Below are 113,474 nucleotides of genomic sequence, written 5' to 3'. Positions count from 1 at the left end.
CGCCGGTCGTTGTACTTGAGCACGTAGTCGGCGTTGCGTCGGTTGATGCCCATGATGCCCCGCGCCTGCAGGGCCTTCCAGGTTCTGAACAGGCCGAACATCAGGCGTCTGCCTCGCGATCCTTGACGAACGCCTTGAAACGCAGCAGCTCGGTGAGGCGGTAGCCCCGGTAGCGGCCCATGGCGAGCATGAAGGCGACGAGGATGAACAGCACGGCGGGGAAGGTGAACACGAAGTACACCAGCTCCGGTACGGTCATCAACAGGTGGGCCAGCGACGCGGCCAGCAGGGTGCCCGCCGCCACCTTCATCGCATGGGCACCGCCGCGCTCTTCCCAGCTGATGGACAGCCGCTCGATGGTCATGGTGAGGATCACCATCGGGAACAGCGCCACCGACAGCCCGCGTTCAAGCCCCAGCTTGTGGCTGAGCAGGCTGATGGCGGCAATCAGCACCACCACGAACGTGAGCACGACCGACAACCGCGGCAGCATTTGCAGCTTCAGGTGTTCCAGGTACGAGCGCAGCGACAGGCCCAGCGCAGTGATCAGGGTAAACAGCACGATACCGTAGCCCAGCTGGGTTTCCCGGAACGCCAGGGCGATCAGCACCGGCGTGAAGGTGCCCAGGGTTTGCAGGCCGATGAGGTTGCGCAGCACCAGAATCACCAGCACCCCGATGGGGATCATCACCATCACCATGAAGGTTTGCTGGGTTTGCAGCGGCAGGCTGTACAGCGAGTAGGCGAGGAAGTCGGCGTCAGTGCTTTCGTCCGTGAGCTTGGCCAGGCGGATGGCGTTCATTTCGCTGTTGTTGAGGCTGAACGTGACGGTGACCTTCTTGCCGCCTTCGAGGGTGACCAGCGGATCGTCCCCGGTCCACCACAACAGGCGATCGGCGGGCAGGCCCTGCTCGCCGGTATCGGGGTTGAAGTACAACCACTTGTTGCCATTGAAGCTGCGCAACCACAGCTCGGGCGACTGCGGTTGATCGGCTACCAGGCGCAGCGTGTGGGCGCGCTCCATCGGCACATGGGCAATGGAGAGCAGGAGGTCGACCACGCTGGCCTTGTGCTGGGGAGAAGGGTCGCCCGCAAGCAGCAGCTTCACGTTGTCGTCGTTGAGGTTGTTCACCCGCCGGATGGTTTCGCTGATGAAGGTTTCAACGTCCGCCGAGTGCTGGCGGATCGGCGCAAGCAAAGCTTCGGCGGCGATCTTTTCCGGGCCCTCCAGCACCAGGCTGTCGCGGAACATCGCGCCTTTGTACTTGGGCTTCTCGTTGCTGTAGCGCTTGGTCAGTACCAGCCTGTAGTAGAGGGTCTGGTTGCCCGACGCCCGCCGCGAGGACCAGGTGACCTTGCGGTTGCTGTCGATGCGATTGACGCTCACGCCATAGTTGTTGGAAATGAAGCTTTCGTTGAGGCTCACGTAGTCGCTGGTGAGCGGCGGTACGTACATCTGCACCTTCACCGGGGTTTTCGGCGTGGGCACGAATTCCACCTTGGCGTCGATGTTCCACAGGTCGTCGGTTTCGTCCTCCGAAACCGGGATGCCGAGCGCGAAAATCTGGTAACCCGTGATGCCGGCGCCCAGCAGTAGCAGGATCAGGATCAGCAGCTTGAGGTGAAGGGTGAGCGAACGCATTCAGGCTACTCGGCGATGGAAACGTCAGGGGCGCAGGCGGGCTTGCCGGCGGTGTATTTCGAGGCGGGGTCGACCAGGGCGTCGAACCGCTTGAGCGCTTCGGAGCCCACCAGAAGCGGATATTGGAATGCGCTGCGGTCGGTCAAGTTCACCTCTATGCGCCGCATGGCCTTGCCCATGCAAACGTTGAGCGCGATCACCGGCCGCGCCGTGTAGTGCTTGCCTGCGTCTGGATCATAGTCGCCGGCGCGCCGCTTGATCCGGCTGATCCGGGCCAGCGGGCGCTCGATGGGGTGCTGATGGGCTTCGTCGATGGCCAGATAAAACCGTACCCACGACTCGCCGTTGCGCTTGAACCGCTTGATGTCCCGCGCGCTGAGCGAAGCGGTGATGGCGCCGGTGTCGAGCTTGGCCGCAACCTCGAGGTCGATCTCGTCCAGGCGGGCGTACTCGTTCAGGCCGTAGGTGGTTTTCTCTGAGGCCAGGCCCAGGCCGGGTACCAGCAGCAGGCCGAGCAGGGAAGGGAGTCTGGGTGTTCTCATGTGACCTGGGCAGTGGCTTGTCAGGGCGGAAGGAACAGCCAACGGCCGGCCTTTCGGGGCGGCGCATTCTAGCACGGTGGTTTTATGACGCCAGTTGAAGCACGGTGCCATCATGCCATGGATGCGACGCCTGCAGCGTGTCGGCACATCCGGTGACAACTTATCTACGGTCGTATGTGCCGTTGCCAGAGACGAGCCTGTTATTTGAAGCGCCTTTCCACGCCCATTTCCACGAGAATCTTTGCAGATATTTCCTCTACCGAAAAATGCGTGGAGTTGATATTCGGAATATTCTCCCGGCGGAACAGGCTCTCTACTTCGCGCACTTCGAATTCGCACTGGGCAAAACTTGAGTAACGGCTGTTGGCCTTGCGTTCATGGCGGATCGCGGTAAGCCGATCAGCGTCGATGGTAAGCCCGAACAGCTTATGCCGATGAGCACGTAGTACGGTGGGCAACTGCAGACGCTCCATGTCTTCTTCGGTGAGCGGATAGTTGGCCGCGCGGATCCCGAATTGCATTGCCATGTACAGGCACGTCGGGGTCTTGCCTGATCGCGACACGCCCACCAATATCAAGTCGGCTTTGTCGTAATAATGGGTGCGGGCACCGTCGTCGTTGTCCAGCGCGAAGTTCACCGCCTCGATACGATCCATGTAGTTGGAGTTGCGCGCGATGGAATGGGACTTGCCCACGGAGTAGGAGGAATGGGACCCCAGCTCCAGTTCCAGCGGCGCCAGGAAGGTGGAGAAGATGTCGATCATGAAGCCATTGGAGGTGGCGAGAATCTCGCGAATGTCCTGGTTCACAATGGTATCGAATATGATCGGTCGTACCCCGTCGCGGTCCGCCGCGGCGTTGATTTGTTGCACCATTGCCCGCGCTTTTTCCACGCTGTCGATATAGGGGCGGGTGAACTTGTTGAACGTTATGGTTTCGAATTGCGCGAGCAAACTCTGGCCAAGCGTTTCAGCAGTGATGCCGGTGCCGTCAGAGATAAAGAAAGCTGATCGTTTCATTTGCGCCCCGGGGCTTAGGCTGCGGAAGAATCCTGAGATATCATCGGCCCGTTTCGTTGGGCTCGAGTCTCGCATTCTCACGCATTTCGAAGACTCGGGCCACTGTGCCCCGTAGGGCGCCATGAAGGCGCCTGGTCCAAATCCTTTTGCGGAGACATCACCTTGGTAGATTACGTAGTTTCCCTCGATAAGCTCGGCGTCCATGATGTAGAGCACGTGGGGGGCAAAAACGCATCCCTGGGCGAGATGATCAGTAACCTCGCGGGCGCCGGTGTATCGGTACCGGGTGGCTTCGCCACCACTGCCCAGGCCTACAGGGACTTCCTGGAGCAGAGCGGGCTGAACGACCAGATCCACGCCGCCCTCGACGCCCTGGACGTGGATGACGTCAACGCCCTTGCGCGTACCGGTGCCCAGATCCGCCAATGGGTCATGGAAGCCGAGTTCCCCGAGCAGCTCAACAACGAAATCCGCGAGCACTTCGCCCTGCTGTCCCAAGGCAATCCGGACATCGCCGTGGCCGTGCGCTCCTCGGCCACCGCCGAAGACCTTCCTGACGCGTCCTTCGCCGGCCAGCAGGAAACCTTCCTGAACATCCGTGGCGTTGAAAACGTGATCCGTGCCGCCAAGGAAGTGTTCGCCTCGCTGTTCAATGACCGCGCCATCGCCTACCGGGTTCACCAGGGTTTCGATCACAAGCTGGTAGCCCTGTCGGCAGGCGTGCAGCGCATGGTCCGCTCCGAAACCGGTACCGCAGGCGTGATGTTCACGCTGGACACCGAGTCGGGCTTCCGTGACGTGGTGTTCATCACCGGCGCCTATGGCCTGGGCGAAACCGTGGTGCAGGGCGCGGTGAACCCTGATGAATTTTATGTGCACAAGGGCACGCTCGAAGCGGGCCGCCCGGCCATCCTGCGCCGCAACCTGGGCAGCAAGGCCATCAAGATGGTCTACGGCGACGAAGCCAAGGCTGGCCGCTCGGTGAAAACCGTGGATGTGGAGAAGGCCGAGCGCGCGCGTTTCTGCCTCTCCGACGCCGAAGTGAGCGAGTTGGCCAAGCAGGCCATGATCATCGAGAAGCACTATGGCCGCCCGATGGACATCGAGTGGGCCAAGGACGGGGACGACGGCAAGCTGTACATCGTGCAGGCCCGCCCCGAAACCGTGAAAAGCCGCTCCAGTGCCAACGTGATGGAGCGCTACCTGCTCAAGGAAAAGGGCACGGTGCTGGTGGAAGGTCGCGCCATTGGCCAGCGCATCGGCGCCGGCAAGGTGCGGGTGATCCGTGATGTGTCTGAAATGGACAAGGTGCAGCCCGGTGACGTACTGGTGTCGGACATGACCGACCCGGATTGGGAACCTGTGATGAAGCGCGCCAGCGCCATCGTCACCAACCGCGGCGGGCGTACCTGTCACGCCGCGATCATCGCGCGTGAGCTGGGCATTCCTGCCGTGGTGGGCTGCGGCAATGCCACCCAGTTGCTCAAGGACGGGCAGGGCGTGACCGTATCTTGCGCCGAAGGCGACACTGGCTACATCTTCGAAGGCGAGCTGGGCTTCGACATCAAGAAGAACTCCGTCGATGCCATGCCGGAGCTGCCGTTCAAGATCATGATGAACGTGGGCAACCCCGACCGCGCATTCGACTTCGCCCAGCTGCCGAACGCCGGCGTAGGCCTGGCGCGGCTGGAGTTCATCATCAACCGCATGATCGGCGTGCACCCCAAGGCACTGCTGAACTACGCCGACTTGCCGGTGGAAATCAAGGACAGCGTAGACAAGCGCATCGCCGGCTACGACGACCCGGTCGGCTTCTACGTCGAGAAGCTGGTAGAAGGCATCAGTACCCTGGCTGCCGCGTTCTATCCGAAAAAGGTGATCGTGCGCCTGTCGGACTTCAAGTCCAACGAGTACGCCAACCTCATCGGCGGCAAGCTGTACGAGCCGGAAGAAGAAAACCCGATGCTGGGCTTCCGCGGTGCCTCCCGCTACATCAGCGAGTCCTTCCGCGACTGCTTCGAGCTGGAATGCCGCGCCCTCAAGCGTGTGCGTGAAACCATGGGCCTGGACAACGTGGAAATCATGGTGCCGTTCGTGCGCACCCTGGGCGAAGCCAGCCAGGTGGTGGACCTGCTCGCCAGCAATGGCCTGAAGCGGGGCGACAACGGCCTGCGCGTCATCATGATGTGCGAGCTGCCTTCCAACGCGCTGCTGGCCGATGAGTTCCTGGAGTTCTTCGATGGCTTTTCCATCGGCTCCAACGACCTCACCCAGCTCACCCTGGGGCTGGATCGGGACTCGGGCATCATTGCCCACCTGTTCGACGAGCGAAACCCGGCGGTGAAGAAGCTGTTGGCCAACGCCATCCAGGCGTGCAACAAGGCTGGCAAGTACATTGGCATCTGCGGCCAGGGCCCTTCGGATCACCCCGACCTTGCCCGCTGGCTGATGGAACAGGGCATCGAAAGCGTGTCGCTGAACCCCGATTCTGTCCTGGAAACCTGGTTCTTCCTGGCAGAAGGGCAGGCTTAAGCAGATAATCACGCCCCCGCCTGGCCTCAGCGCCAGCCGGGGGTGTGATTTTTCTCCTTCGAAAGCCTCTGAACCATGCAAAGCAGCAGCCATTTATTTCCAGTCGCCTTGCTCCGTGCGGAGCGATGCGGCGACCTCAGTGAAGACGTCTACCGGATCAAGGCCGCCAACAGCCCTGACCCTTCCGTGGAGCTGGCCGTTACGCGGCTGGGCCTGGCCGATGCTGCCGCAGAGCGCGGTGCACCGGTGATACTGCTTCATGGCAGTTTTTCCAATCGCCGCTTCTGGTATTCCCCCAAAGGCATCGGGCTTGGCGCGACCCTGGCGCGGGCGGGTTACGACGTGTGGATTCCCGAGATGCGCGGGCACGGCCTGTCGCCGCGCAACCAGGCCTATCGGCACAACGGTGTGGCCGATTACGCCCGCTACGACCTGCCCGTGATCAACGCCTTCGTGACCGAATTGAGCGGGCAGCGGCCCTGTTGGCTCGGCCACTCCCTTGGGGGGATCACCCTGGCAATGGCGCTGGGTGAGCAAACCCTTGCCGCCGATGAGCTCGCTGGCGTGGCGCTGTTCGGCAGCCAGGTGAGCCGTGCGCCATGGCCGCTTCGGGTGGCACCCTTCAATTGGCTCGGGCGGTTGATCATGCGCGGTATGGACCATGTGTCCGGCCCTCGCTTCAAACGTGGCCCGGAAGACGAACCGGCCGGTGTGGCGCTGGAGCTGTTGCGTTGGCACGGGCTACGGCGACGGATGGGGCGCAAGGCAGCGGATTGGCGTGACGGGTTGGCGGACGTGCACCTGCCGGTGCTGGCGGTGGCAGGTGCCGGAGACCGGCAAGACCCACCTTGGGCCTGCGAGCAGCTGTTCGAGCGTTTCGGCGCGCAGGGCCAGTTCCTGCTGTTGGGCCGCGATCAGGGCTTCAGTGAGGATTTCGGCCACGTGGACATGCTGGTAAGCAAGGCCGCCCAGGCTGAGGTATGGCCATTGGTTCAGCGCTGGTTGGCCGCGCCCGCGCGCAGGCTGCCTCAGGCTAGCGTTGGAACAGAAGCAGAGGCTAAGCTCTGAACCACTTCCTGATGAGGTGAACCTTGTGTTTGTAGCCTTGGAGCGTCTGGTCAACCTTGATGACGGTTACAAGCGGGCATTCGCCGTGGCCGGCCGCCAGTTGTTGCTCATCGTGGACCAGGGGCAGCACTTGCTGTTCGAAAATCGCTGCCCTCATCAGGGCGCGCCCTTGCATGACGGTACCCTGGCCAATGGGGTGCTGCGCTGCCGGCGCCACGGGATCGAGTTTGATGTGCACAGCGGCCGGCCGCGGCAAGGCCACTGTGGCTCGCTTATCCGCTGGCCGGTGGCCTATGATGGCGATCGTCTCGGCCTGGACATCTAGCAGGCCTGCTCACTCGCGAAAAAGGAGTTCACCATGCACTACCTGACGCCTGATCTGTGTGACGCCTACCCCGAACACGTGCAAGTGCTTGAACCGATGTTCAGCAATTTTGGTGGCCGCGACTCCTTTGGCGGAGAGATCGTGACCATCAAGTGCCACGAAGACAACTCGCTGGTGAAAGCGCAGGTGGAAACCGACGGCAAGGGCAAGGTGCTGGTCGTCGATGGCGGCGGTTCGCTGCGCCGTGCCTTGCTGGGCGACCTGCTGGCAGAGAAGGCTGCACACAATGGTTGGGAAGGTGTGCTCATCTACGGTTGCATCCGTGACGTGGACATGATCGCGCAGACCGACCTTGGCGTGCAGGCGCTGGCTACCCATCCCATGAAGACCGACAAGCGCGGGATCGGCGACCTCAATGTGCCGGTGACCTTCGCGGGGGTCACACTCAAGCCCGGCGATTACCTGTACGCCGACAACAACGGTGTGATCGTTTCGCCGGTTCCCCTGAGCATGCCTGAATAAAAAGCAGAGGATTTGCAGTCGCTGATGGTTGAACACGACAATTCGGGTGGGCTGGTGCACGCCCTGGTGCTGAACGGGCAGGGCGGTGCACGTACGATTACCCGCGATGAACTCCCAGGCCTGAGCCTGGGCGAGCACGAAAGCCTGTGGCTGCACTGGGATCGTGGCCATTCCCAGACCCAGGCCTGGTTACGCGAGCGTAGCGGGTTGAACGATTTCAGCTGTGACCTCCTGCTGGAGGAGAACACTCGGCCGCGGCTGGTGCCACTGCCCAACTCGCAATTTTTGCTGTTCCTCAGAGGCATCAACCTCAACCCGGGCGCCCAGCCTGAAGACATGGTGTCGGTGCGGATCTTCGCCGAGGAACGCCGGGTGATTTCCCTGCGACTGCGTTCGTTGCGCGCCACCGAAGACCTGGTTGCCCGGCTTGCGGCCGGTGACGGGCCGCGCAATGCCGCGGATCTGGTGCTTTATCTTGCCGAGCGGCTCACTGAGCGCATCCAGGCGGTAGTCGACCAACTTACCGAAACGCTGGATGCCGAAGAAGAGCGCGTGGACGCCGAAGACGGCTACGCCCCCGAGCATTCCAGCCTTTTGCACCTGCGCCGCAGGGCTGCCGGTTTGCGGCGCTTCCTGGCGCCTCAGCGCGACCTGTTCGCACTGCTGGCCCGCAACTGCCCTGGGTGGTTCGCAGGCCAGGACAGTGACTACTGGAACGAGCTGAACAACAGCTTGATCCGCTACCTTGAAGAGCTGGAGTTGAACCGCGAACGGGTGGCCCTGCTGCTCGAGGCCGAGCAGCGGCAGCTCAGCGAGCGGATGAACCGGACCATGTACCGTTTTGGCGTGGTGACCGGGATCTTTCTGCCAATCACATTCATTACCGGATTGCTGGGCATGAACGTGGGTGGTTTGCCGGGCGCGGACAACCCTGAAGGTTTCTTCATTACCTGTGGTGTCACCCTCGCGGTGGCAGTGGGGCAGTGGTTGCTCTATCGGCGGCTTCGCTGGGTGTGAAGGTTTTGCCGTGGAATGTGACCCGGCTGCAAGGGCCTGCGTCTTTGAGTCAAATTCGTGAGGTGATCATGCACGACCCGTTCGAACAGTCCTTGCGCGACATGCTCAACGCCAGCCCCCAGGGGCGCGATGATGACGCCTGCCTGGACCGCGTGTTGAAAACCGCGAACCGCCAGGTAGGCGCGCAGGACCTGTTTGGCCTCATCGGCCGTTGCTTCCAGGCCGGCATGATCGCTGTAAGCAAAGGGGCGCCGCATGTGGCCCCGGTGAACCGTCGTACCCGTACCGCGCAGCGCGCGGATAAGGCTGATTGAACATGGAACTCGACCTCTGGACCCAAAGCCTGGTCACTGCGATGACCGCCCTGTGGACCAAAGTCGCCAGCTTCATTCCCAACCTGTTCGGCGCCCTTGTGGTGGTGCTGCTTGGGTTTGTGGTCGCCAAGCTGCTGGACGCTCTGTTATCGCGAGTGCTCGCCAAGGTAGGGCTCGACCGCCTGATGGCCGGTACCGGCCTTACCAAACTGATGGGGCGCGCCGGTATCAGGGTGCCGATCTCCACGTTGGTAGGTAAAATCGTTTACTGGTTCGTGCTGCTTATCTTCTTCGTTTCCGCAGCCGAGTCTCTTGGCTTGCAACGCGTTTCGGCCACCCTGGATGTGCTGGCGCTCTATCTGCCCAAGGTATTTGGGGCGGTGCTGGTGCTGCTGGTGGGTGTGTTGCTGGCGCAACTGGTCAATGGCATCGTGCGCGGCGCGGCCGAAGGCGTGGGTATCGAGTACGCCGGTGGCCTGGGCCGCGTGGCGCAGTGGCTGGTGATCGTGATCAGTATCTCCGTGGCCATCAGCCAGCTGGAGATCAAGACCGACCTGCTCAACCATGTGATCGTGATCGCGCTCATTACCGTTGGTCTGGCGGTTGCGCTGGCAATGGGCCTGGGCAGTCGCGATATCGCCAGCCAGATCCTTGCCGGGATTTACGTGCGCGAGCTTTATCAGGTTGGCCAGCAGGTGCGTATTGGAGAGCTCGAGGGCCATATCGAGGAAATCGGCACCGTGAAAACCACGGTGGTGACCGAGGAAGGTGAATGGGTGTCGGTGTCGAACCGGATCCTGCTTGCGGAGAAGGTCAGTAGCCGCTGAGCGTGCATATTCTGCTAGTATGCCCGCCGCGAAAAATCACCGGCCCCCACGGGGTGGCGGGTGGACCTGACCTGACCTGCGGCCCGAACCGTTTTGACTAAAGTGCCAACGCCTTCCTTGCGATACGACCCACGCGCGCTGTCCGATGAGGAACTGGTGGCACGTTCGCATGAAGAGCTTTTTCATGTGACTCGCGCTTACGAAGAGCTGATGCGCCGCTATCAGCGCACCCTCTTCAATGTATGCGCGCGTTACCTGGGGAACGATCGGGACGCTGATGATGTCTGTCAGGAAGTGATGTTGAAGGTGCTGTACGGCTTGAAGAACTTCGAGGGTAAATCGAAGTTCAAGACATGGCTATACAGCATCACTTACAACGAATGCATCACGCAGTATCGGAAAGAAAGACGCAAGCGTCGCCTTATGGACGCCTTGAGTCTTGATCCGGTCGAGGAGGCTTCGGAGGAAAAGGCGCCGAAGCCCGAGGAGCGCGGCGGTCTTGACCGCTGGCTTGTGTATGTGAACCCGATAGACCGGGAAATCCTTGTGCTGCGGTTTGTCGCGGAACTTGAATTTCAGGAGATCGCGGACATCATGCACATGGGTCTGAGCGCGACCAAAATGCGCTACAAACGCGCGCTCGACAAGCTGCGCGAGAAATTCGCCAACGTTATGGAAACTTAACGGAACGCGATTCTCTCTAACTGGCGTGCAAGTTCTGCTAGACTTGCCGCCGAGTTGTCCCACGCAGTCCTGGTGGGATCGCTTAACAATCACCAGATGGGGATTTAACGGATGAAACTGAAAAACACCTTGGGCCTGGCCATTGGCTCTCTTGTTGCCGCAACCTCTTTCGGCGTATTGGCACAAGGCCAAGGCGCAGTCGAGGGTGAGCTGTTCACCAAGAAGTACTACACCGACAGTTCGCGTGATCTGGACGATGCCAACCTCTACGGTGGCTCGATCGGTTACTTCCTGACCGACGACGTTGAGCTGCGTCTGGGCTACGACGGCATCCACAACATTCGCTCGAACAACGGCACCGGCAACCAGAAAATCCACGGCGGCAACGCTGCTCTGGACGCCGTATACCACTTCGGTACCCCAGGTGTTGGCCTGCGTCCGTACGTCTCCGCTGGCTTCTCGCAGCAGAGCATCAGCAACGTCGAAGCTCATGGCCACAGCGGCCGTGACCACTCCACCTTCTTCAACGCTGGTGGCGGCGCCAAGTACTACTTCACCGAAAACGTGTACGCACGTGCTGGCGTTGAAGCCATGTACAACATCGACCGTGGCGAGACCGAGTGGGCTCCGAGCGTTGGTGTTGGCGTGAACTTCGGTGGCGGCGCCAAGCAGCAGGAAGAAGTGGCCGCGGCCCCTGCTCCAGTTGCTGAAGTGTGCTCCGACTCGGACAACGACGGCGTGTGCGACAACGTCGACAAGTGCCCGAACACCCCTGCAAACACCACCGTTGACGCTGATGGCTGCCCAGCCGTTGCCGAAACCGTACGTGTTGAGCTGGACGTGAAGTTCGACTTCAACAAGTCGGTCGTCAAGCCTAACAGCTATGCCGACATCAAGAACCTGGCCGACTTCATGAAGCAATACCCGGCTACCACCACCACCGTTGAAGGTCACACCGACTCCGTTGGTACCGACGCTTACAACCAGAAGCTGTCCGAGAAGCGCGCCGCCGCTGTTCGTAACGTTCTGGTCAACCAGTACGGTGTTGAAGGCGCTCGCGTGAACTCTGTTGGCTACGGCGAAACCCGCCCAGTTGCCGACAACGCCACCGACGCTGGCCGCGCGATCAACCGTCGCGTAGAAGCCGAAGTAGAAGCTCAAGCCAAGTAATTTGCGCTGAGCGTCAAAAAAGCCCGGGCAATTGCCCGGGCTTTTTTATTGTCCGAAAAAACCCGGCAAGCCTGCGAAACGGTCTCTCATCACCCGTGCAGCCACACCAGCGCCACGATCAGGTTCGCTGCCAGCGATAGCAGCGCTACCGTGCGCCAGACCTTCAGCGGCTCACGCTCCAGCAACGGCCGGCGCACCGCCGCGAAGCCTTTCGATTCTCCACGCTGCAGCTCCAGCAACCATTGCTCTGCGGTTTCGAAGCGTTGGGCGGGGTTGGCCTGTACGCTTTTTATGACCAGCGCATCCAGCCATTCGGGGATTTCTGGCCGGTAGCGGCTGGGCGCAGTCGGCTGGCCGAAGCGCGGGCGTTGGAAGGCCTCGACTTCGCCATAGGGATAATGCCCGGTAAGTGCCTGGTAAAGCACCACGCCGGCGGCGAACAGGTCTTGCGCGGTAGCAGGGGCTTGGCCCTGGAACGCTTCCGGAGCGATATAGCTGGGCGTCCCCGCCACCTGTTCCGTATTCACCGCCGATAGGCCGGGGCAATAGGCCAGGCCGAAATCAAGCACCTTTAGCTCGCCATCCCCGCTGAACAGCAGGTTTTCCGGCTTGAGGTCGCGATGGATCATGTTGCGCCGATGCAGCAGCCCCAGCGCTTTGAGCAGCTTGTCCGCCAGATGATGCCAGGCATCAAGTGCCAGCGGGCCTTGACTCAAGCGCTCGGCCAAGGTGGTACCGGGGTATTGGCGCATGGCGTAATACAGGTGCTGGCGCCCGGTGCCGCTGTGTACTTCAGGGAAGGCGCGGGCTGCCACACGGCGCAAGAACCACTCCTCAAGTAACAAGCGCTGTTGCTCCTGATCATCATGGGCACACTGCGTAGGCAAGGTTTTCAACAGCCAGGGCTCGCCCTCGGCATTCAGCACGCGGTAAACCAGCGACTGCCGGCTGTGCGCATGAACCCCCTGCACCCGCCACCCCTCGAACAGCTGCCCGGCCTTGAGCATGGGTGGAAGCGGCCACTGGCGCAGCCGGGCCAGATTGTCCGCCAGGTTCACGCTGCCCGGCGACAGCACGCGTACCAGCAGTGCACTGGCGTTGTCCTGGCTGCCGGCGGCGTGCGCCATGCTCACGAGAGTGTCCGCTGCCGCCTGCACGGTTTGCGCCTCACGCAGTACGGTACTGATTTCCCGCTCCTGCAGGGCGCCCCATACGCCATCGCTGAGCAGCAGAAACGCCTCACCGGCGTGCACATCATCTTCGAGGTAATCCACCAACAAGTGCTGGTCCAGGCCCAGCGCGCGCTTGAGCACACGCTGCATGCCCGGCTGGTCCCAAACGTGGTCCTGGCTTAACCGGCGCAACCCCTCCGGCCCCCAGCGGTAGGCGCGGCAATCGCCCACATGGGCGAGGGTGAAGCGGTTGCCGCGCACCACCAGTGCCGTGAGGGTGGTGAGCAGCGGTTGGCCCCCACCATTGGCTTGCAACCAGCGGTTTTGTGCGCCTAGCAACGTGTCCAGCGCGCGGCTCACTGGCCAGGTTTCCGGTGTGGCGTAGTAGTCGAGCGCCAGCGCCTGCAGGGTCGCCCGCGCGGCCAGGCCGCCGTCCACGCACTGGCTTACGCCGTCGGCAAGGCCGAACAGGTAACCCTTGCTCGCCGCCAAGGCGGGGGAGGGGGTGACCATGCGCAGCGCGTCCTGGTTCTCGGAGCGTGGGCCGGTAGCCGTGGCCTGGGCGCATTCCAGGCGCAGCGTGGTGGTCAAACGCGGGCCGCCGTCACAGCCGCCGCGCCCCAGGTGGTGCGCCAGCGACGCTTCACGCTATGCAGCCCGAACCAGGCCACCACAGCCAGCACCGCGAAGGTCCAAAGCGCCAGCTGATAGCTGCCGGTGTGTTGCTTGATCGCACCCAGGCCTGCGGCGAGCAGGAAGCCACCCACCCCGCCCGCCATGCCGATCAGGCCGGTCATTACACCGATTTCCTGACGGAAACGCTGCGGCACCAGTTGGAACACCGCACCGTTGCCCGCACCCAGGCCCAGCATGGTGACAACGAACAGGGCCAGCGCCGCCACGGAGCTGGGCAGGTTGAAGCCCACCGCGGCCATGCACAGCGCGGCCACGGTATACATCGCCAAGAGGGTGCGAATGCCCCCGAAGCGATCCGCCAGCGCGCCGCCCAAGGGCCGCAGCAGGCTACCGCCGAACACGCAGGCGGCGGTGTAATAACCCGCGGTGACAGGGCTTAGCCCGTACTGGTCGTTGAAATAACCGGGCAGGGCGCTCGCCAGGCCAATGAAGCCACCGAAGGTGATGGCGTAGAAGAACATGAACCACCAACTGTCCTTGTCGCCCAGGGCCTTGCTGTAGTCGGCCAGCGTCTTGGGCTTGGGACGGTTTGGCGCATTGCGCGCCACCGTAGCGAACACGACCAAAGTGAGTACCAGCGGAATCAATGCAAAGCCGAATACGTTGGTCCAGCCGAACGCCGCGGCCAGCGCAGGTGCAAACAGTGCGGCAAACACGGTGCCCGAGTTGCCCGCGCCGGCGATGCCCATGGCCTTGCCCTGATGTTCAGCCGGGTACCACTGGGATGCCAGAGGCAGCGACACGGCAAAGGATGCCCCTGCCACGCCCAGCCCGATGCCCAGCAGCAGCGCTTGGGTAAAGCTATGGATACCCAGCTGCCAGGCCAGCGCCAGGGAGGCGATAACAATGCATTGGCCAATGATGCCAGCGGTTTTGGGGGACAAGCGATCTGCCGCCCAGCCCATGATCACGCGCAGGATGGCGCCCGCGAGGATAGGCGTGGCCACCAGCAGGCCGCGCTGCTGAGTGGTCAGCTGAAGGTCTGTGGCGATCTGCACCGCCAGCGGGCCGAGGAGGTACCAGACCATGAAGCTCAGGTCGAAATACAGGAACGCTGCAAACAAGGTAGGCGCATGGCCGGCTTTCCAGAAACTCGTATTCATTGAATACCTCAACGGGCAAGGGGGCTTGATCGATGCCCCGGCTTCGGGGGTCTGAAACGCAAAAGACGCCGCTTCCCGACCTGCGATAACAGGGAGGGAGCGACGTCTTTGTCGTTCGCCCGGCAACCGCCATTGGCTGCCCGAGCTGAATGTGGGTGATACGCTTATGGCTCGAGCAATTCCCGGGCCAGCTTTCAGCCGAGCATCTCGTTCATGGCGATGATTTGCTCGGCGACCTGAATCAGCTTCTGTTGGCGGCTCATGGCCTGGCGACGCATCAACGTATACGCCGCCGCCTCGTCACAGGCCTTGAGCTTCATCAACAGGCCCTTGGCCAACTCGATTCGCTTACGTTCGGCGAGCTGCTGATCCCTGGCGCTGAGCTGCGCGCGAAGCGCCTGGTCGGTTTCGAACCGGGCTATCGCCACATCCAGGATTGGCTGCAAGCGTTCGGCGTGGATGCCTTCCACGATATAGGCGCTCACGCCCGCGCGAATGGCCTGGCGCATCACGTGGGGGTCGTGTTCATCGGTGAACAACACAATGGGGCTTGGGCGATCACGGTTTACCAGAATCACCTGCTCCATCACATCGCGGCCCGGAGAGTCGGTGTCGATCAGGATCACGTCGGGGCGCAGGCGCTCCACTTCCCCGGGCAGGTCGATAGTCAGGCCGCTGGCTTCCATTACCTCGAAACCCGCGCCGCTGAGCGCGTTGCGCAGCCGTCCCAGCTTCTTCTCGGTGTCGTCGATCAAGAGGATTCGAAGCATGGATCACTCCTGAGCCACATGGCTGATGATGAATGCCTTGGCATACCCCTCGGGGTCGCTGCCGTCCCATCGGCTACCGTCGGCGAACAGGCTGCTGCGGCAATCGGCCGGATCCGCCGCGATACCTGCTGCAAGCGCAGCTTCGCGATACATGGCCAGTTGCTGAACGCCTTCGGCCACGGCGTTATAGTCCGGCGCTTCACGCAGCAACCCCCAGCGACGGAACTGCGTCATGAACCACATCCCGTCGGACAGATAAGGCAGGTTGACCTGCCCTCCGTCGAAAAAGCGCACCGGGTGCGCATCGAGCCACGCATGGCCAAGGCCATCTTCGTAGCGCCCTTCCAGGCGGGGCAAAATGCGCCCGGGCGGGGCATCCAGATACTCCCGAGCACTGAGCAGGTGCGCCGTGGCCTCCAGGTTCTGCTCGACGAATCGGCTGGCTTCAAGCACCGCCATGATCAGCATGCGTGCGGTATTGGGGTAGGTGGCGACAAAATCGCGGGTGCAGGCCAGTACTTTTTCCGGATGGTCCGGCCAGATGGCCTGGCTGGTGCTCAGGGTTGCCGCCAGGTGCTGGTCCACTGCTTCAGCAGCCCAAGGCTCGCCCACGCAGAAGCCGTCGATCCGCCCGGCTCGCAGGTGGTCAAGCATCAGCGGTGGCGGTACCACCACGCTGTCCACTTGGCTCAGAGGGTCGATGCCTTGGCTGGCCAGCCAGTAATTGAGCCACATGGCATGGGTGCCGGTAGGGAACGTCTGGGCAAAGGTGAGCCGGCGCCCTCCATGCTGAATGTGCTCGGCAACGCGCCGTGCGCTGTTCACCCCCTCGCCAGCCAGCGAGGCGGAAAGGCTGAGGCTCTGCCCGTTGCGGTTCAGGCCCATCAATACCGCCATGTCCCGCTGGGCGCCACCGCTGATGCCCAGTTGCACGGCATACACCAGCCCATAAAGGGCGTGCGCGACGTCCAGCTCGCCGCTGGCCAGCTTGTCTTGCAGGCCAGCCCAGGAATGCTGGCGCCGCAGGTTGATGCTCAGCCCATAGGGTTGGGCGAAACCCTGGGTCGCCGCCACCACCACCGAAGCGCAATCGGTGAGGGCCATGTAGCCCAGCTCGATACTGGATTTTTCCGGGCCGTCGCTGCCAGCCACCCAGGCCGTACGTGGGTCTATCGTGTTCGCGGTCATGAATCAGCCTTCTGCAAGCACAACGGCGCCGGGCCGCCTTCCAGGATGAAAGCCAGCCGCGACGCCGTTGTCGTTGATACCGTGTGGGGAGCCTCCATGGCTCCATGCGCAGGGAACGCAGCAATCGCTATGCCAGTGCCGACAAAACCGGCCAAGGCCTATATACTGCCGGCTGTTTTTCGACCCATGCCGAGCAAGCCGACCATGTACGACCTGGCCCGCCAGATCCTGTTCAAACTGTCCGCGGAAACCTCCCACGACCTTTCCCTGGACCTTATCGGCGCCGGCGGGCGGCTGGGGCTCAACCGGTTGCTGGCCAAGCCGCCTGCGCGCTTGCCCACCACGGTAATGGGGTTGCACTTCCCCAACCCGGTCGGCCTCGCGGCGGGCCTGGACAAGAACGGCGCGGCCATCGACGGCTTCGCACAACTGGGCTTCGGTTTCGTTGAAATCGGCACGGTCACCCCGCGCCCACAGCCAGGCAACCCGAAACCCCGGTTGTTCCGCCTGCCCGAGGCCACCGCCATCATCAACCGCATGGGGTTCAACAACCTTGGTGTGGATAACCTGATCGCGCGGGTGAAAGCCGCCCGTTACGAAGGCGTGCTGGGGATCAACATCGGGAAGAATTTCGACACGCCCGTGGAGCGTGCCCAGGACGACTACCTTTTGTGCCTGGACAAGGTACACGAGCACGCCAGCTACGTGACGGTGAACGTCAGCTCGCCGAACACCCCGGGGCTGCGCAGCCTGCAATTCGGCGATTCGCTCAAGGCACTGCTCGAAGCACTGGCCACACGCCGTGAAGCCCTTGCCCTGGCCAGCGGCCGCCGGGTTCCGCTGGCCATCAAGATTGCCCCGGACATGACCGACGAAGAAACCGCCCAGGTGGCCGCCGCGCTACTCGCGACCGGCATGGATGCGGTGATCGCGACCAATACCACGCTGTCGCGTGAAGGGGTGCAAGGCCTCCCCCATGGCGACGAAGCGGGAGGGCTTTCGGGCGCTCCGGTGCGGGAAAAGAGTACTCACACGGTTCGAGTGCTGGCGGGGGAGCTCAAGGGGGCTATCCCGATCATCGCCGCGGGGGGCATTACCGAAGGGGCGCATGCTGCAGAGAAGATCGAAGCCGGCGCGAGCCTGGTGCAGGTGTACTCAGGCTTCATTTATCGTGGCCCGGCATTGATTCGCGAGTCTGTGGATGCCATTGCCGCATTGCCCGGCATGATGCGCCCGGCGGTCTGAAGCGGGGGGCCGCTACGGCGCCCCCGTTGAATGGCCGGGCTACCTGAGTAGCCCGTGCCGCCGCCCGATCAGGCGGCATGGAGGAGAAAGCCTGTCGGGTGTCAGCCGACCGCGTGAAGTTCGTTGAGCCTATGTAGGCCGGCCGTACCGGTCATGCCATCCCAGTTGTCGCCGCGCCCTTCTCTCCAGCCGTTGATCCATGACTGGCGAACCGATGGTAGGGTGAAGGGACACAATTCCCGGGATTTGCCACTGATGCCGTGCTGATAGCCGCGAAGAAATGCTCGTTCCAACGGATCACGCTTGAGTCTTCTCATAGGGTGTAGCCCTCGTTTGTTGACTTATGTCCCGTCGGCCACTGCTGGGCCGGGCAGTAATCGACTGCCGGTGATAAGGGCCTGCTGCCGGCGTGGCAGGCCATGGAAGGCCACACCGTTGCAGCGTGGCCTGGGGTCAGTTCTAAACAACCTTGGCGGCCGAGGGAATGAACGATTTGTAATAAGATGTTCATGTTTAGCGCATCCAGCCATAAGCGCACGCTGGGTGACAATCATGATTAGAGACGTAAGGCCCTGATTTAAACCGATTCAGCCTGGGTGTTGTGATCGGTCAGAGCTTCGAAATAAATGTTTCATCTAGTGCAATGCGGGCGACGAGAGGTCGCCTGACAGTGTGCCTGAAGGAGTTTTCGAACTGCCTGAACGTCTAATCCTTTTTTACGCAAGGGGCGTTCGAGGCGGGAGGCACGGGGTGTGCCAAAGCGGCGCTGGCTGAAACAGCGCTCGATCAACCAGCCGAGGGATGCGTTCCCCGGCCTAATACACAGGCGTTATCGAATGTCCGATGTTTTTGAGTTGTACCTTACCTGCCCCAAAGGCCTGGAAGGCCTGCTTGCCACTGAAGCTGCCGAACTGGGGCTGGCCGAAGTGCGGGAACACACGGCGGCCGTACGCGGCCAGGCCACAATGGAAACCGCCTACCGGCTGTGCCTCTGGTCCCGCCTGGCGAACCGGGTGCTGCTGGTGCTCAAGCGGTTCTCCATGAGCAATGCCGATGATCTGTACCACGGCGTGCGTGAGGTAGAGTGGGCCGAGCACCTGGACCCTGCAGGCACGCTCGCCGTTGAATTCAGCGGGCATGGCTCGGGGATCGACAACACCCATTTCGGTGCGCTCAAGGTCAAGGATGCAATCGTTGACAGCCTGCGCGGGCCGGACGGCCAACGGCCGGGTATCGACAAACTCAACCCGGACCTGCGCATTCACCTGCGCCTTGATCGTGGCGAAGCCATTCTGTCGCTGGACCTTTCCGGGCATAGCCTGCATCAGCGGGGCTATCGCCTGCAGCAGGGCGCGGCGCCACTCAAGGAAAACCTGGCCGCCGCCATTCTGGTACGTGCGGGCTGGCCGCGCATCGCCGCTGAAGGCGGGGCATTGGCAGACCCGATGTGCGGTGTGGGCACCTTCCTGGTGGAAGCCGCGATGATGGCCGCTGACCTTGCACCCAACCTGCGCCGTGAGCGCTGGGGCTTCAGTGGTTGGCTGGGCCACGTCCCTGCCGTATGGCGCAAGGTGCATGACGAGGCGAGTGATCGCGCGCGTGAAGGCTTGGCGCGCAAGCCGGCGTGGATACGTGGCTACGAAGCCGACCCGCGGCTGATTCAGCCGGCCCGAAACAACATCGAGCGCGCCGGGCTGAGCGAGTGGGTGAAAATCTACCAGGGCGAACTGGCAACGTTCGAACCCCGGCCAGACCAGAACCAGAAAGGCCTGGTGGTGTGCAACCCTCCCTATGGCGAGCGCCTGGGCGACGAGGCCAGCCTGGTGTACCTGTATCAGCACCTGGGCGAGCGCTTGCGGCAGGCGTGCCTCAACTGGCAGGCGGCAATCTTTACCGCCGCGCCGGACCTGGGCAAGCGCATGGGTATTCGCAGCCATAAGCAATATGCCTTCTGGAACGGCGCGCTGCCGTGCAAGCTTTTGTTGCTCGACGTCCTCCCCCAGCAATTCGTGACCGGTGAGCGCCGCGCGGCCACGGGCCCGGCCAGCGAAGCCGAAACGGCGCCAGTGCCTGCTGCTGCGCCAGTGGCCGCCCCGGCCCGCCTCAGCGAAGGCGCGCAGATGTTTGCCAATCGCCTGCAGAAAAACCTCAAGCAGCTGGGCAAGTGGGCGCGCCGCGAGCAGGTGGAATGCTACCGGGTGTATGACGCGGACATGCCGGAGTACGCCTTCGCCATCGACCTCTACCAAGGCTGGGTGCATGTGCAGGAATATGCCGCGCCCAAGTCCATCGACCCTCAAAAGGCCCAGACCCGCCTGTTCGATGCCTTGGCGGCGATTCCTGTCGCGCTGGATGTCGACCCGCAGAAAGTGGTGCTCAAACGCCGTGAACGCCAGAGCGGTACCCGCCAATATGAACGGCAGGCTACGCAAGGCACGTTCATGGAAGTCACCGAGGCCGGTGCCCGGCTGCTGGTGAACCTCACGGACTACCTGGATACGGGGCTGTTCCTCGACCATCGGCCGATGCGCTTGCGCATTCAACGGGAAGTCAGCGGCAAGCGGTTCCTGAATCTGTTCTGCTACACCGGCGCGGCTACCGTACATGCGGCCAAAGGTGGCGCACGGGCTACCACCAGTGTGGACCTCTCCCGTACCTACCTGGACTGGGCACGCCGGAACCTGGCGCTGAACGGGTTTTCCGAGCGGCATCAGCTGGTACAAAGCGATGTGATGGCCTGGTTGGAGGAAAGCCGCGAGGAGTACGAGCTGATCTTCATCGACCCGCCGACGTTCTCCAATTCCAAACGAATGGAAGGGGTGTTCGACGTGCAGCGTGATCACGTGCGGCTGCTGGACCTTGCGATGGCGCGGCTGGCCAAGGGCGGCGTGCTGTACTTCTCCAACAACTTCCGCCGCTTTGTGTTGGATGAAAGCGTGGCAGCGCGTTACAACGTGGAGGAAATCAGCCGTGACACCATCGATCCCGACTTCGCTCGCAATGAGCGTATCCACCGCGCGTGGCGCATCCAGGCCCGCTAACCGCCCACCTTCTATCTGATAGCGACAGCGGCTCGCACTGGCTACTAGGCAAAATAGTGGCCAGTGGCTATAAGTCTCTCGGGCCTTTTGATCGGGCCCACCGGCTTTCAGAGTAAAATGGTTATGTTCCCCCGCACCCACCGGCCCAAGATCCTCGGCTTCATCGACGAAAGTGCATCTGCCTGGCGCGTGACGCTCCTCGGGCTCGCGTTCGGCCTTGGAATGACAGCAGCGCTGGCGATCACTGCAGATCTGTTCGCCCGCCAGCAGGTGCGCCAACGCTTCGAACTGCTGGCCAGCGAACGTACCGCGCGCATCGAGGAGCGCTTGCTGGACCAGGCGCAGCGCCTGGACAGCCTGCGCCGGTTCATCACCTGGTCGGACCAGCCCACGGAAGCGGCTTTTGAAGGGTTCTCCACACCGCTACTGGCGCGTACCCGGGCCTTTTCCTGGATGCCTCGGGTGAGCGACGTGCAGCGCAGCGAGTTCGAAGCCCGGGCGGGCTTCCCTATCCGCGCCGTGAGCGGGAATGCGGAGCTGGTGATATCGCCGCCGGCAACGGTCTACTTTCCCATCGCCTACAGCGCCTTCGTCGGCGCCGGGGCGACCCCTTACGGGCTGGACCTGGCCTCCGACGCTGTGCGCCGGACCACGCTCGAAAAAGCCTCGGCCGCCCGCGGCCTTGCGGTGTCCCCGCCACTGGACCTGATTGCCATCGACCCGCCCTATAACCGTGGGGTGCTCATTGTCGCGCCGGTGTACCAGCTGCCGCTGCCCTCCATGGGGGAAGGGGACAGCCGCTTGCGGGGGTATGTGAGCGCCATCATCAGCCTGCATGAGCTGTTGGGTGATGGGTTGCCGGCGCCCGGGGAAGACAACCTCTTCGTGCGCATCCTTGACCTTTCCAGCCCTGACCAGCATGAGGTGCTGTACACCTCGCAGGGCATAGCCGGAGACGAATCCGTAGCCATCAGCCGGCTGCTGCACCTGGCGGACCGCAGCTACCGGATCGAGCTCAAGCCCAGCCGGCTATTTGTAGCCGGAAATCGTTCGCTGGTTGGTGTAGTGATTGCGGTCCTGGGCACACTGCTCACATTGTTGTTTTGCGGGTTGCTCTACAGCCTGGTGACCCAGCGCCAGCGCGCCCTGCAGTTGGTGCGCCAGCGCACCGCCGAGCTAAGCCTGAGTGAGCAGCGTTTGCGCCACACCCATGGCCAGCTGCGCAATGTGCTGGATGCTGCGACCGAAGTGGCGATCATCGCCACCGACCTCGTGGGCATGATCACCACCTTCAACGCTGGAGCCGAGCGCATGCTGGGCTACAGCCAGGCGCAGGTGATCGGTCGGCTGCGGCTGGGCGACCTGCATGTGCATGCCGAATTGAAAGCGCGGGCAGCCCAGCTTCAAGAACGCCTGGGCCGACCGGTATCCACCGTGCAGGCCATGCTCGGCGACGGCGAAGCGCAGCATGCGCCTGAGGCGCACCACTGGACCCTCGTGCGCCGGGACGGTTCGCGGCTCACTGTGAACATGCTGGTCACCGCAGTGCGCGATGAAGCTGCCGAGCCTATCGGCTACCTCGCGGTGTGCATCGATATCACCGAAAGCCTGCGCACCCTGGATGCGTTGGCGGCGCGAGATCGCCAGCTGGAGCGGCTGAGCGCGGAAGTGCCGGGTGGTATCTACCAGTTCCGCCTGCGGCCTGATGGCTCGTCTTCGTTCGATTACGCCAGCCGTGGATTGTGGGAGATCTACGAGATCGACCTGCAGACCCTGGCTCGAGACGGTTCTTACGTATTCGAGCGGATTCACCCCGACGACCTGGCGGGCGTTCGGGCTTCGATCGAGGCCTCCGCGCAACAGCTGACTCGCTGGCAGGCCGAATACCGCGTATGCCTGCCGGAGCGGGGAGAGCGTTGGGTGCGGGGCGAGGCCACCCCCGAGCCGTTGCCCGACGGCAGTATCCTGTGGCACGGCTACCTGTCGGACATCAGCGACCTCAAGCGCGTAGAGCATGAACTGCGCACGCTGTCGGTAACCGACTCGTTGACCGGGATCTACAACCGGCGCTACTTCCAGCAGCGGCTGGGGGCCGAGCTGGAGCGGGCCCGCCGCGCCCATTCGAGCCTTGCGGTGGTGATGTTCGACATCGACCATTTCAAGCGGATCAATGACCGGTACGGCCACCTTGCCGGAGACCGGGTGCTACAGGCTCTCTGCAAGGCGTTCGGCCAACGGCTGCGGCGGCATGATGTGTTCTGCCGCCTGGGCGGCGAAGAATTTGTAGTGCTCTGCCCTGGCAGTGATGCCACCCAGGCCCGGCTGTTAGCTACCGAGCTATGGCAGGCCTTGCGTACCAGCGCCTTGGAAGACGTGGGCCATGTGACCGCCAGCTTCGGCGTGGCAGGCTGGCAGCCAAACGAAACTGGCGAGGCACTGATGGCCCGCGCCGATGCCGCGGTGTACCTGGCCAAGCAACGTGGGCGAGACCAGGTAGTGGAAGGCTGAGGCTGCTGCAGCGGAGCGGTCAGGGGAGGGCAGCGGTGCTCGCGGTGCGCGGCTGGTTGTAAAGGTCCAGCAGTACCTGGTCGAGTACCGATCGCGCGCCCCATGGTTTGGGATCGTTGAGGATGGCCACCACCGCCCAGGTGTTGCCGTTCACGTCCCGGCTGAAGCCGGCGATGGCCCGCACGGTATTAAGGGTGCCGGTCTTGATGTGGCCTTCCCCCGCCATCGAGGTGCGCTTGAGGCGCTTGCGCATGGTGCCGTCCATGCCCACCAGCGGCATCGAGCTCATGAACTCAGCCGAATAGGGGCTGCGCCAGGCCGCTTGCAGCAAGGTAGCCATCTCCCGGGCGCTCACACGCTCGTCACGGGACAAGCCGCTGCCGTTTTCCATTACCAGATGCGGCGCGGTGATGCCCTTCTTGGCCAGCCATTGGCGAATCATGCGCTGCGCGGCCTTGGCATCATCGAGGTCCGCATCGGTACGGAATTGCGCGCCGATGGTCAGGAACAGCTGCTGGGCCATGGTGTTGTTGCTGTACTTGTTGATGTCGCGGATGACCTCGGCCAGGTCGGGCGAAAACGCCCGGGCCAGCAACCGCGCGTTGTTCGGTACCACGCCGTCGCGGTCGGCACCGCTGATGCTGCCGCCCAGCTCGGACCAGATCGCACGGATAGCCCCGGCCGAATACGCGAAGTGATCCAGCAGCGAGAGGTAGGTCTGGGAGCTGCAGCCCTGTGCAAGCTGGCCGCTGACCACCACGCTGATGCCGTCAGGCTGCGGCACCGGGTTGTAGCGGACTTCGCCCGTACACTTGCTGCCCGCAATCGGCTTCACCTGGTTATCCAGGTGAATCGTGCCGATAGGCGGCTCCACCGCTACGCTGACCTTCCCTGAATCGTTGCGTGCCACGAATCGCAACGCCTTGAGGTTGATCATCAGCGCGTCCGGGCGCACCAGGAAAGGTGCGTTTTCGTCGTTGCCGTCGTCGTTGAACACAGGCAGCTGCGGCTGTTTGAAGAAGCTGCGGTCCAGCACCAGATCACCGGTGACCTGCTGCACGCCATTGGCCCGCAGGTCACGCATCAGCAGCCATAGCTTTTCCATGTTCAGCTTCGGGTCACCTCCGCCTTTCACATAGAGGTTGCCGTGGAGCACGCCGTTACTGAGCGTACCGTCGGTATAGAACTCGGTTTTCCACTGGAACGTAGGGCCCAGCAGCTCCAGCGCGGCGAAGGTGGTGACCAGCTTCATGGTGGACGCGGGGTTGACCGAAACGTCGGCATTGAACAGCGTGGTTGAGCCCGGGCCGCTGAGGGGCACCAGTGCAAGGGAAAGGGCGTTATCGTTCAGTTTGCTTGCTTTGAGCGCTTGTTCCACTTTGGGCGTAAGGCTGGCCGGGGCGGCCTGAAGCGGGGCGGCAATTGAAAGCAGCAAGCCGGCGACGAACAACGGGCGCAAGGTTTTGATCATGAAGATAGAGCTCTGCAAGGCGGCGAAAAGTAAGGAGCATGAAAAGGTGAAGGCTCCCGCCAACGATGCGCATTATGCCTGAAGCGCCAGCCAGCTGAGTGCCGCCCGGAACCGCCTGTGGGAAAAATCTACCGATGGGGTGACGGTGAACAGTAATTGTCACGCTGAAATGGTAAAGTGCCGCGCTTGAAACTCATGAGGATTTACCCGATGGCTACAAACCGCTCCCGCCGCCTGCGCAAAAAACTGTGCGTGGACGAATTCCAGGAACTGGGCTTCGAACTGAACCTGGAGTTCAAGGAAAGCCTGAGCGAAGCCGAGATCGACGCCTTCCTCGAAGCGTTCCTGAAGGACGCGATGAAGGCCAACGGTGTCGACTATGTTGGCGGCGATGACTTCGGCCTGGTATGCCTGGCCAAGCGCGGTTCGGTCAGCGAAGAACAGCGCGCCGCCGTGGAAGCCTGGCTCAAGGGCCGTAGCGAACTGACCAACGTTGAAGTCAGCCCGCTGCTGGACGTGTGGTACCCGGAAAAGCCGGTCAACCCCGCAGCCTGATAGTGCCTGTTCCCGAGCCGCAATGGCTCGGGACCCTGCAGGCCTGTGTGAAGCAGGGCTTACACCACTGCATTACGCTTGGCGATGTCCAGCAACTCCACCAGCGATCCCGCCTTCAGCTTGTTCATCAAGCGCTTCTTGTACGTACTTACCGTTTTATTACTTAGGAACATGCCATCGGCAATTTCCCGGTTGGTCCGCCCCTGCGCGAACAATTGCAACACCATCAGTTCTCGATCGTTCACGTGCTGGAACATCTGCAGTTCCGCGTTGCGTCGAGGATCGTCAATGCAGTCCAGTGCCTGGCTGGGGAAATAGTTATAGCCTGCGAACACCGCTCGCACGGCGCTGAGCAATTCGGTGAGCTCTTCCACTTTGCACACGTAACCCGCGGCGCCCAGTTGCATGCAGCGTATGGCGAACAGTTGCGCCGATTGCGCGGTGAGTACCAACACTCGGGAGGGCATGCCCATGGCCTGAAAACGGCCAAGCACCTCCAGCCCGTCGAGCCTGGGCAGGCTGATGTCCAGGATGGTGAGGTCCGGTTGGTATTCGCGGACCATGCGCATGCCATCCACGCCGTTGTCCGCCTCGCCTACAACCGTATAGCCTTCGTTTTCCAGCACCATCCGCACCGCCAGCCGAATGACCGGGTGATCTTCGATGATAAGTACCGAGCCCATTACCGCATCCTTGTTGCAATCAGGTGCGCGACCTTAGCTCAGTTGGGGCGCAGCCAGTGGGCCTGCCCGGCTTTATCGGAGTTTTCCCCAAGCCGGGCGCGCAGCTCAGACGGGTATCGCTCGCCCGGTCATCTCACTGGCCATTTCGCTTGCATAGCTGTCCGTCATGCCGGCAATGAAGTCGATCATGCGCAGGAACGCAGCATGCAGCGGCCAGGAGGGTTCCGGCGCGTTACTGCCCATCAGGTCCAGAATCCTCCGGTTCTTGAATGACAGCCGGCGCCCGCCGTGCTGCTCGAGGGCCGCTCCGCAGAAAGCGTTCAACAGCACCTCCAGTGTGGTATAGGCGCCGATTTCATGCAGCGTCTTGCGCTTGTCCTGGAAGATCTTTTCCCGAGCAATGTCCTTGGCGCCCAGCACACAGCCCTTGGCAGGACCGTCCATGTGTTCCACCAGGTCACCGCTCAGGGTGCCAGCGAGCAATGCAGGCTGCTGTTCCACGAATGCCCGGGCAGCTGCATTCGTGAGGTGCTCGATAGCCTTGCCGCGAAGTATCGCGAGCTTGCGCCGCTGCGAGTCACGGGGGCCAAGCTGGCGGTAGGTTTCCGGCAGGTCGTCACCCACCAGGCCAAGCAATAACGCTTCCACTTCGGCATAGGTGAGCAGGCCCATTTCCAGCCCGTCTTCAAGGTCGATCAAGGCATAACAGATGTCGTCCGCAGCCTCCATCAGGTACACCAGCGGATGCCGTGCCCAGCGCTGGGGTTCAAGCAGCGGTAACCCCAGGCGCCCGGCAATCTGCTCAAGGATCGGCAATTCGCTCTGGTAGCAGCCGAACTTGTGCTTCTTGTACCCCAGCGAGTCGGCATGCCGCGCGGCCCACGGGTATTTGAGATAGGTGCCCAGCGTGGCGTAGGTAAGGCGCATACCACCTTCGAACTGGTGGTACTCAAGCTGGGTGAGCACGCGCAGGCCTTGGGCGTTGCCTTCGAAATTGAGAAAGTCCAGGCGTTCGCCGTCGCTCATGCTGTCGAGCCAGCCGCGCCCGGCCGCCTGCTGGAACCAGTAGCGAATGGCGTCTTCGCCCGAGTGGCCAAACGGCGGGTTGCCGATGTCATGGGCCAGGCACGCCGACTGCACAACCATCCCCAGATCCGCAGCGTCGCACCAGTCCGGTAACTCGTCACGCAGGGTTTCACCCACCCGCATGCCGAGGGAGCGGCCTACGCAACTCACTTCCAGGGAATGAGTGAGCCGGGTGTGAATATGGTCATTGCTGGAGACAGGGTGCACCTGGGTCTTGCGACCCAGGCGGCGGAAGGCACCGGAAAAAATGATCCGGTCATGGTCCTTGTGAAACGGGCTGCGGCCCAGCTCTTCCACGCTATGCACGGGTTTACCGAGCCGCTCGCGGGTAAGCAGTGTTTGCCAATCCAAGGCGCTTCTCCGTCGTTGGTCAGCCTGTAGCTTCCCGCCATTGCGCTGTGGTGGCAACCACCGATGCCGCGCTCAACGTTTGCTGGCCCCTTGCAACAGCTTGATCAGCGGCACCAGGCTGACTGCAAGCTTGGCCAGCCGGGCAGCCGCGCCGATGCCACCCTTGCGCGCGCCCTTGCCGGACAGAAAGCCCAGCAGGCTGACCAGGCCTACGCCCCATAGGGGCGCGTGGCGGATGCCCAGGTTTTTGTTCAGCCCTTGGCCCATGTTGCGGAACCGCGACAGTGGATTGACCAACTGGCGTGATTCCTGACGGATCTCCTGGCGGTGCATTTCCATGCGCAGGCGAATCAGCGCCTTGCGCATTTCCCGGCGAGTGGCGCCGTTCGGAACACTGTGTCGGTTCATGGCAACAGGCGCTCCCGATCATTGGCCAGCTCTTCGAGCGTGGCATGGAAGGGTGACGACTCGTCAAAGATCGCAGCCTTGAGGCGCAGCGCGCAGAACAGCCCTGCGAGCAGGTAGAACACGCACAGGCCGATCATCCCGGGGATGCGATAGTTATCCCACAACAGGATAAGGATCAGCCCGGAGAGCGCGACCAGGGCAAGCAATGCAAACACCAGTGACAGCCCGGCGAACAGCAGGAGGCTCAAGGTACGTGCCTTTTGCTCCTGCAGTTCGATACCCAGCAGTTCAACGTGGCTGTGCAGCCAGCCCAGCAACGCGCCACCGAGCCGGCGGCCGTGGGAACCGGACGTTTCGCCTACCGGTGGCGGCAGGGAAGTGGATTCGCTGTCCCGGTTCATATCAGCGCCTTGTAGCCAGCAGGCCTACCAGAAACCCAACCCCGGCGGCGATGCCAATGGCGGGCAGTGGATTGGCCTGGACATAGTCCTCGGCGGCCACCAGTGCGGCTGCACCTTGCTCGCGAAGCTGCGCTTCGGTCTGCTTGAGCGAAACCCGGGCCTTGGCGAGGCTTTCCTTGATCTGCTCGCGAAGCTCCTCGGCTTGTTCGCCAGCCAGGCTGGCCGTGTGCTCCAGCAGCTTTTCGGTATCGCGGATCAGGGTCTGGAAATCAGTACTCAGCACGTCTTGTGCGGTGTTCAAGGTATCGCGAGTCATGGCGTCCTCCTTACGTGGGCTTTGAAGTTCGAGTCCCGTTTCGTCATCAAGGTTCAGCGGGTCGATGGTACATTTTTTGCTGCCCGATGGTGCGCGGAAGTAACTTCTGCGTCGTACGTGTGCAACATCCGCCTGGCGCAAGCGCGGCGGCAAGCGTTGCAAGCGAATGAATTATAGGCAGGTCCGATAATTGGCCTGCACTTGCCAGGTTAGCGTGCGCAGCGTTGGTGCAAGCGGGGCGCCAGAGAACCAGAGCAGTGCACGGCTTGAAGGAGCCTGTCGAGCAACCGCCCTTTTTTCGAGCCTGCCGTACCTATGGAAAATCTGCAAAGCGCCGTGGACACGCTCGTACACGGTTCAAACACCCTGTTCCTGTTGTGTGGGGCCGTGATGGTCCTGGCCATGCATGCAGGCTTCGCTTTTCTGGAGGTGGGCACGGTTCGCCAGAAAAACCAGGTGAACGCCCTGTCGAAAATCCTCAGCGATTTCGCCATCTCGGCCCTCGCGTATTTCTTCATCGGTTACTGGGTGGCGTATGGAGTGAATTTCTTTGCCCCGGCGGCGGTGCTGGCGGCCGACCATGGCTATGCGCTCGTGAAATTTTTCTTTCTGCTGACCTTCGCCGCCGCTATTCCCGCGATCATTTCCGGCGGCATCGCCGAGCGCGCCCGTTTCGTGCCGCAATTGTGCGCCACGCTATTGATCGTAGCGTTCCTTTATCCGTTTTTCGAAGGGCTGGTATGGAATGGCAACCTGGGCTTGCAGGCCTGGCTGCAGGCGCGCTTCGGCGCCCCGTTCCACGATTTCGCAGGCTCGGTAGTGGTCCATGCCATGGGCGGCTGGATCGCGCTGGCAGCCGTCATTCTCCTCGGCGCGCGGCGCGGCCGCTATCGTGATGGGCGCCTGGTGGCCATGGCACCGTCCAATATTCCGTTCCTGGCGCTGGGGTCGTGGATTCTCATCGTCGGCTGGTTCGGTTTCAACGTAATGAGCGCACAAACGGTGCAGGGGGCCAGCGGGCTGGTAGCGGTCAACTCGCTGATGGCCATGGTGGGCGGCACGATCGCCGCCTTGCTGGTCGGCCGCAACGACCCCGGTTTCCTCCACAACGGCCCACTCGCCGGGCTGGTGGCGGTGTGTGCCGGCTCCGACCTGATGCACCCCATTGGCGCGCTGGTCACGGGTGCAGTGGCAGGGGCGCTGTTTGTCAGCTGTTTTATCGCCGCGCAAGGCAAGTGGAAAATCGACGACGTACTCGGCGTGTGGCCGCTGCATGGCGTTTGCGGCGTATGGGGCGGCCTGGCCTGTGGCCTGTTCGCCCAACCTTGGCTTGGCGGGCTTGGCGGCGTATCCATGGCCAGCCAGCTGATCGGCAGCGCGCTGGGCGTGAGCCTGGCGCTGGCGGGTGGCGCTACGGTGTATGGCTTTTTGAAATTCACCGTGGGCATTCGCCTTACCCATGAGCAGGAATTCGAAGGGGCGGACCTGTCCCTGCATCGCATTGGCGCGGTAAATCTGGACTGAGCTGCCGTGGCTGGGTTGGCGGGGCGGGGCTAGACTTCAAGCTCCGCGCCCAAGGGTCCGCCTCGCCATGTGCCCAGAATGCCAACTGTTCGTTACCCGCAATTGCCCACGCTGTGCGCTTGCCGAGGCGGCATTGTTGCCCTTGGTGGAGCACGGCCTGTGGGTCGAACTGATCGACCTTGAAGAAGCCGGCGGCGTACCGGCCAGCTACGAGGCGCGCGCACCGCTGCTGAGGCGGGTAGATACCGGCGCGGTACTGGACTGGCCCTTCAGCCCGGATCAGGTTGTTCACTTCCTGAAATAACACCGCTTGTGCCAATTCGTTCGTAGCCGTTGCACAATGCGACCCCGAAAGGATTCGCGCCAACCGGCGGACGAGCGTTCGTTGCCTTTAGGCTTGCGTGCCAATATGCTGTATAAAAATACAGTGGCACGGCCTGGCGCCGCACACTAAGGAAAGGGACGTGATCAACATTCAACAACTCAAGAGCAGCGTGAATCACATGTCACCGGAAACGGTGTTCGAAGCGGTGCTCGATCTACGCCTCGATGGGCTGGTCATGGAGAGCAAAACGCCCTTTGGCAAGCTGCACTTCAACACCTGTTTTGCCGAAATCGAGGCGCTGTTTCAGCGCGCCGGCTACCACCAGCGGCTGGATGTGATGGGGTTCCAAGGCCAAGCCTATGCGCTGTTCGACCCTGCCCGCTGGGAAGCGGTAGACGTGCTGCGCTGGCTGGAGCGCCATTCCAGGGCATTGGCCGCGGGCCAGAAGCAGAGCGTGGTGCTTTAACGCCGCGGCCGGGCAGGGGATAATCCCGCCCCCGCCAACCAGGAAACCACCATGCCCGCGCCATCCTTCGTTCCGTCTGCGTCTCAGGCCAGCACCGTAGTGCTGCCGCCGGGGGCCTGGGTGACCGTGCTGGACTGCCTTGTCGACCGCTTCCCGGCTATCAGCCGCGCTCAGTGGGAAAATCGATTCGCTCGCGCTCGGGTGCTGGACGAACGCGGGGTGCCACTTACGCCGGAACACCCCTACCGCCGGGGGCTGCGGGTGCATTATTACCGTGAGGTACCCCTGGAGCGCCCCATCCCGGTACAGGAGCGGATCCTTCACCTGGACGACCACCTGCTGGTCGCGGACAAACCCCACTTCCTGCCAGTAACGCCCGCCGGGGAGTTTGTGGAAGAAACCCTCCTGCGTCGGCTTATCCGCGAAACAGGCAACCCTCATCTGGTGCCGCTGCACCGCATTGACCGGCACACCGCCGGCCTGGTGATGTTTTCCACCAACCCGGACAGTCGAGGGCCTTATCAGCAGCTGTTTCCCACACGCCGCATAGATAAAGCATACGAAGCCATTGCTCCGGCATTGCCCGATATCGCCTTCCCTCACACACGCCATAGCCGGATCGTGCGTGGCGAACCTTTTTTCCGGATGCGTGAAGCCGACGGGGCGCCCAACAGCGAAACACGCCTGGAAGTCATCGACGCAGGGCGTGAGCTGTGGCATTACCGGCTGCTTCCAATCACCGGGCGTACCCATCAGTTGCGGGTGCACATGGCCGGGTTGGGGGCCCCTATCTGCAACGACCCCTTCTATCCTGCGGTGGCTCCGCCGGGCGAGCCCGACGATTACAACCGCCCACTGCAGTTGTTGGCACGGTCGCTCGCTTTTGACGATCCCCTCACCGGGGCGCGCCGGGCATTCGAGAGCGCGCTGAGTTTGAACACGATGTAAGCCCGTCGAAGCGTGCTGGCTTAATAATTACTTACAGCTTTTACACACTTCTTTGTCTTAAAACGCCCGCTTGGCTTTAGCATGGCGGCACCTGTTCCGGAGTGCCGTGATGCCGTTGTCTACCCGTTGCGCCCTGACCTGCTTGTTGATGAGCGTATGCATGGTAATGCTCGCCGGTTGCGAGAAGCCGTCAGCATCAGCCGCACAGGCGCCGCCTCCGCAAATCGCGGTCGAAACCGTGAAGCCGCAAGCGCTCACGCTCACCACTGAACTCAATGGCCGGCTGGTATCGCCGCGCACGGCCGAGGTTCGGGCGCGTGTCGCTGGCATCGTGCTCAAACGGGTGTATCGCGAAGGTAGCGACGTGAAGCAGGGCGACGTGCTGTTCCTGATCGATCCCGCCCCCTTCAAGGCGGATGTGGATAGCGCCGCGGCAGGCCTGAAAAAAGCCGAGGCCAACCGGTACCAGGCCCGCTTGCAGGCGCAACGCTATCGGGAACTGGCGACCTACGATGCCGTGAGCCGGCAGGAAGCTGAAAACGCCCGGGCGAACTACCTGCAGGCGGAGGCCGACGTCGATGCCAACCGCGCTGCCCTCGAGCGTGCGCGCCTGAACCTTGGCTACGCCACCGTAACGGCGCCGATTTCGGGGCGTACCAGCAAGGCACTGGTAACCGAGGGCGCGCTGGTGGGGCAGGGCGATACCACTGCGTTGGCGACCATCCAGCAACTGGAGCCGATCTATGCGGACGTGAACCAGACAACTCGGCAGATCGCCGAGCTGCGGCGTTCTCTACAGACCGGCCAGGTGCAAGCACTGGGGCAGGGGCAAATCAGCGCAACGCTGCTTCAGGAAGACGGCTCTGAGTATCCGCTCAAGGGCCAGTTGCTGTTTTCCGACCTCACGGTAGACCAGAGCACAGGGCAGATAACCCTTCGCAGCCAGTTCCCCAATCCGCAGAAGGAATTGCTCCCCGGGAGCTTTATCCGTGTGCGCCTGGACCAGGCGCGAAGCGCCCAAGGTATTACCGTTGCACAGCGGGCCGTGCAGCGCGATGCGGCCGGCAAGGCGTTCGTGCTGATCGTCGACACTGAGGACAAGGTGCGGGAGCGGCCGGTCGAGTTGGGTGCCGTGCAGCGAAACCGTTGGGTTGTACAGGCTGGGCTGGGCGCGGGCGACCGGGTAGTCGTCGAAGGGCTGCAGCATGCCCAGGCGGGGGTGGTGGTTCAGGCGCAGGAGGCCACCTTGGCAACCGGGCCTGGGGAGCAACGCTGATGGCACAGTTTTTTATCGGGCGGCCTGTGTTCGCCTGGGTAATTGCGCTGTTCATTGCACTTGTGGGGTTGCTCGCGCTTCCCAACCTGCCGGTGGCCCAGTACCCCAGCGTGGCACCGCCGCAGATCGAACTCACGGCAACCTACCCAGGGGCTTCTGCCCACACCATTGACGAAAGTGTGGTGAGCCTGATCGAGCAGGAGCTGAACGGGGTCGACCACCTCTTGTATTTCAGTTCCAGCAGCAGCCAGAACACCGCGACTATTACTGTGACGTTCAAGCCCGGCACCGACCCGGAGCTGGCCAAGGTGGATGTGCAAAACCGGCTCAAGGTGGTAGAGCCCCGGTTGCCTCGGGCAGTCACCCAACAAGGCTTGCAGATCGAGGAAACCTCGGCCGGGTTTCTGCTGTTCGCCACCCTGACGTCCACGGACGGGCGGCTGGACGAGATCGCGCTCAGTGACTACCTGGCCCGTAACGTGGTGAACGAACTTCGGCGTCTGGACGGGGTGGGCAAGGTGCAGTTGTTCGGCTCGGAGCGCGCCATGCGGATCTGGGTGGACCCTCAAAAGCTCATCGCTTACAACCTCACCCCCGGCGACGTCAGCCAGGCCATCGCCGCCCAGAACATCCAGGTGTCCGCTGGCGCTGTTGGTGATCTACCCGCTCCGGCGGGGCAGGAAGTCACTGCCACAGTAAGGGTGACGGGGCAGTTGAGTACACCTGAGGACTTCTCGGCTATCGTGCTCAAAGCCAACCGCAACGGTTCGAACGTGACCCTCGGTGACGTGGCCAGGGTAGAGGTGGGTGCGCAAAACTATAACTTTGCCACCCGCTTGAACGGCAATGCCTCGGTAGCGTTGGGCGTACAGCTGGCCCCTGCGGGGAACGCCATGAGCACCGCGACGCTTGTGCGGGACAGGCTCGAGGAGCTGTCCCGGTATTTCCCGGCGGCCGTGAAATACGACATCCCCTACGACACAGCGCCCTTCGTGAAGATTTCCATCACCAAGGTGATCCATACCCTGCTCGAAGCGATGGTGCTGGTATTCGTGGTGATGTTCCTTTTTCTCCAGAACATCCGCTACACGCTGATCCCGGCACTGGTGGTGCCCGTGGCCTTGCTGGGCACATGTGCAGCCATGCTGTTGCTCGGGTTCTCCATCAATGTGCTCACCCTGTTCGGCATGGTGCTGGCCATCGGTATCCTGGTGGACGATGCGATCGTGGTGGTGGAAAACGTGGAGCGGCTGATGGCGCAGGAAGGGTTATCCCCACGAGACGCCACCCGCAAGGCGATGACGGAAATCAGCGGCGCGATCATCGGTATTACCCTCGTGCTGACGGCCGTGTTTGTCCCCATGGCTTTCATGCCCGGCTCGGTGGGCGTGATCTACCAACAGTTTTCGCTCTCGATGGCGGTGGCCATCCTGTTTTCAGCATTCCTGGCGCTCAGCCTTACGCCAGCGCTATGCGCCACGGTCATCAAGCCCTTGCCGGCGGGAGGGCACCGGGAAAAGCGAGGGTTCTTTGGCGGCTTCAATCGCCGCTTCGATCGCATAAACCAGCGGTATGAGGGTTGGGTACGCAGCGCAGTGAACCGCGTAGGGCGGTACATGGTGGTGTTCGCCTTGCTCTGCGCACTGATGGCCGTGCTCTTCGCGCGCTTGCCGTCCTCCTTCCTGCCCACCGAGGACCAAGGCTATACCATCACCGACATCCAGCTGCCGCCCGGCGCCAGTCAGGCCCGGACCATCGAGGTGGCGCGCGGGATAGAAGCGCACAACGCGCAGGAACCGGGCGTGGACAACACGGTGATGATCCTTGGCTTCAGCTTCTCCGGGAGCGGGCAAAACGCTGCGCTGGCGTTTACCACGCTCAAGGACTGGGCCGAACGCGGGGCCGAGGATACAGCCCAGGCCATCGCGGACCGGGCCAGCGCCGCCTTTTCGGGCTTGAAGGATGCAATGGCCTTCAGCCTGTTGCCGCCGCCGATAGACGGGTTGGGCACGTCGGGCGGTTTCGAAGTAAGGCTTCAGGATCGCTCGGGGCAGGGGTACGACGCGCTGCGCCAGGCGCGTAATGAACTACTCGGCAAGGCCTTGCAAAGCAGCTTGCTACAGAACGTGCGGGAAGCCTCGCTCGCGGAAACGCCACAGGTCAACATCGAGGTGGACCGCCAGCAAGCCAATGCCATGGGTGTTTCCTTCGCTGATATCGCCAGCGTGCTGTCCATTGCCGTGGGCTCCGCCTATGTGAACGACTTCCCCAATGCGGGGCGGATGCAACAGGTGATCGTGCAGAGTGAAGGCGAGCATCGCCAACAGGTCGACGATCTGCTTCGGCTGGAGGTAAGAAACAGCGAGGGGAGGATGGTGCCTGTATCCGCCTTCGCCAGGGCGGTATGGGAGCGCGGGCCAGCCCAGCTCAATCGCTACAACGGCTACCCAGCGGTCAGTGTGTCCGGCGCGCCGTCTGCAGGCTACAGCACTGGCCAGGCCATGGAGGAAATGGAACGCCTCGCGGCAAGCCTGCCCAAGGGTTTCACCCTCGAGTGGACGGGGCTGTCGCTGCAGGAGCGCCTTTCCTCGGGCCAGGCGCCACTGCTGCTGGGGCTGTCCATGCTGGTGGTGTTCCTGTGCCTGGCCGCCCTCTACGAAAGCTGGGCAATCCCCGTCGCCGTGTTGCTGGTGGTGCCAGTGGGTGTGCTGGGGGCAGTGCTTGCCGTCACCCTGCGGGGCATGCCTAATGACGTGTTCTTCAAGGTGGGCCTGATTACCCTTATCGGGCTGTCTGCCAAGAACGCCATTCTTATCATCGAGTTTGCCAAAAGCCTGCATGAACAGGGAATGGACCGGATGGAGGCCGCTGTCCGGGCGGCGCGGCTACGCTTGCGGCCGATTGTGATGACCTCGCTGGCATTCATCCTGGGGGTAGTGCCGCTGGTATTCGCCACCGGGGCCAGCTCGGCCAGCCAGCAGGCCATTGGTACAGGGGTAATCGGGGGCATGCTCACCGCTACGTTTGCGGTCGTGTTCGTGCCCGTGTTTTTCGTGCTGGTGATGAGCGTAGTGGAGCGGCGACGACGCAGGACCGCGCCGGTAGCCGGCCTGGATTGACACCCCGAGCCAGCCGCTACACTTCCAGCTTTGATCTCACCGAGAGTACAGGCAATGGCAGTGTTCCAGGCTAGCGATTACGGCGCGCTCGGCAACGGGCGCAGCGATGACACCCAGGCCCTGCAAGCGGCTATTGATGCAGCGGCCGCGGCGGGCGGCGGAACAGTACAGCTTACGCCCGGCACTTACCTCATCAGTGGCGACAACGGCGGCCCTGCCTTGACGCTGCCCGCCAACGTCATCATCGAAGGCCCGGCCGGCTATGGCACCGAGGTGGTGCTCAAGCTGGCGGGCGGGGCGCAGGATACCAGCGCCCTCCTGAGCAGTGCGGGTGACAACACAGGCGCACGCTTTCTGACCCTCGACGGCAACCGCAGCAACACCAGTGGCGAGGTGAGCGGTTGGGTAAACGGGGACAGCAGCGGCGTGGTGCTGGACCGGGTGGTGGCGCAGGAATTATCCGGCTATGGCCTTGATCTGCGCGCAGAGGGCAGCCAGGTCACGGTTACCCGAGCCTATGTGCAGAATAACGGCGCCGACGGCATCGTCGCGTCAGGGCTGGTGGATAGCCAGCTGAGCGATACCATTGTTCGCGACAACAATGGCAATGGCTTGAACCTGACCGGCCCACTGGCGGTGGCGGGCCTTGTCAGCACGCAGAACACGGGCAACGGCGTGCTACTGCAGGGCGCTGGCGCCAGCCTGGTGGGAGGCAGCGTCAGCAGTAACGGGCTGGACGGCGTGCACTTGAACGGTACCGAGAATGCCAGCCTGCAATACATCACCCTCACGGGCCGCCAGGGCACCTTGATTCAGGCAGACGGCGCTGAAGGTACGGTGCTGGCCCACAACCAGTTTCTGCTCAGCGGCACCGCCACTGCCGTGGCGCTGGAGAGCAGCACGTCCACCCAGGTGAGCGAAAACGCCTTCCTGAACTGGCTGGCGAGCGACGGTAACGCAGCCCCTGTCAGCGTGGTAGAAACCGGCCAAAGCAATGCCACGCAGGTGGCAGGCAACTACCTGGCCCAAGGCATTGGCGCGCCGGTGATCGAGGGGGCCGGCAGCGTACTGCTCACCAATACCTCTACCCTGTTCAGCCAAGGTACCGCGCAAGCGGACACCATCGATTACTACAGCACTACGCTACCAGTGGATCGCGTAATAGACGGCGGCGCAGGAGCTGACCAAATCAACGCAGGCGTGGGCGACGTTACGCTGATCGGCGGCGAGGGCAGGGATGTTTTGTGGGGGACGGGCGGGCACGAGGGCAGCGTGACGTTCCGTTACCAAAGCCTTGCAGACAGCTACCGCAGCGCTACCTCCACCTACGCCGACCAGCTACGTGGTTTCAACGTAACCACTGACAAGATCGACGTGACCAGCCTGGGGTTCACCGGCCTTGGGGACGGGCACGAGGGCACCCTGGCCCTGGTGTACAACGCGGACAAAGGCGTCACCTATCTCAAGAGCTACGACTCCGATGGCGAGGGGCGCCGTTTTGAAATTGGCCTGGTGGGCGATTACCGCGGGCTGCTCACCGATGACAATTTCCAGGCCAGCATCACGGGCACCGACGGCAGCGACACCTTGTACGGCACTACCCAAGGCGAGGAAACCATGCTGGGCGGGGCCGGCCGCGATAACCTCTACGGGCGCGGCAGCGCTGACCGCCTCGACGGTGGCGCCGGCGGTGACCGGCTGAGCGGTGGAGCGGGGGCAGATACCTTTGTGTTTTCCAACCTGTCCGACAGCCAGGTCACCGCACAAGGCGGCACTACTGGGCGTGACCAGATCATCGACTTCGACAGCAATAGCGGCGACCGCGTCGATGTTTCCGCCTTGGGCTTCACTGCGCTGGGTGACGGCACCGGTACCACCCTGGCGTTGGCCTACGACAGTGAGAATGCTCTTACCCGGCTGTATTCGGCCCAGGCGGGCGGAGATGGCGCACATTTCGAAGCCGCATTGAGCGGTGATCAGGTGGCCGCGCTGGAGCGCGGCGGGATCGACTTCGCCTGGGTCGATCAGGGGCGCGTCGTTGTCAGTTCGCCTGTGGAGAGCCTGTATCAGACCGGAACCGCCGGGCCCGATACGCTGACCGGCGATAACGCTTCGGACGTACTGAATGGCGGCGCTGGAAATGATCGGCTGACGGGCGGTGCCAACCGCGACAGCCTCACCGGCGGGGAAGGGAGCGACCGCCTGATCGGTGGCAGCGGCGACGACTTGTTCTACGTGTCTTCGGTCTCCGAAAGTTATCGCACGGCCACCAGCAGCCACAGTGACCTCATCACGGATTTCGCTCAGGGCAATGACCGGCTGGTCCTCAGCGGCCTGGGCTATACCGACCTGGGTGATGGCACCCACGGCACGTTGAACGTGAGCTACAACGCCACGCTGGACCGTACCTACCTGCGGGACTTCACGGTCGATGATCAGGGGCGCTCATTTCAGCTCACGTTCGTGGGGGACCAGACCGCGACGCTGACATACAACCATATCGAGTGGGGCCCTGCCATCGTAACTGCAGACCTGACCCTGCTAGGGCAGGCGGCCAGCGACCTGGCTTGATCCTGCAGGTTACCCACCTAAGCCCCTGTGCGCCCTGGCGCCGGGGGCTTCGGTGCATTGATCGCATGTGTGCATCAATCCATGAGAAATGAACGCTTATCCGTGCTGCAAATGTGGCAGAGAATCCTTGCAACAAGCGCTTACAAACATTCCAAAAGTCGCTGGAGAATAATATGCAAGGGTCCACTACCTCGGCGCCTGCCGGTAAGTCCAAAGCGGGAGCGGTGTTCCGGGTTACCTCCGGAAACTTCCTCGAGCAGTTCGATTTTTTCCTCTTCGGCTTTTATGCCACGCAAATCGCCGCTGCTTTTTTCCCCGCGTCCAATGAGTTTGCTTCATTGATGATGACCTTCGCCGTCTTCGGCGCCGGCTTCCTCATGCGACCGCTCGGCGCGGTAATCCTTGGTGCCTACATCGACGACGTGGGCCGCCGGAAGGGGCTGATCGTCACCTTGTCGATCATGGCCAGTGGCACCTTGCTGATCGTGCTGGTACCCGGCTACGCGAGCATCGGCCTGTGGGCGCCGGCGCTGGTGCTACTGGGTCGGCTGCTTCAAGGCTTCTCGGCAGGCGCGGAACTTGGCGGTGTGTCGGTCTACCTGGCTGAAATGGCCACACCGGGCCGCAAGGGCTTTTATGCGAGCTGGCAGTCGGCCAGCCAGCAGGTGGCGATCGTGGTGGCCGCAGCTCTCGGCTATGCGCTCAACCAGTGGATGGCACCGGCTGACATCGCCGCATGGGGCTGGCGCATTCCGTTCGGGGTCGGCTGCGTGATCATCCCGTTCATTTTCCTGCTGCGCCGCAACCTGGCGGAAACAGAAGCCTTCCAGGCCCGTACCCACCGGCCTACCATGAAAGCCGTGTTCCGGACGTTGCTGGACAACGTCGGTATCGTGATCCTGGGCATGCTGATGGTGGCCATGACCACTACGGCGTTTTACCTCATTACGGTGTACGCACCCACGTTCGGTAAATCCGTTCTGAAATTGAGCACCGCCGATGCGCTGATGGTGACGCTGCTGGTCGGCGTGTCGAACTTCTTCTGGCTGCCTATCGGCGGCATGCTCAGCGACCGCTTCGGCCGCAAGACACTATTAGCGGCCATGTCGTTGCTCGCTGCCATCACCGCCTACCCGGCGCTGTCGTACCTGGCTCAGCAGCCAAGCTTTGCGCATATGCTCGAAGTGTTGCTGTGGCTGTCCTTCCTGTACGGCATCTACAACGGCGCGATGATTCCGGCGCTGACCGAGATCATGCCAGTGGAGGTGCGGGTTGCCGGCTTCTCGCTGGCGTACAGCTTGGCGACCGCCGTGTTCGGCGGGTTCACCCCGGCGATCTCCACTTGGCTCATTCACATCACGGGGGACAAGGCCGCGCCTGCCTACTGGATGATCTTCGCGGCGATCTGCGCGTTCTGCGCCACCCTGGTGCTGTACCGCCGCCTGCGCCTTGGCGCGCCCGTTCCGGCTTGAGCTCGACGTTCATCACACAACAAGGAAGCGCTGCAGATGCATTCTCTGTCCAAATCACTTTCGTTTCTTGCCCTGGCCTGCGCGGTTGTGTCGCCTCTGGCACACGCCGAGGAGCTGACGGTCATGACCTCGGGCGGTTTCACCGCGGCTTATCAACGCCTTGGCCCGCAGTACAGCGAGCAAAGCGGCGACACCTTGAAAACCGTGCTAGGCCCATCCATGGGCAAGGCCCCGGAAGCCATTCCTAACCGGCTGGCTCGCGGCGAGCATGCCGATGCGGTAATCATGGTGGGCTATGCGCTGGATGAATTGATCAAGCAAGGCAAGGTCGATCCCGCCTCCCGCGTTGAGCTGGCTGATTCGCGTATCGGCATGGTGGTGAGGGCGGGTGCTGAAAAGCCCGCTATCGGCACCGATGCCGAGCTGAAACAAACGCTGCTCAAGGCCCAGTCCGTGGCGTATTCGGACAGCGCCAGCGGCGTGTATATCGAAAAGGAGCTGTACAAGAAGCTGGGTATCCAGGACCAGCTGGTGCCCAAAAGCAAGATGATCGAGCGCATTCCCGTGGCGTCGGTCGTTGCCACCGGCGACTACCAGGTGGGGTTCCAGCAAGTGGCTGAGCTGTTGCCGGTGCCGGGCGTTACCTTTGTGGGCAAGATCCCGGAGGATGTGCAGTCGGTTACCCGTTTCGCCGGTGGGGTGCCCGTGAATGCCGAACACCCGGCTCAGGCCCGCAAGTTGCTGCAATACCTTGGCTCGCCGGAAGCGCAGGCAACGGTGCAGAAAACAGGGCTGGATTCAGTCTCCCACTGAACCTTGAGGCAGTAGCCGAACCAACCGTTCGAGTTCGAGCGCCGCGGGGGTAAGGGTACGCCCGCGACGCTTGAGCAGGCCCATCTGGCGTACCACTTCAGGCTCCACCAGCGCCACGCTGGCCAATATAGGGTGGGCAGAAACGGGCATCGCGATGGAGGGCACCGCGGCGATGCCCAGGCCTGCCTCTACCAGGCCCATTACCGTGGTGACATGCCGGGCCTCGCAGATGCTTTCCCTGGCTGGCGTAAGGTGGCGCAGTGCGCGGTCCAGCACCAGGCGGTTGCCCGAGCTCTTCGATAGCGCAATGTATTCATGCTCGTAGGCCTGCGCCCAGGTCACCTGCTCCAGCGTGGCTAGCGGGTGGTCCCGGCGACAGGCAATCACGTAGCGCTCTTCGAGCAATGAGCTGAATTCCACTTCCGGCGCCAGATTGCCGCTGAAACTCACCCCGAAATCAGCCTCTCCCGACACTACCGCCGCACTCACTTCATTGGCCGAGGCGTCTATCAACCGCACCTTGATCCTGGGGTACTGCGAGTGAAAACGCCGGATGGCATGGGGCATGAAGTAATACGCCGCCGACGGCACGCAGGCGATCACGAGCGTACCGGTGCGCATGGCGCTGCCGTCGCCGATGCTCAGCAGGGCGAGGTCCAGATCATCGAGCAAGCGTTCCACCTGGGGCAGGAACGCCCGGCCCATGTTGGTAAGCGACACCTTACGGGTGGTGCGCTCGAACAGCTTTACACCCAGCGCGGTTTCCAGCTTTTCGATCCGCCGACTCAAGGCCGACTGGGTAATGCGAACGGCTTCGGCGGCGCGCCGGAAATTGCCGGTTTCCACCACGGCGCGGAAAGCCTGAAGGTCGTTCAGATCGAAATTGATGCTCACGGACGGTATTCACTGATCGGCAGAGGGGCAGGGCGGCATTGTACCGTTTCCCGAGCGCGCCCTTGGACGTCCGAGCTATGAACATGTTGCGGTATCCCCCCGGGGGGGATAGGCTGCGCGTCAGAACATTTACGTAGACTCCCACCATGAGCGCTCACGATTCATCGCATGCACACCCCCATCAAACCCACGAGGCCATCGTGAAACGGCTCAAGCGAGCGGATGGCCATTTGCGCAGCATCATTGCCATGATCGAAGAAGGGCGGCCCTGCGTAGACATCGCCCAGCAGCTGCATGCCGTCGAGAAAGCGGTGTGCCAAGCAAAACGCACCTTGATCCAGGACCACATCGATCACTGCCTCGAAGACACCGTCAGCGCCCTCGAGCGCGGCGAGCGCGCACCGCTCGACGAATTCAAGCAAATCACCAAATACCTCTAGGTTTTCCCATGCCCAATCTTGCACAACTCCTCCAGCAGGGCGGTGCCCACGCCTGGCTGTATTTTCCCAGCGCTATCCTCCTTGGCGCGCTTCATGGGCTGGAACCGGGTCATTCCAAAACCATGATGGCGGCCTTTATTGTCGCGATCCGCGGCACTGTGAAGCAGGCGGTGCTGCTGGGGCTTGCCGCGACGATTTCCCACACCCTGGTGGTATGGCTGGTGGCGATTGGCGGCATGTATCTGGGGCAAGGCCTGGATGCCGAGGCCACCGAGCCCTGGTTCCAGCTGGCCTCGGCGGTGCTGATTATCGCCATCGCCTCGTGGATGCTATGGCGTACCTGGCGAGGCGAAAGGGCGTTCAGGCATGGCCACGGCGATGATCATCACCATCATGACCATGACCATGACCATGACCATGACCATGACCATGACCACGAGCCGCTGGCTTTGAACGAAAACGGCTACCAGGACGCTCATGAGCGTGCCCACGCTGATGACATCCGCAAGCGATTCACCAACCGCGAAGTCACCACGGCCCAGATTGTCCTGTTTGGCCTTACCGGTGGGCTGATCCCTTGTCCGGCGGCCATTACCGTACTGCTGCTGTGCCTGCAGGTGAAGGAAGTCGCGCTGGGCGGCATGCTGGTGCTGTGCTTCAGCATCGGGCTGGCGCTCACCCTCGTTGCGGTAGGCAGCGCTGCCGCGGTAGGCGCCAGGCACGCGTCCAACCACTGGCCATGGCTGGGAGCGGTCGCCCGGCGCGCACCCTACCTGTCCAGCATCGTCATGATTGCCGTGGGGGTGTACATGGGGCTTCATGCCTGGGTTGGGCTCAGCGCCTGAGGCGTGGCCTGAACTTTTTCAGGGGTTGCCCACTCAGTTTCTGGATCCCGGCCCTGTTCCGTTCAGCCCGTAGTCGAGCGGTCGCCCTTCCTACCTCAAGTATTCAAGGAACCCCGCTACCATGGCGACGACGTTTAATGTGTTGGACTACGGCGCCAAGGGCGACGGTGTGAGCGACGATACTGCAGCCATCCAGGCGGCTATCAACGCCGCAGCGAAAGCGGGTGGCGGCGAAGTGTATCTGCCAGAGGGTACCTACATCGTCAGCGGCCCGAATAGCGATGGCGGTTGCCTGACCCTCAAAAGCAACGTTGTGCTCAACGGTGAACGCCTAGGCCTCACCACGCTCAAGCTGGCTGACGATTCCAGCGCCGATGTGGCGGGGCTGATCCATACCGTAGCCAACGCCAATACTTCGAACGCGACCATCAGCAACCTCACCCTGGACGGCAACAAGGCCAACACCAGCGGGACGGTTGACGGCATCGTTACCGGTAGCGCGACCGGTGACACAGCGCATACCACCGGGCTCACCATTGCTGGTGTGGAAATGCAGAACTTCAGTGGCGACGGGCTACGCGCCCAGGCGCTCACTACGTACTCGCAGGTGTTCGATAGCCTGGCGCATGACAACGACGGCGATGGCTTTGCCACCGAGTTCAAGGTTGAGCCGGTGCGCCCTGACGACATTACGTTCACCGACAACAAGGCCTACGGTAATGGTGGTGACGGGTTCGATATGGTCGCGGGCTCCGGTAACTTCAGCCCCTTTACGTTCTCGAGCAACGACGCTTACGACAACGCTGGCAACGGTATCTTGCTGACGGGTGTGGCATCGCAGCATCTGTATGTCCAAGGCGGCATCGTTGGAGGCACGGTGTATGGCAACGGTGGTGCTGGCATTCAGCTTCAGGGGTTCCAAGGCATTGGTGTAAGCCATACCGAGGTCTATGACAACGGCAAGCAAGGCATTGCCCTGCTCGGCACCGACTATGCGGCGGTTTACCAGAACTACATTCACGACAATGCGCAGGGTGGTGCCGCCGCCGAGATCCTTGTGGATACCTTTACCAACGCTGAAGGGCAAACCTACGCCGCGGACAAAAACTACGACCTGGTCGACAACGTCATTGTCGGCAGCGACCTATCGACCTACGGGCTGGAGGATCGCTATGCCGCCGAAGGCTCCTATTACCGCCCGTTCTACGGCAACGTCATCAGTAATACGCAACAAGGGCAGGTAGTCAGTGACCTTGATCATGTGACCACGTATTCGCAAAAAACCACGTTTACGTTCGTGGGCAGCGATGGCGCCGACCACCTTGTGGGTACGCCGAGCGCGGAAGTGATGCACGCGGGGCGCGGCCGCGACGTGTTAGTGGGCGGTGCTGGCGACGATGTGCTGGACGGCGGCCAGGGCGCAGACCGCCTTACCGGGGGTGCCGGCGACGATGTGTTCGTGTATGCCCGCCGGCAGGACAGCTACGCCAGTGCCGCCGGCACTACCCATGATCGCATCCTGGATTTCGACTCGGCTCACGATCAGCTGGACCTCACGGCACTTCGCCTGAAAGGGCTGGGGGATGGCCATAACGGCACCTTGTTGCTCAGCTATGACAGCAGCAACGACACCACCTACCTGCAAAGCCTGGACGCCGACGCCGATGGCTACCGCTTCAAGCTGGCGCTCAGCGGCGACTACCGGGGCAGCCTCACCGACGCTAACTTCTACGGCCGTTGGGACGGCAGCAGCCATGCCGACACATTCACCACCACACGTGAGGGCGGCGCATTGCTGGTAGGGCGAGCGGGGGACGATACCCTTGGCGGTGGCTCGGGCGACGACCGCTTGGAAGGTGATGCCGGCGCCGACCGGCTGACAGGTGGAGACGGGCACGACACCTTCGTTTACAAGGCACTGAGCGACAGCTATGTGAACGACACCGACGGTACCCGCCACGTCGACCTGCTGACGGACTTCAGCCAAGGGCAAGGCGACCTCATCGACGTTTCGGCCTTAGGCTTCACAGGTATTGGCAACGGCCACAATGGCACGTTGACCTGGTCTTATGACAATGACACCGGGTTGACCACGATCGAATCCCTTGACGCCGATGCTGCGGGAAATCGCTTCGCCCTCACGCTGCTCACGGGCTTTCTGAACGATGGCCGAGGCACCACCGCTGACGCTTTCACCTTTGCACCCTCCACGCCCGATCCCAACGTCGAGCGCGAGTGGGCGCCTGTCTCGGGCTCCTCCGGCAGCCCTCTGGATGAACGCCTGTTGGGCAGTGACAACTTCGATGCCCTGTGGGGCGGCGCCGGCGACGATGTGCTGGTTGGCGGTGGCGGTTCCGATCAGTTGCATGGCGAAAGCGGTGCCGACACCTTCGTGTACCAGAAGGTCAGCGACAGCTACCATGGCGCCGCCGATCTGATCGGTGACGTTCTGTCCAGCGACTTCCTGGTATCGGCAGACCGTATCGACGTATCCGCACTGGGCTTTACTGGGCTCGGCGACGGCAATAACGGCACCTTGAAGCTGTCCTATAGCGCCACCACCGACCGCACCTACGTCCAGTCTAACGAGGCTGACAGCGACGGCCTTAAGTTCGAAGTGGCGCTGGCGGGCGATTTCAGGGAAACCCTTACGGCCGGGAACTTCGTGTTTGCCCCGACGGCGGCTGCGCCGGTTGAGGTTCAAGGCGGTGATGTTGCCATTCTCGGAGTGGCGCATGTTGATCAGGCGCACATTGCTTGACCCATGCGTGCCAAGTTGAAGAAAAGTCGGTACTGGTGCTTGCTAGTTAGCCGGGTGCCGCTGATAGGCGAACCGATCACGGTGCTGGCTGGGCGATGCGCAAGCCGCTACGCCCCAAGGCGAGCGATGTACACAAGCAGGCCCAGCACGCCGCAGGCCAGCAGCACCTGGATCACGCTGCGTTTGTAGCGGAAGAGGGCGAGGGCGGCGCCGGCGCCAATAACCAGTGACGGCCAATCCAGCTCGCCTTCCAGGCCCTTGGGCCACAGTACGTGGTAGGCAAAGAAGATCGCCAGATTGAGAATCACGCCCACCACGGCGGCGGTGATGCCGGTAAGCGGTGCCGTGAATTTCAGTTCGTTATGCGTGGCCTCGACCAGCGGGCCGCCTGCCAGAATGAACAGGAACGAGGGCAGGAAGGTAAACCAGGTGACCAGGCTCGCAGCCAGCGCGCCCGCGAGAAACGCATGTTCTTCGCCGAACATGGGCCGCAGATAACCGCCGACGAAGCCTACGAACGCCACCACCATGATCAGCGGCCCCGGGGTGGTTTCGCCCAGCGCCAGGCCGTCGATCATTTGTGTCGGCGACAGCCAGCCGTAGTGCCCCACCGCGCCCTGGTACACATAGGGCAGCACCGCGTAGGCGCCGCCGAAGGTCAACAGCGCCGCCTTGGTAAAGAACCAGCCCATCTGCGTCAGCGTACCGCCCCAGCCGAACACCGCCGTCAGCACGCCCATGGGTAAAGCCCACAACACCCCACCGATGACGGCTAGCCCAAGCAGGCGACGCCATTGGAACGTGGCATGTTGGGGGGTGTGGGTGTGGTCGTCGATCAGCGCCGGGCCATACGTGTTCTTCCCGCCGCCGTGGCCCCCGATGGTGAAGTGCGCGGGCGCCAGCCGCCCCCCGGCATAGCCCAGCACCGCGGCCGCGAGCACGATGAGCGGGAATGGCACGTTGAAGGCAAAGGTCGCCACGAGCGACGCCGCTGCCATCGCCCACAGCCAGCCGTTTCTTAGTGCCCGGGAGCCGATCCGGTAGGCCGAATGCACCACGATGGCGGTGACGGCGGGTTTTAGGCCATAGAACAACCCGGCCACCAGCGGCACGTCGCCAAAGGCGATATACACCCAGGACAGCGCGATGAGGATGAACAGCGACGGCAGCACGAACAGCCCGCCGGCGATCACACCGCCCCAGCTACGGTGCATCAGCCAGCCGATGTAGGTCGCCAATTGCTGTGCTTCCGGCCCTGGCAGCAACATGCAGTAGCTCAAGGCATGGAGGAACCGCTTCTCCGAGATCCAGCGCCGGCGTTCCACCAGCTCTTGGTGCATGATCGAAATCTGCCCCGCCGGCCCGCCGAAGCTGATAAACCCCAGCTTGAGCCAGAACCACAGGGCCTGGGTGATCGTTATGGGGGCTGGCGGGGCAAGGCTTTGCGAAGTGTCGCCCGAACGCTGCTTATCCATCCGCCTTGTCGCCTCCCTGGAGCTTAGCCAGAACGCTATGGAACACAGTGCTTGCCGCGCTCGGCAGGTTATCATCCCTGGGAATGTTTTCCCGCAACCCATCATAGGCGCTGGCTTGGAGGAGGGTGACAAGTGGCTGATCAGCACGGCGGTGTTCCGCAAACGGCAGACACGGTGGTTGCCTTCTGGAAGCAGGCCGGGCCCAGGAAGTGGTTCAAGAAAAACGCGGCCTTCGATACTACCTTTCGCCACACCTTTTACGACCTGCATTTCATGGCCGCGCGGCGTGAGCTGGACCCATGGATGCGCACTGCCGATGGCGCCCTGGCATTGCTCATTTTGCTGGACCAATACCCCCGCAATGCCTTTCGTGGAACGGCGCATATGTTCGCCACCGATTCCCTTGCGCGTTTCTATGCCGATCAGATGATAGCGGCGGGGATGGACCAGGAAGTGGAGCGCGGGTTGCGGATGTTTTGCTATCTACCGTTTGAACACTCCGAAAACCCGGTGGATCAGGAAAGGTCTGTGCGGCTCAACCGTGAACTCGAGCCGAACGACTTCAAGTGGGCGCAGGAGCATGCCCGGATCATTGACCGGTTCGGGAGGTTTGCGCATCGAAATACGGTGCTGGGTAGGGTGAGCACCTTGGAGGAAGAGGCGTTTTTGAGAGAGGGGGGCTTTGCGGGGTGAAGCTCATACAATAGCCGCGCTGATAGCGAAGCATGGCTAGGCGCTGAACTTGACGAGCTCTGCTCGGAAAAGGGCGCGCAGCGCGTCGATATCGATACGCCAGAAACCACAAAGCCCGCACGAGGCGGGCTTTGCAGGAGGTTTCGTAGACTGTTGGAAACAGCTCGAAAGAGCAATTTGGTCGGAGAGACAGGATTCGAACCTGCGGCCTTCTCGTCCCGAACGAGACGCGCTACCTGGCTGCGCTACACTCCGATGAGGGGAAGCATATCGCCGCTCGGCGACGTCTGCAACCCCTTGATACACTGCAACTTATACCGCCAGAGCAAGCCGCTGAGCGGCCCGGGTTACAGCTCCTTGACGGTGCGAACCTGGTCCTTGTTTACGCGAGTCTGCTTGCCGTCGAGTTGCTCGATTTCATAGAAACCGGTGTCGTCGTCGTACTTGGGCGTATCAACCGCCTGGATTTCGCGGCCGTCGTTCAAGGTGATGACGGTAGGGGTGGAGCATCCCGCCAGCGCGGCCAGGCCTGCAGCGAGCAAAACAGCGGGAAGGATCCTGTTGGACATTTCGTGTCTCCGGAAGAGGTTTCTTGTTGACCCTCCTAAGACGCAACGCTATCGCGCAAGTTCCTCAACGTTCCCTGCCGCTGTATTCAAGCGTGGCCGGGGTATTGAAATTACGCAGCCGCGGATCATTTTCCGGGCAATCCAAAGGGGTTGGATGCAGCGCCAGCATTACCCGCCTAGGGCTGCGTTCGCCGCTGGCCCATGCTGTATCGAAAGCATCCAGAGCGGTGCGCGGCAGAACGCAGATAAGCGGCTCCCAGGCACCGCCCTGACGCACGATCAGCGGCGCTTCAGGGGCTTGAGCCTGAGCAGCCAGCATGGCCAGAAGCAGCGCGGTATCGATGCCCGGCACGTCACAGGGCAGTACCAGCACCCGCTTATGCCTGGCCATTGCAAGCCCGGCGCGCAGCCCAGCCATGGGCCCGGGAAATCCCGCTTCGTTGTCGGCCGCCAGCCGGTCAGCGTACAGGGCATAGCGCTCGGCGTTGCGGTTGCAGGAAATGATCAGGTCGTCGGTTAGGCTTCTTGCCTGGCGCTGCACATGGGCAATCATGGGCAAGCCTTGCCATTCCACCAGGCCTTTGTCCTGCCCACCCATCCGTGCGCCCTGACCACCGGCCAGCAACAAGACCGAAGCGGGTGGTTGAGGCATCGGGTTTGTCGGCATGGCGGGTCTGCGGGAGGAAGGAAAGGCGTTGTGATATAACACCCAGCGTTTTCTTCAACAACTGGAACGTGCCAATGAACGCCAAGGCCGACGCCCTTTTCGTCCCGCTCAATATTGCGGTACTTACTGTCAGTGATACCCGCACCCGGGAAACAGACACCTCCGGCCAGCTCTTCGTGGACCGGCTCAAGGATGCAGGCCACCGCTTGGCGGCGCGGGTGTTGCTCAAGGACGACCTTTACAAGATCCGCGCCCAGGTCGCCACCTGGATTGCCGATGATGAAGTGCAAGTGGTACTGATCACCGGCGGCACGGGCTTTACCGGGCGCGACAGCACCCCCGAGGCCGTGGGTTGCCTGCTGGACAAACATATCGATGGCTTCGGCGAGCTGTTCCGGCAGATATCCGTGGCCGATATCGGCACGTCCACCGTGCAGTCCCGTGCGCTGGCTGGCTTGGCCAATGGCACCTTGGTGTGCTGCCTGCCGGGCTCAACCAACGCCTGCCGCACCGGCTGGGACGGTATCCTGGCTGAACAGCTGGATAACCGGCACCGCCCCTGCAACTTCGTGCCACACCTGAAGCAGGCGGAGCCTTGTGAAAGCCGTGGTTGAGCGCTCGGATGGCGGCCTGATGCCGCTGGCCGAGGCCACCCAACGGCTGTTGGCAATGGCCGATGCCGCCCCCTTGCCGGAAACGGAAGTAGTGCCGTTGGCCCACGCTGATGGCCGGATGCTGGCCGAGCCCTTATGCGCCCTGAGCGACCTGCCGCCCTGGCCGAACAGCGCCATGGACGGGTATGCCCTGGCCTGCGCCGACTGGGCGGGCGAACCGCTGGAAGTCAGCCAGCGCATCTTCGCTGGCCACGCGCCCGGGCCGCTGCAGCCCGGCACCTGCGCCCGTATCTTCACCGGAGCGCCGCTGCCCGACGGCGCGGACTGCGTACAGATGCAGGAAAATGCCGAAGTGGGCGCCAACGGGCGCGTCCGCTTTACCGCGCCCCTGCGCCCGGGCCTGAACGTGCGGCCCAAGGGCCAGGAGTGCAGCGCGGGTGAGCAAGTATTGAGCGCCGGCACCCGGCTAGGGCCTATCGAGCTGGGCCTGGCCGCAACGCTGGGCATTGCCGAGCTCACGGTGCGCCGTAAACCTCGGGTAGCGGTGCTGTCGACGGGGGATGAACTGGTACCGCCTGGCCAGCCTCTGCAGCCGGGGCAGATCTACAACAGCAATCGCCAGTTGCTGTGCAGCTGGCTGGAGCGCAGCGGGTGTGAAGTGATCGACGCGGGCATCGTCAGCGACGACCTTGCCTTGACTCGCCAGGTGCTGGGCAGCCTGAAGCAGGCCGACCTGATCCTCACCACCGGCGGTGTGTCGGTGGGTGAGGCGGATTTCCTCGGCCAGGCCTTGCGCGAAGCCGGAGAGCTGGCCATGTGGAAGCTCGCCATCAAGCCGGGCAAGCCGCTGACTGTCGGCCAGTACCAGGGCACGGTGGTGATCGGGTTGCCGGGCAACCCCGCGTCTACCTTGGTGACCTTCGCATTGCTGGCAAGGCCTTACCTGCTGCGGCGAATGGGCGGTGAGCGGGTGCTGCCACGGCGCTATGACGCCGTTGCCGGTTTTACCTGGCCTGCCGGTAGCCGCCGGGAATTCCTGCGGGCCAGGCTCGAAGGCGGGCGGGCGCGGCTCTATCCCAACCAGAGCTCAGGCGTGTTGCGCAGCGCCGCCTGGGCCGATGGGCTGGTAGAAGTACCCGAGGGGAGCGCCATCGCGGAGGGGGACCCTGTTGCATTTATCCCCATGAGCGACCTGTTGGCCTGAAAATCAGCCGCCGGACTGCGCTTTTTCTGCCTTGCCGTGGTCACATGCCCAGTGGCCGATTCGGCAAGGGGGAGAACGAATGCAAACGCGCAAGGCTTGGCTGATCCTGCATGGCAAACAAGCGTTGAACGAGGATGTTCGCGCGGCGGTAACCGCTCGTCGCGAGCAGGGTTGGCACATCGCTGTGCGCCTCACGTGGGAAGGTGGCGATGCTGCCCGACTGGTGCAGGAGGGGCTGGCTGCGGGGTACACCACTCTGATCGCGGGCGGTGGCGACGGCACCTTACGCGACGTGGCCGAAGCGATTGGGCTTGCCCAGACTCACGCAAGCCTTGCGCTGCTGCCACTGGGCACGGCCAACGACTTCGCCCGTGCCGCCGGTGTACCGCTGGACCCACAGGGTGCGTTGGCGTTGCTCGATCAGCCCGCCCGCCCGGTGGACCTGGGCGAGGTGGGCGGCCAGTTGTTCCTGAACATGGCCACGGGCGGCTTTGGCAGCCAGGTCACGGCCAATACCTCCGAAGACCTCAAGAAGGTGCTCGGGGGCGCGGCCTATCTGTTTACAGGCCTCACTCGCTTCAGCGAACTACGCGCGGCCACTGGCGTGCTTCACGGCCCGGACTTTCACTGGGAAGGGGAGCTGTTGGCATTGGGCATCGGCAACGGTCGCCAGGCAGGCGGCGGGCATGTGCTGTGCCCCGAGGCAGTAGCGGATGACGGCCTGTTGGACGTGAGTATCCTCCCGGCGCCGACCGAAGTGGTGTCTACCTTGAAGGAGCTGCTGGCGGGTGGCTTGGGCCTGGATAGCCTGTTTGTGCGGGCACGCTTGCCTTGGGTGGAAATACAGAGTGCCCAAGGCCTGGACATCAACCTCGATGGCGAACCGCTGCAGGGCACCGACCTGCGCTTCGCGGCGCGCCCGGGTGCGGTACACCTGCATTTACCCGCCGACTGCCCGTTGCTCAGTCATCCGGGCTGATGATCCGTTCGCGCACGGCATAAAGCACAAGGCCCGCCACGTCGAAGATCTGCAAGCGCTTCATTACCTGGGCGCGGTGGGTTTCCACCGTCTTGATGCTCAGGCCAAGGCCGTTGGCGATATCTCGGGTGGACGTGCCCCTTACGATCAGGCGCAGTATTTCCATCTGCCGGGCGGTGAGCGGATGGCGCGTAAGCGGCGGGCGATCAGTGCGATGGGCCACCAAGGCCTGGTCAATGACGGCATGCGTTACCCCGGGGCTGAGATAGCGCGTGCCATGGCGGATAGCCTGTAGCGCCTGCTCCAGTTCATTGGCGGTGGCGTCCTTGAGCAGATAGCCATCCGCGCCAGCCTGCAAGGCGTGAAGTATCAGTTCCGAATCATGGTGCATCGAGAGTACTAGCACCCGGCAAGGTACGCCGCTGCGGCGTAGTTGGCGCAGCGCATCCAGGCCACCGACACCGCGCATGGACAGGTCGAGCAATACGATATCCGCCTGGCTGCGCCGTACCAGCTCGGTCAGCTGCCAGCCGTCACCGGCTTCGCCAACCACGCAATAGCCAGGTATGTCCGCCACGAGTGCGCGAACCCCCGCGCGAATGAGCGCATGGTCGTCGACCAGCACCAGCCTGCAACTCACGCCCCGGCCCTCGCCGCGCGGCGCGTGGCGCGGTCTGGCCAGGGCAATAGCGCCTCGATACGGGTTCCGCTCCCCGGTGCGCTTACCACTTTCACATGGCCGCGTAACGCCTGTGCCCGTTCGGCCATGCCCGATAACCCGCGCCCGGGCGGCACCGCCAGGGTGTCGAAACCCTCGCCGTCATCGGTGATACGTACCACCAGCCCATGCGGCGCCCGGGCGATGTCGATCCACAGGTTGCTTGCGCCCGCATGCCGCAGCAGGTTGGTGACACCTTCCTGCACAATGCGGAAGGCGGCCACGCTCATGGCTTCCGGCAGGCCGTCCAACCGTTGCCGGCATTCGAGGCTCCAGCTCAGGCCGGTACCGGCCAGCGCCTTGCACAAGTGTTGCCGCAGGCTCCCTTCCAGGCCGAGCATCGCAAGCTGTTGAGGGCTGAGGAGGGCTGAGACATTGCGGACCTTGTTCAAGGATTCCGCCAGCGTTTCGCGCAACGTCGCAAGGGGTACGACCAGGCTGGCAGGTGTGCGACGGCCGAGCCAGTCCAGCTGCAAGCGGGCGGCCGTGAGCAGTTGGCCGATATCATCATGAAGTTCGCGCCCGAGCCGCTCCCGTTCGCCCTCCCGGGCCAGGGTGATGTGACCGGCGAGCTCTTCCGGGCGCATCGAAATGGCGCCGTCGGCCTGAATGCCGGCCCATGCCAATGCGGACAGTAGGAGGATAAAGGCCAGGTTGGCCATCAACAGGCCGGTGCCGAAAGGCATGGCGGTAGCCCAGGCGTAACCGTCGATGGTCATGCAGGCAATGGCCCCGCCGGCCAGGACCAGGCGGCGAACGAGGGGCAGGCTCCATGGCCCGCGCGCAAGGGCGGATGTGGGCGTAGTGGCAGGCATGGTAGAAGGAGGTCACAGGCGCAAGGCCTTGAGGGGGCGCATGGTAGCACCTCCCAGGCGTTCGGTCCCTGTTTTATAGGCCTTCAGGCCAACGGGGCGTGCGTACGATCCGGCGGGCAGCAGCCTGCCAGCGTGGCCAGAAGTTCGCGTTGCTCGCTGCAATCCATCGCCAGGCCGTGGCGCGGGTCGTTCAGCTCCACCTGCCAGCTCAGCAGGTCCACGCATTGCTTGAGCGCCAGCAAGGCGTCGCCTCTCAGGCACAGCTCGGCGCGGTCGCGCGCGAGGAACGCCGCCAGTGCGCGGGCGAAGGCAGCAATAGGCCCCTGGGTTTCGGCGGCGCCGCTTGCCAACTGCTCCAGCGCTCGCTGCAGCGCTGTGCAGGCATCCTGATCGTTGGGAAAGGCGCGCAGATGATCGATGCAGTCGATCAGCCTGGTGGTAAGCCCTTCCGCTTCTACGCAGAGGCTAAACATGACGGGTCGCACCCAGGGCGGGTGTAGGCAACAGGCTCGACATGGGCGAACTCCATTCATGAACGAGAATGGCGCCACGGTAATGTCTATTGACTGTTTCGAATATCAGGTTGGCCCGGAGGGTTCCTAAGGGTTTCCCCGATGTCACCGATACCCGTAAGCAAGGAACAGTAAAGCATGATGCTAAAGTGATATCAAATACGGACGGATGGGCGCGCCACGAACTCAAGTTCGCTTACCCAGCGCCGATAGCCCACATATGCCTTTATCCAACCGCCGGGGACTTTCATGGCTGGTATTCTCGATAGCGTCGATCAGCGCACCCAACTCGTGGGTGAAAACCGCCTTGAAATTCTCATGTTTCGTTTGGCGGGCCGTCAGCTGTTCGCAATCAACGTATTCAAGGTGCAGGAAGTGCTGCAGCTGCCCAAGCTGACCCTCATGCCCCAGCGCCATCCCTTTGTGTGCGGCGTGGTCAACCTCCGTGGGCAAACCCTGCCGGTCATCGACCTGTCCCAAGCCATTGGCATGCGCCCGCTGCAGCCTGGCCCGGACAGCACCATTATCGTTACCGAGTACAACCGCTCGGTACAGGCCTTCCTGGTGGGCGGCGTTGACCGCATCATCAACATGAACTGGGAATCCATCCTTCCGCCGCCCAGCAGCGCCGGTCGCCAGCATTACCTCACCGCCATCACCCGCGTGGAGGACAAGCTGGTAGAAGTCATCGACGTGGAAAAGGTGCTTGCCGAAATCGTGCCTTACAACGCCAAGGTATCCCGCGAGAAGCTCGAAGATGCCATGCTCGCCAATGCGCGCGGCCGTGAGATCCTTCTGGTCGATGACTCGACCGTGGCCCTCTCGCAATTGCGCGATACGCTGTCGCAGCTCGGTTGCGTGCTGCACGTTGCCAGCGATGGCTTGAAGGCGCTGCGCATGCTGCAGAAGTGGGCGGACGCCGGCGAAGACGTGTGCAGCAAGCTGCTGATGATCTTCACCGATGCCGAGATGCCCGAGATGGATGGCTATCGCCTTACCACCGAGATTCGGCAAGACCCTCGCCTGCGTGAGCTTTACGTTGTGTTGCACACGTCGTTGTCGGGTAGCTTCAACGAGTCCATGGTAAAGAAAGTGGGCTGCGACAACTTCCTGTCCAAGTTCCAGCCCGACCGGTTGGTGGAAGTGGTACGTCAGCGGCTGGAAATGGAACTCGGCTGAGTCGAAGCGGTGAGCGCGTTGGTTTAAGCTAGGGCACCCTGGACCTGGATGCCCTGCCATGCGCCTTACCGCTCTGTACCGATTTCCTGTCAAATCCGGCCTGGGGGAAAGCCTGCCGGCTTCTCCGGTTGGCGCATTAGGGCTGCTGGGCGATCGCCGCTGGATGCTGGTGGAGGAGGCCAGCGGCCGTTTCCTTACCCAGCGAACCTTGCCGGTGCTGGGCCACCTCTCGGCCTTGTACAACGCCGATGGCGGGCTGGAGCTCAGCGCGCCCGGCCTCCAATCCCTTTCCGTACCCGTGCCGCCAGCGGATGCAGGCCTGCGGGGCATAGTGATCTGGAAGGATACGCTAAGGGTTCCGGACGCCGGTGACGCCGCCGCCCAGTGGGCAAGCGAGCTGATCGGCAAACCCACTCGGCTGGTGTATGTTCCCGAACATCGCGCCCGGCCATTGGGTGCAGGCGATGGGCTGCCGGAAGATCGTGTGGCCTTCGCCGACGGTTTTCCGCTGCTGCTGATCAATCAGGCCTCGGTGGACGACCTGTCCAGCCGTGTGGGCCGGCCGATGGCCATGTTGCGTTTCCGCCCCAACCTCGTCATTGACGGTGCCGAGGCCCTTGCCGAGGACGGCTGGACCCGCCTTCGCATTGGTACCGTGGACTTTCGCGTGGCCTCGCCCTGCGCCCGCTGCATTCTCACCACCATTGATCCCACCAGCCAGCAACGCGACAGCGACCGCGAGCCGCTGAATACCCTCAAGGGCTATCGCATGCGCGAAGGCGGGATCATGTTCGGGCAAAACCTGATTGCCGAAGGCGAGGGTGTGCTGGAGGTGGGGATGGAAGTGACCGCTTCCTAGATGCCCTGAAGCAGCGGCCCTTACGGGCCGGTCGCCGCCAAGGCGGGCTGCTACGCGGCGTTTTGTTCCACCTGTAGGCCCATCAGGGCATCAGATATCGTCGAAGAACCGCTCGTGCCAGTCGACGATAGGCTGTGGCGTGTTCAGCTTCGCACCGTAGATCACCGCGTAGGACAGCACGTTCTGCACGTACTGGCGGGTTTCGTCGAACGGGATGGACTCGACCCATACATCGAAGCTCAAGTGGTTGGCCCCTCTGAGCCATTGACGCACGCGGCCGGCGCCGGCGTTGTAGGCAGCGGAAGCCAGTACGCGGTTACCGTTGAACTGACCGTGCACCACGCTCAGGTAGGCGGCACCTAGCTGAATATTCTTGTCCGGGTCGATCACCTGCTGCGGTGAAGCCAATGGAATGCTGAACTTGCGCGCCGTTTCCTTCGCCGTGGCTGGCATCAGCTGCATCAGCCCCATGGCGCCAACGGAGGAACGGGCGTCGTCCATGAACGCGCTTTCCTGGCGGGTGATCGCAAATACCCAGCTGGCGTGCAGCCCTCGCAGCCGGGCCTCGCGAAGCAATGCATCACGGTGCGCCATGGGGAAGCGGATGTTCAGGTCGTCCCAGTACTGTGCCAGGCTGATGGTGCGGATGGCCGGGAAGTACCAGCCCATGTCATACGCAAGCTTTGCCTGGGCAACCATTTGATCGCGATCGAAGTGGCGCGACACGTAGTACCACTCGCGCCGGCCATCGACGATCTGACCGCGCTGATACAGCTCCAGCGCACGGCGAATACCCGGGGCATTGCGCACGCTGTTCATCTGCGCCTGGGTCAGCGGCAGGGGGCGGTTGGTCAGCTGGTACGGGACCTGCGCGCGGTCGGCTGCCAGGAAGCCGTAGAAGTCCCTCTCCTTCGCCACTGCCTTGTACAGGACAGGCACCTGCGGGTCGTTTGGCCGGGCCAGTTCCAGTGCCCGGGCCTCCCAGTACTTCCAGCGGTTGGTCTGGGCGAGGCTGGCGGGCAAGCGGCGGGTAAGTTCGTAGGCCTCTTGCCAGCGGCCGAGGCGCAGCAGCAGGCGTAGCCGCCATTCGCTTACCGTGTCGTCACGCAGGTCCGGGTCGTAGCGGGTCATCAGCTCCAGCGCGCGGCTGTCATAGCTGCGGGCCAGGCCCAGGCCGATGTCCTTGGCGATGGCGACCTTTTCCTCGGCCGAGAAGTGCATGGTGGCCGCATAGGAATCCAGCAGCCCCAACGCCTTGTCGGGGTTTTGCTTGGCCAGGCGGCGCAACCCAAGGCCTACGGCATCGGCCATGGCCTCGTCGGCCGGCTGGAACAGCCCGGGCTGATCGAGCAGTTCCGGGTTGCGTGCGACATCCATCAGGCGCCTGCCTTGTGCCTGCAGTGTCACCAGGCCATCAACCAGGCTGGTCGCCAGAGGATAATTGCGTGCTTGTGCGGCCAGGCGTACCCGCTGCCAGCGTTTGTGCTCGGTAAGCTGGCCCTCGGCGGCCCAGCGGCCGAACAGCGGGTCGCAGGCGGCGGGGCGGTCCTTGCCGCTCAGCCACAGGCGTTCGGCATTGGCGTAGCCTTCGGCGCGCAGGTCTGGGCGGGTAAGCTGGTACTGCCCATAGAGGCAGTCCAGTTCGGTGAAATTGAGTTTGGTGTCGTAGTAGCGAACGAAGGTGGGCCAGTCTCCACGCTCGGCCAGCATGCGCAGCCAGCGCAGCTTGAGCCAGTTGATCTGCGGCAGATCGCCGTGAGCGGCGATGAACCCTTCTACCTCTTCGTTGCTGGCGCCAGGCAGGCGGGCGGTGAGTTCGTCGTACGCCAGGTAGGGCTCGAGTGGGTAGTCCACCAGCATGGGCTTGTACTGGAAGTAGGGCGCGCTGTTGCCCTTGGCCAGAGCCGCCTTCGCCTGATCGTAGTACTGCCGCTGGAGCGCCAGGTCGCCAGCATGGGCCGCGGGTATGAGGAACAGGGCGCCAAGCAACACGGCGGCAACGAGGCGGGACAGTCGACTGCGCATGAGACTTCCGGGAAGCGTACAGATTGGCGGCTAGCTTAGCCTGTTGGCCCTTCCCTCGGAAGCGCGCCAAGTGTTTCGCGATATGCGGCCGGCGTTTGCTGTGCCAGGGCGGTACATAAGGTAGAATACGCGCCGGCTTTTCCGGAGAATCCCATGACCCTGCTCAAACTGAGCGATGTTTCCCTCGCCTACGGCGCCATGCCGTTGCTCGACAAGGTTTCCTGGCAGATCGCCCGCGGCGAGCGGGTCTGCATCATCGGCCGCAACGGCACTGGCAAGTCCAGCATGCTGCGGCTGGTACGCGGCGACCAGAAGCCCGACGACGGTGACATCTGGCGCGCGCCAGGGCTGAAAATCGGCGAGCTTCCCCAGGAACTGCCGCGTGCCGACGACCGCACCGTGTTCGACGTGGTGGCCGAGGGGCTGGCGGGGGTAGGCGAATTGCTGGCTCAGTACCACCACCTGAGCCAGAACATCGTCAGCGACGCCGACCTGGACGCGCTCATGCACGTTCAGCAAGAGCTCGAAGCCCGCGATGGCTGGCGCCTGCAGCAACTGGTGGACAGTACCTTGAGCCGCCTGCAACTGCCGGCCGACAAAACCCTCGCCGAGCTGTCCGGTGGCTGGCGCCGCCGCGTGTTGCTGGCTCAGGCGCTGGTGTCCGAGCCAGACCTGCTGTTGCTCGACGAACCCACCAACCACCTGGACATCGGCGCCATCGCCTGGCTCGAGGAAGCCCTTGCCGGCTTCGGCGGGGCCGTGCTGTTCATCACCCACGACCGGGCCTTCCTGCAAAACCTGGCCACGCGCATCCTGGAGCTGGACCGCGGCCACATGATCGACTGGAACGGCGACTACGCCAGCTTCCTGGTGCACAAGGAAGCCGAACTTGCCGCCGAGGAGACCGCCAACGCGCTGTTCGACAAGCGGCTGGCGCAGGAAGAAGTATGGATCCGTCAGGGCATCAAGGCCCGGCGTACCCGCAACGAAGGTCGCGTACGCGCACTGAAGGCATTGCGTTCGGAGCGGGGCGAGCGCCGCGAGCGCCAAGGCAAGGCCAACATCCAGCTGGATGTGGCGGACAAGTCCGGCAAGCAGGTGATTGTGCTGGAGAACGTCAGCTACGCGCACCCCGGCGGGCCGTTGCTGGTCAAGGATTTCTCCATGGTGCTGCAGCGCGAGGACCGTATCGGCCTGCTGGGCGCCAACGGCACCGGGAAAACCACGCTGCTCAAGCTGATGCTGGGCGACCTTCAGCCCACCGCGGGCTCGGTAGAGCAGGGCACACGCCTGGAAGTGGCCTACTTCGACCAGCTGCGCATGCAGCTGGACCTGGAAAAAACCGTGATCGACAACCTGGCCGAAGGTCGGGATTTCATCGAGATCGACGGCCAGAGCCGCCACGTGCTCAGCTACCTGGGCGACTTCCTGTTCAGCCCTCAGCGGGCGCGTACCCCAGTGAAGGCGCTGTCCGGTGGCGAACGTGCCCGCCTGTTGCTGGCCAAGCTGTTCAGCAAGCCGGCCAACCTGCTGGTGCTGGACGAACCCACCAACGACCTGGACGTAGAAACCCTCGAGCTGCTCGAGGAGGTGCTCTCGGCGTTCAAGGGCACCGTACTCATGGTCAGCCACGACCGGGCATTCCTGGATAACGTGGTCACCAGCACCCTGGTGTTCGAGGGCGATGGCCAGGTGCGGGAATACGTGGGCGGCTATCAGGACTGGATTCGCCAGGGCGGCTCGGCCAAGTTGCTGGGCGTGAAGGAAGCCAAGGCGCAGAAAGCGGAGCCTGTGGCGTCAGCCAGCCCCGCGCCAGCAGCGCCAGCGCCTGCACCTGCACCTGCACCTGCACCTGCCAAAAAGAAGCTCAGTTACAAGGTGCAGCGCGAGCTCGAAGCCTTGCCGGGGCAGATCGAAGATATCGAGTCGCAGATGGCGGCCGTGCAAGCGCAGATCGGATCGCCGGGCTTTTACCAGCGCCCGGCTGCGGAAACCACCGCCGTGCTCGCCAGCCTGGATAGCCTGCAAGCTCGCCATGATGCGCTGCTAGAGCGCTGGGCCGAGCTGGACGAGTAAGGGGCTCCGCGATCAGGCGTCGGTAGGCGCCTGATCGCGGAATGTGGCCGTCAAACGGCCTTTTCGGCTTTCACTCGATCCAGTCGCACCGCCAGCACGTCACACGGCGCGCCGTGGAGGACGTCGTTGGAGGTTGAGCCCAGCAGCAGGCCCAGGCCATGGCGGCCATGGCTACCCACGATAATCAGGTCGTAGCCCTTGTCCTTGGCCAGCTTGTGGATTTCCTGGCGCGGCTGGCCGTAGGTCAGGTGGCAGAATTCCTCGGAAACATCCGGATATTTGCCGCGCAGGGTGCGCATGCGCTCCTTGGCCTGATCGAATTGCTGCTGCTGCAGCTGGGAAAGGTCCATGGGCACGTCGCCGCCGAAGGCCATTGCCATGGGTTCCACGATATGAACCAGCGACAGCTTCGCGCCAGTGGCTTCTGCAAGGGCGCGGGCGCGTTTGATGACCGGGTCGCATTCCTCGGTCAGATCCACGGCTACGAGGATATGTTGGTAGGACATGGCGTGGTGCTCCAGACAGAAGTATTAGCTTGATTATGGCCCTTTCATGGGGAATGCATAGGTAGTGGCGCATTCTCCAAGGGGTTGTTTGTAAATCGCGGGGAGAGTTCTATGACGGTCTGGATAGTGGTGTCAATCCTGGCGGTGATTTTAAGCCCCCTGGCCTGGCTACGCCCCTCACGCAAACAGAGCGGTCGCATGGCGTGTCGCATGAAGGCCCGCGCGCTGGGCCTGGGCATGCAGTTGGCGCCGCAGCAGTGGCCGCACTGGATGCCGGCCCACTTGCCTACACCTGCTGCACAGTATCACCGGCCGCGGCCCTCGCCGGTTGGCGCGGATTGGACATGGTGGCAGCCTGAGCCCGGCCAATGGGTAAACCAGTGGCGCGAGCCGTGCACGGACGCCGCCCTGCTGGAGCAGCTGAACCTGCTGCCGGCCGATGTGTGGAAGGTTGAAGCGCAGCGACGAATGGTCAGCGCAGTGTGGGGCGAGGGTGGCGGGGAGGGCCAGGCAGAGGCTATCGACCGGGCCCTGCGAACGCTCGCCACACGCTAAATCCGGAACTGGCGCAACGCCCCGTTCAACTGCTCGCTGAGGGTTTTCATCTCCACGCTGGTGCGGCTCGATTGTTCCGCCGCCGCTGCGGTCCCCTGGGACAGCCCGGCAGCTTGGGCCACATTCTGGTTGATGTCTTCCACCACGTGGCTTTGTTGCAGGGTGGCACTGGCGATGGAGGCGTTGAGTTGGTTCAGCGTGCGCAAGGCATGCACCACTGCCTCCAGGCTTCGGCCGGCGGCGCTGGCCTGCTCGATGGTAAGGCGCGACGCCTCGCTGCTTTCGTTGATGACCTTCACTGCGGCTTCGGAGCGGTGCCGCAGCCGCTCGGTCATGGCCTGGATCTGGGCCGTGGATTTTTGCGTGCGCTGCGCAAGCAGGCGCACTTCGTCAGCTACCACGGCAAACCCCCTGCCTTGATCCCCGGCCCGCGCGGCTTCGATGGCAGCGTTCAAGGCCAGCAGGTTGGTTTGCTCGGCGATCGAACTGATCACGTCCAGCACACCGCCTATCTCGGTGCTTTCGGCCGCCAGGGTGCGGATCACCTCCACGGCTTGGTTGATGGTGGCGCAAAGCTGGTCGATCTGCTGAACACTACCGCTGATACTGGCCTGGCCGTCGAGGGCCTGAGCTTCGGCCTTGCGCATTTCGCTGGCCGCGTGCTCGGCGGTACGGGCAACATCCTGAACGCCATGGGTGACCTCGCCGATGGCGGTGGCCACCCGGTCCATTTGTACGCATTGGCGCGAGCTGCTTGACTGGGCTTCCAGGGCATTGCCGCCCAGCGCTTGTGACGAGCGGCCAAGCTCATCGGCCGACGCCTGCAGCGATCCCACCATTGCGCGCATTTTTCGCGTGAATGCGTTGAAATGGCCGCTTAGCTGGGTAATTTCGTCATTGCCTTCAGCGTGGAGTTCACGGGTGAGGTCGCCGTCCCCGCTGGCAATGTTCGCCATTGCGCTGACCGAGGCGCGCAGCGGATGGACGATGCTGCGGGCGATGGCAACAATGGCCAGGGCCATCATCAGCGCGATGACCGCCGCCGCGATCAACACGCGGACCACTTGGGCGGTGAATTCGGCCTCCACGTCGTCCACGTACACGCCCGAGCCGATCACCCAGCCCCAGGGTTGGAACAGCTGTACGTAGGAGGTTTTGGCCACGGGCGCGCTGGCGCCTGGTTTGGGCCAGCGGTAATTCACCATTCCAGCGCCCTTGGCCTTCGCCACGGCCACCATTTCGTTGAATACCGCAAAGCCATCAGGGTCGCGAATGCCCGAAAGGTCCTGACCATCGAGCTTGGCATTGGTGGGGTGCATCACCATCACCGGGCGAAGGTCATTGATCCAGAAATAATCCGCGCCTCCATAGCGCAGGCCGCGCACCGCAGCGATGGCTTGCTGCTGGGCCGCTTCGTGGGTCAGCGCTCCGGTCTTTTCCAGGCCGTTGAAGTATTCCAGCAAGCCTGCCGCGGTTTGCACCACATGCATGGTTTTCTGGGCCTTGGCTTGATAAAGATCGTCATGAATTTGCTTGAGCATGAACAGGCCAAGCGCGGCGAGCATGCCGAGGGCCAACAGCAGGATAAGCCACAGCCGGCGGCTGATGGACAGGTTGCGCAGCACCTTCATGGGGCTTTCTCCGCATTGTTGTTGTGTGGGGGGAGCGAAGCGTAAGGACGTACATGGCGGCCGGGAGGCCAGCTGTATCGGGATGTCGGCCGGCCAGGCGAAGAACTTGAGGGCAAGGCGCCGAACGGCAGGCAATAAAAAGCCCGACACGAGGATCGGGCGAGGCCAGGCAGGCCGGTGAATGGCCGCGATCATACGCCTCTGGCGCCAATGCGTGGCATGAATTCGTGCCCATTCATCGCTGCGCTGTGCTTGGGCGGCACGTTTCATAGAGGGCACTATATGTGCCGCTGTCTACGCTCAAGCTGTTCAGAAAAAATGACCGCGCGGTCGCGACAGTGGCCCGTTTTCGGGCGATTGACATTCCAAGGGTTTTCGCTGAAGGTGTGCACACCCGAATCAAACGGGCGTATGAATCGAGCGTTTGCCATCGCTTCAGCGTCCGAACGCGTGTTGGCGGGTAAGCCGCAGGGCTGCTCCAATGCGTAACGTTTAGCTTCCATTCCTGGAGATCAGTTGATGATTTACGAAGGTAAAGCCATCACGGTTAAGGCTCTTGAAAGTGGCATCGTCGAACTGAATTTCGACCTCAAGGGTGAGTCCGTCAACAAGTTCAACCGCCTTACCCTCAGCGAGCTGCGCGAGGCGGTGGAAGCGCTCAAGGCCGATGCGTCGGTCAAGGGCGTGGTGGTTACCAGTGGCAAGGATGTGTTCATTGTCGGCGCTGATATCACCGAGTTCGTCGATAACTTCAAGTTGCCCGAAGCCGAGCTGACCGCCGGAAACCTCGAAGTCAACCGGATCTTCAGCGATTTTGAAGACCTGGCATGCCCTACCGTGGTCGCGATCAACGGCATCGCCCTGGGTGGCGGCCTGGAAATGGCCCTGGCGGCAGACTTCCGCGTGATGTCCACGGCGGCGAAGATCGGCTTGCCTGAAGTGAAGCTGGGCATCTACCCAGGTTTTGGCGGTACCGTTCGCCTGCCGCGCCTGATTGGCGCTGATAACGCCATCGAATGGATTGCCTCAGGCAAGGAACAGCGCCCGGACGACGCCCTGAAAGTTGGCGCCGTGGACGTGGTGGTTGCGCCTGAGCTGCTTCAGGCCGCCGCGCTGGACTTGCTCAAGCGCGCTATCTCCGGCGAAATCGACCATCTGGCTCGTCGCCAGCCCAAGCTGGAAAAGCTCAAGCTGAATGCCATCGAGCAAATGATGGCTTTCGAAACCGCCAAGGGCTTCGTTGCTGGCCAGGCCGGGCCGAACTACCCGGCACCGGTAGAGGCGATCAAATCCATCCAGAAAGCCGCGAACTTCGGTCGCGACAAGGCTTTGGAAATCGAAGCCGCCGGCTTCGTGAAGATGGCCAAGACCTCTGCCGCCGAAAGCCTGATCGGGCTGTTCCTGAACGATCAGGAGCTCAAGCGCAAGGCCAAGGTGTATGACAAGCAGGCCCGTGATGTAAATCAGGCGGCTGTATTGGGCGCTGGCATCATGGGTGGGGGCATCGCCTACCAGTCGGCGTACAAAGGCACCCCGATCCTGATGAAGGACATCAATGAGAAGGGTATCGAGCAGGGCCTCAACGAAGCCTCCAAGCTGTTGGGCAAGCAGGTCGAAAAAGGCCGCCTGACCCCCGCGAAGATGGCTGTTGCCCTCAATGCCATTCGCCCCACGCTGTCCTATGGCGATTTTGGCCATGTGGACATCGTGGTCGAGGCCGTGGTCGAGAACCCGAAGGTCAAGCAAGCCGTGTTGGCCGAAGTGGAAAACCACGTGAAGGACGACGCCATTCTGGCTTCGAACACCTCCACCATTTCCATCAGCCTGCTGGCCAAGGCCCTGAAGCGGCCCGAGAACTTCGTGGGCATGCACTTCTTCAACCCGGTGCACATGATGCCGCTGGTGGAAGTGATCCGTGGCGAGAAGTCCAGCGAGCAAGCGGTGGCCACCACCGTCGCCTATGCCAAGAAAATGGGCAAGAACCCGATCGTGGTCAACGACTGCCCGGGCTTTTTGGTCAACCGTGTGCTGTTCCCGTACTTCGGCGGTTTCGCCAAGCTGGTGAGCGCGGGCGTAGACTTCGTGCGCATCGACAAGGTCATGGAAAAATTCGGCTGGCCCATGGGCCCTGCGTACCTGATGGACGTGGTCGGCATCGACACCGGCCACCACGGTCGTGATGTGATGGCCGAAGGCTTCCCGGACCGCATGAAGGATGACCGTCGCAGCGCCATCGACGCGCTGTATGAGGCCAACCGCCTGGGTCAGAAGAACGGCAAGGGCTTCTATGCCTACGAGACCGACAAGCGTGGCAAGCCGAAGAAAGTGGCCGATGCCGCAGTACTGGACGTGCTCAAGCCGGTCATTTACGAGCAACGCGAAGTCACCGACGAAGACATCATCAACTGGATGATGATCCCGCTGTGCCTGGAGACGGTTCGCTGCCTCGAAGACGGCATCGTCGAAACCGCAGCCGAAGCGGACATGGGCCTGGTGTACGGTATCGGCTTCCCTCCCTTCCGCGGTGGCGCACTGCGTTACATCGACGCGATCGGCGTGGCCGAATTCGTAGCCATTGCCGACCGTTACGCCGAGCTGGGCCCGCTGTACCACCCCACCGAGAAGCTGCGCGAAATGGCCCGTACCGGCCAGCGTTTCTTCGGTTGAGCCGCCCGACAACAGAGCGAGATTTTGCACTATGAGCCTGAATCCAAGAGATGTGGTGATCGTCGACTTCGGTCGTACACCCATGGGCCGCTCCAAGGGCGGCATGCATCGCAATACCCGCGCCGAGAACATGTCGGCGCTGCTGATCGACCAGTTGCTGGCGCGTAACCCGGGTGTAGACCCCAACGAAGTCGAAGACGTGATCTGGGGCTGTGTGAACCAGACCCTCGAGCAAGGCTGGAACATCGCGCGAATGGCATCGTTGATGACGCGCATTCCTCATACGTCGGCGGCGCAAACCGTGAGCCGTCTGTGCGGTTCGTCCATGAGCGCGCTGCACACCGCTGCCCAGGCCATCCAGACCGGCAACGGCGATGTGTTCGTGATCGGCGGCGTGGAGCACATGGGCCACGTGAGCATGATGCACGGCGTGGACCCGAACCCCCATATGTCGCTGCATGCGGCCAAAGCCGCCGGCATGATGGGCCTCACGGCCGAATTGCTGGGCAAGATGCACGGCATCACCCGCGAGCAGCAGGATGCCTTTGGTGTGCGTTCGCACCAGTTGGCGCACAAGGCGACAGTCGAGGGCTTGTTCAAGGACGAAATCATCCCCATGGAGGGGTATGACGAGAACGGCTTCCTGAAGGTTTTCGACTACGACGAAACCATTCGCCCGGAAACCACGCTCGAAGGCCTGGCATCGCTCAAGCCGGCATTCAACCCCAAAGGCGGTACCGTGACCGCGGGCACTTCGTCGCAGATCACCGACGGTGCCTCGTGCATGATCGTGATGTCGGCCCAGCGCGCGAAAGACCTGGGCCTTCAGCCGATGGCGGTGATCCGCTCGATGGCGGTAGCCGGTGTCGACCCGTCGATCATGGGCTACGGGCCTGTGCCTGCTACCCAGAAGGCCCTCAAGCGCGCCGGCCTGACGGTAGCGGACATCGACTGCTTCGAGCTTAACGAAGCCTTTGCGGCGCAGGCATTGCCGGTGCTGAAAGACCTCAAGGTGCTCGACAAGATGGACGAAAAGGTGAACCTGCACGGCGGCGCGATTGCCTTGGGGCATCCTTTCGGTTGCTCGGGTGCCCGTATTTCCGGCACTCTGCTTAATGTAATGAAGCAAAAGGGCGCCACCCTCGGCGTTGCCACCATGTGTATCGGTCTGGGCCAGGGCATCACCACGGTGTTCGAACGCGTCTGATCCTGCGTGTGTCAAAGACCGGGGCCAGGCGCCCCGGTTTTTGTTTTTCAGCGTTTGAAGAAGTGAGGCGGCATATGCTGTTACAACCTGGCGTCTATCGCCATTACAAAGGCCCCGAGTACCGTGTATTCGGCGTGGCGCGCCATTCCGAGACCGAGCAGCAGGTGGTGTGCTACCAGGCGCTTTATGGCGAATATGGCCTGTGGGTACGCCCGCTGGAGATGTTCCTGGAGTCTGTCGAGGTTGACGGCGAGCAGGTACCGCGCTTTGCTTTGGTGCGTGCCGAACCCAGCCTGTTCGACGCTGCCGCGAGTGATGCCATTTAGGCACTGCGCTTGACCTCACCCGGTAGCCACTATATATAGCGGGGCCTCGAAAGGCGTCACCGCCTTCAATTTCTGTTTTTAGGAATCTTCCGATCCATGGGAAAATCGCTGGTCATTGTGGAATCCCCGGCCAAGGCCAAGACGATCAACAAGTACCTGGGCAACCAGTACGTGGTGAAGTCCAGTATCGGCCACATCCGTGACCTGCCTACCAGCGGTTCGTCCACCTCCAAGGAGCCGGCCGCCCGCAAGGCCAAGGCGGCGGGCGAGGCCCCGGCATTAACACCGCGTGAAAAGGCGCGGCGTACGCTGGTAGCGCGCATGGGGGTCGATCCCGACCATGGCTGGAAGGCCAAGTACGAAATCCTTCCCGGCAAGGAGAAGGTCATCGACGAGCTGCGCAAGCTCGCCAAGGATGCCGACACCATCTATCTCGCAACCGACCTTGACCGCGAGGGGGAAGCCATCGCCTGGCACCTGCGCGAGGCAATCGGCGGCGACGATTCGCGTTACAAGCGAGTGGTGTTCAACGAAATCACCAAAAAGGCCATCCAGGAAGCGTTCTCGCAGCCAGGCGAGCTGGATATCGACCGTGTGAACGCGCAGCAGGCGAGGCGTTTCCTCGATCGCGTGGTGGGTTACATGGTATCGCCCCTGCTCTGGCAGAAAATCGCTCGTGGCTTGTCCGCCGGGCGGGTGCAGTCCGTCGCCGTGAAGCTGGTGGTGGAGCGCGAGCGTGAAATCCGTGCGTTCATCCCTCAGGAGTACTGGGAGCTGCACGCCGACCTCGCCAGCAGCAAGGCCAAGGTGCGCTTCGAAGTAGCGCGCGAGAACGGCGAAGCCTTCAAGCCACTCAACGAAACCCAAGCCATGGCGGCCGTGCAGAAGCTCAAGGCCTCCAGCTACACCGTGGCCAAGCGCGAGGACAAACCGACCAGCAGCAAGCCGTCGGCGCCGTTCATTACGTCCACACTGCAGCAGGCGGCGAGTAACCGCCTGGGCTTTGGCGTGAAAAAAACCATGATGATGGCCCAGCGCTTGTACGAAGCTGGCTACATCACCTATATGCGTACCGACTCCACCAACCTGTCGGTGGATGCGTTGGACATGGCACGTGCCTATATCGAAGGCAACTTCGGCAAGCAGTACCTGCCGGCAACGCCGAACGTCTATGGCAGCAAGGAAGGGGCCCAAGAGGCGCACGAGGCGATCCGCCCGTCCGACGTGAACCTGCACCCTTCGCAGCTCAACGGCATGGAGCGCGACGCAGAACGGCTGTACGAGCTGATCTGGCGCCAGTTCCTGGCCTGCCAGATGCCACCGGCGCAGTACCTGTCCACCACGCTTACTGTGGCGGCTGGAGACTTTGAACTGCGCGCCAAGGGCCGCATCCTGAAGTTTGACGGCTACACCAAAGTACTGCCGCAGGTGAGCAAGCCGGGCGAAGACGACGTGCTGCCTGAAATGGCCCAGGGCGAGAAGCTGCAGCTGCTTGAGCTGGACCCCACCCAGCACTTCACCAAGCCACCGGCGCGGTACTCCGAAGCCAGCTTGGTCAAGGAAATGGAAAAACGCGGTATTGGCCGGCCATCGACCTACGCTGCGATCATTTCCACCATTCAGGACCGTGGCTATGTGACGCTGCATAACCGTCGGTTCTATTCGGAAAAGATGGGCGACATCGTGACCGAGCGGTTGGGCGAAAGCTTCTCCAACCTCATGGACTACGGTTTTACCGCGGGCATGGAAGAGCACCTGGACGACGTTGCGCACGGCGAGCGGGACTGGAAGAACGTGCTGGACGAGTTCTACGAGGACTTCCGCGCAAAACTGGAAGTGGCCGAGGCCAGCGAAAACGGCATGCGCGCCAACCAGCCAACCCTCACGGACATTCCGTGCAAGGAGTGCGGCCGGCCGATGATGATCCGTACCGCATCCACGGGCGTCTTCCTGGGTTGCTCAGGCTACAGCCTGCCGCCCAAGGAACGTTGCAAGGCGACCATCAACCTGGTGCCCGGCGACGAGATCGCTGCTGACGACGAGGGCGAATCCGAATCCCGCGTACTGCTGAACAAGCACCGCTGCCCCATCTGCGCGACGGCGATGGATGCGTACCTGCTGGACGAGAAGCGCAAGCTGCACATCTGCGGTAACAACCCGGACTGCGCCGGCTACGAAATCGAGGAAGGCAGCTTCCGTATCAAGGGCTATGAAGGCCCGAGCATCCAGTGCGACAAGTGCGGCAGCGAAATGCAGCTCAAGACCGGCCGTTTCGGCAAGTTCTTCGGTTGCACCAACGCGTCCTGCAAGAACACCCGCAAGCTGCTGAAGAACGGCGAAGCGGCGCCGCCCAAGATGGACGCGGTGAAGATGCCGGAGTTGAAGTGCGAGAAGGTGGACGACACCTACGTGTTGCGTGACGGCGCCTCGGGCCTGTTCCTGGCCGCGAGCCAGTTCCCGAAAAATCGGGAAACCCGCGCGCCCCTGGTGCGCGAGCTGTTGCCTCACAAGGACGAGATCGATCCCAAGTATCATTTCCTCTTTGACGCACCCGTGAAGGACCCCGAAGGCCGCTTCTCGGTGATACGCTACAGCCGCAAGACCAAAGAGCAGTACGTGCAGACCGAAGTCGATGGCAAGCCTACCGGCTGGCGCGCCTTCTTCGATGGCACGGCCTGGAAGGTCGAAGACAAGCGTTGAATGCTCGGGGCCACAGTGCCCCGTTCATTTTTTCGGAGGTTCCCATGGCACATGAGTTGTATACCCGCACCAACCAGAAGCTCTATTTCGCAGGCTTGGCCCTTGAGGCGCTGGGGCGGGCGGAGCAGGGCGCTGCCATGAATGCAGCTGCGCTCGCTCAAGCAGAGCGTGAGGCAGTGCTGTTCCATCTTTACGGTGGGCTGCTGGGGCTATGCCATGAAATTGCAGGGTACTACCGGCTGAACGACGCCGACTCGCCAAAGGCGGAGCGGTTTCTCACGCCCGAAGCCTTGGCGGCCGCGCCTAACCCGCAGTTGGGGGAGTTGGTGGAGCTTGCAGGCAACCGGGCAACCTGGCTGGCCAGGCTGCTTTACGAATACAGCGCACTGTGGCAACCGCCACGCGCGCCACGCAAGCCCAAGCAGGACGTCACCCAACCGTTGATCCAGGCAGTAAGCCTTGATGAGCCCGAGGAACCGCCCGCACTGGGGCGGGACGAGCTGGAGGAGTGGCGCCAACAGTTGAAATCCCTGGCGGTCCGGTTCCGGGATGGGCTAAGTGAGTGCTGATTAGCTCACTGAATGTTACAATAACCGCCTTTCCCGGAGATCCCTCACGTCATGTCTACGTCTTTTCTTGAAATCGTCGAACTTCCGGATGGCCGGATCGAGCTGCGTCGCGCTGAAGACGAAGGTTCGCTGGTTACCTTGAACTTCTCCGACGATGCCAAGGCCTTTCTCCAGGGCCAGCACGTAGAAGTCGCCAAGGCCATGTTGAGCGTGGGCGTGCAAATGGCCGGCAAGCTGGTCGAAGGGGATTTCGAACACGACGACGGGCCGCGCGTACTTCACTAACGCCGGCGGCCGTTGGGCTTCAGCCCAAGCGGATATTCAGGCTTTGCGCGTCGCCCTGGCGCGCGGCGGTCACAAGCTGCTGGCGCCCGTTTGTATTCAGCGGGTTGACCCAACTGACTACTGTATGGCTTTTACCAAGGCGCAGTGCTTCGCAGGCCAACTGCAGGGGCGTTTGATTAGCCCGTGGTTGCAGCAGCAGGATGCGTTCGCGGTTGAGCCCGGCATCGCGTAGCCAGTTCTGGGTCAAACTGGCCGGCGGCGCTACCAGCGTGAGCCAGCGCATATGCTCCCCCTCGCTCAGCTCCCGTAGCATCGGTGCCAACAGGCTAAGGCAGTTTCCCGTTGCCCCCCGAAGGCTCAGCTCGCTGAACACCTCGGGTGCCTGGCTTGGCCAGCCTTCTACAGGGGCTTTCTGAAAAGCCTGACCGGGCGGCGCGATAAAGGCTTCGAACAACGACAGCTGGGTATGCTGGGCGTTATTGGGCACTATCGTGGAAAACTGCATTGTCGCCTCCTGTTTATCGGCGTATGACGCCAACGCTAAGCCCTTCGATCACCAGATCCTGCTCGCGCAGGTCCACTTCGATAGGCGCGAATTCCGGGTTTTCAGCCAGCAGCTGAACCTTGTGGCCGACACGGTTGAACCGCTTGACGGTTACTTCCTCGCCGATGCGAGCGACGACAATCTGGCCGTTGCGCGCTTCTCGGCAGGTATGGACCGCGAGCAGGTCGCCATCGAAGATGCCCACATCCTTCATGCTCATGCCATGCACGCGGAGGAGGTAGTCTGCGCGTGGATGGAAGAAGGCCGGATTGATATCGCACGTGGTCTCGATATGCTGTTCGGCAAGAATCGGGGCGCCGGCCGCTACACGGCCAATGACCGGCAACGAGGTATCGTTGGCCGAGCGCGGTTCGGCGCCGGGAATACGAATGCCACGGGATGCACCTGGGGTCATTTCAATGGCGCCCTTGCGGGCCAGCGCCTTGAGGTGCTCCTCGGCGGCGTTGGGGGACTTGAAGCCCAGCTCTTGAGCGATTTCGGCGCGGGTGGGCGGGAAGCCGTTGTCATCGAGGCAACGCTTGATGAAGGCAAGGATTTCGGCCTGGCGTGGCGTTAGTTTCTGCATGGCGTTGGCTCTGGCTTTTTATACAGTGCCTGGAATTATATACAGTATGCAGCGCTTGGCAATCCTTTCCGCTGGCGCTTCGCTGCTTGAAAGCGCGGCCGTATGGCTGGAAAATGCGCGGCCAGCTTGACAACGCGGGCGGGCCAAACGTATGTTTCAAACACCTGTTTGTCAGCCGGAGCACCCATGGCACAGTCGGAAACCGTCGAGCGCATTCTCGATGCCGCCGAACAACTGTTCGCGGAGAAGGGGTTCGCCGAAACGTCCCTGCGCCTGATCACTAGCAAGGCGGGGGTCAACCTGGCCGCCGTCAATTATCATTTCGGGTCTAAAAAGGCCTTGATCCAGGCCGTGTTCTCACGGTTCCTGGGGCCATTCTGCGCCAGCCTCGATCGGGAGCTGGAGCGCCGCGCCGCCCGCCCCGAGCACAAGGCCAGCCTGGAAGAACTGCTGGAAATCCTGGTGGATCAGGCGCTGTCGGTACAGCCGCGCAGCAATAATGACCTGTCCATTTTCATGCGTTTGCTTGGCTTGGCCTTCAGCGAGAGCCAGGGCCATTTGCGGCGCTACCTGGAAGACATGTACGGCAAGGTATTCCGTCGTTACATGCTGCTGGTGAATGAAGCTGCACCGGGCATCCCGGCGCTCGAGCTGTTCTGGCGGGTGCACTTCATGCTGGGGGCGGCGGCGTTCAGCATGTCGGGTATCAAGGCGCTGAGGGCGATCGCGGAGAACGACTTCGGGGTGGACACCTCCATCGAGCAGGTCATGCGGTTGATGGTGCCGTTCCTGGCGGCCGGCATGCGTGCCGACAGCGGTGTAAGCGACCCTGCCATGTCTTCTGCGCAATTGCGCCCCCGCAGCAAAGCGCCGGCCAAGGCCTGAGCCGCACACGACAGCCCGGTCCGGATTGGGTAAAGTAGCGACCCCGCTGCTTTCCCAAGGATTTCCCATGAGCGCCAGCCTTCAAGGCTCTCTGATGGTCGACGTTGCCGGCACCTGGCTTACCGCCGAAGACCGCCACTTGCTACGCCAGCCCCAGGTGGGCGGGCTCATCCTCTTTGCTCGCAACATTGACCACCCACGCCAGGTGCGTGACCTGTGCGCCAGCATCCGCGCCATACGGCCGGACCTGATCATCGCCGTGGACCAGGAAGGGGGCCGCGTGCAGCGCTTGCGCCGAGGGTTTGTCCGCCTGCCAGCCATGGGCCGTATAGCACAGGCCGCGAAAGGCGCTGATGCGCAAGTGCTTGCCACCCATTGCGGCTGGATAATGGCGACCGAAGTCCTCGCCGCAGGGCTGGACCTGAGCTTCGCGCCGGTGCTGGACCTGGATTACGGGCGCAGCGCTGTGATCGGGGCCCGTTCGTTCAACGGCGACGCGCAAACGGCAACCACTCTGGCCGGGGCGTTCATCGATGGCATGAATCAGGCGGGCATGGCCGCATGTGGCAAGCATTTCCCCGGCCATGGTTGGGCCGAGGCCGATTCCCACGTGGCCATCCCTGTAGATGAGCGCGGCCTGCCAACCCTGCGTGCGGGCGACATGCAACCGTTCATTCAGCTGCGCGCCAGGCTGGCGGCGGTGATGCCGGCCCATGTGATCTATCCAGCGGTGGATGAACGCCCCGCGGGCTTCTCGCGCCGCTGGCTGCAGGAAATCCTCCGAGGCGAGCTGGGCTTCGAGGGTGTGATCTTCAGTGACGACCTGTCCATGGCGGGTGCTCACGTTGCAGGCGACTCGGCCGCTCGCATCGAAGCTGCGCTGAGCGCCGGCTGTGACATGGGCCTGGTGTGCAACGACCGCGCCGCCGCCGAGCTGGCCCTGGTCGCTGCCCAGCGCCTTGGCGTAACCCCACCCGCGCGGCTGGCAGGCATGCGCCGCCGCGCTCACCCTTCCCTTGAATATCGGCAGCAGCCTCGCTGGCTCCAAGCGCTGGGTGCGCTTCGCCGGGCGGGCCTGCTTGAGCCTGGAGCTTGATCATGACCACGTACGCAATCATTGGCGGCACCGGGCTTACCCAACTTGATGGGCTGGAAATACACCGCTCGGTAGACATCGAAACCCCTTACGGCGCACCGTCCGCGCCGGTGCTGGTGGGCGAATACGCAGGCCGCGAAGTGCTGTTTCTGGCTCGTCACGGTCATCCGCACCGCTTTCCTCCCCACAAAGTGAACTACCGGGCCAACCTGTGGGCGCTGAAGCAGGCCGGCGCCGAGGCGGTGCTGGCGGTGAATGCGGTAGGCGGTATTCATTCGGCGATGGGCACGGGGCATTTTTGCGTGCCGCATCAGGTGATCGACTACACCAGCGGGCGTGAGCATACCTACTTCGCCGACGACCTGGAGCAGGTCACGCACATCGACTTCAGCTACCCCTACAGCGAGCCCGTACGCCAGCAACTAATTGCCGCGCTGGCCGCCGAGGGGCATGGGTTCAGCGACTTTGGCGTGTACGGCGCCACCCAGGGGCCACGGCTGGAGACCGTCGCCGAAATTGCCCGGATGGAGCGCGACGGCTGCGACATCGTTGGCATGACCGGCATGCCGGAGGCAGCGTTGGCCCGGGAAATCGATCTGGCGTATGCCTGCCTGGCTCTGGTGGTGAACCCGGCTGCGGGCAAAAGTACCGACGTGATTACCATGGCGGAAATCGAGGAAGCCCTGCACCAGGGGATCGGCAAGGTGAGAGGCGTATTGGGCAGGGTGCTGGCAGCCTGATTAGACCCCGCCCCGGGGCCGGGGCCGGCGCCGGTAGCCTCAGCGCTTGTCCGGCAGCGGCTCCAGCAACGCTTCGATATCTTCCGGTTGCCATCGCCAGTCTGCTGCGTGGTGGCCGTCGAGCACGCCCGCAGCAAGGGCGGTTTTCTCTTGTTGCAGCTGGGCGATCTTCTCTTCTACCGTGCCCCGGGTGATCAGCTTGAACACGAACACAGGCTTGTCCTGCCCAATGCGGTAGGCACGGTCCGTGGCCTGCTGCTCGGCCGCGGGGTTCCACCAGGGGTCGTAATGAATAACCGTGTCGGCGGCGGTGAGGTTAAGGCCTACGCCACCCGCCTTCAGGCTGATCAGGAAGATCCGCTTGCGGCCCTGCTGGAAATCCTCCACCGGTGCGCGGCGGTCGCGGCTGGCGCCGGTTAGCAGCGCGTAGTCCATGCCTCGCTGTTGCAGTTCGGCTTCGATCAGCTCCAGCATCGAGGTGAACTGGGAGAACACCAGCACCCGCCGGTCCTCGGTCATCAGCCGCTCCAGCATTTCCATCAGGCTTTCCAGCTTGCCGGAACTGCCGCCTGGCGCGTAGGCGCGTTGCTTGTCCACCAGGCGCAGGTCACAGCACACCTGGCGAAGCTTGAGCAGGGCTTCAAGAATGATGATCTGGCTACCCGCCATGCCCTTGCGGCTGATCTCCGCGCGCACCTTGCGGTCCATGGCCAGCCGTACCGTTTCGTACAGGTCACGTTGGGCGGTGTTGAGATCCACCCACTGGATGATGTCAGTCTTGGCGGGCAGTTCGGTCGCTACCTGTTCCTTGGTGCGGCGCAGCAGGAAGGGTTTGATACGGGCGTTGAGGTGCTGCAAGCGCTCCTGATCCTCATGGCGCTCGATCGGCACGCGGTAATGGGTGTTGAACGCCTTGCTGTCGCCCAGCCAGCCCGGCATCAGGAAATGGAACAGCGACCATAGCTCGCCCAGGTGGTTTTCCAGCGGCGTACCACTCAGGCACAGGCGTTGCCGGGCGTCGAAGCGGCGTGCCGCTTGCGCAGCCTTGCTGCCGGGCGTCTTGATGTACTGCGCCTCATCGAGGATGAGCACATGAAGCTTGAGCTGGCCGATACGCTCTACGTCCTTTGGCAACAGTGCGTAGGTGGTCAGCAGCAGGTCATATTCATGAAGGTGCTCGAAGTGCTTGCGGCGGCCCACGCCCTGTAGGGTGAGCACGCGCAAACCAGGGGCGAAGCGGGCGGCTTCATCCTGCCAGTTCGGAATCAGGCTGGTGGGCATCACCACCATCACGGGTCGGTCCAGCCGCCCGGCGTTCTTCTCGGTCACTACGTGCGCCAGCGCCTGGAGGGTTTTGCCCAGGCCCATGTCATCCGCCAGGATCCCGCCGACTTCCAGCTCGCGCAGGTTTTGCATCCAGCTCAGGCCATCCAGCTGATAGTCGCGCAACGTGGCATTCAGGCCCGCCGGGGAAGGAGCGTTGCGGCTGTGGATATCGCCCAGCCGGGTAGCGAGTTGGCGTAGCCGGTCACTGCCCTCCCAGCGCAGGGGCATGTCTGCCAAGGCGTTAAGCCTCGATGCATCGGGCGTGGGCAGCCGCAGCCGGGTCGCGCCGGCCTCGTGCTGGTACACGTCGCCCAGCACTGCGAGTACCGGCTTCAGCCGCCCGTAGGGCAGGGCTACTTGCAGGGCGCGCTTGCTGCTCTGCGCGGCGGGTAGCTGCAACACGAGCAGCTCCTCATCCTTGCGGCGCGCCAGGGCGGCAGGCTTGAGCACATCAGGGTGCGTGCGCACCAGGTTCAGCAGGATAGGCAGCAAACTCTGGGGTTGGCCATTGACCACAATACCCACTTCCAGGTCGAACCAGTCGTGCCCCACGGCCTCATCCAGCACGGCGTACCAGTCGTCCACGGGGGTGAGCTGGAAGCTGAAGTGTTCGCCGTACTCGATTTCCCAGCCTTGCTCGCGCAACGCGGGCAGGTCCTGCAGCACAAAGCGTAACCAGGCGCTGTCCGTGGGGAGCTCATACAGTTCGCCTGCGCTCTCCGGCAGCGCCTTGCTTTGCCGGGTGGCAATACGAAAACCCAGGCTTACAAGCTGGTCACGCAGGCGGCGTTCGGCCTGCACGTCCCGGCTAAGCGCCCCGGCACCTTGGCCGGCACGCATTGCGGAGGTGGCAGGGGAAACGTAAACACCCTCGTAGCCGAACGCCAGCGCCGCCCGATGCTGAACGTGGCGTTGCATGCGCCCGTTGCGGGGCTCGAATGCGCTGAACTCCACGCTCCCCAGCCACAGGCGGGGGCGCGGCGCCAGGGCGCCGGACACGTTCACAAGCACGGCGCAACTACCCTGTTATCTGGCTGGCGGCGCATCGGCTCAGGTTGCCTTCGCCAACTGCTCGAGCAGGCTTTCGATGGTATTGAAACGCTCATCCGGCCGCTCCATCGGGACCTGGAATTTAAACAGCGTAGCGCCTTCGAACTTGTAACGCTTTGGCTGGCCCTGGATCATCTTGATCAGCACCAGTGGGTCGACCGGTGTTTCGGCGGCGAACTCGATACGGCCACCCTGAGGGCCGGCGTCGATCTTCAGAATGCCGAGTTTTTCCGCATGCAGCTTGAGTAGCGTGAGGCGGATCAGGTTCTTGGTGGGCTCGGGCAACAGGCCGAAGCGGTCGATCATTTCGACCTGGAGGTCCTTGAGGCCGTCTTCGTCCATGGCCGAAGCGATGCGTTTGTATAGAATCAGGCGAGCGTGAACGTCCGGCAGGTAATCCTCGGGGATGAGCGCCGGAAGCCGCAGGTTGATCTCCGGGCCACCGCTCAATGGCTTGTCCAGGTTCGGCTGTTCGCCTTTCTGGATCGACTTCACCGCGCGCTCCAGCATCTCCATGTAGAGGGTGAAGCCCACCGCCTGGATCTGCCCGCTCTGGCCTTCGCCCAAGAGCTCGCCGGCACCGCGGATTTCCAGGTCGTTGGTGGCCAGCACAAAGCCGGCGCCCAGGTCCTGAGTATTGGCAATGGCCTCCAGGCGTTTTTCCGCGTCGGCAGTCACCTGCTGGCGCGACGGGGTAAGCAGATAGGCATAGGCCTGGTGGTGGCTACGGCCGACACGGCCGCGCAGCTGGTGCAACTGCGCCAGGCCGAACTTGTCGGCGCGCTCGATGATGATGGTGTTGGCGCTGGGCACGTCGATGCCCGTTTCGATGATGGTGGACGCCACCAGCACGTTGAACCGCTTGTGGTAGAAGTCGCTCATCACCTGCTCGAGCTCGCGCTCGCGCATCTGCCCGTGACCGATGCCGATGCGCGCCTCGGGCACCAGCTCGGCCAGTTCCGCGGCACATTTCTCGATGGTCTTCACATCGTTGTGCAGGTAGTACACCTGGCCACCGCGCAGCAGTTCGCGCAGTAACGCTTCCTTCACGGTGCTCTTGTTCTGCTCCATCACGAACGTACGTACCGACAACCGCCGGGCAGGCGGCGTGGCGATGATCGACAGGTCGCGCATGCCGGCCATGGCCATGTTCAACGTGCGCGGAATAGGTGTGGCGGTGAGCGTGAGAATGTCCACTTCGCTGCGCAGGGCCTTGAGCGCTTCCTTCTGACGCACACCAAAGCGGTGTTCCTCGTCGATGATCACCAGCCCCAGGTTTTTGATCTTCACGTCATCCTGCAGCAGCTTGTGAGTGCCGATCACGATGTCGATCTTGCCTTCGGCCAGTTCGGCAACGGCTTCGGACACTTCCTTGGCAGACTTGAACCGGCTCATCACTTCAACACGCACGGGCCAGTCGGCGAAACGGTCGCGGAAGCTGTTGTAGTGCTGTTGGGCGAGGAGGGTGGTCGGCACCAGGATTGCCACTTGGCGGCCGCCATGCACTGCGATGAACGCGGCGCGCATGGCCACTTCGGTTTTGCCGAAGCCCACGTCGCCGCACACCAGGCGGTCCATCGGCCGCGGTGCAAGCATGTCGTCGTGCACGGCCTGGATGGCCGATTGCTGGTCCGGGGTTTCCTCGAAGGGGAAGCCGGCGCTGAAGGTTTCGTAATCCAGGGCCGGATCGCTGAAGGCGTAGCCCTTGCGCGCCGCCCGGCGGGCGTAGATGTCCAGCAATTCGGCGGCCACGTCTCGTACCTGCTCGGCGGCCTTGCGCTTGGCCTTTTGCCACGCCTCGGAGCCCAGCCGGTGCAACGGAGCCAGGGCGTCATCGCTGCCGGTGTAGCGTGCGATCAGGTGCAGGTTGGCCACCGGTACGTACAGCTTGGCGTTCTCGGCGTACTCGAGGGTGAGAAATTCGGCGACCTGGTTTTCGATTTCCAATGTAGCCAGGCCCAGGTAGCGGCCCACGCCGTGGTCGATATGCACCACCGGCGCGCCTTCGCGCAGCTCGGTAAGGTTCTTGATGACCGCATCGCTGCCCACGTCGCCACGCTTGTCACGGCGGCGGCGCTGCATTACGCGTTGGCCGAACAGTGGGCTCTCGGCGATCAAGGCCAGCGCCGGATCGTCCAGCTGCAAACCATCATCCAGCGGCGCGATGGTGATCGCCAGCCGCGCCTCGCTTTCCACGAAGCCCGGCCAGCCATCGACGGTAACGGGTTTGAGCTTGAGGCGCGCGAGCATGTCCAGCAGCACTTCGCGGCGGCCCGCCGACTCGGCGGTGAACAGTACGCGGCCGGGGAACTGATCCAGGTAGCTGGCCAGCGCCGCCATCGGTTGGCTGGCCTTGGCTTCGATGGCCAGGTTAGGCAGTGGGCTGGCGGGGAAGCGTTCACGCCCGCCGCCGCTGCCCGGGTCTTCGCTGCTGGCCACCACGCGCGGCCAGGTTTTGAGCCTGGCGAAGCAGTCTTCCACGGGCATGAACAGCTCGGCGGGTGGCAACAGGGGGCGCAACGGGTCGATCCGGCGCTCCTCATAGCGGTTGCGTACGTCGTTCCAGAATTGTTCCGCAGCCTGTTCGATCCCCGGCAGCGAGAACACCTGGGTGTCCTGTGGCAGGTAGTCGAAGAGGGTGGAGGTGTTTTCGAAGAACAATGGCAGGTAGTACTCGATGCCCGCCGGAGTGATACCGCTGTTCAGGTCCTGGAAGATCGGGCTGCGGCGGAAGTCCACGTCGAAGCGCTCGCGGAAGCGCGCCTTGAAGCGGGTCACGGCTTCCTTCTGCAACGGGAATTCCCGTGCCGGCAACAAACGCACCGACTCTACCTTGTCGATGGAGCGCTGGGTTTCGGGGTCGAAGGTGCGCAGCGTTTCGATCTCGTCGTCGAACAAGTCTATCCTGTAAGGGAGCTTGCTGCCCATCGGATAGAGGTCGATCAGTGCCCCGCGCACGGTGAATTCGCCATGCTCGTACACCGTGTCCACGTAGCGATAGCCGGCCGCCTCCAGCCGCGCCCGAGTTGCCTCTACGTCCAGCGACTGGCCTACGTCCAGCACCAGGCTGCTGCCTAGCAGGAACTGCGTGGGCGCCAGCCGATGTAGGGCTGTGGTGATGGGCACTACCAAAATGCCGTGGCTCAACTCGGGCAGCCGATACAGCGCTGCAATGCGCTGGGACACGATGTCCTGGTGCGGCGAGAACAGGTCGTACGGCAGGGTTTCCCAGTCGGGGAAATGCAGCACCGGCAGGTCGGGGGCGAAGAAGCGCAGCTCCTGTTCCAGACGGTCTGCTGCCTGGCTGTCGGCCGTCAGCAGCAGGGTGAACCGCTTGGCGGTGCTGGCGGCCTCGGCGATCGCCAGGCTCAGGGCAGCGCCCGGCAGGTTGCCCCAGGTCTGTTTGACCGGCGATGCGGAACTCGCCACGGATGGTAACGGCGGAAGGCGCAGAACTGGCACGGTAGGGCAAGGCTCCAGAAACTAGGTCCGAAAGCCGGATTGTAACGGGCCAGGCAGCCGCCTGTCAGTGGCGGCACGCGTAAAAGAAAGCCTGTGCAGCCAAGAACTTAAAAGTGCTGCGGGGGTCTATGCAGCCGTGCTGACGGGTGCTCATTGCTTTGGCGCAGCGGCCGAAGTCATAATGTAGCTCCTTTTTTCTACCCCTACATGTGGAAGGTTCCCGTGAATCAGAAGCCCGACCAGTGTCTTGGTGAATGGATCGATCGTGAAGCGCTCGCCGAGGCGATGATCCCGTTGATCGGTCAGCTTTACCGCAACAATAACGTGGTGACCTCGATCTATGGCCGCAGCCTGATCAACCGTTCCGTTATTGCGATCCTCAAGGCCCATCGCTTCGCCCGCCATCGCCAGGCCGACGAAAGCGAGCTGTCGGTCCACGAGACGTTCCCGCTGCTGCAGGCCATGAGCGAGCTCAAGCTCGGCGCGGCTTCGGTAGACCTGGGCAAGCTGGCGGTGAAATTCAAGGCCGAAGGCAATGGCCGCAACGCCGAAACCTTCGTGCGTGAAGAGCTGGCCGATGTAGTGGGCAAGCAAGCCACCGAAGCCGGCCACCGCAAGGGCCAGGATGTGGTGCTGTACGGCTTTGGCCGTATCGGTCGCCTGCTGGCGCGCATCATGATCGAGAAAACCGGCGGTGGCGATGGCCTGCGCCTGCGTGCGATCGTGGTTCGCAAGGGTTCTTCCGACGACCTGAACAAGCGCGCCAGCCTGCTGCGCCGCGATTCGGTCCACGGCTCCTTCGATGGGACCATCATGGTGGACACCGAGCACAACACCCTGAACGTCAATGGCAACCTGATCCAGGTGATCTACGCCAAGGCGCCCAACGAGGTGGACTACACCCAGTACGGCATCCAGAACGCTCTGCTGGTGGACAACACCGGTGTGTGGCGTGACGCCGAGGGCCTGAGCCAGCACCTGGCCTGCCCGGGTATCGACCGTGTGATTCTCACCGCGCCTGGCAAAGGCAAGCTGAAGAACATCGTTCACGGCATCAACCACGAGTTGATCACCCCTGAAGACAAGATCGTGTCGGCCGCTTCCTGCACCACCAACGCCATCGTACCGGTGCTCAAGGCGATCAACGACAAGTTCGGCATCGCCAACGGCCACGTCGAAACCGTTCACTCGTACACCAACGACCAGAACCTGATCGACAACTTCCACAAAGGTGAACGCCGTGGCCGCAGCGCCGCGCTGAACATGGTCATCACCGAAACCGGTGCCGCCACCGCTGCCGCCAAGGCGCTGCCGGAACTGGCTGGCAAGCTCACCGGCAACGCGATCCGCGTACCTACGCCGAACGTGTCGATGGCCATCCTCAACCTGAACCTGGAGAAGTCCACCAGCCGCGAGGAAGTGAACGAGTACCTGCGCTATGTGGCGCTGCACTCGGACCTGTCCCGCCAGATCGACTTCGTGACCTCCACCGAAGTGGTCTCCACCGACTTCGTAGGCTCCCGCTACGCCGGTGTGGTCGATGCCGAAGCCACCATCTGCAACGACAACCGCGTTGTACTGTACGTCTGGTACGACAACGAATTCGGTTACAGCTGCCAGGTAATCCGTGTGATGGAAGACATGGCGGGCGTGAACCCTCCAGCGTTCCCGCACTAAGGTTTGCCTGAAACAAGAAAACCCCGGCCTGTGAAGGTCGGGGTTTTTTATTTGGCGGCTTGAACGGTGAATGTTTCGCGGAGCTCAATCCAAGGTAGGAGCCGGCACAGCCGGCGAACCCCCCGCCCCTCACTTCCTGACCACTGCCCAACTCATCACCAATGAAATAACGCTCACCGATGCCAAGGCCCCATTACCCCAGGCGCCAAGCCACCCTCCGAGCAGCGCCGTACCCGCAGCGGCCGCAGCAGCCAGCGAGGCGGCCACCCCAAGCACCGTACCACGCAAGCTTTCCTGCTCGCAGGCTAGTGCATGGCCGATAAGGGCGGTGTACGCCACACCGTAGGCCAGCGCCGCCGCAGCGGCCAGAGGTAGCGCCATCAGGCTACCCAGGCTGGCAGCCAGTAGCACACAGAGTGTTGCCAAAGCGGCAGTGGCGACCTGCGCGATACGATGGACTGGATAGCGCACCTGCAGGGCACCGGCCATCCATACGAAGGCTACGCACATGCCCACTCCAATCACGGCCAATAACGTACTGATGCTTCCCACTGCCTGGCTGTTCCTTGCAAGCATCCACGGAAGGTATTGGTAAAGCAGATTCCAGCCAATCTGCAGCCATAGCAGGGCGAGAAGCGGCCGACGCGTCGATACCGAGCTGAAGCCGTTCAGTACCTGGCGGGATAAAGAAGGACCCACCGGGTTGCTTGGGCGCGATGAGGGCGGCAGGAGCGTGGCGAGCACCATGCACACTGCGCTAAGCCCCAATGCTACAAGCAAAGGGGGTAGCAGGCTTGCGCTATGCTTATTGTCGGCCATCAAGATCCCCGCCAGCGCAGGGCCTGCGAAGAACCCGGCGGTCATGGCGAACATCACCCAGCCGATGCGTTTCATGGCCTGGCCAGGCGTTTGTACCAACATCGCCTGCGCAACCGGCACGCTGCCGGCGAAGGCACCGCCAATCAGCCTGCCGATCACTAGCAGTACAACGCTGCGTTGGCTGACTGACCATGTGCAGAGCGCATAGCCCGCCACCGAACCTGCTACGGCAATCAGCAGCGTCGGCCGCCGGCCTATACGGTCGGAAAGCGCGCCCAGCAGCGGCGCGCCCACCATCATCGCCAAGGCGTAGCCGGCCAGTAGTACGCCATAGAGCCACGTGACCGCCGCGCTAGTGAATGCAGTACCGAACAACACGCCCGCAGGGTTATCAGGGTCCAGGAGTGACGGCAGCATAGGCAGCAGCAATGCTGTGCCCAGGCCGTCAATGAAGATGATCAATAAAAGTGTGAAGGATGCCATCGCGTCACTGTGCCGCTGATGGCAACCAAGGGAAAGTGTGGTGCTTTATTCTTCCCCTTTTCCTACAAGATCGGCGCCTATGCCGCCTCTGCCATCCGCACTTGCGCATCTTTGTTGCGGAAGAGGATCAAGGTTGCAACCAACCCCATTACCGCAGCGCCGCTCAGCCACAGCCCCGGCGCGGCCTGGTTGCCCAGCGCGTGGATCAGCCAGGTGCAGGCTGCTGGGGTGAAGCCGCCGAAGGTAGCGGTGGCCAGGCTGTAGGCCAGGGAGAAGCCGGTGGTGCGGACCTCCTTGGGCATGATTTCGGTGAGCGCGACTACCATCGCACCGTTATACGAGCCATACAGGAACGACAGCCACAAGCCCACGACCAGCAAGTGGGCGAAGCTCGGCGAGCCGACCAGCCACGAGAGCAGTGGGTAGGCCGTGATGATCGCCAGTACCGTGGTGGTCACCAGCAGCGGCTTGCGCCCGATGCGATCAGATACCGCGCCCATCACGGGCAGCCAGATGAAGTTCGACAGCCCGATGCACATGGTTACCACGAGGGCGTCGAATTCGGACAGGTGTAGCTCGGCCTTGCCGAACGTGGGGGTGTACGCCGTGATCAGGTAGAACGACACGGTGGTCATCACCACCATGGCCATGCCGGCGATCACCAGGCCGAAGTTCTGGCCGATGGAAGCCAGCACCTGACGCATGGTCGGGCGATGGGTGCGCGCCTGGAACTCGGGTGTTTCCTCCAGCGAGCGGCGGATGAAGAAGATCACCGGCACGATCAGGCAGCCGATCAGGAAGGGCACGCGCCAGCCCCATTGGTTCATTTCAGCAGGGGAGAGGAATTGATGCAGAATCACACCGAGCAACCCCGCAAACACCACTGCAACCTGTTGGCTTGCGGACTGCCAACTGACGAAGAAGCCTTTTCTGCCCGGGGTCGCGATCTCGGCGAGGTACACCGATACACCGCCCAGTTCCACACCGGCCGAGAAGCCCTGCAACAGGCGCCCCACCAGCACCAGGATCGGCGCGGCTACGCCGATGCTGGCGTAGCCGGGCACCAAGGCGATCAACAAGGTGCCCATGGCCATAAGGCCGAGGGTGACGATCAGCCCCTGGCGGCGGCCATGGCGGTCGATGTAGGCGCCTAGCACGATAGCGCCGAGCGGGCGCATCAGGAAGCCGGCGCCGAAGGTTGCGAGCGACAGCATCAGTGACGCGAAGGCGCTGTCCGTAGGGAAGAAGGTGGCTGCGATGGCCGTGGCATAGAAGCCGTAGACCATAAAGTCGAACATCTCAAGGAAGTTACCGCTGACAACGCGAAAAATCGCCTTGCCCTTGCCTGTTGGAGAGGCCATGAAAGGTACCCGTTTATCGATTGGAGTGGAGGGAATCCCTGTGCTAGACGCCTGCGCAGGTTCAGTCGCGCGGCTCCGCCACGGCTGGGGCGGATTTGTAACCATATGTGTTACCAATGGACCGGGGCAAATGAAACTCGTTCGGTGGGGCCGGATAGGTAGCGTTCTGTAGTCATCGGAAAGGAAGGAGGGCAGGCATTGTTGCGAAAGCGGTAACTACAATTGTGCAGAAGCCGAGATAGCCAAGGCTGCGGCTAACGGTTAATGTTCGCGCCTTGCAGCTTGGCTAGACTGCACACCGTAGGGGTGTGAGTCCGGGCATTTCGAGCCGCAGGCAGCCCAGTGGCGCCGCGGCCTGTTCTGAAGGAGTACGCATGGCTGTCTATAACTACGACGTAGTGGTGTTGGGTTCGGGCCCAGCGGGTGAAGGCGCGGCAATGAACGCCGCCAAGGCAGGCCGCAAAGTGGCGATGGTGGATAATCGTCGGCAGGTCGGCGGCAACTGCACCCACCTGGGGACTATCCCGTCCAAGGCGCTGCGCCATTCGGTCAAGCAGATCATCCAGTTCAACACCAACGAAATGTTCCGGGTCATCGGCGAGCCTCGCTGGTTCTCATTCCCAGACGTGCTCAAGAGTGCCGAGCGGGTGATCGCCAAGCAGGTGGCTTCACGCACCAGCTACTACGCCCGCAACCGTGTTGATGTGTTTTTCGGCACCGGCAGCTTCTCGGACGAGCAAACCATTCAAGTGGTATGCGCCAACGGCGCCCAGGAAAAACTCGTCGCCAAGCAAGTGATCATCGCCACCGGCTCGCGCCCTTACCGGCCGGCGGATATCGACTTCGGCCACCCGCGCATTTATGACAGCGACACCATCCTCAGCCTCACCCACACCCCGCGCAAGCTGATCATTTACGGCGCCGGCGTGATCGGGTGCGAATACGCCTCCATTTTCAGCGGCCTCGGCGTGCTGGTCGAACTGGTAGACAACCGCCAGCAGCTGCTGAGCTTCCTGGATTCGGAAATCTCCCAGGGCCTGAGCTATCACTTCAGCAACAACAACGTGATGGTGCGCCACCAGGAAGAGTACGAACGCGTAGAGGGCGTGGACAACGGCGTGGTGCTGCACCTGAAGTCCGGCAAGAAAATCAAGGCCGACGCCTTGCTGTGGTGTAATGGCCGCACCGGCAACACTGACCGCCTGGGCCTGGAAAACATCGGCATCAAGGTAAACAGCCGCGGCCAGATCGAAGTGGACGAAGGCTATCGTACCAGCGTGCCGACCATCTATGGCGCGGGCGACGTGATCGGCTGGCCGAGCCTGGCCAGTGCAGCCTACGACCAGGGCCGCTCGGCCGCTGGCACCATCGTCGACAACGGCAGCTGGCGCTTCGTGAACGACGTGCCCACCGGCATCTATACCATTCCGGAAATCAGCTCCATCGGCCGTACCGAGCAGGAGCTGACCGCAGAAAAAGTACCGTACGAAGTAGGCAAGGCATTCTTCAAGGGCATGGCGCGCGCGCAGATTTCCAACGAGCCCGTGGGCATGTTGAAAATCCTGTTCCACCGGGAAACCCTGCAGGTGCTGGGCGTGCACTGCTTCGGTGACCAGGCGTCGGAGATCGTGCACATCGGCCAGGCCATCATGAACCAGCCGGGCGAGTTGAACACCTTGAAGTACTTCGTGAACACCACGTTCAACTACCCGACCATGGCCGAAGCCTATCGGGTAGCGGCGTACGACGGCCTGAACCGGCTTTTTTGAGCGGCTCCGGCCGGTGGCCCGAGCCGGCCGGGGCGCAAGCCTTCAGCGATTCTCGAGGGTGGCAATGGCCAAACCGGGAAAGTCTGTAATCAGGCTGTCCGCGCCGAAGTCGGCGAGCCGGCGCATCAGCGCTGGCTCGTTCACCGTCCATACCGACACGTGCAACCCTTGGCGCTGCGCCTTGAGCAGGCGCTCGGGGGTGCACAGCGTCCAGTTCAGCGCCAGGTATTGGCAACCATAGTTCTGGGCGACCTTCAGCGGGTCCAGCCAAGCGTATTCCGCCACCAACCCGCGGGAAATATCCGGTACCAACTCCGCTGCCGCGCGTAATACCTCCCGCGAGCTGGAGGTGATGGTGACCTTGTCCAGCAAGCCATGGCGCTGCGCCATTTCGCGTATCGCCAGCACGGTGGTCACTGCGCGAGTGCGCGAGGCGCTTTTCACTTCCAGTTGCCAGTGTTCGAACGGGCATTGTCCGAACAGCGTTTCCAGCCTCGGAATGGGGCAGGGGTGCAGCCACCCGGGGCCACCCTTGCGCGCGTCGATCTCCACCAGTTCGGCGGCGGTGTAATCCACTACCCGGCCACGGCGATCGGTGGTTCGCTTCAGGGTAGGGTCATGGATAGCCATCAACTCCCCGTCGCTGGAGAGGTGCAGGTCCAGTTCGCAGCGCTTCACGCCGTGTTCCAGACAAGTTTTGAAGCTGGCGAGCGTGTTTTCCGGCGCCTCGCCTTTCGCGCCGCGGTGGCCATAAATCAGGGTCACAGCTGATTTCCTTGAGAAAAAGTGTTCAGACCGCGTCCAGTGCCTGGTCGAGGGCCTGGCGACGTTCCATCGCCTGTTTTTGCAGCACATAGCGCGCCAGCAGCTGGCGCTGGGCATCGGTGCTGCCTTCGAATTCCACACCGATGGCGAAGCCGCCGTCGGGAAGCATATCGCAGTGCACCACCCGGGCCCGTAGCATCATGCCAAGGGCTTGCGGAGGGAACGCCATTTTTAGGTCCAGCCGGGTGCCTGGCGGGAAGCGGACAGGGTGTTGGAAATCCAGCCCCGCTTCGGAAATCACCACGTCTTGCGGCTCGCTCAAGGCGCCCATCAGCATTTGCGCCACAACCTGGCTCAGCAGGTCGATCCGTTTGCTCTGTGCCTTCAGAAAGCCGCTCAGGGCACGGTTGGTTTCGCCCAGCTGGCGTAGCAGGTGCTGGGATTCAAACTCGCTCAGGTGCAGCTCGCTGAGCAGGCTGAACAGCGGAGAGTCCTCCGGCGTGGCGTTGGCCGCCTCGCTCAGCGGGGTTATTTCAAGTGCGATGCGATCCTCGATACGGTAGTATTCGCGGCGCTCTACTTCATCTGGTGTCGGCATGGCGAACCCAAGTTGGCGGTTGTGGTCCGAGTGTACGGCCGCCGAAGCGGACCCGCCACACGGATGTTCCTTTCACTCCGAACAAGCACTTACATGTTCAGACCTCTTTTTGCCTTCATCGGCGCGCGCTACACCCGCGCCAGGCGTCGGAATCACTTCGTTTCATTCATATCACTGACGTCCATGACCGGTCTCGCCCTCGGCGTGATCGTAATGATCGTGGTGCTGTCGGTCATGAACGGTTTCGACCGCGAAATGCGCAACCGCGTGCTGGGCATGGTGCCCCACGCAACCATCGAGGCCGGCCAGCCCATCAGCGACTGGCAGGCACTCGCGGCCAAGGCCGATGCGTTCCCCGGTGTGGCGGCGGTAGCCCCGTTCACCCAGTTGCAGGGGTTGCTCACCAACAACGGCCAGGTGCAGAAGGTATTGCTCAACGGCATTGACCCCGCGCAGGAGTCGCAGGTTTCGATCATCGATGCTTTTTTGCGCGAGGGTAAACTCAGCGACCTGTCCAGCGGCGGCTTCGGGCTGATGATCGGCGACAAGGCCGCGGCCAAGCTGGGCGTGAAGGTGGGCGACAAGGTCACCTTCGTCGCACCTGAAGTCACCGTGACCCCGGCGGGCATGTTCCCGCGCATGAAGCGCTTCACCGTCACGGGCATCTTCCATGTGGGTGCCGGGGAAATCGACGGCTACCTGGGGTTGGCCAACCTGGAAGACCTTGGCCGCCTGCACCGCTGGAAGCCCGGGCAGGTGCAAGGCTTGCGGCTTAAGTTCGACGACCTTTTCCAGGCGCCACGCGGGGCCTATCAGCTGGCGCAGCAGCTGGGCGATGACTATTACACCCGGGACTGGACCCGCACCCACGGCAACCTGTACCAGGCCATCCGCATGGAAAAGAACATGATCGGCCTGTTGTTGTTGCTGATCGTGGCGGTGGCAGCGTTCAACATCATTTCCACGCTGGTGATGGTGGTGAACGACAAGCGCGGTGATATCGCCATTCTTCGTACCCTGGGCATGACCCCGCGGCAAGTGATGGGCGTGTTCATGGTGCAGGGCACCATCATCGGAGTGATCGGTACGCTGGTTGGCGGCGTCCTCGGGATTCTTGGCGCGCTTAACGTGAGCCGCGCAATCGCCGGGCTCGAAGGGTTGATCGGGCATAAATTCCTCAACCCTGACGTCTACTTCATTGATTACATTCCGTCGCAGCTGATGGCCGAGGACGTGTTCCTGGTGTGTGGCGCGGCGCTGGCCTTGAGTTTCCTTGCCACGTTGTACCCGGCCTGGCGCGCGGCGCGCACCCAGCCCGCGGAGGCACTACGTTATGAGTGAGTTGGGCATGAGCGAAAAAGCCGTACTGAGCTGCCGCAACCTGGGCAAGGCCTACGAGGAAGGCCCGGAGTCGGTGGTGGTGTTGTCGAACCTTGAGCTGGAGCTGCACGCCGGCGAGCGCGTGGCCATCGTGGGCACCTCCGGCTCCGGCAAGAGTACGCTGCTCAACCTGTTGGGCGGGTTGGACACGCCCAGTGAGGGCAGTGTGTGGCTGGCCGGTGAGCAGCTGTCGGCGCTGAACGAGCGTGATCGCGGCCTGCTGCGCAATCGCGCGCTGGGCTTCGTGTACCAGTTCCACCATCTGCTGGCGGAATTCACCGCGCTCGAGAACGTGTGCATGCCCCTGCTGATTGGCCGCACGCCTATCCCCGAAGCCAAGCGGCGGGCGACCGCCCTGCTGGAGCGGGTAGGCCTGGGCCACCGCCTGGCGCACAAGCCGGCGGAGCTGTCCGGCGGTGAACGTCAGCGTGTTGCCATTGCTCGTGCACTGGTCAATGAGCCTGGCCTTGTGATGCTCGATGAGCCCACAGGTAACCTGGACCAACACACGGCCCAGGGTATCCAGGACCTGATGCTGGAGCTCAGCCGCTCGCTGCGTACTGCCTTCCTGGTCGTAACCCACGATCCGGTGCTGGCACGGCAGATGGATCGCGTGCTCAAGCTGGACGAAGGCCGCCTGGTGCCTCTCTGATTCCCGGAGGCGCCCATCGCCTCCTGCCTATTTTTTACGGTGCCGCGCATGTTCAGACCCTTGCCTCTCTTTATCGGCGCTCGCTATACCCGGGCCAAGCGCCGCAATCACTTCATTTCCTTCATTTCCATGACCTCGATGATCGGGCTGGCACTCGGCGTGCTGGCGATGATCGTGGTGCTGTCGGTGATGAACGGCTTCCAACGGGAGATGAGCGCCCGAATTCTCGGGATGGTCCCTCACGCCGCCGTGGTAGGCGATACCCCGCTCAATGACTGGCGCCCGGTTGCCCAGGCCGCGCTGCGTAATCCAGAGGTGCTGGCGGCCGCCCCGTTTACCGAGCTGGACGGCATGCTGTCCTACAAAGGCGCCATGCAACCGATCCAGCTCAGCGGAGTAGACCCGGCCGAAGAAGCCAAGGTCTCCATCGTTGCCAGCCACATCACCCAAGGCAGCCTGCAGCAGCTGGTACCAGGCGAGTTCGGCGTAGTAATCGGTGATATCACCGCCAGGCGCTTCCGCCTGAACGTGGGCGACAAGATCACGCTGATCGTGCCAGAGCTGAGCAGCGCGCCGGGCGGGATCACTCCGCGCATGCAGCGGCTCAATGTGGTGGGCATTTTCCGTGTGGGCGCCGAAATCGACGGCTCGCTGGCGTTGATGCATATGGCCGACGCCGCCGAAGTGCAGAAGTGGCAGCCGGGGCAAGTGCAGAGCGTGCGCCTGAAGGTGCGTGACCTTTGGGCGGCGCCGCAAGTGGCCAAGAACATCGTTGCGGAGCTGGGGCAGGGCTATCACCCGGACGACTGGACCCACACCCAAGGCAGCCTGTTCAGCGCGATGAAAATGGAAAAGACCATGATCGGCTTGTTGTTGCTGATGATCGTGGCGGTGGCCGCCTTCAATATCATTGCCACGCTGGTAATGGTGGTGAACGAAAAGGGCGCTGACATCGCCATCCTGCGCACCATCGGCGCCACCCCGCGGCAAGTAATGGCCACCTTCATGGTGCAGGGCAGCATCATCGGGGTGGTCGGTACGTTGGTGGGCAGCGTGCTGGGCATTGTAGTGGCGCTGAACGTGAGCCAGATCGTCGGCTGGCTGGAGCGTGTCACCGGCCAGCATATCTTCACGTCGGACGTGTATTTCATCAGCAACCTGCCGTCGCAGCTGCAATGGCAGGATGTAATGCTGGTCAGCGGCGCCGGGCTGGTGCTCAGCTTCCTCGCTACGCTATACCCCGCCTGGCGGGCGTCGCAGATCGAGCCGGCCTACGCGCTTCGGTATGAGTGACCTGGAGGGTGCTCGACGCGCACCCTTTGTCACTCACCTCGAATGTACTGCTCCAGCTGCTGAATCAGGTTGGCCTGCTCGGCGATGGCTTCTTTAACGAGGTCGCCAATCGAGAGCAGGCCGACCAGCTGGCCGTCCTCGACCACGGGCAGGTGGCGCAGGTGGCTGTCAGTCATGGTGTTCATGCAAGTCTCGATGTTCTCTCCCGGGCCCACGGTGATCACCGGGGCACTCATGATCGCCCGCACGGGCGTGCCTACCGAGGAACGGCCGACCAGGATCATCTTGCGGGCGTAGTCCCGCTCGCTCACCACCCCGACCACAGCGCCGTTTTCTACCACTGGCAGCGCACCCACGTTTTTCTCCGCCATCAGCTTCAATGCGTCCAGCACCATCTGGTCCGGGCTGATGGTGAACACCTCCTGGTGTGGCTTGAGCTTCATCAGCTGGGCTACGGTCTTCATGGCTGGCCTCGGTTGTGATTGGAAGAAGGTCGCGCATCGGCCCAGCTAGCATCGTTCACGTATCGCCATCCCACAAGCGCGTGGCCCATTGAAAATACTGATCGGTGATAAGGGGCTGTCGGGTGCAGGGAAGGGTGCCGACCCGGTAGAATGGCCACCTGTTTCGTTTCAAGGTTCGCCACGATGCACCCTGCCGCCGAAGATTCACCCCTGGGCAAAGCCAGCCAATACGTTTCTACCTACACGCCGGAGTTGCTGTTTCCGATCCCGCGCGCGGCCAAATGGGCAGAGCTGGGCCTTACCGCCAGCACCCTGCCATACATGGGCGTGGATTACTGGAACTGCTACGAGCTGTCCTGGCTGTTGCCCTCGGGCAAGCCCGTGGTGGCGATCGCAGAGTTCTCCATCCCGGCGGATTCGCCCAACATCATCGAGAGCAAGTCGTTCAAGCTGTACCTGAACTCGATGAACCAGACGGTATTCGCGTCCTCGGAGGCCCTGCAGGCCTGCCTGGTGAACGACCTCTCCGCAGCGGCGGGCAAGCCGGTCGGCGTGCGCATCCAGCGCCTTGCGGACGTAGAAGGGCAGGGGATCGGTACGTTGCCAGGCGTTTGCGTGGATGACCTGGACATTTCGACCAGTGATTACAGCCACCCTCGCCCGGAACTGCTGCGCTGCGACCCTTCCAGCATCGTGGAAGAAAGCCTGCACAGCCATTTGCTTAAATCCAACTGCCCGGTTACCAGCCAGCCGGACTGGGGCAGCCTGGCGGTGAGCTATACGGGCCCGGCACTGGACCACGCAAGCTTTCTGGCCTACCTGGTGAGCTTCCGCGAGCATTCGGATTTCCATGAGCAGTGCGTGGAGCGCGTGTTCATGGACCTGCAGCGCCTGCTCAAGCCCGAGCGCCTGACCGTATTCGCGCGTTACGTGCGCCGCGGTGGGTTGGATATCAACCCCTATCGCAGTACCCACGCGCAGCACTTCGATAACGCGCGGCTGGCCCGGCAGTAGCAGGCAAGCGTCAGATGCCGATGTTGCCTAGGGTTTGCACGATGTTGCGCAAGGTGCCGGCAAGCCCCGGGTGCTTCACCTCGAAGCGCTCGGCGGCGTAGTTCACGTTGTCCACCAGGCTGTCGGCATGGGTGGCGTTCTCAAGCTCGACCCGAGCCTGAAGTTGCTGCATCAGTTCGGTGAGCTCTGCGCGCTCTTCCAGCGTGGCGGGTGGGTTACGTTCGATTTCGTCACGCAAGGCATCCAGTTGGGCTTGCAGTTCGCGGGCTGGCATAGGGTTCTCCTTTCAAGTCAGCACAGCATTGACCGCCCCGGGCCGCTAAAAAATCCCTAGCGGTGTCACAAGCTTAGGCCAGGCCTTGATCGAGTGCTCAAGGCAAGTGCCTGCGCAAGCGCGCGCTCAGCGCTTATACTGGGATCGTTTTGACGCGGGCAGGCGCCAATTGCGTTGCTCTCATTCATGAGGAATTGATTATGCGTTGCAAGGGTGTCGCCTTGTTCAGTCGTTTTGCCGGTCCCTGCCTTGTGGCGGGCCTGGCCCTGTCGCCGGCTCTCAGCCAGGCCGCCGATGAAGATCCGTGGGAGGGCGTGAATCGCGCGGTGTTCCGCTTCAACGACACGCTCGATACCTACACGCTCAAGCCGATCGCCAAGGCCTACGACACGGTTACGCCGCAGTTCCTGGAAGATGGCATCCACAATATGTTCAATAATGTGGGCGACGTCACAAACCTGGTAAATAACGTGCTGCAGGCCAAGCCGGCCGCCGCTGGGAAGGACACCGCACGGTTGATCTTCAACACCACGTTCGGGCTGTTGGGCTTCTTTGATGTGGGCACCCGCATGGGCCTGCAGCGCAGCGAGGAAGACTTCGGCCAAACGCTGGGCTATTGGGGGGTTTCCAGCGGGCCCTACGTGATGCTGCCGTTCTTCGGGCCAAGCACTGTGCGTGATGCTATCGGCAAATACCCGGACACCTACGCGCGGCCGTACCGCTACATCGACCATGTGCCTACCCGTAACACCATTCTGGGCGCGGACATCATCGATACCCGTGCAAGCCTGTTGTCGGCCGAGAAGCTGATCAATGGGGACAAGTACCTGTTCCTGCGCAACGCCTATTTGCAGAATCGCGAGTTCAAGGTCAAGGATGGGCAGGTCGAAGACGACTTTTGATCGTTCTACAAGCGAAGGGGCCATTGCGGCCCCTTCGTTCTTTCAGTTCCTGATCACGCTGAGGCCAAGCAGGCGTTCGCCATTCGGCAATTCCTCTACCCGCACTACCTCGGTCATGGCGTTATAGTCGGTGAGTTCCTGGGAGTGTGAAGGTAGGTGCACCTGCACCTTCTCGCCGGCCTGCCAGTCGCATTTGGCGCGAAGCTGTATGCCATTGCCTGAAAGGTCGTGACATATGGCCTGGATTTTCTCCCCACGCGCGGTGGCGGTGACCTCTGCATCGACGGTCATGCGAATGAAATCCCGTTTTTCGCTGTACTGCTGGTCCAGCTGGCCCATGTTCTCTTCCTTTGATGGGTACTAAAAAGCTTTCACGGTTTTATAACGCTACGTCAATTACCGTGTAAAGGGGCCGTGCGACCATCGGTGCCCGCTTGAAACGCCTGGCGGATGGGAGTACCGTCTGCGCCTTACAGGGCACCTCCAATATTTGCCGTGCAGGGTTTATTGACCTACACCGTACAGGAGGGGCCAGAAAAGAAACCAGCGATGCCGTTCTGCCCCGGCCGAGCCTCCCTGAAGCCAACCCATTTCTGGCGCCGTTTGCCCACATGCAAAACTCCAGTGCAACGCTGCTCATAATCGACGATGACGACGTAGTGCGGGCCAGCCTGGCTGCCTACCTCGAAGACAGTGGCTTCTACGTGCTGCAGGCAAGCAACGGGTTGCGAGGCCTTGAGGTGTTCGAGGAAGCGCGCCCGGACCTCGTGATCTGCGACTTGCGCATGCCCCAGCTCGGCGGCCTCGACATCATTCGTCAGATCAGCGAGCGTGGTGCTGGCGTACCGGTGATCGTGGTGTCTGGCGCGGGCGTGATGAGCGATGCCGTGGAAGCGCTACGCCTGGGTGCTGCAGACTACCTTATCAAGCCGCTGGAAGACCTGGCCGTGCTGGAGCATTCAGTGCATCGCGCGCTGGACCGTTCCCGCCTGATGCGCGAGAACCAGCGCTACCGCGAGAAGCTCGAAACTGCCAACCGGGAGCTCGAAGCCAGCCTCCACTTGCTTCAGGAAGACCAGAACGCCGGTCGCCAGGTGCAAATGAACATGCTGCCGGTGAACCCTTGGGTCACGGGCGCTTTTCGTTTCGAGCATCAGATCATTCCGTCGCTCTACCTGTCGGGCGACTTCGTCGATTGCTTCCGCGTGGACGATCGGCGGGTAGCGTTCTACCTGGCGGACGTATCAGGTCACGGCGCTTCGTCGGCATTTGTGACGGTGCTCTTGAAATTCATGACCACGCGCCTGATGTTTGAGTCCAGGCGCAACGGGCTGATGCCTGAATTCCGCCCCTCGGATGTGCTGTCGCATATCAACAAGGGCTTGATCAACTGCAAGCTGGGCAAACACGTGACCATGGTCGGCGGCGTCATCAACGAAGAAACCGGGCGATTGACGTACAGCATCGGAGGTCATCTGCCCTTGCCGGTATTCTTTACAGGCGATCAGGCGCATTATCTGGAGGGGCGTGGGTTGCCGGTTGGCCTGTTCGATGAAGCCAGTTACAGCAACCACGTGATTGAGCTGCCGGAGCGTTTCAGCCTGGCTCTCTTCTCTGATGGCATCCTGGACCTGTTGCCAGGGGAAACGCTCAGGGATAAAGAGGCCGCCTTGCCGGAAATCGTCAAGGCTGCGGGCGGGAGCCTGGATGGCTTGCGCCAGAAGTTCGGATTGGCCACCCTTGGAGAGATGCCGGACGACATCGCCATGTTGGTGCTTAGCAGGAATTTTGAATGAGTACCGGTAGAATCCAGTTTGCCGAACAGAATGGCACCTTTGTCCTCAAGTTCGTGGGGGAAGTGCGCCTGACACTATGTTCCGCCCTGGATGCAACCATCGAGCGGATTTTTTCCGCCCTGGACTTCTCGGCGATCGTGATCGACCTGACCGAAACCCGCAGCATAGACAGCACCACGCTGGGGCTGTTGGCCAAGCTGTCGATCCTGTCGCGGCAGAAGGTGGGGCTGCTGCCCACGGTGGTCACCACGCACGAAGATATCACCCGGTTGTTGGCCTCAATGGGCTTCGATCAGGTGTTCAATATCGTGGACCGGCCTATCCCGTGCCCGGAGTGTTTGACGGACCTGCCTTCTCAAGACCAATCTGAAGATGTGGTGCGGTCCAAGGTGCTCGAGGCCCACAAGATCCTCATGGGCCTGAACGACTCGAACCGCGAAGCGTTCCACGACCTCGTCAACGCCCTCGAGCGCAGCTAGCGCATAGCGCTGTATTCCCGCGACACGCAGCGAAGGTAAGACGGGGCGCTAGCCCGGGAATGGCGAAAGCTCCATTCCGGGCTAACCCAAGCCTAAGTGCTTATCAGCCTTTGTATTCGCTGATCAACTTCTCGAGCTTTTCCTGATCCCGCGCGAACTGCCGGATGCCTTCGGCCAGTTTCTCGGTGGCCATGGCGTCCTCGTTGGACAGCCAACGGAATTTCGCCTCATCCAGCTCAAGCTTGGCTTCGCCACCGGTACCCGGCTTGAGCTTGCGCTCCAGGCTGCCTTCGTCCTGCAGTAGCTTGTCGAGCAGATCCGGGCTGATGGTCAGGCGATCGCAGCCGGCCAGTTGTTCGATCTGGCTGGTATTACGGAAGCTGGCGCCCATTACTACGGTCTTGTAGTCATTGGCCTTGTAGTAGTTGTAGATGCGCGTTACGGACTGCACGCCCGGATCTTCGGCGCCGGTGTAATCGGTGTTGTTGGCCTTCTTGTACCAGTCGTAGATACGGCCCACGAACGGCGAGATCAGGAACACACCGGCATCGGCGCAGGCCGCGGCCTGAGCGAACGAGAAGAGCAGGGTGAGGTTGCACTGGATGCCTTCCTTCTCGAGCTGCTCCGCCGCGCGGATGCCTTCCCAGGTGGAGGCCAGTTTGATCAGTACACGGTCTTTGCTCACGCCGGCCTTGTCGTACAGCTCGATCAGGTGGCGAGCCTTGTTCAGCATGGCTTGGGTATCGAAGGACAGGCGCGCGTCCACCTCGGTAGAGATGCGGCCGTCAATGAATTTGAGAATTTCCCCACCCACCGCGACCGACAGCGCATCGGCCGCCACGCCCACGTCGCCGTTGGAGGCGCTGATGGTCTGTTTCAGTACTTCAGCGTAGCCAGGCAGGCTGGCGGCTTTGAGCAGAAGGGACGGGTTGGTGGTCGCATCTTGCGGTTTAAGGCGCTTGATGGCGTCCAGGTCGCCGGTATCAGCCACGATGGTGGTGAATTGTTTCAGTTGTTCCAGCTTGGAAGTCATGAGCGATCTCTGTCCTGTACGGTTTGACGACATTACTCCAGCAGCGGCGGGGCCTCAACGGCCCAGCAGCCAAAAGAATACGACCTTCGAGTGCGTGGGCGCTGCGGGGTTCCGGCTCAGCGACCTTCGAGCAAGGTGGCGGCTTGATCCAGCAGCGCCAGCGGGTCCTTCGACTTGTGGATGTCCACGGACAGCAGCTGGCGGAAGCGCCTTGCACCGGGGAAGCCCTGACCAAGCCCGAGCATATGCCGGGTGACATGGTGCATGGCACCGCCTGCGGCGATATGGGCTGCAATGTACGGGCGCATCCGTGCCAGCGCTTCGCTGCGGCTGATGGCGGGCGCTGTGGCACCGAATAGGCGCTGGTCCACGTCGGCTAATAGGTAAGGGTTATGATACGCCTCGCGGCCCAGCATCACCCCATCGAATGTTTGCAGGTGGGTCATGCAGTCTTCGAGGGTTTTGATGCCGCCATTTAGCACGATTTCCAAGGCTGGAAAATCCGCCTTCAGCCGGGTGACCACGTCGTAGCGCAGCGGCGGCACTTCGCGGTTTTCCTTCGGCGACAAGCCTTCGAGGATGGCAATGCGCGCATGCACGGTGAAGCTGGTGCAGCCCGTTTCCGCCACTTGCCCCACGAAATCGCACAGCTGCTCATAGCTGTCACGGCCGTTGATCCCGATGCGGTGCTTTACCGTGACGGGGATGCTCACCGCGTCCTGCATCGCCTTGATGCACTCCGCCACCAAGGCAGGGTGGGCCATCAGGCAGGCGCCTATCATGTTGTTCTGTACCCGATCGCTCGGACAGCCCACGTTCAGGTTCACCTCATCGTAACCCGCCGCTTCGGCCATCCGCGCACACGCGGCAAGGTCCGCCGGCACGCTGCCCCCCAGCTGCAACGCCAGTGGGTATTCCGCGGCATCATGCTGAAGGAAACGCGCTGCATCGCCGTTGAGCAACGCGCCGGTGGTGACCATTTCCGTGTACAGCAGGGCGTTTCGGGAGAGCTGACGGAGGAAGTAACGACAGTGGCGGTCTGTCCAATCCATCATGGGGGCAACAGAAAAACGCCTAAGAAAGGTGGGCGTTTTATCGGCGGTTGTGGCGGACATCGGCGTTGGAAGCTCAGAGGGGAAATGCAGGTATTCTAACATCGCGCCCCGTTGTGCAGCCATGTTAGCCGATTGAGGATTTGGTTCGATTTCTTTAAAACTCGATACAATCCGATGAAGCAATTTCCAAAGTCGCTCGATCAGCTGAGAACAGGTATTTGCCCTGTCCGGTCGGGCGGACACCATTATCTATGGATCAAACCCGGGCATCCTGCATCCTGCATCGCCAGCGCCTTCGGTTCCGGGCGAGTCAGGCACTGATTTCCTTAGTGTTCACACACAACAGGGCAATTGGACCTCACCGTCATTGACGAACAGCCATGGACAGCTGACACCGGGTGCTTCACGCATTCGCCTGGCGCCCGCTCTGCCGCACGCTTGGCATTCCCTCACTCGCACACAGATACGCCAGCCGCTGCGGTCGACCGGCTCTCCTCCGAGCAGTGACGTGGAGCTTGCCATAAGAGCATTTTCCGAAGGAGGTTACCCAGGTTCAGCAGGGCGCCGAGGTTATCGACCTTTCCGTCATCAATGCGCTGTAGGTTGAGCGCGAATTCAATGCGGCGCCGTTGCGAAAGGACAGCGTCAGGTTTCCCGCAGGCTATCCATGTCCCAGGCCTCATGGATACGAAGCGTACTCTCCGGCTCAGCACACTGGCATGTCGGGGCTAGTATGAATGAATGGCAACCTCCAAGCGATAAAGCTGCTAACTTGGGCAGTGAATGTAGAGGTACCTATCAAACTATCAGTATGACAATTCTGTTAGTCCAGGCTAGGGTGAAATGCAAATGTCCTTTGGCTATTGTGATGAATACATTACTTGGCTGTACCAACGAAAACACCCCTGTTGTCGCAATAGGCCAGCCGCAAGCACGGTTCGCTTATTCACCTTTTGGTTACTGCCGGGAGCCGCCCGGCCTAAGCGGCCACAATGGGGAGCTGCGTGAGGGGATCCTCTCGACCTACGCCTTGGGTAATGGTTACCGGCATTTCAGCCCAACGCTTCAGAGTTTTTATCGTGCGGACAATCTATCGCCATTCACCGTATTGAATAGCTATGCTTTTTGCGCTGGCGATCCTGTCAATTGGTCAGACCCGTCCGGCCATATGCCGCTTTCCGCATTGGCGAAGGCAAAGGCGATAATGAAGGCCCGACGCCGTATCGGGCTATTTAAGATGGAGGTTGCGGAGGTAGACAAGAGAACGCTTGGCGGTGTCCAGGTAAAATTTGAAGAAAACATACGGTCCCGTGCGATCAATCTGCTTCACCGCTATTTGGGGGTACATCGGCCAGAAATAGAGGCGTTTAACTTAGAGAAGTTTTTGTATCAAGCGACTTCTCCCAAGTTGCAGGCTGAAAACCTGGAGCATGGTGTGAGGCTCCATCGTAAATTTGTACATAGTATAAATATTTTAAAAAAAGATCCTGTATTAAGAAATGAATATATGGATCCATTGAAAAAGATCTACATTAAGCGGCGATCCAGATTCCGGGATGGCGATACCTACGCTTTCGATATGTATACAGGTCGCCCACCGCAGATTCCTCGGCGATGAAACGCATTCTTTTCGGGCGGGCGCCGCGAGGATAAGTCGGATGAAGAAGGCCTTGGAACAGGCGTTTTCAGGGCGCCGGGTAGGCAGCGTCTGCAGGGACCCACGTAAGAAAGAAAAAGGACGCAACGCCGGTATATGCCGCACAGATCCGCATAAAGAAAAGCGGTGCGACAGTTTATCGAGAATGCAAAACCTTGATCGTTTGCAGGCTGCCAACGGATAGGTCGCACGTCGGGAGCTAGAGCCCGTCACCCGACTAGCTGCTAGCTCGTCAGCTCAAAGCATGAAAATGATACCCTGAGCATTCCAGGGCCATAGGAGGGTAGACGCCGCAATGCGCAATCGCGGGATGTCTATCGAACGGATAATGAAAACCTGCAACGAGCCTATTGCGGAGCAGACCCTAAATGTTAGGGAGGTGTATCAAGTGCTGAAGGATGTTGCCCTCGGTACGCGCACCATGAGGCGAGTGGGTAGCCAAGCTAGGGATAAGAAGTACGCGAGCTGTCTCGAAATCGACGTAGATGGCTGGAGGCTCTCGATCTACTACGGCTGCGATACCCTGGATCACTGTCAGTCCTGCGTGGCGCCAGACGGGCGCCGCTGGGAGTTCGATAGCAGCCAACGCTTCGGTACTGATCCCATGGAGCTAATGTCGACCTGGGAGCTCGCAACATTCGAGCGACTTTTGAAAGGGCTGTAGGACGCAGACTACCGCATCACGTGAGCATCTCGACCTCAAAGACCCAATCCAACCTTCATGCAACAGCGTTCAGTGCGCGGTCAGCGCCGTCCTGTGCGACGGTGTTAAGGCTGCGATCCGAGCCGTCCTGTGCAACGGTGTTAAGGCTGCGATCCGAGCCGTCCTGGGCGACGGTGTTAAGGCTGCGATCCGAGCCGCCCTGTGCAACGGTATTGAGGCTGCGATCCGAACCATCCTGCACGACGGTTTGTGGGGTGCGTTCGGCGCCGTCCCGCGCTATCAGGGTGTCGGCGTGGACAACTTGGAGGCTGCTGGAGATGCCGGCAACGAGGATGAACGCGAGGGCTGCAAATTGGTTTTTCATGGTGTGTTCTCCGTAATCTAGAAAGTGTTTTTGTCTACGGGGTCAGTGTCTCTCTGAAAGGAGGTGACGAGAACTTGATAGGAACGATGGTGGGAATCGATCCGGTTGATGGCAGCTACGTCCTGATATTCGTGAGCTATCATCGGCCGCAACCCGGCTAACCGGAGACGCACGCTTAAGGCCCAGCTCTGACGAGGGGCCTCAGCCCAGCAGCCTGATGTGGTGATTTCCAGTGAGTGCAAGCCTTTCAAACCTCTCAGAACCTACCAAGCTACGGTGGCAGCTTTGGATCGTTGCCTTCGGGTTCTTCATGCAAACGCTGGACACAACGATCGTCAATACGGCCTTGCCATCCATGGCAACGAGCCTGGGTGTTGACCCGCTGCGAATGCACTCAGTGATCGTGGCGTATGTGCTGACTGTTGCGATCACCCTACCTGTGAGCGGTTGGCTGGCAGATCGCTTCGGCGGGCGAAACGTATTCTTCAGCGCGATCATACTGTTCAGCCTTGGTTCGCTCCTCTGCGCGTGCTCCGGAACGCTCGACGCGCTGATACTTTCCCGGATCGTTCAAGGCATAGGCGGCGCCATGATGGTTCCAGTCGGCAGGCTGACTGTCCTGAAACTGGTACCCCGAGATCAGTATCTGTCAGCCATGACTGTTGTAACGTTACCTGGGCAGGTTGGCCCATTGGTGGGCCCTGCGTTGGGCGGGCTGATCGTTCAGTATGCGAGCTGGCACTGGATTTTCCTGATCAATCTACCCGTGGGCTTGATCGGCGCAGTTGCTACATGGCGGTTGCTGCCAAACCTGATGCTGCCACCTCGCCGTTTCGACTTTCTTGGTTATGTACTGCTGGCATTGGCGATGGCCAGCCTGACGGTGGCGCTTGACGGGCCGGCCCTGCTCGGTGAGTCGTCGGCGATTTTCTATGGCTCAGTGTTGACGGGCATACTCTCCGTGGCCATCTATCTGGCGTACGCCAGGGGAAATGACCGGGCACTGTTCAGCCTGACGCTATTCGACAACCGTGTGTTTTCTATCGGCCTGACAGGCAGCTTTGCTGGCCGCATCGGTAGCGCCATGCTGCCTTTCCTGGTGCCGATGTTCTTGCAGATCGGGCTCGGGTTTGAGCCATTGCACGCCGGCCTGATGATGGTTCCCATGGTGCTTGGGAACATGGGAATGAAGCGAATCGTGGTGCAAATAGTCAATCGGTTCGGCTATCGCCATGTGCTCGTCGGGGCCACTTTGGGGTTGGCGCTCGTGGTCGTGATTTTCCCTTTGGTTGCGCTTATGGGGTGGATATGGCTGATGCCGCTTGTGCTTTTTGCCCAGGGCATGGTCAATGGGGTTCGCTTTTCCACAATGAACAACCTGACCCTCAAAGAGCTTCCGGATGCCTTGGCCAGCAGCGGGAACAGCCTGATGTCCATGACCCAGCAGCTGACAATGAGCATAGGCGTTACTGTCGCAGGCCTTGTGCTTGGGGCCTTCGCACATCAGGCTGGGATGAACACCCCGGAGATGCAGGAGGCCTTCGTCAAGACGTGGTTATGCGCAGGCGTCATCATCGCCTTGCCAGCGCTGATATTTGCACGGGTGCCTGCGGATGTAAGCACAAACACCGTGCTGGTGCGGAATAAGGCGTGACGGCTGTGCGCATGGGGAGCGTCGGAATCCCGCAGTACGCCAGCGCCCACAATCACTCGAACGTCGCCACTTCGTCCAGATGGTTCAAAAGATCCAGCGGATCGGCATACACCCGCAACGCGCCGGCGCGCTCCAATTCACTGACATCGTAGCCGCCGGACAATAAACCGATACCGATGGCCTTGGCGCGCCGGGCGGCAAGCATGTCCCAGATGGCGTCGCCAACCACCAGGCACTCCTCAATGGGCACGCCCATCTTGTCCGCCGCCGCTATGAACAGGCTGGGGTCAGGCTTGCCCTGTTTGACGTCGTCGCGGGTGACCAGGTTGATGCTATCGCTTTTGAGCCCAAGCGCCCTGAGGTTGATTTCAGCCGTGGCCATTTCCCCGCTGGTGGCGATGCACCAGGAAAGGTTCTCGTCGTTCAGCCTGTTTAACAGGTCCATGGCGCCCGGCAGCGCGATGATCTGGCCCTGCAACCGCTCGTACGCCTCAGCGTGAAGCTTGCTGAGTCGGTCCGCCTGTTGCTCGCTCAAGTCCAGTCCGGTTTCCCGGCTCAGATTCTTGAGCATCAAGCCACCGCTCATGCCGATTTTCCGGTGGATGCGCCACATGGCCAGCGGAATGTCTTCGGCATCCAATGCCTCTTTCCAGGCAGCCACATTCTGGTAAACGCTGTCGGTCAAGGTGCCGTCAAGGTCAAAGATAAACGAGGTTTTGTCGCGCATTAGGTTGCTCCAACGAAGCGGGCGTCTTCATGAGAGGGAAATCAATGCGGGATCGTTCAAGTGCAGTGGCGGGAAGGGCGAGCATCAGGGGCTACTTCGGCCCTCGCTGAATCCCAGCCTGGTGACTCATTTACCCCCCTCAACCACCCGCCCCGTACTCCCCCTCACCACCAGTTCAGTCTCCAGGGCCACCAGCCGAGCCGGCGAGCGCCCCTCGATCTGAGCGATCAACGTATCCGCGCTCAAATGCCCGATGGTTTCGATGGGCACGCTCACAGAAGTAAGCGGCGGGGTGGCCACGGCGGCGAAATCAATGTTGTCGAAGCCGGTGACGGACAGCTGTGCCGGGATGGCGATGCCCTGGCGGCGGGCTTCGTCGCAGGCGCCCAGGCTGAGCAGGTCGGTGGTGCACACCAGCGCGGTAGGGCGGGGGTGCAGGGCCAATGCCTGGCGCAAGCCGACACGGCCGCCGTCCAGGGTAAACGGCTGTTCGATGACGTGGGATTCGGGCAGGTCGAGCCCGGCGGCCTGCAGCGCGTTGCGAACCCCCTGCACACGCCAGCGCGCGCGTTCGTTATGCGCGCGCGCGCCCGTCACTACCGCCAAGTGTTGGTGGCCAAGGGTAAGCAGGTGTCGGGCAACCTGAGCGCCGCCTTGCTCGTTGCTGAACCCCACGCAGTAATGGTCTGCGGCATCATCGACCGACCACATCAGCACATAGGGCCGCTGGGCCAGGCGCAGCGCTTCAAAAACGGCGGGGTCGTGATCGGTGCCTACCAGCAGCACGCCTTCAACGCCTCGGTCGATGAAATTCCGCACGCTTATCAATTCGCGGCGCCGGTCGTACTCATGTGAAGCGATCAGCAGCTGATAGTCATGGCTGTTGAGGCGCTGCTGCAGGGCCTGGATGGAATCGGCATAAATGGGGTTGTTGAGCGTGGGAAATATCGCCGCCACGCTGAAGGTGCGGCGCAGCGCAAGCGCCCGTGCCGCGCCGTCCCGCACATAGCCCAGTGCCTGCACCGCGGCTTCCACTTTTGCCAGCGTTGCCGGCTTGACCAAAGTCGGCGAAGAGATGGCTCGAGAAGCGCTGCCCAGCGATACGCCGGCCAATTTCGCGACATCGCGCAGCTTGGGTTTTTCGATTTTCAGCATGACATCCATCGAGCAGTGGCTTGACACGAGTGTATCACCGGCGTAGATATGAACCGGTTCAAAAAGTAGTCTTGGTCAGAATAAATCCAATAAACGACACCGGATACAGATCCCGAAGCCCTTTACGGGCGTTGAGCTACCATGGATTTGAACCGGTTCAAGTACGCTGACTGGCGTGCTGCAACCAGGAGACATCTGCGATGACAACCCTTCCCTGGGCCAAACTCGGCCTCGCTGCCCTCTGTATCAGCGCTTCTGTTTCAGCCATGGCCGACGTACGCATCGGCGCGCTGTTCCCTTTCAGCGGTGGGCTTGCCTTGCTGGGCGATGAAAGTTATAGAGGCGTAGAAATCGCCATCGCCGAGCGCAACGCTGCGGGCGGCCTAAAAGGCGAGCAGATCAACCTGGTGAAGGCCGATGCCGTAGACGCCGGCCAAGCCGTAGGCGCTGCCCGACAGCTGACCTCCGGGCAAAACGTTACCGCGGTGTTTGGCAGCTATTCGTCGGCGCTGTCGTTTGCGGCAACGCAGGTGACCGAAGTCGCCGGCGTGCCGTACTTCGAGCTGGGCGCCGTGTCGGACGACATCACTGACCGCGGCCTGCAATACGTCTTCCGCAGCAACCCCACCGCCAAGAGCTTCGCCAAGGGCACCATCACGGCGGTCACCGACCTGGTAGCGCCCAAGCTGGGCGTGGACCCCAAATCCTTGAAGATCGCCATCATCCATGAGGACGCGTTGTACGGCACCACCGTGGCCAAGTTTCAGAAGCAGTTCGCGGCTGAAAAAGGCCTGACGATTGTCGAAACCCTGCCGTATTCGGCCAAGGCGGTCGACTTGTCTTCGTTGATCCTCCGGTTGAAGGGCGCCAACGCGGACATCGTGCTGCAGACGTCCTACCAGAACGACACGGTGCTGTATTTCCGCCAGGCACGAGAAGCCGGTTATACGCCCAAGGCCGTCATCGGGGCGGGGGGCGGCTACTCCATGCAGGACACCGCCAAAGCGGTGGGCGCGCAGAACATCGAAGGGGTGCTGGACGTGGACTTCCCGCAGTTCCAGACCAACGAAAGCGGCGCGCCTGGGATCGCAGCCTTCGCCGACGCCTATCGCAAACGCTACGGCAGCGAACCGCGGTCCGGGCATAGCCTGATCAACTACGTGGGCGCCAAGATTTTCCTCGATGCCATGGAAAGCGCGAAATCCCTCGAAGCCGACGACATCCGCGCCGCGGTGGCCAAGGTAGATATTCCCTTAGGGCAGACCGCCGCCGGGATTGGCGCCAAGTTCGGCGCGAACGGCCAGAACGAACGCGCCGAAACCACCGTGATGCAGTGGCAGGGCGGCGTGCTGAAAACGGTATACCCGCAGTCGGCCGCCGTCTCTGAAGCGCGCCTGGCCACCCAACCCTGACTGACCTCCACCGGCCCGGAACCGCCACAGGCGTGTTCCGCGGCCCCGTTCGCTCGCAGGAGGGACTAACCCATGGAGATTTTCTTGCAGTTGCTGCTCAACGGCGTGCTGTTAGGCGGCACGCTGGCGATCATCAGCATTGGCCTGACCTTGATCTTCGGGATCGTTCGGGTCGTGAACTTTGCCCATGGCGAGTTCCTGATGATCGGCATGTACTGTGTGTACCTGCTCAACCAGCACCTGGGGTTGCACCCGTATGTAGCTATCGTGCCCACGGTGGCAGTGTTGTTCTGCCTGGGCGCGGCGATGCAGCGTTTTGTCATCCAGCCGCTGCTAAACGCCGAAGGTCACATTCAAATCTTCGCCACGGTTGGTGTCTCCATCGCCCTGATGAATGCCGCGCTGCTGGTGTTCGGCGCAGACGTGCACACGGTCAGCAACCCCAGCGGTTGGGGTACCGGTAGCGTAAGCCTGGGTGGGCTGCGGGCCAGCACCGGCCAGTTGGCAACCTTTACGGTGTCGCTGCTGCTGGTCGGGGCGCTGCATTGGTTCTTGCACAACACCTTCCTGGGCCGCGCGGTGCGCGCCACCGCCCAGCACCGCAATGCGGCGCAGCTGATGGGCGTGAATGTGAAAGGCATCTATGTGTTCGCGTTTGGCTTGGGGTGCGCTTGCCTGGGCCTGGCCGCCGGCATGATCGCGCCGCAGTACCCAGTGTTTCCCACCGTAGGTACGTTCTTCGTGCTCACGGCTTTTGTGATTGTGGTGCTGGGCGGCCTGGGCAGCCTTTCCGGCGCCCTGGTGGGCTCGTTGCTCATTGGCATCGTCGACAGCCTGGCGGGCTTTTACATCGCGCCAGACCTCAAGGAGGTCGTGTACTTCCTCATCTTCCTCGGCATCCTGGTCGTGCGCCCCACCGGCCTGTTCGGTGCCGGGCGTGGGTCGGAATAAGGAGCCTTACATGAACCTGACCCACCCCCGTGTGTACGTGAGCCTGCTGGCGTTGTCGCTGCTGCTCATCATTCCGTTCGCGGTCGGCTCGCCCTTTGTGTTCCACCTGTTCATCCTGGTGTGCAGCTACGCCGCCCTTGCCGGTGCCTGGAACATCGTGGGCGGCTTTGCCGGCCAGTTGTCGCTGGGGCATGCGGTGTTCTATGGGGTAGGCGCCTATGTGGCAACCCTGTTGGTGATCCATTTCCAACTCACCCCCTGGATCGGCATGTTCGTGGGCGCGGCCTTGTCCACGGTGCTGGCAGTCGTTATCAGTTGGCCCTGCTTCCGCCTGCGCGGGCCGTTCTTTGCGCTGGCCACTATCGCCGTGCTTGAAGTGGTTCGCCTGGTGGTGATCAATCAGCAGGACATCACCGGTGGCGCTACCGGGCTGGCCGTGCCCTTGAAGATGGGCGCCGAATGGATGCTGTTCCGCCAGCGCTGGCCGTACCTGCTGATTGCCTTCGGCTTCCTTGCCGTTACCTTGGTGGTGGGCTGGAAGCTCAAGCAGTCACGGCTTGGCTATTACCTGATCGCCGTGCGCGAGCGTGAAGACGCCGCCCAGGCGGTGGGGGTGAGCGCGGTGAAGGTGAAGCTGGCCGCCGTGATGATCTCCGCGTGCCTCACCAGCCTGGTGGGCAGCTTCCATGCCATGTACCTCACGTTCATCGAGCCGGGGGCGATGTTCTCCTTGGAGCTGTCGATCCAGGTTGCGATGTTCGCCCTGATTGGCGGGCTGGGCACGGTGTCGGGCCCCTTGATCGGCACGGTGCTGGTGTTGCCGCTGGCCGAGCTGGCGCGTGGCTGGTTGGGCGACATGGGCAGCGGGGTTCATGGCCTGGTGTATGGGCTGGTGCTGGTGGCGGTGGTGCTGACCATCCCGCAAGGGATCGTCGGCCGCTTTGGAGGGCGGGTGGGCGCATGGATCGACCGCCTGCCTGGCGGCCGCCATCAGCCTTTGCCCGAGGCGCCCGCACCGGTAGCCGCAGCGGTGAGCACTACCCGGGGCGAGCCTATTCTGGTGGCTGAACACCTGCACAAGTACTTCGGCGGCCTGCATGCCACGAACGATGTCTCCATCAGCCTTAACGAGGGGGAAATCGTTGGCGTGATCGGGCCCAACGGGGCAGGCAAGACCACGGTATTCAACCAGTTGTCCGGCTTTTTGCCGCCCTCGGAGGGGCAGGTGAAAGTCCGCACACGCGACGGCCGCTGGATTACCCCGAGCAGCCCGGCACAGTTCGCGCTGGCGGGGATCGGCCGCACGTTCCAGATCGTTCAACCGTTCGCCGACCTTACCGTGAGCGAGAACATCATGCTCGGTGCCTTCATGCATACCCGGGTGCCGGCCGAAGCACGCGCCATCGCCGCCCAAGTGGCGCAGCTCACCGAACTTACCAGCCTGCTCGAAACCCGCGCCCGCAACCTCACGGTGGGCGGCATGAAGCGCCTGGAAATGGCCCGGGCGCTGGCTACCCGGCCCCGGGTGCTGTTGCTGGACGAGGTGATGGCCGGGCTCAACCCTACCGATGTCGCCAAGGCCATCGAGATTATCCGGCGGGTGCGCGATGCCGGCGTGAGCGTGCTGATGATCGAGCACATCATGCAAGCCACCATGACCCTTTCGGACCGGATCGTGGTGATCAGTTCCGGCGCAATGTTGATGGAAGGCCTCCCCAGTGAGGTGGTCAGCAACCCGCAGGTGATCGAGGCTTATCTGGGCAAGGAGTACAGCCATGCTTAGGCTCAACAACGTGCATGCCGGCTATGACCGTACCGAAGTGTTGCGCGGCGTCTCCATAGAGGTGAACGCCGGCGAAGTGGTCACCATCGTCGGCGCCAATGGGGCGGGCAAAACCACCACCTTGCGCAGCCTGTGTGGCCTGGTAAAGCCCACACAGGGGACGATCGAATTCGAAGGGCAACGCCTGGACGGCCGCCGCCCCGATGAAGTGGTAGAGGCGGGTATTACGCTTATTCCGGAAGGGCGCCAGCTGTTCCCCTTTATCAGCGTGCGGGACAACCTCCTGATGGGCGCTTACAAACGCAGCGCCCGCATCGGCTACAAGCAGCGCCTGGAGCAGGTGCTGGAACTGTTCCCAAGGGTGCGCGAGCGCCTTGATCAGTTGGCGGGTTCCTTATCAGGTGGCGAGCAACAAATGGTCGCTATCGCGCGGGGCCTGATGGCCGAACCCAAGCTGCTGATGTTCGATGAGCCCTCGCTCGGCCTGTCGCCGCTGTTGGTGTCTCAGGTGTTCGACATCATCGAGAAAATCCTTTCCCTGGGCACCACGGTGCTCATCGTCGAGCAGAACATCGTGCATACCCTGCGCATTGCCCACCGTGGCTATGTGCTGGAAAACGGCGCCGTCACCTTGACCGGCACGGGCCGCGAGCTGCTGGAAAACCCTCATATCAAGCGAGCCTACCTGGGCCTGTGAACACCATTTTGGAGGTTGCATGAGCACCAACACGATGCGTCAGATCGAACATGGCCAAGGCGGCCCGGCAAGCTGCATGGTCGTTGCCCAAGGCCCGGTGCCCCAGCCAGGGCCTGGGGATATGTTGCTCAAGGTCGCGTACGCTGGGGTCAATCGGCCGGACGTACTGCAACGCTCCGGCAGCTACCCGCCGCCCCCAGGCGCTTCGCCACTGCTGGGGCTCGAAGTGTCGGGTGAAGTCGTCGCCCTCGGCGAGGGTGTGAACCACTGGGCGCTGGGCGATAAAGTCTGCGCCCTCACGCCTGGCGGAGGTTACGCCGAGTACTGTGTGGTACCGGCCGAGCACTGTTTGCCGGTCCCGGCGGGCCTCTCTTTGCTGGAAGCCGCCGCGTTGCCGGAAAACTACTTCACGGTGTGGACCAACCTGTTCGAACGCGGCCGGCTGCAATCGGGCGAGACCCTTCTCGTGCACGGCGGCTCCAGCGGCATCGGGCTCACGGCAATCCAGCTGGCCAGCCACTTCGGGGCGCGTGTGCTGACCACGGTAGGTTCGGCCGAGAAAGCCCAGGCGTGCCTGAAAGCCGGGGCCGCCCGGGCGATCAATTACCGCGAGGAAGATTTCACTCAGGTAGTTGCCGAAGTGACCCAGGGGCGCGGCGTGGAAATGATCCTCGACATGGTCGGCGGGGACTATATCCAGCGCAATCTGTCGGCCCTGGCCGTGGAAGGGCGGCTGGTACAGATCGCCTTCCTTGAAGGCAGCAAGCAGGTACTGGATGCCATGCCGATCATGCTGCGCCGTTTGACCTTCACCGGCTCCACGCTGCGCCCTCGCAGCCGGGAGCAGAAAGCAGGCATTGCCGCAGCGCTGCAGCATCAGGTATGGCCGCTGCTCAAAGCGGGGCAGTGCCGGCCAGTGATCCATGCAACCTTCCCTTTGGCCGAGGTAGTTCAAGCGCACACGGTGATGGAAAGCAGCCGGCATATCGGCAAGCTTATGCTGGAGGTGAACCCATGAACCGGCACCAGGGGCGTACCGTGCTGGTCTCGGGGGCCGGCAGCGGTATCGGCGCGGCCATTGCCCAGCGCTACTGCGAGGAAGGCGCGGTGGTGGCGATCCTCGACGCGGACGGGCAGCGCGCACGCGACCAGGCCGAGCGCCTGCAAGAGCAGGGGTACCAGGTAGCCTGGCATCAAGCGGACGTTGCTGATTTCGATCAGTGCCAACGAGCGTGCGCCCAGCTTGAATCCAGCCTGGGGCCTATCGATACCCTGATCAACAATGCCGGTGTGTCGCCCAAGCACAACGGCCAGGCCGCGCCCATCTGGCAGATGGACCCGGCGGAATGGAATCGGGTGGTTGCGATCAACCTTACGGGGGCGTTCAACCTCAGCCGGTTATTGTCGCCTGGGATGGTCGACCGCCGGTTCGGCCGTATCGTCAGCATGTCCTCGGTGGCGGGCAGCGCATACCTGCCACTGGTGGCGGCGCATTACAGCGCTACCAAGGCCGCGATTATCGGCTTTACCCGGCACCTGGCCGGGGAACTGGGACCTTATGGCATCACGGTCAACGCCCTCGCGCCTGGCCGCATTGAAACGCCGCTGCTGAAAACCGTTGCCGCCGCGGCCAACCAGGCAGTGATCGACGAAACCCCGCTGGGCCGATTGGGCCAGCCGTCGGAGGTGGCCGATGCCGCGTGTTTTCTGACCAGCCGCGACAGCAACTTTGTGACCGGGCAGGTGCTTGACGTGGCCGGCGGCTGGCTGATGCGCTGACCCGCCAAACTTTGCGCGGCCCAGTGGCGCGCGCCTTCAGTCCAAGACGCATTCACTTTGGCGTGAACGACATGAAAAGTATCAGTGAGATCTCCGGCGCCACGCGCCTGTACGCAATCATCGCGGACCCTATCCTCCAGGTGAAGACACCTCAGGTTATCAATGCCCTGTTCGAGCAGGTCGGCCATGAGGGGGTGATGGTGCCTTTCCACGTCACTGCCAGCGGATTGCCAGCGGTCATAGCAGGCCTGCGGTCGCTGGCGAACCTGGAAGGTTTTATCGTTACCGTACCCCACAAGACCGCCATGCTTTCGTTGTGCGACCAAGTGACGGCCCACGCTCAACAGGTGGGCGCGGTCAACGTAGTTCGGCGCAGCCCCGCCGGGGAGCTGATTGGCGACATCCTTGATGGTATCGGCTTCGTGGCCGGGCTGCGGCAGAAAGGCTTCGAGCCTGCCGGCGCGAGCGTTTACCTGGCCGGCGCGGGCGGGGCGGCCAATGCCATTGCCTTTGCCCTGGCCGAAGCAGGGGTTGCCCGGCTGACCGTTGCCAACCGCACCGCGGCAAAGGCCGAGGCCTTGCTTGCACGCCTGCGCGCGGCTTTCCCCACGTTACCGCTGCACTTGGGTAACGCAGACCCGAGCGGGCATACCCTGGTGGTCAATGCCACGTCACTCGGCCTGCGCGAAGGGGACCTTTTACCCTGCGACACCAGCCGCCTCAGTGGCGATCAGTGGGTGGCCGAGATCATCATGCAGCCAGCCCGTACCCCTTTGTTGCTGGCGGCTGCCGCCCGAGGTTGTCGCATTCAGGAAGGGCTGCCCATGTTGTTGTGCCAGGCGCGGTTGATGGCCCGCGCGATGGGCGCACCGGTGTCGGAGGGCGCGGCATGACAGTCTACGACTATGTGATTGTGGGCGGAGGGACCGCCGGTTGTGTGCTGGCCAATCGGCTTACCGCCAGCGGCCGGTTCAAGGTGTTGATGCTGGAAGCGGGCGGCGAACCCAAAAGCCCGTGGATTCCCATCCCCGCAGGCTTCAGCAAACTGCTGGTCAATACGCGTTACAACTGGCGTTTCCAGACCGCGCCTGAACCCAACACCAAGGGCCGGGTGATTGCGGTACCTCGCGGCAAGGGGCTCGGGGGCTCAAGCCTGATCAACGGCATGATCTACGTGCGCGGGCAGCCGGGCGACTACGATGCCTGGGAACAGGCTGGTGCCAAGGGCTGGAATTTCCAGAGCATGGCGCCTTACTTCCGCAAGCTGGAGGCCTACCAACACGGGGGCGAAGGGCGCGGGCGCGAGGGGCCGATGAATGTGCATCGGGTGAATGAAATGTACCCCATTGCCCAGGCCTTCCTTGAAGCGGCGCGGCAAGACGGCCAACCGGCCAACCCCGATTACAACGCCAGCGTGCAAGAAGGTTTTGGCTACTACCAGGTGTTCCAGAAGCAGGGCCGCCGCTGGAGCGCTTACGACGCTTACCTCAAACCCATACGCCGGCGAGCGAACCTCGAAGTGGTTACGGGCGCGCAGGTGCAGCAATTGCAACTGGCCCAGGGCCGCTGCGTTGGGTTGCGTTATCGCGTGGGTGAACGTGAGGTCACTGTGCAGGCGGGGAGGGAGGTGATCCTCTGTGCCGGCACCATTCAAACGCCGCAATTGCTGGAGTTATCCGGCATTGGCCGGGAAGACGTATTGCGCCAGGCGGGCATCGCGATGCAGCACCGGCTCGACGGCGTAGGCGAGAACTACATCGACCACTTCGCCACGCGCATGAACTGGCGCCTGAAGAACACGCTCACGCTCAATGAAATGGCGCGAGGATGGCGCCTTGGCCTGGCGGTTGCCGAATACGCGCGCCGGCGCACCGGGATTCTCACCCTGGGCACGGGGCTGGTGCATGGCTTCGTGCGAACCCGAAAAGAGCTCGCCACCCCGGACGTGCAGTACTTCTTCGTGCATGCCAGTTACGCCAACGCCGCAGAGCGAATCCTCGACCGCCATCCCGGCATGACCCTGGGCGTAAGCCAGCTACGGCCCAAATCCGTAGGCAGCATCCACATCCAGTCAGCCGACGCCAGCCAGATGCCGGCCATCAAGCCGAACTTCCTGGATGCAGAAGAAGACCGCCAGAGCATGATCGAGGGCATGCGCATCGCCCGGCGGATCGTCGGCCAACCGGC

At 62.3% G+C, this 113,474-nt stretch carries 103 protein-coding genes, 1 tRNA gene and 1 pseudogene (2 of these 105 running past the window's edge); 62 read left to right on the top strand and 43 right to left on the bottom strand.

The genetic code is table 11. The features are described from left to right. The 4 genes from G7016_RS08145 to ppsR all read right to left on the bottom strand — a co-directional run. Positions 1-101, bottom strand: the 5' end (the start) of a protein-coding gene (locus G7016_RS08145; protein WP_181112602.1) for an alpha-L-glutamate ligase-like protein. Its footprint begins 877 nt before the window's first position; only the first 101 of its 978 coding nucleotides appear in the window; it begins with the start codon at positions 99-101; its stop codon lies off the left edge, out of view. Continuing rightward, the gene (rloB, locus tag G7016_RS08140) at positions 101-1,642 is read right to left on the bottom strand and encodes an osmotic stress tolerance membrane protein RloB (RefSeq protein WP_181112600.1); all 1,542 of its coding nucleotides are present in this window, start codon (positions 1,640-1,642) and stop codon (positions 101-103) included. The genes G7016_RS08145 and rloB overlap by 1 nt, the downstream gene beginning before the upstream one ends. A gap of 5 nt (positions 1,643-1,647) precedes the next feature. After that, positions 1,648-2,184: a retropepsin-like aspartic peptidase RloA gene (gene rloA, locus G7016_RS08135; RefSeq protein WP_181112598.1), complete on the bottom strand. Its 537-nt coding sequence runs from the start codon at positions 2,182-2,184 to the stop codon at positions 1,648-1,650. A gap of 200 nt (positions 2,185-2,384) precedes the next feature. Continuing rightward, complete coding sequence (ppsR, locus tag G7016_RS08130; RefSeq protein WP_181112596.1) at positions 2,385-3,203, bottom strand: posphoenolpyruvate synthetase regulatory kinase/phosphorylase PpsR; 819 nt, start codon at positions 3,201-3,203, stop codon at positions 2,385-2,387. Between the two features lie 162 nt (positions 3,204-3,365). Between ppsR and ppsA the strand changes: the two genes are divergently transcribed. From ppsA to G7016_RS08085, 9 genes are all read left to right on the top strand, one after another. Further along, entirely contained in the window at positions 3,366-5,735 is a 2,370-nt protein-coding gene (ppsA, locus tag G7016_RS08125) for a phosphoenolpyruvate synthase (RefSeq protein ID WP_181112594.1), read from the top strand. 75 nt (positions 5,736-5,810) lie between these two features. After that, positions 5,811-6,803 carry an alpha/beta fold hydrolase gene (locus G7016_RS08120; RefSeq protein ID WP_181112592.1) on the top strand — a complete coding sequence of 331 codons (993 nt, stop codon included), beginning with the start codon at positions 5,811-5,813 and terminating at the stop codon, positions 6,801-6,803. Between the two features lie 25 nt (positions 6,804-6,828). Continuing rightward, positions 6,829-7,128 carry a Rieske (2Fe-2S) protein gene (locus G7016_RS08115; protein WP_181112590.1) on the top strand — a complete coding sequence of 100 codons (300 nt, stop codon included), beginning with the start codon at positions 6,829-6,831 and terminating at the stop codon, positions 7,126-7,128. Between the two features lie 33 nt (positions 7,129-7,161). Then, positions 7,162-7,650 carry a ribonuclease E activity regulator RraA gene (gene rraA / locus G7016_RS08110; protein WP_181112588.1) on the top strand — a complete coding sequence of 163 codons (489 nt, stop codon included), beginning with the start codon at positions 7,162-7,164 and terminating at the stop codon, positions 7,648-7,650. A gap of 24 nt (positions 7,651-7,674) precedes the next feature. After that, complete coding sequence (locus tag G7016_RS08105; protein ID WP_181112586.1) at positions 7,675-8,667, top strand: zinc transporter ZntB; 993 nt, start codon at positions 7,675-7,677, stop codon at positions 8,665-8,667. Between the two features lie 68 nt (positions 8,668-8,735). Beyond that, the gene (locus tag G7016_RS08100) at positions 8,736-8,981 is read left to right on the top strand and encodes a CrfX protein (protein WP_181112584.1); all 246 of its coding nucleotides are present in this window, start codon (positions 8,736-8,738) and stop codon (positions 8,979-8,981) included. Positions 8,982-8,983: 2 nt separating this feature from the next. Beyond that, a complete protein-coding gene (locus G7016_RS08095) occupies positions 8,984-9,808 on the top strand; it encodes a mechanosensitive ion channel family protein (protein ID WP_181112582.1) in 825 nt (274 codons plus the stop codon). A 117-nt stretch (positions 9,809-9,925) separates the two neighbouring features. Beyond that, positions 9,926-10,492 carry an RNA polymerase sigma factor SigX gene (sigX, locus tag G7016_RS08090; RefSeq protein WP_181113089.1) on the top strand — a complete coding sequence of 189 codons (567 nt, stop codon included), beginning with the start codon at positions 9,926-9,928 and terminating at the stop codon, positions 10,490-10,492. Between the two features lie 111 nt (positions 10,493-10,603). After that, positions 10,604-11,662, top strand: coding sequence for an OmpA family protein (locus G7016_RS08085; RefSeq protein ID WP_181112580.1), 1,059 nt, complete (start codon positions 10,604-10,606; stop codon positions 11,660-11,662). Positions 11,663-11,751: 89 nt separating this feature from the next. Here the strand turns inward: G7016_RS08085 and G7016_RS08080 are convergent, their stop codons facing one another. The 4 genes from G7016_RS08080 to G7016_RS08065 form a co-directional block, all read right to left on the bottom strand. Next, positions 11,752-13,425, bottom strand: coding sequence for a bifunctional protein-serine/threonine kinase/phosphatase (locus G7016_RS08080; RefSeq protein WP_258195109.1), 1,674 nt, complete (start codon positions 13,423-13,425; stop codon positions 11,752-11,754). Continuing rightward, complete coding sequence (locus G7016_RS08075; protein WP_181112578.1) at positions 13,422-14,633, bottom strand: nitrate/nitrite transporter; 1,212 nt, start codon at positions 14,631-14,633, stop codon at positions 13,422-13,424. Before G7016_RS08075 ends, G7016_RS08080 begins: the two co-directional genes overlap by 4 nt. A 194-nt stretch (positions 14,634-14,827) precedes the next feature. Then, positions 14,828-15,403, bottom strand: coding sequence for an ANTAR domain-containing response regulator (locus G7016_RS08070; RefSeq protein ID WP_181112576.1), 576 nt, complete (start codon positions 15,401-15,403; stop codon positions 14,828-14,830). A gap of 3 nt (positions 15,404-15,406) precedes the next feature. Then, entirely contained in the window at positions 15,407-16,591 is a 1,185-nt protein-coding gene (locus G7016_RS08065; RefSeq protein ID WP_181112574.1) for a CmpA/NrtA family ABC transporter substrate-binding protein, read from the bottom strand. Positions 16,592-16,795: 204 nt separating this feature from the next. On the opposite strand from G7016_RS08065, the gene G7016_RS08060 reads away from it, so the two are divergent. Next, the gene (locus G7016_RS08060; protein WP_181112572.1) at positions 16,796-17,836 is read left to right on the top strand and encodes a quinone-dependent dihydroorotate dehydrogenase; all 1,041 of its coding nucleotides are present in this window, start codon (positions 16,796-16,798) and stop codon (positions 17,834-17,836) included. A gap of 101 nt (positions 17,837-17,937) precedes the next feature. On the opposite strand, the gene rmf is transcribed toward G7016_RS08060, so the two are convergent. Then, positions 17,938-18,153, bottom strand: a complete 216-nt coding sequence (gene rmf / locus G7016_RS08055) for a ribosome modulation factor (protein ID WP_181112570.1) — start codon at positions 18,151-18,153, stop codon at positions 17,938-17,940. Positions 18,154-18,672: 519 nt separating this feature from the next. Between rmf and rlmKL the strand changes: the two genes are divergently transcribed. Both rlmKL and G7016_RS08045 read left to right on the top strand, forming a co-directional pair. After that, positions 18,673-20,877 (top strand): bifunctional 23S rRNA (guanine(2069)-N(7))-methyltransferase RlmK/23S rRNA (guanine(2445)-N(2))-methyltransferase RlmL, encoded by a 2,205-nt coding sequence (rlmKL, locus tag G7016_RS08050; protein WP_181112568.1) that lies wholly within the window; start codon positions 18,673-18,675, stop codon positions 20,875-20,877. A gap of 123 nt (positions 20,878-21,000) precedes the next feature. Next, positions 21,001-23,385, top strand: a complete 2,385-nt coding sequence (locus tag G7016_RS08045; protein ID WP_181112566.1) for a diguanylate cyclase — start codon at positions 21,001-21,003, stop codon at positions 23,383-23,385. A 19-nt stretch (positions 23,386-23,404) separates the two neighbouring features. Here the strand turns inward: G7016_RS08045 and dacB are convergent, their stop codons facing one another. Continuing rightward, positions 23,405-24,856: a D-alanyl-D-alanine carboxypeptidase/D-alanyl-D-alanine endopeptidase gene (gene dacB, locus G7016_RS08040; RefSeq protein ID WP_181112564.1), complete on the bottom strand. Its 1,452-nt coding sequence runs from the start codon at positions 24,854-24,856 to the stop codon at positions 23,405-23,407. A gap of 210 nt (positions 24,857-25,066) precedes the next feature. Here dacB and G7016_RS08035 point away from each other — a divergent pair, with 210 nt between their 5' ends. Beyond that, complete coding sequence (locus G7016_RS08035; RefSeq protein WP_181112562.1) at positions 25,067-25,411, top strand: YggL family protein; 345 nt, start codon at positions 25,067-25,069, stop codon at positions 25,409-25,411. A 59-nt stretch (positions 25,412-25,470) separates the two neighbouring features. Here G7016_RS08035 and G7016_RS08030 read toward each other — a convergent pair whose 3' ends face one another. The 5 genes from G7016_RS08030 to G7016_RS08010 all read right to left on the bottom strand — a co-directional run bounded on the left by G7016_RS08030 (position 25,471) and on the right by G7016_RS08010 (position 28,656). Beyond that, positions 25,471-26,094 carry a response regulator transcription factor gene (locus G7016_RS08030; protein ID WP_181112560.1) on the bottom strand — a complete coding sequence of 208 codons (624 nt, stop codon included), beginning with the start codon at positions 26,092-26,094 and terminating at the stop codon, positions 25,471-25,473. A 105-nt stretch (positions 26,095-26,199) separates the two neighbouring features. Beyond that, positions 26,200-27,531: a deoxyguanosinetriphosphate triphosphohydrolase gene (locus G7016_RS08025; RefSeq protein WP_181112558.1), complete on the bottom strand. Its 1,332-nt coding sequence runs from the start codon at positions 27,529-27,531 to the stop codon at positions 26,200-26,202. A 72-nt stretch (positions 27,532-27,603) separates the two neighbouring features. Continuing rightward, the gene (locus G7016_RS08020; protein ID WP_181112556.1) at positions 27,604-27,939 is read right to left on the bottom strand and encodes a hypothetical protein; all 336 of its coding nucleotides are present in this window, start codon (positions 27,937-27,939) and stop codon (positions 27,604-27,606) included. Beyond that, on the bottom strand, positions 27,936-28,340 hold the full coding sequence (locus G7016_RS08015) for a phage holin family protein (protein WP_181112554.1): 405 nt from the start codon (positions 28,338-28,340) through the stop codon (positions 27,936-27,938). Before G7016_RS08015 ends, G7016_RS08020 begins: the two co-directional genes overlap by 4 nt. A gap of 1 nt (position 28,341) precedes the next feature. Continuing rightward, positions 28,342-28,656 (bottom strand): DUF883 family protein, encoded by a 315-nt coding sequence (locus tag G7016_RS08010; RefSeq protein WP_181112552.1) that lies wholly within the window; start codon positions 28,654-28,656, stop codon positions 28,342-28,344. A 315-nt stretch (positions 28,657-28,971) separates the two neighbouring features. On the opposite strand from G7016_RS08010, the gene G7016_RS08005 reads away from it, so the two are divergent. The 9 genes from G7016_RS08005 to G7016_RS07965 all read left to right on the top strand — a co-directional run bounded on the left by G7016_RS08005 (position 28,972) and on the right by G7016_RS07965 (position 41,170). Beyond that, complete coding sequence (locus tag G7016_RS08005) at positions 28,972-30,180, top strand: ammonium transporter (RefSeq protein WP_181112550.1); 1,209 nt, start codon at positions 28,972-28,974, stop codon at positions 30,178-30,180. Positions 30,181-30,247: 67 nt separating this feature from the next. Then, a complete protein-coding gene (locus tag G7016_RS08000) occupies positions 30,248-30,484 on the top strand; it encodes a glutaredoxin family protein (protein WP_181112548.1) in 237 nt (78 codons plus the stop codon). A gap of 160 nt (positions 30,485-30,644) precedes the next feature. After that, the gene (locus G7016_RS07995; RefSeq protein WP_181112546.1) at positions 30,645-30,971 is read left to right on the top strand and encodes a transcriptional regulator; all 327 of its coding nucleotides are present in this window, start codon (positions 30,645-30,647) and stop codon (positions 30,969-30,971) included. A gap of 51 nt (positions 30,972-31,022) precedes the next feature. Further along, on the top strand, positions 31,023-31,919 hold the full coding sequence (locus G7016_RS07990) for a pseudouridine synthase (RefSeq protein ID WP_181112544.1): 897 nt from the start codon (positions 31,023-31,025) through the stop codon (positions 31,917-31,919). Between the two features lie 109 nt (positions 31,920-32,028). After that, positions 32,029-33,195 carry an efflux RND transporter periplasmic adaptor subunit gene (locus G7016_RS07985; protein ID WP_181112542.1) on the top strand — a complete coding sequence of 389 codons (1,167 nt, stop codon included), beginning with the start codon at positions 32,029-32,031 and terminating at the stop codon, positions 33,193-33,195. Beyond that, the gene (locus G7016_RS07980; protein WP_181112540.1) at positions 33,195-36,314 is read left to right on the top strand and encodes an efflux RND transporter permease subunit; all 3,120 of its coding nucleotides are present in this window, start codon (positions 33,195-33,197) and stop codon (positions 36,312-36,314) included. Before G7016_RS07985 ends, G7016_RS07980 begins: the two co-directional genes overlap by 1 nt. Before the next feature lie 54 nt (positions 36,315-36,368). Further along, entirely contained in the window at positions 36,369-38,885 is a 2,517-nt protein-coding gene (locus G7016_RS07975) for a M10 family metallopeptidase C-terminal domain-containing protein (RefSeq protein ID WP_181112538.1), read from the top strand. Between the two features lie 173 nt (positions 38,886-39,058). Further along, entirely contained in the window at positions 39,059-40,357 is a 1,299-nt protein-coding gene (locus G7016_RS07970; RefSeq protein WP_181112536.1) for an MFS transporter, read from the top strand. Between the two features lie 36 nt (positions 40,358-40,393). Beyond that, positions 40,394-41,170, top strand: a complete 777-nt coding sequence (locus G7016_RS07965) for a substrate-binding domain-containing protein (protein ID WP_181112534.1) — start codon at positions 40,394-40,396, stop codon at positions 41,168-41,170. Here the strand turns inward: G7016_RS07965 and G7016_RS07960 are convergent. Continuing rightward, on the bottom strand, positions 41,156-42,064 hold the full coding sequence (locus G7016_RS07960; RefSeq protein ID WP_181112533.1) for a LysR family transcriptional regulator: 909 nt from the start codon (positions 42,062-42,064) through the stop codon (positions 41,156-41,158). The two genes, G7016_RS07965 and G7016_RS07960, sit on opposite strands and share 15 nt — an antisense overlap. A gap of 146 nt (positions 42,065-42,210) precedes the next feature. Between G7016_RS07960 and G7016_RS07955 the strand changes: the two genes are divergently transcribed. From G7016_RS07955 to G7016_RS07945, 3 genes are all read left to right on the top strand, one after another. Next, positions 42,211-42,504 carry a metal-sensing transcriptional repressor gene (locus G7016_RS07955; RefSeq protein ID WP_181112531.1) on the top strand — a complete coding sequence of 98 codons (294 nt, stop codon included), beginning with the start codon at positions 42,211-42,213 and terminating at the stop codon, positions 42,502-42,504. Positions 42,505-42,512: 8 nt separating this feature from the next. Beyond that, a complete protein-coding gene (locus G7016_RS07950) occupies positions 42,513-43,349 on the top strand; it encodes a nickel/cobalt efflux transporter (protein ID WP_181112529.1) in 837 nt (278 codons plus the stop codon). A gap of 121 nt (positions 43,350-43,470) precedes the next feature. Further along, positions 43,471-46,110, top strand: a complete 2,640-nt coding sequence (locus tag G7016_RS07945; protein ID WP_181112527.1) for a M10 family metallopeptidase C-terminal domain-containing protein — start codon at positions 43,471-43,473, stop codon at positions 46,108-46,110. A gap of 107 nt (positions 46,111-46,217) precedes the next feature. On the opposite strand, the gene chrA is transcribed toward G7016_RS07945, so the two are convergent. Continuing rightward, positions 46,218-47,585: a chromate efflux transporter gene (gene chrA / locus G7016_RS07940; protein ID WP_181112525.1), complete on the bottom strand. Its 1,368-nt coding sequence runs from the start codon at positions 47,583-47,585 to the stop codon at positions 46,218-46,220. A gap of 132 nt (positions 47,586-47,717) precedes the next feature. On the opposite strand from chrA, the gene G7016_RS07935 reads away from it, so the two are divergent. Then, positions 47,718-48,278, top strand: a complete 561-nt coding sequence (locus tag G7016_RS07935; RefSeq protein WP_181112523.1) for a DUF924 family protein — start codon at positions 47,718-47,720, stop codon at positions 48,276-48,278. A gap of 178 nt (positions 48,279-48,456) precedes the next feature. On the opposite strand, the gene G7016_RS07930 is transcribed toward G7016_RS07935, so the two are convergent. From G7016_RS07930 to mobA, 3 genes are all read right to left on the bottom strand, one after another. Next, positions 48,457-48,533 (bottom strand) — tRNA-Pro (locus tag G7016_RS07930). Between the two features lie 92 nt (positions 48,534-48,625). After that, the gene (locus tag G7016_RS07925; protein ID WP_181112521.1) at positions 48,626-48,847 is read right to left on the bottom strand and encodes a YgdI/YgdR family lipoprotein; all 222 of its coding nucleotides are present in this window, start codon (positions 48,845-48,847) and stop codon (positions 48,626-48,628) included. Positions 48,848-48,911: 64 nt separating this feature from the next. Continuing rightward, on the bottom strand, positions 48,912-49,499 hold the full coding sequence (gene mobA / locus G7016_RS07920; protein WP_375139686.1) for a molybdenum cofactor guanylyltransferase MobA: 588 nt from the start codon (positions 49,497-49,499) through the stop codon (positions 48,912-48,914). Positions 49,500-49,588: 89 nt separating this feature from the next. On the opposite strand from mobA, the gene moaB reads away from it, so the two are divergent. The 3 genes from moaB (at position 49,589) to yegS (ending at position 52,311) form a co-directional block, all read left to right on the top strand. Continuing rightward, positions 49,589-50,128 carry a molybdenum cofactor biosynthesis protein B gene (moaB, locus tag G7016_RS07915; RefSeq protein ID WP_181112517.1) on the top strand — a complete coding sequence of 180 codons (540 nt, stop codon included), beginning with the start codon at positions 49,589-49,591 and terminating at the stop codon, positions 50,126-50,128. Beyond that, entirely contained in the window at positions 50,112-51,332 is a 1,221-nt protein-coding gene (locus tag G7016_RS07910) for a molybdopterin molybdotransferase MoeA (RefSeq protein WP_375139685.1), read from the top strand. Before moaB ends, G7016_RS07910 begins: the two co-directional genes overlap by 17 nt. Positions 51,333-51,411: 79 nt before the next feature. Continuing rightward, positions 51,412-52,311 (top strand): lipid kinase YegS, encoded by a 900-nt coding sequence (yegS, locus tag G7016_RS07905; RefSeq protein WP_181112515.1) that lies wholly within the window; start codon positions 51,412-51,414, stop codon positions 52,309-52,311. Here the strand turns inward: yegS and G7016_RS07900 are convergent. The 3 genes from G7016_RS07900 to G7016_RS07890 all read right to left on the bottom strand — a co-directional run bounded on the left by G7016_RS07900 (position 52,295) and on the right by G7016_RS07890 (position 54,317). After that, the gene (locus G7016_RS07900; RefSeq protein WP_181112513.1) at positions 52,295-52,951 is read right to left on the bottom strand and encodes a response regulator; all 657 of its coding nucleotides are present in this window, start codon (positions 52,949-52,951) and stop codon (positions 52,295-52,297) included. The genes yegS and G7016_RS07900 overlap by 17 nt on opposite strands. Continuing rightward, positions 52,948-53,844 (bottom strand): sensor histidine kinase, encoded by an 897-nt coding sequence (locus G7016_RS07895; RefSeq protein WP_181112511.1) that lies wholly within the window; start codon positions 53,842-53,844, stop codon positions 52,948-52,950. The genes G7016_RS07900 and G7016_RS07895 overlap by 4 nt, the downstream gene beginning before the upstream one ends. 83 nt (positions 53,845-53,927) lie before the next feature. After that, positions 53,928-54,317 carry a hypothetical protein gene (locus G7016_RS07890; protein ID WP_181112509.1) on the bottom strand — a complete coding sequence of 130 codons (390 nt, stop codon included), beginning with the start codon at positions 54,315-54,317 and terminating at the stop codon, positions 53,928-53,930. A 288-nt stretch (positions 54,318-54,605) separates the two neighbouring features. Here G7016_RS07890 and G7016_RS07885 point away from each other — a divergent pair, with 288 nt between their 5' ends. After that, on the top strand, positions 54,606-55,535 hold the full coding sequence (locus G7016_RS07885) for a chemotaxis protein CheV (RefSeq protein WP_181112507.1): 930 nt from the start codon (positions 54,606-54,608) through the stop codon (positions 55,533-55,535). A gap of 58 nt (positions 55,536-55,593) precedes the next feature. Continuing rightward, entirely contained in the window at positions 55,594-56,394 is an 801-nt protein-coding gene (locus tag G7016_RS07880; protein ID WP_181112505.1) for an MOSC domain-containing protein, read from the top strand. A gap of 90 nt (positions 56,395-56,484) precedes the next feature. On the opposite strand, the gene G7016_RS07875 is transcribed toward G7016_RS07880, so the two are convergent. Further along, entirely contained in the window at positions 56,485-58,419 is a 1,935-nt protein-coding gene (locus G7016_RS07875; RefSeq protein ID WP_181112503.1) for a transglycosylase SLT domain-containing protein, read from the bottom strand. 153 nt (positions 58,420-58,572) lie between these two features. On the opposite strand from G7016_RS07875, the gene G7016_RS07870 reads away from it, so the two are divergent. Further along, positions 58,573-60,495 carry an ATP-binding cassette domain-containing protein gene (locus tag G7016_RS07870; protein ID WP_181112501.1) on the top strand — a complete coding sequence of 641 codons (1,923 nt, stop codon included), beginning with the start codon at positions 58,573-58,575 and terminating at the stop codon, positions 60,493-60,495. A gap of 50 nt (positions 60,496-60,545) precedes the next feature. Here G7016_RS07870 and G7016_RS07865 read toward each other — a convergent pair whose 3' ends face one another. Continuing rightward, entirely contained in the window at positions 60,546-61,001 is a 456-nt protein-coding gene (locus tag G7016_RS07865; protein ID WP_181112499.1) for a universal stress protein, read from the bottom strand. Positions 61,002-61,112: 111 nt separating this feature from the next. Here G7016_RS07865 and G7016_RS07860 point away from each other — a divergent pair, with 111 nt between their 5' ends. Next, positions 61,113-61,556: a hypothetical protein gene (locus G7016_RS07860; RefSeq protein WP_181112497.1), complete on the top strand. Its 444-nt coding sequence runs from the start codon at positions 61,113-61,115 to the stop codon at positions 61,554-61,556. Here G7016_RS07860 and G7016_RS25800 read toward each other — a convergent pair. Together G7016_RS25800 and G7016_RS25795 are read right to left on the bottom strand one after the other, a co-directional pair. Then, positions 61,553-62,287, bottom strand: coding sequence for a methyl-accepting chemotaxis protein (locus G7016_RS25800; RefSeq protein WP_445674594.1), 735 nt, complete (start codon positions 62,285-62,287; stop codon positions 61,553-61,555). The genes G7016_RS07860 and G7016_RS25800 overlap by 4 nt on opposite strands. A 123-nt stretch (positions 62,288-62,410) precedes the next feature. Then, positions 62,411-63,097: pseudogene (locus tag G7016_RS25795) on the bottom strand (cache domain-containing protein); the annotation flags it as partial. 609 nt (positions 63,098-63,706) lie between these two features. Here G7016_RS25795 and fadB point away from each other — a divergent pair. The 6 genes from fadB (at position 63,707) to G7016_RS07825 (ending at position 70,941) form a co-directional block, all read left to right on the top strand. Beyond that, positions 63,707-65,854 carry a fatty acid oxidation complex subunit alpha FadB gene (gene fadB / locus G7016_RS07850; protein WP_181112493.1) on the top strand — a complete coding sequence of 716 codons (2,148 nt, stop codon included), beginning with the start codon at positions 63,707-63,709 and terminating at the stop codon, positions 65,852-65,854. A gap of 31 nt (positions 65,855-65,885) precedes the next feature. Further along, entirely contained in the window at positions 65,886-67,061 is a 1,176-nt protein-coding gene (gene fadA / locus G7016_RS07845) for an acetyl-CoA C-acyltransferase FadA (protein ID WP_181112491.1), read from the top strand. A gap of 74 nt (positions 67,062-67,135) precedes the next feature. After that, positions 67,136-67,387, top strand: coding sequence for a DUF1653 domain-containing protein (locus G7016_RS07840; protein ID WP_181112489.1), 252 nt, complete (start codon positions 67,136-67,138; stop codon positions 67,385-67,387). A 96-nt stretch (positions 67,388-67,483) separates the two neighbouring features. Continuing rightward, positions 67,484-70,087 (top strand): type I DNA topoisomerase, encoded by a 2,604-nt coding sequence (gene topA, locus G7016_RS07835; protein WP_181112487.1) that lies wholly within the window; start codon positions 67,484-67,486, stop codon positions 70,085-70,087. Positions 70,088-70,131: 44 nt separating this feature from the next. Beyond that, positions 70,132-70,656 carry a DUF6586 family protein gene (locus tag G7016_RS07830; RefSeq protein ID WP_181112485.1) on the top strand — a complete coding sequence of 175 codons (525 nt, stop codon included), beginning with the start codon at positions 70,132-70,134 and terminating at the stop codon, positions 70,654-70,656. Positions 70,657-70,707: 51 nt separating this feature from the next. Further along, entirely contained in the window at positions 70,708-70,941 is a 234-nt protein-coding gene (locus tag G7016_RS07825; RefSeq protein WP_181112483.1) for a hypothetical protein, read from the top strand. Positions 70,942-70,960: 19 nt separating this feature from the next. Here the strand turns inward: G7016_RS07825 and sulA are convergent, their stop codons facing one another. Both sulA and lexA read right to left on the bottom strand, forming a co-directional pair. Beyond that, the gene (sulA, locus tag G7016_RS07820) at positions 70,961-71,446 is read right to left on the bottom strand and encodes an SOS-induced cell division inhibitor SulA (RefSeq protein ID WP_181112481.1); all 486 of its coding nucleotides are present in this window, start codon (positions 71,444-71,446) and stop codon (positions 70,961-70,963) included. A gap of 13 nt (positions 71,447-71,459) precedes the next feature. Then, positions 71,460-72,071 carry a transcriptional repressor LexA gene (gene lexA, locus G7016_RS07815; RefSeq protein ID WP_181112479.1) on the bottom strand — a complete coding sequence of 204 codons (612 nt, stop codon included), beginning with the start codon at positions 72,069-72,071 and terminating at the stop codon, positions 71,460-71,462. A gap of 186 nt (positions 72,072-72,257) precedes the next feature. On the opposite strand from lexA, the gene G7016_RS07810 reads away from it, so the two are divergent. The 3 genes from G7016_RS07810 (at position 72,258) to G7016_RS07800 (ending at position 74,792) form a co-directional block, all read left to right on the top strand. Further along, a complete protein-coding gene (locus G7016_RS07810) occupies positions 72,258-72,956 on the top strand; it encodes a TetR/AcrR family transcriptional regulator (RefSeq protein ID WP_181112477.1) in 699 nt (232 codons plus the stop codon). A gap of 67 nt (positions 72,957-73,023) precedes the next feature. Beyond that, complete coding sequence (gene nagZ / locus G7016_RS07805) at positions 73,024-74,052, top strand: beta-N-acetylhexosaminidase (protein WP_181112475.1); 1,029 nt, start codon at positions 73,024-73,026, stop codon at positions 74,050-74,052. A 2-nt stretch (positions 74,053-74,054) separates the two neighbouring features. Then, positions 74,055-74,792, top strand: coding sequence for an S-methyl-5'-thioinosine phosphorylase (locus G7016_RS07800; protein ID WP_181112473.1), 738 nt, complete (start codon positions 74,055-74,057; stop codon positions 74,790-74,792). Between the two features lie 39 nt (positions 74,793-74,831). Here the strand turns inward: G7016_RS07800 and G7016_RS07795 are convergent, their stop codons facing one another. Both G7016_RS07795 and mfd read right to left on the bottom strand, forming a co-directional pair. Further along, on the bottom strand, positions 74,832-77,129 hold the full coding sequence (locus tag G7016_RS07795; RefSeq protein ID WP_308812146.1) for a DEAD/DEAH box helicase: 2,298 nt from the start codon (positions 77,127-77,129) through the stop codon (positions 74,832-74,834). Positions 77,130-77,168: 39 nt separating this feature from the next. Further along, the gene (gene mfd / locus G7016_RS07790; RefSeq protein WP_181112471.1) at positions 77,169-80,630 is read right to left on the bottom strand and encodes a transcription-repair coupling factor; all 3,462 of its coding nucleotides are present in this window, start codon (positions 80,628-80,630) and stop codon (positions 77,169-77,171) included. Positions 80,631-80,837: 207 nt separating this feature from the next. On the opposite strand from mfd, the gene G7016_RS07785 reads away from it, so the two are divergent. Beyond that, positions 80,838-82,307, top strand: a complete 1,470-nt coding sequence (locus G7016_RS07785; protein WP_181112469.1) for a glyceraldehyde-3-phosphate dehydrogenase — start codon at positions 80,838-80,840, stop codon at positions 82,305-82,307. Between the two features lie 129 nt (positions 82,308-82,436). Here the strand turns inward: G7016_RS07785 and G7016_RS07780 are convergent, their stop codons facing one another. Beyond that, positions 82,437-83,609, bottom strand: coding sequence for an MFS transporter (locus G7016_RS07780; protein WP_181112467.1), 1,173 nt, complete (start codon positions 83,607-83,609; stop codon positions 82,437-82,439). Between the two features lie 77 nt (positions 83,610-83,686). Then, positions 83,687-84,970 carry an MFS transporter gene (locus tag G7016_RS07775; protein ID WP_181112465.1) on the bottom strand — a complete coding sequence of 428 codons (1,284 nt, stop codon included), beginning with the start codon at positions 84,968-84,970 and terminating at the stop codon, positions 83,687-83,689. Between the two features lie 374 nt (positions 84,971-85,344). On the opposite strand from G7016_RS07775, the gene sthA reads away from it, so the two are divergent. Further along, positions 85,345-86,739 (top strand): Si-specific NAD(P)(+) transhydrogenase, encoded by a 1,395-nt coding sequence (sthA, locus tag G7016_RS07770; RefSeq protein ID WP_181112463.1) that lies wholly within the window; start codon positions 85,345-85,347, stop codon positions 86,737-86,739. Positions 86,740-86,781: 42 nt separating this feature from the next. Here the strand turns inward: sthA and G7016_RS07765 are convergent, their stop codons facing one another. Together G7016_RS07765 and G7016_RS07760 are read right to left on the bottom strand one after the other, a co-directional pair. Next, a complete protein-coding gene (locus tag G7016_RS07765) occupies positions 86,782-87,504 on the bottom strand; it encodes a glycerophosphodiester phosphodiesterase (RefSeq protein ID WP_181112461.1) in 723 nt (240 codons plus the stop codon). A gap of 25 nt (positions 87,505-87,529) precedes the next feature. After that, positions 87,530-88,102 carry a PilZ domain-containing protein gene (locus tag G7016_RS07760; protein ID WP_181112459.1) on the bottom strand — a complete coding sequence of 191 codons (573 nt, stop codon included), beginning with the start codon at positions 88,100-88,102 and terminating at the stop codon, positions 87,530-87,532. A 93-nt stretch (positions 88,103-88,195) separates the two neighbouring features. Between G7016_RS07760 and G7016_RS07755 the strand changes: the two genes are divergently transcribed. Genes G7016_RS07755 through G7016_RS07745 form a run of 3 tightly spaced genes read left to right on the top strand, consistent with a single transcriptional unit; the run spans position 88,196 to position 91,427 of the window. After that, the gene (locus G7016_RS07755) at positions 88,196-89,443 is read left to right on the top strand and encodes a lipoprotein-releasing ABC transporter permease subunit (protein ID WP_181112457.1); all 1,248 of its coding nucleotides are present in this window, start codon (positions 88,196-88,198) and stop codon (positions 89,441-89,443) included. A 7-nt stretch (positions 89,444-89,450) separates the two neighbouring features. Further along, positions 89,451-90,134, top strand: a complete 684-nt coding sequence (gene lolD, locus G7016_RS07750; protein WP_181112455.1) for a lipoprotein-releasing ABC transporter ATP-binding protein LolD — start codon at positions 89,451-89,453, stop codon at positions 90,132-90,134. A 48-nt stretch (positions 90,135-90,182) separates the two neighbouring features. Then, complete coding sequence (locus tag G7016_RS07745) at positions 90,183-91,427, top strand: lipoprotein-releasing ABC transporter permease subunit (protein WP_181112453.1); 1,245 nt, start codon at positions 90,183-90,185, stop codon at positions 91,425-91,427. Positions 91,428-91,456: 29 nt separating this feature from the next. Here the strand turns inward: G7016_RS07745 and G7016_RS07740 are convergent, their stop codons facing one another. Then, positions 91,457-91,891, bottom strand: coding sequence for a CBS domain-containing protein (locus G7016_RS07740; protein WP_181112451.1), 435 nt, complete (start codon positions 91,889-91,891; stop codon positions 91,457-91,459). Positions 91,892-92,074: 183 nt separating this feature from the next. Here G7016_RS07740 and queF point away from each other — a divergent pair, with 183 nt between their 5' ends. Continuing rightward, on the top strand, positions 92,075-92,905 hold the full coding sequence (gene queF, locus G7016_RS07735) for an NADPH-dependent 7-cyano-7-deazaguanine reductase QueF (RefSeq protein WP_181112449.1): 831 nt from the start codon (positions 92,075-92,077) through the stop codon (positions 92,903-92,905). Positions 92,906-92,915: 10 nt separating this feature from the next. On the opposite strand, the gene G7016_RS07730 is transcribed toward queF, so the two are convergent. Next, the gene (locus G7016_RS07730; RefSeq protein ID WP_181112447.1) at positions 92,916-93,179 is read right to left on the bottom strand and encodes a DUF4404 family protein; all 264 of its coding nucleotides are present in this window, start codon (positions 93,177-93,179) and stop codon (positions 92,916-92,918) included. A gap of 200 nt (positions 93,180-93,379) precedes the next feature. On the opposite strand from G7016_RS07730, the gene G7016_RS07725 reads away from it, so the two are divergent. Continuing rightward, entirely contained in the window at positions 93,380-94,081 is a 702-nt protein-coding gene (locus G7016_RS07725; RefSeq protein ID WP_181112445.1) for an MlaA family lipoprotein, read from the top strand. A 42-nt stretch (positions 94,082-94,123) separates the two neighbouring features. On the opposite strand, the gene G7016_RS07720 is transcribed toward G7016_RS07725, so the two are convergent. Beyond that, positions 94,124-94,420 (bottom strand): PilZ domain-containing protein, encoded by a 297-nt coding sequence (locus tag G7016_RS07720; protein ID WP_181112443.1) that lies wholly within the window; start codon positions 94,418-94,420, stop codon positions 94,124-94,126. 272 nt (positions 94,421-94,692) lie between these two features. Here G7016_RS07720 and rssB point away from each other — a divergent pair, with 272 nt between their 5' ends. Both rssB and rssC read left to right on the top strand, forming a co-directional pair. Next, positions 94,693-95,877, top strand: coding sequence for a two-component system response regulator RssB (rssB, locus tag G7016_RS07715; protein ID WP_181112441.1), 1,185 nt, complete (start codon positions 94,693-94,695; stop codon positions 95,875-95,877). Next, a complete protein-coding gene (gene rssC / locus G7016_RS07710; RefSeq protein ID WP_181112439.1) occupies positions 95,874-96,356 on the top strand; it encodes an anti-sigma factor antagonist RssC in 483 nt (160 codons plus the stop codon). The genes rssB and rssC overlap by 4 nt, the downstream gene beginning before the upstream one ends. Positions 96,357-96,459: 103 nt before the next feature. Here rssC and tal read toward each other — a convergent pair whose 3' ends face one another. Continuing rightward, positions 96,460-97,389, bottom strand: coding sequence for a transaldolase (tal, locus tag G7016_RS07705; protein ID WP_181112437.1), 930 nt, complete (start codon positions 97,387-97,389; stop codon positions 96,460-96,462). Positions 97,390-97,505: 116 nt separating this feature from the next. Continuing rightward, positions 97,506-98,504, bottom strand: coding sequence for a tRNA dihydrouridine(20/20a) synthase DusA (dusA, locus tag G7016_RS07700; protein ID WP_181112435.1), 999 nt, complete (start codon positions 98,502-98,504; stop codon positions 97,506-97,508). A gap of 808 nt (positions 98,505-99,312) precedes the next feature. On the opposite strand from dusA, the gene G7016_RS07695 reads away from it, so the two are divergent. Together G7016_RS07695 and G7016_RS25790 are read left to right on the top strand one after the other, a co-directional pair. Further along, entirely contained in the window at positions 99,313-100,062 is a 750-nt protein-coding gene (locus tag G7016_RS07695; RefSeq protein WP_181112433.1) for an RHS repeat-associated core domain-containing protein, read from the top strand. A gap of 334 nt (positions 100,063-100,396) precedes the next feature. Continuing rightward, positions 100,397-100,765, top strand: coding sequence for a DUF7693 family protein (locus tag G7016_RS25790; protein ID WP_445674589.1), 369 nt, complete (start codon positions 100,397-100,399; stop codon positions 100,763-100,765). A 55-nt stretch (positions 100,766-100,820) separates the two neighbouring features. On the opposite strand, the gene G7016_RS07690 is transcribed toward G7016_RS25790, so the two are convergent. Continuing rightward, entirely contained in the window at positions 100,821-101,129 is a 309-nt protein-coding gene (locus G7016_RS07690; protein ID WP_181112431.1) for a hypothetical protein, read from the bottom strand. Between the two features lie 232 nt (positions 101,130-101,361). Here G7016_RS07690 and mdtD point away from each other — a divergent pair, with 232 nt between their 5' ends. Continuing rightward, positions 101,362-102,783: a multidrug transporter subunit MdtD gene (gene mdtD / locus G7016_RS07685; protein ID WP_181112429.1), complete on the top strand. Its 1,422-nt coding sequence runs from the start codon at positions 101,362-101,364 to the stop codon at positions 102,781-102,783. 52 nt (positions 102,784-102,835) lie between these two features. Here the strand turns inward: mdtD and G7016_RS07680 are convergent, their stop codons facing one another. Next, entirely contained in the window at positions 102,836-103,510 is a 675-nt protein-coding gene (locus tag G7016_RS07680) for an HAD family hydrolase (RefSeq protein ID WP_181112427.1), read from the bottom strand. Between the two features lie 126 nt (positions 103,511-103,636). Then, positions 103,637-104,665: a LacI family DNA-binding transcriptional regulator gene (locus G7016_RS07675; protein WP_181112423.1), complete on the bottom strand. Its 1,029-nt coding sequence runs from the start codon at positions 104,663-104,665 to the stop codon at positions 103,637-103,639. Positions 104,666-104,865: 200 nt separating this feature from the next. On the opposite strand from G7016_RS07675, the gene G7016_RS07670 reads away from it, so the two are divergent. The 8 genes from G7016_RS07670 to G7016_RS07635 form a co-directional block, all read left to right on the top strand. Beyond that, positions 104,866-106,077, top strand: coding sequence for an ABC transporter substrate-binding protein (locus G7016_RS07670; protein WP_181112421.1), 1,212 nt, complete (start codon positions 104,866-104,868; stop codon positions 106,075-106,077). Positions 106,078-106,149: 72 nt separating this feature from the next. After that, a complete protein-coding gene (locus tag G7016_RS07665; protein ID WP_181112419.1) occupies positions 106,150-107,028 on the top strand; it encodes a branched-chain amino acid ABC transporter permease in 879 nt (292 codons plus the stop codon). 10 nt (positions 107,029-107,038) lie between these two features. Beyond that, positions 107,039-108,811 (top strand): branched-chain amino acid ABC transporter ATP-binding protein/permease, encoded by a 1,773-nt coding sequence (locus G7016_RS07660; RefSeq protein WP_181112417.1) that lies wholly within the window; start codon positions 107,039-107,041, stop codon positions 108,809-108,811. Next, positions 108,804-109,508 carry an ABC transporter ATP-binding protein gene (locus G7016_RS07655; protein ID WP_181112415.1) on the top strand — a complete coding sequence of 235 codons (705 nt, stop codon included), beginning with the start codon at positions 108,804-108,806 and terminating at the stop codon, positions 109,506-109,508. Before G7016_RS07660 ends, G7016_RS07655 begins: the two co-directional genes overlap by 8 nt. 19 nt (positions 109,509-109,527) lie before the next feature. After that, on the top strand, positions 109,528-110,526 hold the full coding sequence (locus G7016_RS07650) for an NAD(P)H-quinone oxidoreductase (RefSeq protein WP_181112413.1): 999 nt from the start codon (positions 109,528-109,530) through the stop codon (positions 110,524-110,526). Further along, on the top strand, positions 110,523-111,287 hold the full coding sequence (locus tag G7016_RS07645) for an SDR family oxidoreductase (protein ID WP_181112411.1): 765 nt from the start codon (positions 110,523-110,525) through the stop codon (positions 111,285-111,287). Before G7016_RS07650 ends, G7016_RS07645 begins: the two co-directional genes overlap by 4 nt. A gap of 71 nt (positions 111,288-111,358) precedes the next feature. After that, a complete protein-coding gene (locus G7016_RS07640; RefSeq protein WP_181112409.1) occupies positions 111,359-112,180 on the top strand; it encodes a shikimate dehydrogenase family protein in 822 nt (273 codons plus the stop codon). Next, on the top strand, positions 112,177-113,474 hold the 5' portion of the coding sequence (locus tag G7016_RS07635; protein ID WP_181112407.1) for a GMC family oxidoreductase. Its footprint extends 295 nt past the window's final position; the window shows 1,298 of its 1,593 coding nt (coding positions 1-1,298); it begins with the start codon at positions 112,177-112,179; its stop codon lies beyond the right edge, outside the window. The genes G7016_RS07640 and G7016_RS07635 overlap by 4 nt, the downstream gene beginning before the upstream one ends.

It is taken from the genome of Pseudomonas japonica (genome assembly GCF_013522925.1).
Classification (GTDB): domain Bacteria; phylum Pseudomonadota; class Gammaproteobacteria; order Pseudomonadales; family Pseudomonadaceae; genus Aquipseudomonas; species Aquipseudomonas japonica_A.
This window is presented reverse-complemented; position numbering and strand designations above follow the sequence as displayed.

Excerpts from the sequence above, each read along its gene's own strand:
- G7016_RS07640 (WP_181112409.1), top strand. The coding sequence starts at position 111,359 with ATGAAAAGTATCAGTGAGATCTCCGGCGCCACGCGCCTGTACGCAATC.
- G7016_RS07755 (WP_181112457.1), top strand. The coding sequence starts at position 88,196 with ATGTTCAGACCTCTTTTTGCCTTCATCGGCGCGCGCTACACCCGCGCC.
- G7016_RS07660 (WP_181112417.1), top strand. The coding sequence starts at position 107,039 with ATGAACCTGACCCACCCCCGTGTGTACGTGAGCCTGCTGGCGTTGTCG.
- G7016_RS07955 (WP_181112531.1), top strand. The coding sequence starts at position 42,211 with ATGAGCGCTCACGATTCATCGCATGCACACCCCCATCAAACCCACGAG.
- G7016_RS08030 (WP_181112560.1), bottom strand. The coding sequence starts at position 26,094 with ATGGGCTCGGTACTTATCATCGAAGATCACCCGGTCATTCGGCTGGCG.
- G7016_RS07895 (WP_181112511.1), bottom strand. The coding sequence starts at position 53,844 with ATGCCTGCCACTACGCCCACATCCGCCCTTGCGCGCGGGCCATGGAGC.
- G7016_RS07730 (WP_181112447.1), bottom strand. The coding sequence starts at position 93,179 with ATGCCAGCCCGCGAACTGCAAGCCCAACTGGATGCCTTGCGTGACGAA.
- yegS (WP_181112515.1), top strand. The coding sequence starts at position 51,412 with ATGCAAACGCGCAAGGCTTGGCTGATCCTGCATGGCAAACAAGCGTTG.
- rmf (WP_181112570.1), bottom strand. The coding sequence starts at position 18,153 with ATGAGAAGACTCAAGCGTGATCCGTTGGAACGAGCATTTCTTCGCGGC.
- G7016_RS07745 (WP_181112453.1), top strand. The coding sequence starts at position 90,183 with ATGTTCAGACCCTTGCCTCTCTTTATCGGCGCTCGCTATACCCGGGCC.
- rssB (WP_181112441.1), top strand. The coding sequence starts at position 94,693 with ATGCAAAACTCCAGTGCAACGCTGCTCATAATCGACGATGACGACGTA.
- G7016_RS07825 (WP_181112483.1), top strand. The coding sequence starts at position 70,708 with ATGTCTACGTCTTTTCTTGAAATCGTCGAACTTCCGGATGGCCGGATC.
- lolD (WP_181112455.1), top strand. The coding sequence starts at position 89,451 with ATGAGCGAAAAAGCCGTACTGAGCTGCCGCAACCTGGGCAAGGCCTAC.
- G7016_RS08095 (WP_181112582.1), top strand. The coding sequence starts at position 8,984 with ATGGAACTCGACCTCTGGACCCAAAGCCTGGTCACTGCGATGACCGCC.
- G7016_RS08075 (WP_181112578.1), bottom strand. The coding sequence starts at position 14,633 with ATGAATACGAGTTTCTGGAAAGCCGGCCATGCGCCTACCTTGTTTGCA.
- G7016_RS07865 (WP_181112499.1), bottom strand. The coding sequence starts at position 61,001 with ATGTCCTACCAACATATCCTCGTAGCCGTGGATCTGACCGAGGAATGC.
- G7016_RS07890 (WP_181112509.1), bottom strand. The coding sequence starts at position 54,317 with ATGTTTAGCCTCTGCGTAGAAGCGGAAGGGCTTACCACCAGGCTGATC.
- G7016_RS08105 (WP_181112586.1), top strand. The coding sequence starts at position 7,675 with ATGGTTGAACACGACAATTCGGGTGGGCTGGTGCACGCCCTGGTGCTG.
- G7016_RS25790 (WP_445674589.1), top strand. The coding sequence starts at position 100,397 with ATGCGCAATCGCGGGATGTCTATCGAACGGATAATGAAAACCTGCAAC.
- rraA (WP_181112588.1), top strand. The coding sequence starts at position 7,162 with ATGCACTACCTGACGCCTGATCTGTGTGACGCCTACCCCGAACACGTG.
- G7016_RS07670 (WP_181112421.1), top strand. The coding sequence starts at position 104,866 with ATGACAACCCTTCCCTGGGCCAAACTCGGCCTCGCTGCCCTCTGTATC.
- G7016_RS07785 (WP_181112469.1), top strand. The coding sequence starts at position 80,838 with ATGTGGAAGGTTCCCGTGAATCAGAAGCCCGACCAGTGTCTTGGTGAA.
- sthA (WP_181112463.1), top strand. The coding sequence starts at position 85,345 with ATGGCTGTCTATAACTACGACGTAGTGGTGTTGGGTTCGGGCCCAGCG.
- G7016_RS08060 (WP_181112572.1), top strand. The coding sequence starts at position 16,796 with ATGTACGACCTGGCCCGCCAGATCCTGTTCAAACTGTCCGCGGAAACC.
- mobA (WP_375139686.1), bottom strand. The coding sequence starts at position 49,499 with ATGCCTCAACCACCCGCTTCGGTCTTGTTGCTGGCCGGTGGTCAGGGC.
- G7016_RS07945 (WP_181112527.1), top strand. The coding sequence starts at position 43,471 with ATGGCGACGACGTTTAATGTGTTGGACTACGGCGCCAAGGGCGACGGT.
- G7016_RS07870 (WP_181112501.1), top strand. The coding sequence starts at position 58,573 with ATGACCCTGCTCAAACTGAGCGATGTTTCCCTCGCCTACGGCGCCATG.
- topA (WP_181112487.1), top strand. The coding sequence starts at position 67,484 with ATGGGAAAATCGCTGGTCATTGTGGAATCCCCGGCCAAGGCCAAGACG.
- G7016_RS07925 (WP_181112521.1), bottom strand. The coding sequence starts at position 48,847 with ATGTCCAACAGGATCCTTCCCGCTGTTTTGCTCGCTGCAGGCCTGGCC.
- G7016_RS07980 (WP_181112540.1), top strand. The coding sequence starts at position 33,195 with ATGGCACAGTTTTTTATCGGGCGGCCTGTGTTCGCCTGGGTAATTGCG.
- rssC (WP_181112439.1), top strand. The coding sequence starts at position 95,874 with ATGAGTACCGGTAGAATCCAGTTTGCCGAACAGAATGGCACCTTTGTC.
- G7016_RS07975 (WP_181112538.1), top strand. The coding sequence starts at position 36,369 with ATGGCAGTGTTCCAGGCTAGCGATTACGGCGCGCTCGGCAACGGGCGC.
- G7016_RS08045 (WP_181112566.1), top strand. The coding sequence starts at position 21,001 with ATGTTCCCCCGCACCCACCGGCCCAAGATCCTCGGCTTCATCGACGAA.
- G7016_RS07645 (WP_181112411.1), top strand. The coding sequence starts at position 110,523 with ATGAACCGGCACCAGGGGCGTACCGTGCTGGTCTCGGGGGCCGGCAGC.
- rloB (WP_181112600.1), bottom strand. The coding sequence starts at position 1,642 with ATGCGTTCGCTCACCCTTCACCTCAAGCTGCTGATCCTGATCCTGCTA.
- G7016_RS07800 (WP_181112473.1), top strand. The coding sequence starts at position 74,055 with ATGACCACGTACGCAATCATTGGCGGCACCGGGCTTACCCAACTTGAT.
- rloA (WP_181112598.1), bottom strand. The coding sequence starts at position 2,184 with ATGAGAACACCCAGACTCCCTTCCCTGCTCGGCCTGCTGCTGGTACCC.
- G7016_RS07875 (WP_181112503.1), bottom strand. The coding sequence starts at position 58,419 with ATGCGCAGTCGACTGTCCCGCCTCGTTGCCGCCGTGTTGCTTGGCGCC.
- G7016_RS07760 (WP_181112459.1), bottom strand. The coding sequence starts at position 88,102 with ATGCCGACACCAGATGAAGTAGAGCGCCGCGAATACTACCGTATCGAG.
- G7016_RS07970 (WP_181112536.1), top strand. The coding sequence starts at position 39,059 with ATGCAAGGGTCCACTACCTCGGCGCCTGCCGGTAAGTCCAAAGCGGGA.
- G7016_RS07990 (WP_181112544.1), top strand. The coding sequence starts at position 31,023 with ATGCCCGCGCCATCCTTCGTTCCGTCTGCGTCTCAGGCCAGCACCGTA.
- chrA (WP_181112525.1), bottom strand. The coding sequence starts at position 47,585 with ATGGATAAGCAGCGTTCGGGCGACACTTCGCAAAGCCTTGCCCCGCCA.
- G7016_RS07675 (WP_181112423.1), bottom strand. The coding sequence starts at position 104,665 with ATGCTGAAAATCGAAAAACCCAAGCTGCGCGATGTCGCGAAATTGGCC.
- G7016_RS07690 (WP_181112431.1), bottom strand. The coding sequence starts at position 101,129 with ATGAAAAACCAATTTGCAGCCCTCGCGTTCATCCTCGTTGCCGGCATC.
- ppsR (WP_181112596.1), bottom strand. The coding sequence starts at position 3,203 with ATGAAACGATCAGCTTTCTTTATCTCTGACGGCACCGGCATCACTGCT.
- G7016_RS07985 (WP_181112542.1), top strand. The coding sequence starts at position 32,029 with ATGCCGTTGTCTACCCGTTGCGCCCTGACCTGCTTGTTGATGAGCGTA.
- fadA (WP_181112491.1), top strand. The coding sequence starts at position 65,886 with ATGAGCCTGAATCCAAGAGATGTGGTGATCGTCGACTTCGGTCGTACA.
- G7016_RS08005 (WP_181112550.1), top strand. The coding sequence starts at position 28,972 with ATGGAAAATCTGCAAAGCGCCGTGGACACGCTCGTACACGGTTCAAAC.
- G7016_RS08015 (WP_181112554.1), bottom strand. The coding sequence starts at position 28,340 with ATGAACCGGGACAGCGAATCCACTTCCCTGCCGCCACCGGTAGGCGAA.
- G7016_RS07880 (WP_181112505.1), top strand. The coding sequence starts at position 55,594 with ATGCGCCTTACCGCTCTGTACCGATTTCCTGTCAAATCCGGCCTGGGG.
- G7016_RS08120 (WP_181112592.1), top strand. The coding sequence starts at position 5,811 with ATGCAAAGCAGCAGCCATTTATTTCCAGTCGCCTTGCTCCGTGCGGAG.
- G7016_RS08035 (WP_181112562.1), top strand. The coding sequence starts at position 25,067 with ATGGCTACAAACCGCTCCCGCCGCCTGCGCAAAAAACTGTGCGTGGAC.
- G7016_RS07725 (WP_181112445.1), top strand. The coding sequence starts at position 93,380 with ATGCGTTGCAAGGGTGTCGCCTTGTTCAGTCGTTTTGCCGGTCCCTGC.
- G7016_RS07830 (WP_181112485.1), top strand. The coding sequence starts at position 70,132 with ATGGCACATGAGTTGTATACCCGCACCAACCAGAAGCTCTATTTCGCA.
- G7016_RS08070 (WP_181112576.1), bottom strand. The coding sequence starts at position 15,403 with ATGCTTCGAATCCTCTTGATCGACGACACCGAGAAGAAGCTGGGACGG.
- queF (WP_181112449.1), top strand. The coding sequence starts at position 92,075 with ATGCACCCTGCCGCCGAAGATTCACCCCTGGGCAAAGCCAGCCAATAC.
- G7016_RS08085 (WP_181112580.1), top strand. The coding sequence starts at position 10,604 with ATGAAACTGAAAAACACCTTGGGCCTGGCCATTGGCTCTCTTGTTGCC.
- G7016_RS25800 (WP_445674594.1), bottom strand. The coding sequence starts at position 62,287 with ATGGACCGGGTGGCCACCGCCATCGGCGAGGTCACCCATGGCGTTCAG.
- G7016_RS07840 (WP_181112489.1), top strand. The coding sequence starts at position 67,136 with ATGCTGTTACAACCTGGCGTCTATCGCCATTACAAAGGCCCCGAGTAC.
- G7016_RS07720 (WP_181112443.1), bottom strand. The coding sequence starts at position 94,420 with ATGGGCCAGCTGGACCAGCAGTACAGCGAAAAACGGGATTTCATTCGC.
- G7016_RS07965 (WP_181112534.1), top strand. The coding sequence starts at position 40,394 with ATGCATTCTCTGTCCAAATCACTTTCGTTTCTTGCCCTGGCCTGCGCG.
- G7016_RS08065 (WP_181112574.1), bottom strand. The coding sequence starts at position 16,591 with ATGACCGCGAACACGATAGACCCACGTACGGCCTGGGTGGCTGGCAGC.
- G7016_RS08020 (WP_181112556.1), bottom strand. The coding sequence starts at position 27,939 with ATGAACCGACACAGTGTTCCGAACGGCGCCACTCGCCGGGAAATGCGC.
- G7016_RS07885 (WP_181112507.1), top strand. The coding sequence starts at position 54,606 with ATGGCTGGTATTCTCGATAGCGTCGATCAGCGCACCCAACTCGTGGGT.
- nagZ (WP_181112475.1), top strand. The coding sequence starts at position 73,024 with ATGAGCGCCAGCCTTCAAGGCTCTCTGATGGTCGACGTTGCCGGCACC.
- G7016_RS08010 (WP_181112552.1), bottom strand. The coding sequence starts at position 28,656 with ATGACTCGCGATACCTTGAACACCGCACAAGACGTGCTGAGTACTGAT.
- G7016_RS07950 (WP_181112529.1), top strand. The coding sequence starts at position 42,513 with ATGCCCAATCTTGCACAACTCCTCCAGCAGGGCGGTGCCCACGCCTGG.
- rlmKL (WP_181112568.1), top strand. The coding sequence starts at position 18,673 with ATGTCCGATGTTTTTGAGTTGTACCTTACCTGCCCCAAAGGCCTGGAA.
- G7016_RS07665 (WP_181112419.1), top strand. The coding sequence starts at position 106,150 with ATGGAGATTTTCTTGCAGTTGCTGCTCAACGGCGTGCTGTTAGGCGGC.
- G7016_RS07780 (WP_181112467.1), bottom strand. The coding sequence starts at position 83,609 with ATGGCATCCTTCACACTTTTATTGATCATCTTCATTGACGGCCTGGGC.
- G7016_RS07695 (WP_181112433.1), top strand. The coding sequence starts at position 99,313 with ATGAATACATTACTTGGCTGTACCAACGAAAACACCCCTGTTGTCGCA.
- tal (WP_181112437.1), bottom strand. The coding sequence starts at position 97,389 with ATGACTTCCAAGCTGGAACAACTGAAACAATTCACCACCATCGTGGCT.
- dacB (WP_181112564.1), bottom strand. The coding sequence starts at position 24,856 with ATGATCAAAACCTTGCGCCCGTTGTTCGTCGCCGGCTTGCTGCTTTCA.
- G7016_RS08000 (WP_181112548.1), top strand. The coding sequence starts at position 30,248 with ATGTGCCCAGAATGCCAACTGTTCGTTACCCGCAATTGCCCACGCTGT.
- sulA (WP_181112481.1), bottom strand. The coding sequence starts at position 71,446 with ATGCAGTTTTCCACGATAGTGCCCAATAACGCCCAGCATACCCAGCTG.
- G7016_RS07775 (WP_181112465.1), bottom strand. The coding sequence starts at position 84,970 with ATGGCCTCTCCAACAGGCAAGGGCAAGGCGATTTTTCGCGTTGTCAGC.
- G7016_RS07680 (WP_181112427.1), bottom strand. The coding sequence starts at position 103,510 with ATGCGCGACAAAACCTCGTTTATCTTTGACCTTGACGGCACCTTGACC.
- lexA (WP_181112479.1), bottom strand. The coding sequence starts at position 72,071 with ATGCAGAAACTAACGCCACGCCAGGCCGAAATCCTTGCCTTCATCAAG.
- dusA (WP_181112435.1), bottom strand. The coding sequence starts at position 98,504 with ATGTCCGCCACAACCGCCGATAAAACGCCCACCTTTCTTAGGCGTTTT.
- G7016_RS07655 (WP_181112415.1), top strand. The coding sequence starts at position 108,804 with ATGCTTAGGCTCAACAACGTGCATGCCGGCTATGACCGTACCGAAGTG.
- G7016_RS08100 (WP_181112584.1), top strand. The coding sequence starts at position 8,736 with ATGCACGACCCGTTCGAACAGTCCTTGCGCGACATGCTCAACGCCAGC.
- fadB (WP_181112493.1), top strand. The coding sequence starts at position 63,707 with ATGATTTACGAAGGTAAAGCCATCACGGTTAAGGCTCTTGAAAGTGGC.
- G7016_RS07740 (WP_181112451.1), bottom strand. The coding sequence starts at position 91,891 with ATGAAGACCGTAGCCCAGCTGATGAAGCTCAAGCCACACCAGGAGGTG.
- G7016_RS07860 (WP_181112497.1), top strand. The coding sequence starts at position 61,113 with ATGACGGTCTGGATAGTGGTGTCAATCCTGGCGGTGATTTTAAGCCCC.
- G7016_RS07650 (WP_181112413.1), top strand. The coding sequence starts at position 109,528 with ATGAGCACCAACACGATGCGTCAGATCGAACATGGCCAAGGCGGCCCG.
- G7016_RS07810 (WP_181112477.1), top strand. The coding sequence starts at position 72,258 with ATGGCACAGTCGGAAACCGTCGAGCGCATTCTCGATGCCGCCGAACAA.
- moaB (WP_181112517.1), top strand. The coding sequence starts at position 49,589 with ATGAACGCCAAGGCCGACGCCCTTTTCGTCCCGCTCAATATTGCGGTA.